Origin of the sequence: Xanthobacter sp. 91 (assembly GCF_000702385.1) — a bacterium.
In the GTDB taxonomy this organism is placed as follows: Bacteria; Pseudomonadota; Alphaproteobacteria; order Rhizobiales; family Xanthobacteraceae; genus Xanthobacter; species Xanthobacter aminoxidans.
In genome coordinates this window covers 2,020,001-2,131,843 of the sequence record NZ_JNIB01000001.1, presented here as the reverse complement: position 1 = coordinate 2,131,843, position 111,843 = coordinate 2,020,001, and the positions used below count along the sequence as shown (strand labels likewise).

Below are 111,843 nucleotides of genomic sequence, written 5' to 3'. Positions count from 1 at the left end.
GCGGTGGCGGAGCACGTGGTGGCGGTGGGCACCTGCGCGGCCTATGGCGGCGTGACGGCGGCGGGCGTCAATCCCGCCGATGCCTGCGGCCTGCAATATGACGGGCGCCGGCCGGGCGGGGCGCTGGGCGCCGATTTCCGCGCCCGTGCCGGCCTGCCGGTCATCAATGTCGCCGGCTGTCCGACCCATCCCAACTGGGTGACGGAAACGCTGATGCTGCTCTCCGCCGGGCTGCTGCACGGCGGCGACCTCGACAGCTACGGACGCCCGCGCTTCTACGCCGACCACCTCGTGCACCACGGCTGCCCGCGCAACGAATATTACGAGTACAAGGCCAGCGCCGAGAAGATGAGCGACCTCGGCTGCATGATGGAGCACCTCGGCTGCCTCGGCACCCAGGCCCATGCGGACTGCAACACCCGCCTGTGGAACGGCGAGGGCTCCTGCACCCGCGGCGGCCACGCCTGCATCAACTGCACCGCGCCCGAGTTCGAGGAGCCGGGCCACGCCTTCATCGAGACGCCGAAGATCGGCGGCATCCCCGTGGGCCTGCCCACCGACATGCCGAAAGCGTGGTTCATCGCCCTCTCCTCGCTGGCCAAGGCAGCGACGCCGGAACGCCTGCGCCGCAATGCGGTGAGCGACCATGTGGTCACCCCGCCCGCCGTCCGGGACATCAAAAAGCGATGACCGAGGGCACGAAACGGCTGGTGGTCGGCCCCTTCAACCGCGTGGAGGGCGACCTGGAGGTGCGCCTCGACGTGGCGGACGGCGCCGTGAAGCAGGCCTTCGTCTCCTCGCCTTTGTTCCGGGGCTTCGAGCGCATCCTGGAAGGGCGCGATCCGCGCGACGCCCTCGTGATCGCGCCGCGCATCTGCGGCATCTGCTCGGTGTCGCAATCCCATGCGGCGGCGCTGGCGCTGGCGGGTCTGGAGGGCGTGGTGCCCACCGACAACGGGCGCGTCGCCACCAACCTCATCCTCGCCACCGAGAATCTGGCCGACCACCTCACCCATTTCCACGTCTTCTTCATGCCGGACTTCGCCCGCGCGGCCTATGCCGACCGGCCGTGGTTCGCGGAAGCCGAGCGGCGGTTCAAGGCGGCGCACGGGCTGAGCGTGCGCGAGGCCCTCGCCACCCGCACGACGCTGCTCCACGTCATGGGCCTGCTCGCCGGCCGCTGGCCGCATACCCTGGCGCTCCAGCCCGGCGGCGTCGCCAAGGGGGCGGACGCGCGGGACAAGATGCGGCTGCTGGCCACCCTCGGCTCCGTGCGCGCGGACCTCGAGGCCCGCCTCTTCGGCGCGCCGCTGGAGCGCGTCGCGGCGCTGGCCGACGCGGAAGAGCTGGACGCGTGGCGCCGGACGGGGCCGGACGGTGATTTCCGCCTGTTCCTCACCATCGCCGAAGACCTCAGCCTCGCGGCACTCGGCCGGGCCGACGACCGCTTCCTCTCCTACGGCGCCTATCCGCAGCAGGAGGGCCGGCTCTATGCGGCCGGCACCTTCGCAGGCGGCCGCCTCGGCTCGGTCGACACCTCGGCCATCGCCGAGGATCATTCCTTCGCCCGCATGGAGGGGCGGGAGGCGCCGCATCACCCGTTCGAGGGCTCGACCTTTCCCGATGGCGTGGACGAAACCGGCTACACCTGGTGCAAGGCGCCCCGCCTCGCCGGCCTTCCCTTTGAGACCGGCGCCTTCGCCCGGCAGGTCATCGCCGGCCAGCCGCTCGCCCGCGACCTCGCGACCAAGGAGGGCGCCAATGTGCGCTCGCGCGTTGTCGGGCGGCTGGTGGAGACCGCGCGCACGCTGATCGCCATGGAAAACTGGGTGCGCGCGCTCCGGCCCGGCGAGCCCTGGTGCGCGCAGGGCGCCCTGCCGCAGACCGGCCGCAGCTTCGGCCTCACCGAGGCGGCGCGCGGCGCGCTCGGCCACTGGATGGTGGTGGAGCGCGGCCGCATCGCCCGCTACCAGATTATCGCGCCCACCACCTGGAACTTCTCCCCCCGCGACGCCGCCGGCCAGCCCGGACCGCTGGAGACGGCTCTCGTGGGTGCGCCGGTGCGGCAGGGAGAGACGACGCCGCTCGCCGTGCAGCACATCGTGCGCTCGTTCGATCCCTGCATGGTCTGCACGGTGCATTGAGCGGCCATGGACGGGGCGGGCATCGCGGGCGAGACCATCGAGATTTCCGGCATCGTGCAGGGCGTGGGCTTCCGGCCCTTCGTCTATCGCCTCGCCCTGCGCCTCGGCCTCGATGGCACGGTCTCCAACGCCGGCGGACGGGTGCTGATCCATGTGGGCGGCCCGCGCACGGCTCTCGAAGCCTTCGCCGCGGCTCTGGTGGCCGAGGCGCCGCCGCTAGCGCGCATCGAGCGGGTGGAGCGCCGTCCGGCCGCCGTGCCTGAGCCCGGATTCCGCATCGTGGAGAGCGGGGCCGGCACGGTCTCCATCGGCGTGGTGCCTGACGTGGCAACCTGCCCGGCCTGCCGTGCCGAGATCGCCGATCCCAACGCCCGGCGGCATCGCTACGCCTTCACCAATTGCACGGATTGCGGCCCGCGCTTCTCCATCGTCGCCGGCCTGCCCTATGACCGGCCGGCGACCACCATGGCCGGCTTTCCCATGTGCCCGGCCTGCCGCGCGGAATACGAGAACCCTGCCGACCGGCGCTTCCACGCCCAACCCATCGCCTGCCCCGCCTGCGGCCCGCGCCTGTGGCTGGAGCGGGAGGGGACGGAGATCGCCTCCGCCGATCCCATCATCGATGCGGCCGAACTGCTGCGGTCGGGCCATATCCTCGCGGTGAAGGGCATCGGCGGCTTCCACATCGCCTGCGACGCCACCGACGCCGCGGCCGTCGCCACCCTCCGCGCGCGCAAGCACCGCCCCACCAAGCCGCTGGCGGTGATGGCGGACCTTCCCGCCGCGCACCGCCTCTGCGTCATCTCACCAAAGGAAGAGGCGGCACTGCTCGCCCCCTCCGCGCCCATCCTGCTGCTGCCGCTCCGGCCGGATGCGGCCCTCGCCACCGGCCTCGCACCGGGCCAGAGCCATCTCGGCCTGATGCTGCCCTATACGCCGCTGCATCATCTGCTGATCGCGGCGACCGGCCGCCCGCTGGTGATGACCTCCGGCAACCGCTCCAGCGAGCCGCAGATTTTTCGCGATGACGAGGCCCGAACCGGCCTTGCCGGCATCGTGGACGGCTTCCTGATGCACGACCGCCCCATCGCCCGCCGGCTCGACGACAGCGTGACGCGCTTCGCCGCCGGCGGACTGCGCGTGATGCGGCGCGGGCGGGGCCTCGCGCCGCTTCCCCTGGCGCTGCCGGAGGATTTCGAGGGGGCGCCGCCGGTGCTCGCCATGGGCGGCGAACTGAAAAGCGCGCTCTGCCTCACCCACGGCGCCCGCGCCCTCCTCTCCCACCATCTCGGCGACCTCGACGAGCCGGCCACGGGCGATGCCTTCGAGACCGCTTTGGCCGACTATTCCGCCCTCTTCGCCCATGTGCCGCAGGTGATCGCCGCCGACCTCCACCCGGACTATCGCGCCAGCCGCCTCGCCGCCGCCCTCGCCGAGGCGCGGGGGCTCCCGCTGGAGAGCGTGCAGCATCACCATGCCCACATCGCCGCCGCCATGGCCGAGACCGGCTGGCGGCGCACGGATGGCAAGGTGGTGGGGATCGCCCTCGACGGGCTGGGGCTGGGCAACGACGGCACCGTGTGGGGCGCCGAGGTGCTGGTCTGCGACTATCGCGAAAGCCGGCGCATCGCCCGCCTCTCCCCCATCCAGCTCGCCGGCGGCGATGCCGCGAGCCGCGAGCCGTGGCGGGCGCTGCTCGCCCACCTCGACCGGGCGCTCGGCCGCGCCGTCGTTGATGGCGACGCCAGCCTCGCCGCGCTGTTTGCCGGAAAGCCGGTGCCGACCCTGCGGGCGATGATGGACAAGGGGCTCAATGCCCCCCCCGCCTCTTCCGCCGGCCGCCTGTTCGATGCCGTGGCCGCCCTCCTCGGCCTCGCACCCGACCGGCTCTCCCACGAGGGCGAGGCGGCCATGGCGCTGGAGGCCGGCGCGGCGGGGGAGGCCGCGCCCTACCCGTTCGCCATCTCCGCGCAGGACGACCTCATCGAGATCGATCCCGCCCCGCTCTGGCGCGCCCTCCGCGCCAACCTTGCCGCCGCCCGGCCGCTCCCGGAGATGGCCGCCGCCTTCCATACCGGGCTTGCCGAAGCTTTCGTCTCCGTCGCGGCGCAGGCGGCAGCCGAGGCCGGCACCCATGCCGTCGCCCTCTCCGGCGGCGTGTTCCAGAATGCCCGGCTGCTGGAGGAGGCTGTCGCCCGGCTGCGCGCGCGCGGCCTCACCCCTCTCATCCCCGCCGAGGTGCCGGCCAATGACGGCGGCCTCGCCTTGGGGCAGGCGGTGGTCGCTGCGGCGCGACATATGGCGTGATGCCATGCGGGCGGGGCCGTTCCCGTCCGGCGCGGGCGGGACTATGGTGGGGCCATGACCACGCCCCATCGTCCGCACCCGCACAGCCGCCCCGAAGGCCGCGCCGCAGGTGTCGTGAAAACCTTCCTCCTCGCCGGCTCCACCCTGCCCGCCCCCGGCCTCGCGCCGGGCCTGCATGTGGTCGCGACGCCCATCGGCAACCTCGCCGACGTGACGGTGCGCGCGCTGGAGACCCTGGCGGCGGCCGATGTAATCGCCTGCGAGGACACCCGCATCTCCCGCCGGCTGCTGGACCGCTACGGCATCCAGACCCACCTCATGGCCTATCACGACCACAACGGCGCCAGCGCCCGGCCGAAGCTGCTGGCCCGCCTCGCCGCCGGCGAGCGTGTGGCGCTGATCTCGGACGCGGGAACGCCGCTGGTGTCGGACCCCGGCTTCAAGCTGGTGGTGGAGGCCGCGGAGCTGGGCTTCCCCGTGCATCCCGTGCCCGGCGCCTCGGCTTTGCTCGCGGCCCTTGTGGCGGCGGGACTGCCCACCGACTGCTTCCTGTTCGACGGCTTCCTGCCGCCCAAGGCCGGCCAGCGCCGCAATCGCATCTCCGCCCTCGCCGCCGTGCCGGGCACCCTCGTTTTCTATGAGACCGGCCCCCGCCTCGCCGAGAGCCTCGCCGACCTTGCCGACGTGCTCGGCCCGCGCCGTGCCGCCGTCTGCCGCGAGCTGACCAAGGCGTTCGAGGAGGTGCGGCGCGCCGATCTGCCCGCCCTCGCCGCCCACTATGCGGACGCCGACGACCCCAAGGGCGAGATCGTCCTCGTCATCGGCCCGCCCCTGGAAGAGGTGGCCGGCGATGCGGACGTGGACGCGGCGCTCCTGCGCGCCCTCAAGGATACGTCGCTGAAGGATGCCGTCGCGGTCGTCGCCGGCGCCACCGGCCGGCCGAAGCGCGAGGTCTACGCCCGCGCCCTCGCGCTCGCGCAGGCGCGTGGGGACGAAAAGCCCGGGGACGCCGACGCGGATGCCTGAGACGCCGGCCAGCCCTCCGCCCGACGCGGGCAAGCTGCGCCGCCGCGCCGCCCACGCTCGCGGGCTCGCGGGGGAGGAACGCGCCGCGACCCTGCTCGGCGCCCACGGTTTCCACGTGCTCGCCCGGCGGGTGCGCACCAAGGCGGGCGAGATCGACCTCATCGCCCGGCAGGGCGACCTCCTCGTCTTCTGCGAGGTGAAGCTGCGGGCGCGGCTCGACGATGCCGCCTTCTCCCTCCAGCCGCGCCAGCGCCGGCGCATTGCGGCGGCCGCCGAGGCCTACCTCGCCGAGCACCCGGAGCTTTCAATGCTGAACATGCGCTTCGACGCGGTGCTCCTCGCCCGCACGGGCGAGGCCGAGCACCTGCCCGGTGCTTTTGAAATGGAGTTCTGAGCCGAGTGGCGGCGCGCGCCGCCCGGCTATAGATAAAGCCGAGACAGCGAGGCCCAATCGGGCCAGCGGGAGATTGCCATGACCCTGAAGGTCGCGGTCCAGATGGACCACATTGCCAGCATCAATGTTCAAGGGGATTCCACCTTCGCCCTCCTTCTGGAGGCCCAGCGGCGGGGACATGCACTGTTCCACTACACGCCCGACCGCATGGCCATGCGCGACGGCCAAGTGTTCGCGGCCGTGGAGCCGCTGACCGTGAAGGACGAGGCCGGCGCCCACTTCACCCTCGGCGCGCGCGAGCGCATTCCCCTCACCGAGATGGACGTGGTGCTGATGCGCCAGGACCCGCCCTTCGACATGGCCTATGTGACGGCGACCCACCTTCTGGAGCGCATTCACCCGAAGACTTTGGTGGTGAACGACCCCGGCCACGTCCGCAACGCGCCGGAAAAGATCTTCGTCACCGAATTTCCGGACCTGATGCCGCCGACCCTGATCTCCCGCGACCTCGCCGAGATCAAGGCCTTCCGTGCCGAGTTCGGCGACGTGGTGATGAAGCCGCTCTACGGCAACGGCGGCGCGGCGGTGTTCCGCCTGACGGCCGACGACCTCAATTTCGGCTCGCTCTACGATCTCTTCTCCGCCACCTTCCGCGAGCCGTGGGTGATCCAGCGCTTCCTGCCGGCGGTGAAGCACGGCGACAAGCGCATCATCCTGGTGGATGGCGAGGCGGCCGGCGCGGTGAACCGGGTGCCGAGCGAGGGCGACTTGCGCTCCAACATGGTGCGTGGCGGCGCGGCGCGGCCCACCGACCTCACCGACCGCGAGTTGGAAATCTGCGCCCGCATCGGCCCCTCGCTGCGCGAGAAGGGGCTCATCTTCGTCGGCATCGACGTGATCGACGGCAACCTCACCGAGATCAACGTGACCTCCCCCACGGGCCTGCGCGCCATCAAGCGCCTGGGCGGGCCGGACATCGCGGCGCAGATTTGGGACCGCATCGAGGCCCGCCGCGCCGCCTGAGGCACCTTCCAATCGAGACCAACGCGGCGGCGCCCTCGGCCCGCCGCGCGAACCGCCGTGCGGCTGCGGGCGTTATCCGTCAGGACGCACCCCCGGACATCACAGGACCGACCATGGGACAGCCTTTTACCGCCTCCATCCCCCACCGCCTCGGCAAGGCCGAGGCGACGCGGCGCCTCCAGGCGGGGCTGACCGGCGTGCGCGACCGCTTCTCGCGCCACATCTCCATCCTGGAGGAAACCTGGACCGGAGAGCAGCTGGACTTCCGCATCGCCGCGCTGGGACAGACGGCGAGCGGCAAGCTTCAGGTGGCGGACGATGCGGTGCACCTCTCCGTGGAGCTGCCGTTCATGCTGGATCTGGTCGCCCGCAAGGCGAAGGACCTCATCCAGAAGCAGGGCCGCCTGATGCTGGAGAAGAAATAGGCCGGCTCAGGCCGTTTCCAGTTCCAGCGTCAGCGTGTCGATGGAGAAGGAGCCGTCCGCCTCGAACTCGAAGTGGGTTGCCACGTCCGCGCTGGCGCCCGCCATCAGCGAGCGGATGGCGGCGACATGCAGCTCCGGCGTGCGGATGCGCGCCACCCAGGAGGCGAACTCCAGCCTCAGGCGCCGGTGCGCCGTGCGCACCACCCTGAACCCCGCCTCCTCGGCGATGCGGCTCCATTCGGAGGCGCTGTAGTCCCGTCCGTGGGAGGGATCGCGCAGCAATTCCACCGTCTGGAGGAAGGTGTCCGCCACCGGCCATTCGGGCGCGATCACGTCCATCATGACCACCTGCCCGCCTGCCTTCACCACTCGCCGCACCTCGGCAAGGGCCTGCGGCACATTCCGCCAGTGGTGCGCGCTGTAACGCGAAGCGACCATGTCGAAGCTGCCGTCGGCGAAGGGCAGGCGCTCAGCGACGCCCTGTTTCGTGGCGATGTTGGCGAGGCCCCGGGCCTTCGCCTCCGCCGCGACGGCGCCCAGCATGTCCTCGGACAGATCGTAGGCCACCACCTCGCCCGCGAACGGCGCGGCGGTGAAGCTCACATGCCCACCGCCGCAGCCGAGATCGAGCAGCCGGGCGGGCCGCGCCTCTTCCACGAGGGCCTTGAGCGCATCGAGATCAGCACCCCGCGCATGGACAGCGCTCGCCACATAGGCGGCGGCCTGCGGGCCGAACATCTCGACCACATGGGCCTCGTGACTGCGCGCGCCTGCACCTTCGGCGGCCATGGCTGATCTCCCCGATCCTCTTGCTACCTCCAGCATAGCCGGGGCGGCGTTTGACGCAAGCACGATTGTTCCTCTTTCGTTCTTGCGAGCGGGCCCGCCCTCCGCTACCTTGAGATGCAGACGGACAGCAGGCAGGGGGCGGCTGTGATCCAGCGGGTGGCGACAGTCGCGTTCGAGGGCGTCGAGGCGCGCCCAGTGGATGTTCAGGTGCATGTGGCGGCCGGCCTGCCGGCCTTCACCATCGTCGGCCTGCCCGACAAGGCCGTGACCGAGGCCAAGGAGCGTGTGCGCGCAGCGCTCATCGCGTCAGGGCTTGCCCTTCCGGCGCGGCGCATCACGGTGAACCTCGCCCCTGCCGACCTGCCCAAGGAAGGCTCCCATTACGATCTGCCCATCGCGCTGGGGCTGATGGCCGCCATCGGTGCCATCCCCGGCGATGCCCTCGCCGGCTTCACGGTCGTGGGCGAATTGGCCCTGGACGGCGCCATCGCGGCCGTGGCCGGCGTGCTTCCGGCAGCCATCGGCGCCAATGCGCGCGGGCACGGCCTCATCTGCCCCGCCCCGTGCGGTGCCGAGGCCGCCTGGGCCAGCCCCGACATGGACATCCTCGCCCCGCAGTCCCTCATCCAGCTCGCCAACCACATGACCGGACGCCAGGTGATGGGCCGGCCCGAGCCACGGATGAAACCGCCGGGAGACACCATGCTCGACCTCCGCGACGTGAAGGGCCAGGAGACCGCCAAGCGGGCGCTGGAGGTGGCCGCGGCCGGCGGCCACAATCTCCTGTTCGTCGGACCGCCGGGTGCCGGCAAATCCATGCTGGCGCAGCGCCTGCCGTCCATCCTGCCGCCGCTGTCGCCGGCCGAGATGCTGGATGTCTCCATGATCGCCTCGGTGGCCGGCACCATCGAGGACGGCGCGCTGATGGACCGCCGCCCGTTCCGCGCCCCGCACCATTCGGCCAGCATGGCGGCCATGGTCGGCGGCGGCGCCAAGGCGAAGCCGGGCGAGGTCTCGCTCGCCCACAATGGCGTTCTGTTCCTCGACGAACTGCCGGAATTCACGCCGCAGGTGCTCGATTCCCTGCGCCAGCCGCTGGAATCGGGCGAGGTCCTGATCGCCCGCGCCAACCATCGCGTCACCTATCCCGCGCGCTTCCAGCTCATCGCCGCCATGAACCCCTGCCGCTGCGGCCGCGCCGGGGAGCCCGGCTTCACCTGCAAGCGCGGGCCACGCTGTGCCGACGAATATCAGGCGCGGCTCTCCGGACCCTTCCTCGACCGCATCGATCTCCATCTCGAGGTGCCGTCGGTCTCGGCCTCGGACCTCGTGCTGCCGGCCCCGGCCGAAGGCTCGCGGGAGATTGCGGCCCGCGTCGCCATGGCGCGGGAGATCCAGCTGGAGCGCTATGCCGCCCTCGGCCGACCCGATGTGCGCACCAATGCCGAGGCTTCCGGACCCTTGCTGGAGGCGGTTGCGACGCCCGATTCGGCCGGAGCGATCCTGCTTCGCGATGCCGCCGACGCCATGCGGCTCAGCGCCCGCGGCTATCACCGGGTTCTGAAGGTGGCGCGCACCCTCGCCGATCTCGATGGCGCGGACGGGGTCGGCCGCCGCCATCTGGCGGAAGCCCTCGCCTATCGCGCCGCAGCGGAACGGCCAAGGGCGGCGGCCTAGAGTGGCGGCGGCGTAGACCGGCTGCCGCGCAGAAATTGTCCGGCACCACAGCGGTGCCGGACGGGAGCGGAACGACCGCCGCCTCAGCGCATGGCGTTGACGGCGAGGCCCTCGATATAGGTGATCTGGGCGAGGTCGCCCGGCTGCACCTTCTGCACGTCGGCGAGCACCTTGTCGTTGGCGGCGCGCACCACGCGGACGTTGCCGTCCGGCCCCTCGAAGGTCACGGTGCCGGCGGCCGGGTCGAGGCCCACGAAGATGGAGGTCAGCGTGACCTCGCGGATGCCGAAGCCCTCCGGCCAGCCCGGCAGGCCGTCCGTGATGACGACCTCCGCCATCACTTCGCCCGGCTTGCCCTGGTGCGCCTTGCCGAGCGCGGTGACGACGCCCGGCGCCACGCGGATGAGCAGGTTCTCGCCCACCCGGTAGAGCGAGAGGTCGCCCAGCAGCGGGGGCGCGATCACCGCCCAGCGGCGGCCCGCGGGATCTTCCAGCACCACACGACGGGTAGCGGGATCAGCCGACACGAACTTGGCCTTGTACGCGAGCACGTTCACCTGCCCGATGCCCTGCACGAACACCTGGGTCACCTCGACCGGCATCGGACGCTGCTGCGCCTCAGCGCCCACTGGCCCAACAAGAGCGAGGCCGGCAAGGAGCGCGGCCGAAAGGTGCATGCGCGTGGAAATCATGTCGTCCCCCCAACGAATCACAGGCGCGGACGCGCCGGGAGCCTGCCGCTATCACCTGAGGCGCCGTAGCGGCAAGGCGGGATCGCGAGGCGCTGGCGCGGCGGGTCCACCCATTGTCACAATCGCGTCGGAAAACTATGGTGATGCTGGCGTTCAAGTCCTGGGCACCCGCCTGAAGCGGGGCAACTTCCAGGTCGCTCCTCGCAGCCAGTGCGGCGCGTCGGCCGGGCAGTTACGCTCTGGACGGCGCACGGGCGGAGGAGCGATACCAAGCGTTGGGTGAGGCACGCCCGCCGTCGGCGGCGGCCCGGAGTGGGGCTCGTTGCGATGAAAAGAATGGGACAGCCGGATCCCGGCTTCAACCTGCCAGCCCTGTTCGGCCGCGGCTTCGACGTCGCCCGCGACGCGGCGCGGGATTTCGCCCGCGATTTCGCCAAGGACCTGAAGAAGGATTTCGGCCGCGAGGGCGCCACGCCCATGTTCGGGACCGAGCCCGGTGCCTTCCCCTTCCTGCGGCCGCAGCACGCCGCACCCGGCGCGCGCCCTGCCATGCCGGCGCCGCAGAAGCTGGTGACGGATTTCCGCGCCTATTCGGGCCTGCGCCACCGCGACGCCGTGCCGACCGCGCCGGAGAGCATCGTCCTCGGCCGGCTCGGCGCGCTGGAGGTGCGGCTCGCCCGCACCGCGCGCGACGTGCGCCGCGCCCAGCGCCTGCGCTACAAGGTGTTCTACGAGGAGATGTCGGCCACCCCCGACGCCACCACGCGCCTCGCCCGGCGCGACATGGACAGCTTCGACACCATCTGCGACCACATCCTGGTGCTGGACCACGACGCCGGCAAGATCGTGCTCGGCCGGCGCAAGCCCAAGGTGGTGGGCACCTATCGCCTGCTGCGGCAGGAGGTGGCGAACCGCCACGGCGGTTTCTACACCCAGGGTGAGTTCGATGTGGGCGGGGTCATCGCCGCCCATCCGACCCTGCGCTTCCTGGAACTCGGCCGCTCCTGCGTGCTCAAGCCCTACCGCAACAAGCGGACCGTCGAACTGCTGTGGCACGGGGTGTGGACCTACATCCTGCGCAACAAGATCGACGCCATGTTCGGCTGCGCCAGCCTCGAGGGCACCGACCCGGCGGAACTCGACCTGCCGCTGTCCTTCCTGCACCACAACGCCATGGCCCCGGAAGAGTGGCGCGCGCGGGCCGTCGAAGGCCGGCACGTCTCCATGAACCGGATCGCCAAGGCCGACATCGACATGAAGAAGGCGCTGCAGGCGCTGCCGCCCCTCATCAAGGGCTATCTGCGGCTCGGCGGCTTCGTCGGCGACGGCGCCGTGGTGGACCACCAGTTCGGCACCACGGATGTGCTCATCATCCTGCCGGTCTCGGTCATCAGCCCGCGTTATGTGGAGCATTTCGGCCCCACCGCGAATCGTCACGCCATCTGAGCGTTGGCAGGCCGCGCCGGGCCGTGCATAAGCTGCGCCCTCAGGAGAGGGCGCCATGATCGAGATCACGCCCCGCATCGCCATCGCCGAGGACGAGATCGAACTCGCCTTCGTGCGCGCGTCCGGGCCGGGCGGGCAGAACGTCAACAAGGTATCGAGCGCGGTCCAGCTGCGCTTCGATGCGGCGCGCTCGCCCAACCTGCCGGAGGGCGTGAAGATGCGCCTCGCCCGCCTCGCCGGCCGGCGCATGACGCAGGATGGCGTCATCGTCATCCAGGCCCAGCGTTTCCGCACCCAGGAACGCAACCGGGAAGATGCCATCGAGCGGCTGGTGGAGCTGATCCGCGCCGCCACCGTGGTCATGCCCGTGCGACGGCCCACGCGCCCCACCCTCGCCTCGAAGGAGCGGCGCCTTGCCGCCAAGGACCGGCGGGGTCAGGTGAAATCCATGCGGCAATCGAAGCCGGATTCGGACTAAAGGACGCTCGGAAAAGAGATTAGCGCGCCGCCTTCAGCAGGCGGTCGGCGGCGGCCCGGGCCTCTTGCGTCACGGTCGCGCCGGCGAGCATGCGGGCGATCTCCTCGCGCCGCGTGCTGGCGGTGAGGGCGTTGACGCGGGTGGTCACCGGCGCATCCGGGTCCACCACGTCCAGGGCGCTCGCCTTGGCGATGAGGAGGTGGTTGCGCGCCCGGGCGGCCACCTGCGGCGCGTGGGTCACGCACAGCACCTGCACCCGCTCGGCGAGACGGCCGAGGCGCTGGCCGATGGCGTCCGCCACCGCGCCGCCCACGCCGGTGTCGATCTCGTCGAAGATCAGCGTCGGGGCCGAGCCGCGATCCGCCAGCACCACCTTCAGCGCCAGGAGGAAGCGCGCCAGCTCGCCGCCGGAGGCCACCTTCATCAGCGCGCCGGGTCGCGTGCCGGGATTGGTGCGTACCCAGAACTCCACCTGGTCCTGGCCGCCCGGTCCCGCCGCGGCGGGGTCGGTGGTGACGCGGGTGATGAAGCTCGCCCGCTCCAGCTTGAGCGGCGGCAGCTCCGCCGCAACCGCCTTGTCGAGCACGGCGGCGGCGCTGTGGCGCGCGCGGGACAGGTCCTCGGCGGCGGTCCGATAGGCGGCCTCGGCTTCGGTCACGCTCGCTTCCAGCCGCGCCAGCGTCGCGGCGCTGCGGTCGAGGCGCTCCAGATCGGACTGATAGCGGGCGGCGAGGGCCGGCAGGTCGTCGGCGCTGACATGATATTTGCGGGCGGCCGCCCGGAGCGCGAACAGCCGCTCCTCGATGCGCTCCAGCTCGCGGGGATCGAAATCGGCATCGGCACGAGCGGCTTCCAGATGCTGGCGCGCCGTCTCCAGCGCATCAAGCGCCTGGTCGATGGCCTCGACGGCCGGACGCACCAATGCCTGGGCGTCGCCGGCCCGGCGCTCCAGCCGGCGCACGGCGGCGGCCAGCGACGGCACGGGCGAGCTGCCGCCGGAGACCGCATCCAGCGCCTCGTCGAGATCGCCGGCGATCTTCTCCGAGCGCATCATGGCGGTGCGCCGCTCGGAAAGCGCGAGTTCCTCGCCCGGCTCCGGGCCCAACGCGGAGAGCTCTTCCACCGCGTGGCGAATGAAGTCGGCCTCGCGGGCGGCGATTTCCAGCCGCTCCCGTTCGTCCTTCGCTTCGGCGAGCGCAGCGCGCCACGCGCGCCACAGGTCGCCCACGGCCGTGACCTTGCCGGTGAGGGTGCCGAAGGCATCGAGCAGGAGCCGGTGGCTCGCGGCGTCCACCATGGCGCGGTCGTCATGCTGGCCGTGCAGCTCGATGAGGCTCGATCCGATGAGGCGCAGCGTCTGCACGCTCACCGCCTCCTCGTTGACGCTGGCGCGGGTGCGCCCGTCGGCCATCTGGATGCGGCGAATCACCAGTGGCCCCTCGTCGGGCAGCTCGGCTGCGGCGAGGATGGCGTGGGCTGGATGGTCGGCGGAGAGATCGAAGGTGAGCGTCACCTGCCCCTTGGGCTGGCCGTGGCGCACCAGGGCGCCGTCGCCCCGCCCGCCAAGGGCGAGGGACACGGCATCGAGCAGTATCGATTTGCCGGCACCCGTCTCACCGGTCAGGACCGTGAGGCCCTCCGACAGGGTGAGATCGAGCTTCTCGATAAGGACGATGTCCCGGATCGAGAGCGTCGCCAGCATGGAATATCAGCCAAGCCCCATCTTCTTGAACGCCTGGCTGATCCAGGACGCCTTGTTCTCCTGCGGCTCGGCCCCTCCGGACTGAACCAGCTTGTAGGCGTCCTTATACCACGAGCTGTCGGGGAAGTTATAGCCAAGCACGGCCGCGGCCGTCTGCGCCTCGCCGACGATGCCCATGGCCATGTAGCACTCGGTGAGGCGATAGAGGGCTTCCTCCACCTGCCGGGTCGTCTGGTACTGGGTCACGACCACCTTGAAGCGGTTGATGGCGCCCGTGTAGTTGCGCTGCTCCAGATAGTAGCGGCCGATGGCCATCTCCTTGCCGGCGAGCTGGTCGCGGGCGACCTCGATCTTCCGCTTGGCGGTGGCGGCATACTCGGTGTTGGGATACTTGCGCACCACATTCTCGAGCGCGTCGAGGGCCTGACGCGTCTTGCGCTGGTCGCGGGTGATGTCGGGAATGTTCTCGTAGAGCGCCGAAGCGACGAGATACTGGGCGTAGGCGGCGTCGGCCGAGCCCGGGTAGAGCGCAATGTAGCGCTTTCCGACGCCGATCGCCTCGTCGTACTTGCCCGCCTCGAAATAGGAATAGGTGGTCATGAGCAGCGCCTTGCGCGCCCATTCCGAATAGGGGTGGGTCCTGTCCACATCCTCGAAGCGCTTGGCCGCCTTTTCCGGCTCCTGCCGGCGCAGCAGGGTCAGGCCCTCGTTGTAGATCTTCTCGGCCGGCTCGTCGGGGGGAATGGTGTCGTCCTTGTCGCTGGCGCAGCCGGAGACGAGGAGACCCATGGCCACGGCAAGCACCAGCATCCCGCCGCGCACGAGCGCAGCCGTCAGCGCGGCACCACGCAGGAGGGCGCGCATGGGCAGGACATCGTTCAAGAATCGCATCACGGTTCAGCTTCCGTCCCGCGCCTCAAGGCGCCGCTTGTAACCGAAGGATCGCGCCGGGGAAAACCGCACGGCCGGCAAACCGCCAGCCGGGCACATCCGCCCCACTCCTCGACACGCTCCCTGCTCGTTTCCCCCCATTTCGGGCCACGGCAGGCACTGCCTGCGCGCGTCCGGAATACCTCGACCCCCGCGCCCATGGCCACGGCAGGAAAACAGCCCCTCCGCGCTATCGGTGCTTTCAGTCGGCAATGTGGCGGCGGGCGCTCGCGCGTGCCTTCGGCGGCGAGAGTGTGGCCGCCCCGCCACGCCGGCTCACGCAGCGCGAGGGCGAGCGGCATCTAAATCGGAACGGGGTTAAGACTTCGCAAGCGCGCGGCCGGCCTCGCCCTCCGGGCCCAGGCGACCGGCCCAAGCCAAAACAGAAGCGGCGCCCGAGGGGGCGCCGCAGCTTCAGGATGAGGAAGACCCGATTGGAAGATCAGATTTCCGGGGCGAACACCGGAACCGGGCTGGAGACGACCATCTCGGCGCCCACGGTGTCGCGGACGGGCCGGACCGGAGCCTCGACGAGGGCATAGTTGGCGCGGTCGGCGAGCAGGGCGTCCACCACCTGGAAGTTCAGCTTGTGGCCGCCGCGGAAGGAACGGTAACGCGCCAGCAGGGGCATGCCGGCGAGGGCGAGATCGCCCACCGCGTCGAGCGCCTTGTGGCGGACGAACTCGTCGGAGAAGCGCAGACCCTCGGGGTTCAGCACGCCGCTCTCGTCGAGGCAGACGGTGTTCTCAAGGGCGGCGCCGCGGGCGTAGCCGGCAGAGCGCAGACGCTCCACATCCCTGAGGAAGCCGAAGGTGCGGGCGGGCGCCAGTTCGCGGCGGAACACGGCCGGAGACATGGTGGCGGCGAAGCGCTGGCGGCCGATCAGATCGTGGCCGAACTCGATCTCCACCTCGAGGCGGAAACCGGCTTCGTAGGGCAGAAGCTCGCCGAAGGACGCGCCGTTCTCGACGCGGACGGGCTTGAGCACCTTGAGGAACTTGCGGCGGCCGCGCACTTCGGTGACGCCGGCGGCGTCGATGGCGGCCACAAAATCGCCCGCGCTGCCGTCGAGGATCGGAACTTCGGGGCCGTCGATCTCGACCGTGGCATTGTCCACGCCGAGGCCGCTCAGGGCCGCGAGGACGTGCTCGACGGTGGAGACAAGGGCGCCGGAGCGATCGCCGAGAACGGTGGCGAGGTCGGTGGCCTGAACGGAACGGCGGCTGACGGTGGCCTTGCGGGGCGCCTGATCGGCGAAGGAGCGGATGAAGACGACACCAGTGTTCGCGGACGCGGGCTTCAGGGTGATGGTCGCTTCGACCCCGGCGTGAACGCCGACACCCTTGAGTGCGATTTCGCGAGCCAGAGTGGTCTGCATCTTTGGTGCGTCCCGTTTCGGGGAAGTTTCCGGCTAACGGGTGTGTCCCGCCTGCCGCACTCCTTCCCTCAAACCTTCACCTTGGGTCCCAACTTTCGCCCCGGTTGTACAAAGAAATTGTCAACACGGCCGGCGAGTCGGTCCCTCAGGATGGGTGCACCCTAGTCGTCACGGGGGGTGACGCCAAATCACGCTTGCTTACCCTCTGTTACGAACGCCCTTTCTCAATTTCTGATTAACTATCAAATAGTTAGTGGCAAGTTTCAGGGCGCCGGACAGGCCTCTGTTACAGCCGTTCGGAGGGTCCTGGGCAATCGAATCGGGAGAGATGTGGCGCGAAAGCCACAGGGTCCGGGCGTCTCGAAGCCGCCCCTGGGCGAACAGATCGGTTGCCGCGGATTGGCCGCGAAAAGGGCGGCAGGGGGGCCGGCAGCCGGCACCGGGGAGACCAGTGCCGGCCGAACTTTCATCGAACGTCCGTTCGCCGGACCTCAGTTCGCCTGACGGCGCAGGAAGGCCGGGATTTCCAGCTGGTCGTCGTCATGGTGCGGGCCGGGACGCGAGGGCACCTCGGCGGCCGGACGCATGGGCGGACGCTTGGCGAACTCGGACACCGGCGGCTCACCGCCACGCGAGGGCATGGTCGGGCGGGCATCGCGCGGCTCGCCACGGCCTTCGGCGCGGGGATCGGGACGCTGCTGCTCGGGACGGCGCTCGGGAGCGCGCATGCTGGGCTGCTCGCGGCGCGCGGGCTCGGGTTCCGGCTCCTCGCGGCGACCGACGTGGGCGAGGCGCTGCAGCAGCGTCATGCGCTTCTTGTCCGGCTGGGCCTGCTCCACCGGCGGCTCGCCCCGCTGGGCGCGGATCTGGTTCTGCGCGGGCAGCGGCAGCTCGTCGACGCGGGGCATGCGCGGCGAACGCGGACGCTGGCCGGCCGGCGGGATGTAGGGGGCGAACTCGTCCTCCACCATCGGCGCGGGCTGGGGCGCGGGCTCCGGCTCGGCGAAATAGGTGGGCTTGGGCGGCGCAGTGCGGATGGTCACGTCGTCGATGGCGACGGCGCGGTCAGCCGGGGCCTGCTGGGACTGAGCCGGCGGGGCATAGGCCTGGGGCGCATAGGCCTGCGGCGCCTGGCCCTTCTGGGCGGCGTCTTCCATGGCGATCAGGTCTTCGGCCTGGATCGCGGCCACGGCGCTGCGGATCTGCGCCTCGCGGGTGGCCTCGACGGCAGCCCGGCCGGCGTTGGAGATCTTGCGACCACCCAGATCGGGGAAGCGGTCGGCGACCGGCTGCAGCTGCTCGGGGATCACCGCCGGGTCGATGCCGGTGGCCACCACGGAGACGCGGATGATGCCGTCGAGCATCTCGTCGAAGGTCGCGCCGAGGATGATGTTGGCGTCGGGGTCCACTTCCTCGCGGATGCGGGTCGCCGCCTCGTCCACCTCGAACAGGGTCATGTCCTTGCCGCCGGTGATGGAGATCAGCAGCCCGCCGGCGCCGCGCATGGAGGTCTCGTCCAGCAGCGGGTTGGCGATGGCGGCCTCGGCGGCCTGGATGGCGCGCTTGTCGCCGGAGGCTTCGCCCGTGCCCATCATGGCCTTGCCCATGTCGCGCATCACGGCGCGCACGTCGGCGAAGTCGAGGTTGATGAGACCTTCCTTCACCATCAGGTCGGTGATGCAGGCGACGCCCGAATAGAGCACCTGGTCGGCCATGGCGAAGGCGTCGGCGAAGGTGGTCTTCTCGTTCGCCACCCGGAACAGGTTCTGGTTCGGGATGACGATGAGGGTGTCGACGCTCTTCTGCAGCTCGCTGATGCCGTGCTCGGCGACGCGCATGCGGCGCTGGCCCTCGAAGTGGAAGGGCTTGGTCACCACGCCGACGGTCAGGATGCCGAGCTCGCGGGCCGCGCGGGCCACCACGGGGGCAGCGCCGGTGCCGGTGCCGCCGCCCATGCCGGCGGTGATGAACACCATGTGCGAGCCGGACAGGTGATCGCGGATCTCGTCGATGACTTCCTCGGCGGCGGCGCGGCCGACCTCGGGCTGGGAGCCGGCGCCGAGACCCTCGGTCACCGCCACGCCCATCTGCACCACGCGCTCGGCCTTGGTGAGGGCGAGGGCCTGGGCATCGGTGTTCGCCACCACGAACTCCACGCCGTGGAGCCCGGAGGTGATCATGTTGTTAACGGCGTTGCCGCCGGCGCCGCCCACACCGAACACCGTGATCCGGGGACGAAGCTCACGAATGTCGGGCATCTGAAGGTTGATCGTCATGCTATTGCTCCGTCCCGATCGGCCCTGTCCGCCGCTCGCGAATCCTTGATGACCTCTTTGTTACGGCAGCTTTCGTTAACCATGTCTAAAAGCTGTCCTTCAGCCAGCGGCCAACGCGACCGAAATAGCCCGGTCCCTCGCCCACTGCCGCCTGCCGCCGGCGCGGCTCGAAGTGTTCGAGCCCTGCCACCTGCGGATAGACGAGAAGACCTGCCGTCACCGCGAAGGCGGCGCCGCGCGCAGCCTCGGGAAGACGGGAAACGCCAAGCGGGCGGCCGATTCTGACCTGCGGGCCGATGACCCGCGCCACGAGATCGGCAAGCCCCTGAAGCTGCGCCGCGCCGCCGGTGAGCACGATGCGCCGGCCGGCATCCCCGGCATGGCCGGAGGCCCTGAGGCGATCGCGCAACAGTTCAACGATTTCCTCCGCCCGCGGCTTCACGATGGTGACGAGCCGGGACTTGGGAACCATGTGCGGCTGGTCGCGCGAATCACCCGACAAGGGCGGCACGGTCAGCATGTCGTGGTCGTCGGAGGAGACCGCCACCACGGCCCCGTGCAGCGCCTTCAGGCGCTCGGCATCGGCGAGGCGCGCGGGCATCCCGCGGGCGACATCGTTGGTGATGTGCTGGCCGCCCAGCGCCACGCCGTCCACGTAGAGACAATGGCCGCCGGCGACGATGGAGAAGGTGGTGGTGCCAGCCCCCATGTCGATGAGGGTGACGCCCAGTTCCATCTCGTCGTCGGTGAGCGAGGACAGCGCCGCCGCGTAGGGCGCCGCTACCATGGCCTCGATGGAGAGATGGCAGCGCTCGACGCACAGCACGAGATTCTTCAGCGCGGTGAGGTCGGCGGTGATGACGTGCATGTCGGCGCCGAGCTCGCGCCCAAGCATGCCGCACGGCTCACCGATGCCGCGCCGGCCGTCCAGCGAATAGCCCACCGGCAGCGCGTGCATCACGGCGCGGCCGTCGCCCACCGCGTAGGTGGAGGCGGCCTCCAGCACGCGGCGGATGTCGAATTCCTCCACCGCCGGGGCGGAGAGGCGCACCGCGGCCTCGTAATGCTGGGAGGCGAGCCGGCCGCCGGAAACGCCGACCACCACCGAGGCGATCTGCACGCCCGAGGCACGCTCGGCCATGTCCACCGCCTGGCGGATGGCGAGTTCCGCCTTGGCCATGTCCACCACCGCGCCGCCCTTGATGCCGTGGGCACGGGTGTGGCCGATGCCGAGCACGTCGATGGCGTGGGTACGGCGCGTCAGCACGTCCGATGCGCCGCGCGGCTTCAGGCGGGCAATGGCGCAGACCACCTTGCTGGTGCCGATGTCCAGCACCCCGACGATGCCGCCCTTCTTCGGCGGCAGCGGGCGCATCTTGGGTGCGAAGCCCTGGGCGAGCCGTCCCCTCATGCGGGGCCTCCCTTCTTTGACTTGGCGCGGGCCTTGAGCATTTCGGCACGGGCGGCGGCGGCAGCGTCGGACTGGCGCACCACCACGCGATCCGGCAGGCGCAGGTCGACGATGGTGATGTCGCGGCTGAGCAGTTTCTTCTCTCGGTCGAGGTCCATGAGGGCGACGAGAGCCCCCTCCAGATTCTCTTCCGGCAGGCGCACGTCGATGCCGTTGCGCGTCTTCAGCGTCCAGCGTCGCTCCGCGACGAAGATGGCGGCGCGCACCTGCTCCTTGAGGGCGGGCAGGCGGGCGAGCACGTCGACGATCTCGCCCACATGATTCTGCGCGCCTTCGCCCACCACGATGGGCAGCTGCACGTAGCGCGGATCGTCCGAATAGGGTGCGATGGGCGTGCCGTCGCGGGCGATCACCTTGAGTTCGCCGTTGATCTGCCAGAGCGCATAGGCCTGGCGCTCGGAGACCGCGATCTCGATCCGGTCGGGATAGAACTTGCGCACGCTGGCGCTGGCGATCCACGGCAGCGATTCGAGCCGGGCGCGCATCTCGTCCGCGTTCAGGAACAGGATGGAGGTGGAGGACTTGATGCCCGCCGTCTCCAGGATCTGTGCCGGCGTGACGTGATTGTGCCCGGAGATGTTGACTTCCTTCACCTTGAAGCCGGCGAGGTTGCCGGCGGCGTCCGCCACGTCGATGGCGATGCCCTTCGCCTCCTCCACATGGCCGCCGAGCACGGTGCCGTAGGCGGAGAAGCCGCCGATCACCGCGATGGCGAGGAGGCTGGCGCTGCGCCGGCCCAAGCGCGAGGTGGACATGCGCACCGACAGGCGGCGCAGGAAAAGGGCGAGGCGGCTGGCGGGCCGGGGATCGATGGCGAGGCGCTTGTGCCGCCCGGGGGGCGGCGCCGGGGCGCGGGGCGCGGCATCGGGCCTTGCGCCATAGCCTGCACCGGGGCGCTGCGGGGGTCGCCTGCCCGCGCCGGGGCGGGGTCCTAGCGATCCAGCGACGCGTCCTCCACCATCCATGTCACAAGCTCGCCGAATGAGATGCCCGCGTGAGCGGCCAGTTCTGGCACCAGAGACGTCCGCGTCATGCCGGGCTGGGTGTTGACCTCGAGACAGACGAGGCCAGAGGCATCGCCCTTCGACGGGTCGAAGCGAAAATCGCTCCGCGACACCCCCCGGCACCCGAGAGCTCGATGCGCCGTGAGGCTTAACATCTGCACCCGTTGGTAAATTTCGGGTAAAATGCGCGCGGGAAGGATGTGACGAGAGCCGCCCGGTGCATACTTGCTTTCGTAATCGTAAAACGCTTGGGTCGATTCGATTTCAATGACATCGAAGACTTTGTCGCCCATCACGGCGCAGGTCAGCTCGAGCCCGGCAATAAATTCCTCCACAAGAAGATTTTCACCGAGGGTCCAGTCCTCGCGCGTCAATTCCTGCGGCGGGTGCTCCTGGTCCTCGCGCACGATGAAGACGCCGACGCTGGAGCCGCCGGTATTGGGCTTCAGCACGTAGGGCCGTTCCATGGCATGGGCCTTGGCGGCCGCGGCCCGGCTGACCAGCCCGCCCTTGGCCACTGGCACGCCGGCCGCGGCCAGCATGATGCGCGCCTGCGCCTTGTCCATGGCCAGCGCCGAGGCCAGCACGCCGGAATGGCTGTAGGGAATGCGCAGGATTTCGAGGATGCCCTGGATGGTGCCGTCCTCGCCCGGCGCGCCGTGCAGCACGTTGATCACCACGTCCGGCTTGAGACGCGCCAGCACCTCGGCGACATCGCGGCCCACGTCGACCGGCGTCACGCGGTAGCCGGCGCCTTCCAGAGCGGCGGCGCAGGCGGCGCCCGAATTGAGCGAGACCTCCCGCTCGGAGGACCATCCGCCCATCAGCACCGCCACGTGTTTGGCCATCGACGTCATTCCCGTTCCGTTACCGGCGCGCGCCGGCGCCTGCTCTGAAGAGAGCAGCTTTGCGCCAGCACCATGGCGCGGTCCGGTTTTAGGTTTTGCTAATGGCTCAGACGGGGGAGAGCGGAAGCCCGATGCGCTTGATCTCCCATTCCAGCGTCACGCCGGAATTGTCCTTCACCCGCCGGCGCACCTCCTCGCCCAGCCCCTCTATCTCCGCCGCCGTGGCGCCGCCGAGATTGATGAGGAAGTTGGTGTGCAGCTCCGACACCTGCGCGCGGCCGATGGTGAGCCCCCGGCACCCGGCGGCGTCCACCAGCTTCCAGGCGCTGGTCCCCGGCGGGTTCTTGAAGGTGGAGCCGCCGGTGCGGCTCTTGATGGGCTGGGTCGCCTCCCGGCTTTCGGTGATCTTGGCCATCTCGGCCGCGATCTCCGCGGGATCACCGGGGCGGCCCTCGAAGGTGGCGCGGGTGAAGATCACGTCGTCCGGCACGCCGCAATGGCGGTAGGTGAATCCCATCTGCGCATTGGTGAACCGCACCTTCTGCCCGGCGCGGGTGACGCCTTCCGCCTCCACCAGCACGTCCTTGGTCTCGCCGCCATAGGCGCCGCCGTTCATGCGCAGGGCGCCGCCAATGGCGCCGGGGATGCCACGCAGGAAGGAGAAGCCGGCGAGCCCCGCATCAGCTGCCGCGCGCGCCACCTTCACATCCGGCACGCCGGTGCCGGCAACGATGCGCGTGCCATCGACGCTCACGTCGGTGAAGCCACGGCCGAGGCGGATCGCGATGCCGGGCACACCGCCGTCGCGCACGATGAGGTTGGAGCCGAGGCCGATCACCGTCACCGGAAGATCAGCCGGGATATGGGCCAGGACATAGGCGAGGTCGTCGGCATCGGCCGGCAGGAACAGGAGCTGCGCGGGGCCACCGACCCGAAACCAGTTGAAATCGGCGAGCGGCGCATTGGCGGTGAGCGTGCCGCGCAGCTGCGGCAGGAGCGGCCGCAAGGCGGGCAGAAGATCAGGGAATGCGGCGGGGGCCGCCCCGCTGGTCTCGGCCATGCTCATGGTGTCACCGGTCCTTCGGGCGTGCCTCTCCCACACATGCGGCGACAGGGCAAGCCGGGCGATTTCCCGATGGCCACGGCCGTGGCATCATGCGGCTCCGTTCGCCTGGAGCTGCCCACCATGAGCGAAGACGCGCTTCCCCCCGACACCAAGCTCACCACCACCAAGCAACGCTGGGCCGAGGAAGGCCGCTTCCTCACCGGCCGCGTCGCCCGCGCGGACGCCGAACGCCTGCCACCCGGCCAGCATCTGGTGCGCGACTGGCCGGTGCTCGACCTCGGGCTCCAGCCGGTGGTGACGCGTGAATCCTTCCGCCTGGACGTGACCGGCGCGGTGGAGACCGCCCTCTCGCTGGACTGGGCGGCGTTCTCCGCCCTGCCCCAGAGCCGCAGCCTCAGCGACATCCACTGTGTGACCACCTGGTCGCGCTACGACAATAATTGGGAAGGGGTGCTGACCCGCGACCTGCTGGAAGCCGTGCGCCCCGCCCCGCACGCCACGGCGGTGATGCTGCACAGCTATGACGGCTACACCACCAATCTCCTGCTGGCCGACTTCGCCTCCGAGGACGCCCTCATCGCTCACAGCTGGGAAGGCCGCCCGCTGACGCAGGAACACGGCGCCCCCGCGCGCCTCGTGGTGCCGCACCTCTATTTCTGGAAAAGCGCCAAGTGGATCAAGGCCATCGAGTTCATCGCCCGTGACAAGGCCGGCTTCTGGGAAGAGCGCGGCTACCACATGCGCGGCGACCCGTGGGCCGAGCAGCGCTATTCGGACGATTGAGGAATTACCGTCCGAACGATCCCCGCAGGACTGTCATGGCCCGGTTCGTCCGGGCCATCCACCCCGCCAGTCGTCCGGTGATGGGCGTCCAGCACCCGCTTCGCTCCACCGTGGATCGCCCGCACAAGGCGGGCGATGACGGCGTGAAAGGAAGCTCGAAAGAAGACACCGACCGCGCCACCCTCACGCCGCCCGGCGGCGCGTGACCTCGGAGCGGGCGAAGAGTTCGGCCACCCAGTCCACGAACACGCGCAGCCGGCTGGTGAGGTGGCGGCTCGGCGGATAGACCACGTGGATGGGCATCTCTCCGGCCCCCCAGTCGGTGAGGATGGGCACCAGCGCGCCCGAGGCGAGGTGCTCCTCCACCTGGAACACCGGTGACATGACCGCGCCGAGCCCGGCCAATGCCGCGGCGATATAGGCGTTGCCGTCATTGGTGGCGACGCTGTAGCGCCCGGTCAGCTCCACCACCTCGTCGCCGCGCGTGAAGTCGAAGGGGTGGTAGCGGCCGCTCTGCTGACTGAAGTAGCGGATGAGCTTGTGCGTCTCCTCGAAATCGAGGGGATGCCGGGGCGTGCCGTAGCGCGCGAGATAGCCGGGCGACGCCGCCGTGACGAAGCGCAGGACGCCGATGCGCCGCGCCACGAGGTTCGGGTCCTGGATCTCGCCGACGCGGATCACGCAGTCCACGTTTTCGCCCAGGAGGTCCACCGGCCGGTCCGTGCACCCCACGTCCAGCGCGATGTCGGGATAGCGCTCCAGGAAATCCGGCAAGGCGGGCATCAGCAGTCGCGTCGCCAGCGAAGGCGAGATGTCGATGCGCAACTTGCCGCGCGGCACCGCCTGCGCGGAGGAGAGAGAGCCGTCCAGTTCGTCGATGTCGTGGAGAATGGCGAGCGCCCGCTCGTAATAGGCCGCCCCGTCCGGCGTTACCGTCACCCGGCGCGTGGTGCGGTTGAGCAGGCGGGTCTGCAGGTGCCCCTCAAGCGTCTGGATATGCTTGGTGAGCGTCGCCTTCGGCATCCTCAGGAGGTCGGCGGAGCGGGTGAAGCTGCCCGTTTCCACAACCCGGGTGAATGCGCGCATTGCAGCAAGCTGGTCCATGCGAGGCCCTTGAATGCGTCATTGTTCCCAATCATGAACAATGAACTCACGAACTGGCGATTTATCCCCTTCTAGATCGCCAATATGGTTTCCGCATCGCACAAGGGCGTGAGAGCCGGGGAATGGCTTACCGCCCAAAAGGACGAGACAGATGACCCCGACCAGCCAGACCATCACCCTCGAGACCGGGACCGGCGCGCTGCCGGCGCGGCTCTATGGGTCGCGGCCGGAGAAGGGGTATGCACCGCTCGTCTTCCACCTGCACGGCGGCGCCTTCACTGGCGGCACGCTGGAGTGCGGGGCCTATATCTCCGGCATCCTCGCGGCGGCCGGGGCGGTGGTGGTCTCGGCGGATTATCCGCTGGCCTGCGAGCACCCCTTCCCCTTCGCCCTCACCGCGCTTTTTGCCGCCGTCACCGATGTCTACCGCCGCCGGGCCGCCCTCGCGGGGCGCGGCGCGCCGCTCTATCTCGCCGGGGAGGAATCGGGTGGCAACCTCGCCGCCGGCCTCGCCATGATGGCGCGTGACCAGCGCTCCCCTCCCATCGCCGGGCAGATCCTCGTCTCGCCCATGCTCGACCCCAGCCTCGCCACCGCCTCCATCCGCCGCGCCGATGCCGGCAGCTGCGGCTGCAAGTGGGCGGACGGCTGGCAGACCTATCTCGGCTCGCCCGAGAAGGCCGCCCATCCCTATGCCGCGCCCCTCGCCTCCTCCCGCCTCGGCGCTCTGCCGCCGGCTCTGGTGGTGAGCGCGGAGGACTGCCCCATGTGCGACGAGAGCCGGCGCTACGCCGATGCGCTCGCCTCGGCCGGCGTGCCGACCTGCGTGCACATCCTGCCGGGGCCGACCGAATGGCCCGACAGCATTTCGTGTCCGGCGCCGAAACCGGCCGCCTGGACGGGCGCCATGCGCGACCTGTTCCGCGATTTCTTCGTTTCCACGCGTCCCGCTTCACGGTCCGGTCGGCTCAAGGCCGATCCGGCCGTCCTTTGACAGACCGACCGCCAAGGACTGCCCCCATGACCGCCCAGACTTCCGCCCAGACTTCCGCCCCGAACGACACGCCCCCCACCCCTGAGTCCGCCTCCACCAAGCCCGCCGCGAAGAAGTCCCGTCTCCGGGAAGCCCTGCTGCTCGGCACCGCCGCGCTCTTCGCGGTGTTCGGCGTGCTTTATGGCCTGCCCAAGGAGGGCGGCGCCCACGCCGACAAGCCCGCCGCTGCTGCGGCGGCGGCTCCGCCAGCCGTGCCGGTTTCGGTGGCCACCGTCGAGCAGCGCGACACCCGCCTGTTCGACACCTTCTCCGGCCGTCTGGAGGCGGTGGAGCGGGTTGAAGTGCGCTCCCGCGTCGCCGGCGCCATCAAGGCGGTGCATTTCCGCGAGGGCGCTCTGGTGCGGGAGGGCGAACTGCTCGTCTCCATCGATTCCGAGCCCTACGAGGCCGACGTGGCCGAGGCCGAGGCGCAGGTCGCCTCCGTCCAGTCGCGGCTCGAACTCGCCCGCAACGAGCTGGAACGCGGCGAGAAGCTGTTCACCACCAAGACGCTCTCCCAGAGCACTTTGGACGAGCGCCTCAACGGCCAGCGCGCCGCCGAGGCCGGGCTCCGGGCCGCGCAGGCGAAGCTCGCCGCGGCGAAGCTCAATCTCTCCTACACCAAGGTCCGCGCCCCGGTGGCGGGCCGCGTCGGCAAGTCGGAGATCACGGTGGGCAATCTCGTGGCCGCCGGCCCCGGCGCGCCGGTCCTTACCACCCTCGTCTCGGTGGATCCCATCTACGCCAGCTTCAGCGCCGACGAGGCAACCGTCGCCCGCGCCCTCGCCGGGCTCGGTGGCGGCGGTGACGTCGCCGACCGGCTCGACCAGATCCCGGTGCTGATGACCGTCGCCGCCGGCACGCCGCCGGTGGAAGGCGTCATGCAGCTGGTGGACAACCAGGTCGATCCGCGCACCGGCACGGTCCGCGTCCGCGCCCGCTTCGCCAATCCGGACGGACGGCTCCTGCCCGGCCAGTTCGTGCGGCTGGAAATGGGCCAGCCCAAGGCCGCGCCTGCCGTGCTCGTGAGCGAGCGGGCCGTGGGCACGGACCAGGACAAGAAGTTCGTCTTCGTGGTGGATGCCTCCAACAAGGCGGTGTGGCGCGAGGTGACGCTCGGCGCCCCGGTGGACGGCCTGCGCGTCGTCACCAACGGCCTGTCGGCGGGCGAGCGCGTGGTGGTCAACGGCCTGCATCGCGTGCGCCCCGGCGCCGCGGTGACGCCCGAGCCCGTCCCCATGCGGGTGAGCGAGGCAGCGACGACCCGCACGAACTGACACGAGCCGCCTTCCCGGTCCTAACCGGGGAGGCCTCCAGCGAATTCGCCTCGCCCCCTCCCCGCACGGAGGGGGTCGGGAGAGGGCTGCGCCGGACGTAAACGCCCCCTCGTCCGGTGCAGCCCCTCACCCCCATTGCCGGACCGATCCCGCGCGCAGACCGCTGCGGGGACGGCCGGTTGCGTCCCGCGTTCCGCCCCTTTCATCCAGCCGCCCCGAGGCGGGAGGGTTCCATGAACCTGTCCAGATTCTTCATCGACCGCCCGATCTTCGCCGGCGTGCTCTCCGTCCTCATCTTCCTTGCCGGCCTCATCGCCATGCGGGCCATGCCCATCTCGGAATATCCAGAGGTGGTGCCGCCGCAGGTGGTGGTGCGCGCCACCTATCCCGGCGCCAATCCCAAAGTGATCGCCGAAACCGTCTCGACCCCGCTGGAGGAATCCATCAACGGCGTCGAGGGCATGCTCTACATGTCGAGCCAGGCCACCACCGACGGCATCATGACGCTAACCGTCACCTTCAAGCTGGGCACCGACCCGGACAAGGCGCAGCAGCTGGTGCAGAACCGCATCTCCCAGGCGGAGCCGCGCCTGCCGGAAGAGGTGCGACGTCTCGGCGTCACCACGGTGAAGTCCTCGCCCGACCTCACCATGGTGGTTCACCTCATTTCCCCCAACAACCGCTACGACACCACCTATCTGCGCAACTACGCGGTGCTGAACGTGAAGGACCGCCTCGCCCGCATCGACGGCGTGGGGCAGGTGCAGTTGTTCGGTGCCGGCGACTATTCCATGCGCATCTGGCTCGACCCGCAGAAGGTGGCCGAGCATGGCCTTAGCGCCGCCGACGTGGTGCGGGAGATCCGCGCCCAGAACGTGCAGGCGGCGGCCGGCGTGGTCGGCGCCTCCCCCGGTGCGCCGGGTCTCGATCTTCAGCTCTCCATCAACGCCCAGGGCCGCCTCGCCAACGAGGAGGAGTTCGCCAACATCGTGGTGAAGAGCGGCACCAACGGCGAGATCGTGCTGCTGAAGGACGTGGCGCGCATCGAGCTTGGCGCGTCCGAATATGCCCTGCGCTCGCTCCTCAACAACACCCAGGCGGTGGCGGTGCCGATCTTCCAGGCGCCGGGCTCCAACGCCATCCGCATCGCCGACGACACGCGGCGGGTGATGGAGGAGATCAAGCAGAACATGCCGGAGGGCGTGGACTATTCCATCGTCTACGACACCACCCAGTTCGTCCGCGCCTCCATCGAGGCGGTGATCCACACGCTGCTGGAGGCCATCGCTCTGGTGGTGCTGGTGGTGATCGTGTTCCTCCAGACCTGGCGCGCCTCCATCATCCCGCTGCTCGCGGTGCCGGTCTCCATCGTCGGCACGTTCGCGGTGATGTACGTGTTCGGCTTCTCCATCAATGCGTTGACGCTGTTCGGCCTGGTGCTCGCCATCGGCATCGTGGTGGATGACGCCATCGTCGTGGTGGAGAATGTGGAGCGCAACATCGAGGGCGGCCTCTCCCCCCGCGAGGCCACCTACAAGGCCATGCGGGAGGTGTCCGGCCCCATCATCGCCATCGCCCTCGTGCTGATCGCGGTGTTCGTGCCGCTCGCCTTCATCACCGGCCTCACGGGGCAGTTCTACAAGCAGTTCGCCCTCACCATCGCCATCTCGACGGTGATCTCGGCCGTCAACTCGCTGACCCTCTCGCCCGCTCTGTCGGCGCTGCTGCTGAAGGGTCACGACGCGCCGAAGGACTGGCTCACCCGCGTCATGGACCGGCTGTTCGGCTGGTTCTTCCGCGGCTTCAACAAGGCGTTCGTGCGCGGCTCCGGCGCCTATGGCGGCGTGGTGCGCCGGGTGATCGGGCAGAAGGTGCTGATGCTCGGCCTCTACATCGTGCTCGTCGCTCTGACCGGCGTGCTGTTCAAGGCGGTGCCTCCGGGCTTCGTGCCGGGGCAGGACAAGCAGTATCTGGTGGGCTTCGCCCAGCTGCCGGACGGCGCCACCCTCGACCGCACCGAGGAGGTGATCCGCAAGATGAGCGACATCGCCCTGAAGGAGCCGGGCGTGAAGTCGGCCATCGCCTTCCCCGGCCTCTCCATCAACGGCTTCACCAACTCGTCCAACTCCGGCATCGTCTTCGTCGGTCTCGACGAATTCGAGGCACGCCGCGACCCGTCGCTGAACGGCAATGCCATCGCCATGAAGCTGAACGGCAAGTTCGCCGGCATCCCCGATGCGATGATCGCCATGTTCCCGCCCCCGCCGGTGCAGGGGCTCGGCACCATCGGCGGCTTCAAGTTCCAGATCGAGGATCGCGCCGGCCTCGGCTATGCCGCCCTCGACGAGGCCACCAAGGCCTTTCTCACGGCGGCGCGGCAGGCGCCGGAGCTGGCCGGCCTGTTCTCCTCCTTTCAGGTGAACGTGCCGCAGCTCTTCGCCGACATCGACCGGGTGAAGGCGCGCCAGCTGAACGTCGCCGTCACCGACGTGTTCGAGACCATGCAGATCTATCTCGGCTCGTCCTATGTGAACGACTTCAACAAGTTCGGCCGCACCTACACGGTGCGCGTCCAGGCCGACGCCCCCTTCCGCGCCCGGGCAGAAGACGTGGGCACGCTGAAGGTGCGCTCGCAGACCGGCGAGATGATCCCGCTCTCCGCGCTGCTCAAGGTGCGCTCATCGGCGGGGCCGGAGCGGGCCATGCGCTACAACGGCTTCCTCTCCGCCGACGTGAACGGCGGCGCCGCGCCCGGCTTCTCCTCGGGCGAGGCGCAGCAGGCGGTGGAGCGCATCGCGAAGGATACGCTGCCCAAGGGCTTCTCCTTCGAATGGACCGAGCTGACCTATCAGGACATCCTGGCCGGCAATTCGGCGGTGTTCGTGTTCCCGCTCGCCATCTTCCTCGTCTTCCTGGTGCTGGCGGCGCAGTACGAAAGCCTGATGCTGCCGCTCGCCATCATCATGATCGTGCCGACCGGCCTCTTCGCCGCCATGACCGGCGTGTGGCTCGCGGGCGGGGACAACAACGTCTTCACCCAGATCGGCCTCGTGGTGCTGGTGGGGCTCTCGGCGAAGAACGCGATCCTGATCGTGGAATTCGCCCGCGAGCTGGAATTCGAGGGCCGCACCCCGGTCCAGGCGGCCATCGAAGCGAGCCGGCTCCGGCTCCGGCCCATCCTGATGACCTCCCTCGCCTTCATCATGGGCGTGGTGCCGCTCGTCACCTCCATCGGCGCGGGCGCGGAGATGCGGCAGGCCATGGGCACGGCGGTGTTCGCCGGCATGATCGGCGTGACGGTGTTCGGCATATTCCTGACGCCGGTCTTCTACGTGATGCTGCGCGGGCTGGCCGGCAACCGGCCGCTCACCCAGCACGGGCACGGGACAGTGGGGAGCACGCCGGCCGCTCCCGCGCCCCACGCGCTTCAGCCGGGGGAGTAGTCCCTCCCGCAGGCGCTTGAACAAACTCCCTCTCCCCTTGCGGGAGAGGGCCGGGGTGAGGGGTATTCCCTCCCCCGCCCAGCGCCGGGATTGCGGCACCAACCCCCTCACCCCCAACCCCTCTCCCGCAAGGGGAGAGGGGAGCCGGGGCTCAGTGACCCTCGCCCATCATCCCCAGCGCCTTCGCGAAGAAGTCCGGCCCGCCGAAATTGCCGGACTTCAGCGCCAGCACCATGGGTTCGCCCGGCTGGCCCTCGGTGCGCAGCAAGGGCACGCCGGGGGCGATCTCGGGGCCGACAAGGAAGGCGGGGATCTTCAGCCGGTCCACGCTCGCCCCCGATGTCTCCCCGCCGGCCAGCACGAGGCGGCGCACGCCGGCCGCCACCAGCCCCTCGGAAATGGCCGCCGTGCCGTGCTCGACGGCGACGCCCGCCGCATGGCGGCCGAAACGGGCCTGCACCTCGGCCACCTGCTCGGGCGCTCCGCTCGCGGCGATCAGCACCGGCCCGGATGCGAGGCGCGACTTCGCCCACTCCAGCGCGGCGGCGACCTCCGCCTCGGGGTGGGTGACAAGCCGTTCGGCGGAGAGCCGCAGCACCGGCATCTGGCCTTCGGCGACGGCAATCTGCTCCAGCGTCGCCTTGGAGCAGCTGCCGGCAACGACCGCCGCATATCCGCCGATGCCGGCCGCCAGCGCCGCGCCATCACTCTCCCGCCGAAGCACCCGCCCGTCCGCGATCAGCGCCCGCGCCAGTCCAAGGCCGAGGCCCGAGGCGCCGGTGGACAGCGGCAGGGCCGCCGCCGCGATGCCCACCGCCTCCAGATCCCGGTCGAACACGGCATCGACAATGGCCGCCGTGCGCCCCTCCAGCGCCAGCTTTTCCAGCCGGGCGGACACCGCAGCAGCCCCCGCCGCCACATCCTTCAGCGGCACCAGCCCGACCCGGCCGACGCTCTGGCGGGCGAGCACGCGCTTCAGGTCCGAATCCGTCATGGGATTAAGGGGATGGTCCTTCAGCGGGCTCTCGTTCAGCGGCACGTCGCCGACGAAGAGGTGGCCCATGTAGACGGTGCGCCCGGTCTCCGGAAACGCTGGCGTCACCGGCACGATGGCGGCGCCGGTGGCGAGGCGCAGGGCGTCGGTGACGGGGCCGATATTGCCGTCGTCGGTGGAATCGAAAGTGGAGCAGACCTTGAACAGGATGTGGGACGCGCCCCGCCCCTTCAGCCACGCATAGGCCGCCAGCGACTGCGCCACCGCCTCGTCCGCCGGGATGGATCGGCTTTTCAGCGAGACCACCACCGCATCGGCATCGGGCAGCGCCAGCGCAGCGTCTGGCACGCCGATGGTCTGGACAGTGCGCACGCCCTCCTTTGACAGCGTGTTCGCGAGGTCGGAGGCGCCGGTGTAGTCGTCGGCGATGACGCCGAGGGTGAGGGGCATACGAAATCCCTTGGGCTGCTTCTGTTGGGGCGTGGGCCTTTTCGTCGGGCCTGCCTTAATCGTTTCGATTAGAGCGCCAAGCGACGCCACAGGGAAGAGCCCGCCCGAGGGAAGTGCCATCGGTGAGAGAACGAACCCGGAAAATCCGTCCGCGGCCGATTCGGTCACGCCCCGTTCCCGCTGCGTCCCCGCCGCCCGCTCCGGCCTGTGCCGGAACGGAACAGGTCGCGGCCGTCCTCAGCCCGAGTTGCGCAGGCCGGCCGAGATGCCGTTGATGGAGAGCTGGATGCCGTGCAGCACCTTGTCGTCGCCGGGGCTGGCGCGGTGCTGGCGCAGAAGCTCGACCTGCAGGTGGTTCAGCGGATCGAGATAGGGGAAGCGGTTGCGGATGGAGCGGTCCAGCAGCGGATTGCCTTCCAGCAGCTTCTGCTGGTCCATGATGGCGAGGAGATGCTTCAGCGTCAGCTCGTATTCCGCGCGGATGCGGCCGAAGATGGCGGTGCGCAGCTCCACGTCCGGCACCAGCTCGGCATAGCGCGAGGCAATGGCAAGGGAACTCTTCGCCAGCACCATGTCCATGTTGGACAGCAGCGTGCGGAAGAAGGGCCATTCGTGCTGCATGGCCTTGAGGAAGGAGAGGCCATAGTCCGGCCGGCGCGCCACGAACGCTTCCACCGCGGTGCCGAAGCCGTACCAGGCCGGCAGCATCAGCCGGCACTGCGCCCAGGAGAACACCCACGGAATCGCGCGCAGCTTCTCGATGGAGCGCGTCCGGGCCCGCGAGGCCGGGCGCGAGCCGATGTTCAGCGTGGCGATCTCATTGATCACGGTGGAGGACCAGAAATAGTCCTCGAAGCCCTCGGTCTCGTAGACGAGGTTGCGATAGGCGGCGAACGCCGTGTCCGAGATGTCCTCCATGGCAGTGAGGAATTCGGTGCGCGGCGCCTTGTATTGCGGTTGGAGCAGGGAGGCTTCCAGCGTCGCCGAGACGAGGATCTCGAGATTGCGCCGCCCCACGTCCGGGTTGGAATATTTGGAGGCGATGATCTCGCCCTGCTCGGTGATGCGGATCTGCCCGTTCACCGCACCGCCCGGCTGGGCGAGGATGGCGTCGTAGCTCGGCCCGCCGCCGCGTCCCACCGAGCCGCCGCGACCGTGAAACAGGCGCAGGCGCACATTGTGCGCGCCGAACACCTCAATGAGGCCGATCTCCGCCTTGTACAATTCCCAGCCGGAGGTGACGAAGCCGCCGTCCTTGTTGGAATCCGAATAGCCGAGCATCACCTCCTGCTCGGCGCCGCGGCTTGCCACCAGCTTGCGGTAGGCGGGAAGCGAGAAGGCGCGGTCCATCACCTTGGCGCAGGCCTTCAGGTCCGAGATGGTCTCGAACAGCGGGATGATGTTCACCGCGCTGGCGAGGCCGCCCGTTCCGTCGCTGGAGACGAGGCCGACTTCCTTCAGCAGCAACGCCACCTCCAGAAGATCGGAGACGCCTTCGGCCTTGGAGATGATGGCGTTGGGGATCACCTCCCGGCCCAGCGCATGGTGCGCGGCGGCCGCCTCGCGCAGGATGTCGAGTTCGGAACAGGTCTCGTCCGAATAGGCGATGAAGGGCGAGGCGAGCGGCCGGGGCGTCGCCAGCTCCTTCAGCAGCAGCGCGATGCGCGCCTCCTCGTCGAGGCCCGCATAGTTGGTGCCGGGCGCCGCCTTCTCCAGCAGCTCGGCCACGACGCGCTCGTGCACGTCCGAGTTCTGCCTGAGGTCGATGCAGGCGAGATGGAAGCCGAAGCAGTCCGCCGCCCGCCGCAGAAGCCGCAGCCGCCCCCGCGCCAGCACCTTCGATCCGTTCGCCACAAGCGAGTCGTGGATCACGTCGAGGTCGGCGCGGAACGCCTGCGCCGTGGCATAGGGCGCGAGGCCCTCGGCCGTCGCCAGCGGCTCGCCGCGCAGCTTGCGGGCGGTCTGGCGCAGGCGCTCCAGAACGTAGGCGAGGGCGAGGCGATAGGGCTCCTCGCGGTGCTCCTGCGAGCGGTCCGGAGAACGGGAGGCAAGTTCCGTCAGGGCGGCGGATACGGTCACGAGGCGCTGGGCGAGGGACAGTTCCGCCCCGAGCGCCACCAGCTCCTGCTCGTAATGGGCGAGGATGCGGTCGCGATGCAGGCGCACGGTCTCCTTCAGCACCTCGGCGGTGACGAAGGGGTTGCCGTCGCGGTCGCCGCCGATCCAGCTGCCGATGCGCAGGAAGGAGGGCAACTGCACCTCGTCCCCCGCCTCGGCGAGGCGGTCCTCGATGGCGCAATAGAGGCGCGGCACCTCGGTGAGGAAGGTGTAGTCGTAATAGGAGAGGCCGTTCGCCACCTCGTCCAGCACGGTCAGCTTGATGCGGCGGAGCAGGGCCGTCTGCCACAGGGTCAGCACCGCGCGGCGCAGGATTTCCTCGCCCTCGTCCCGCTCCCGCGGGGTGGGCACGACGCGCTCGCGGCGATCCAGCTCGGCGGCGATTTCCATCTCGCGGTTGAGCGTGCTCTTGCGCCGCACTTCGGTGGGGTGGGCGGTGAGTACCGGGCTCATGCGCGCGCCCGAGAAGAAATCCGCCAGCGCCTCGCGGCCGATCCCCATCTGCTCCGCACGGGAAAAGGCATAGGCCAGACTGCCCGCGCGCGGCGCCGAGCCGGCGATGGCATGGGCGCGGTTGCGGCGGATGTGGTGCTGGTCCTCGGCGATGTTGGCGAGGTGAGAAAAGTAGCTGAAGGCGCGGATGGTATCGAGGGAGCGGTCCGCGGGCAGTGCCCCCAGAAGGGTACCCAGTTCGTCGCGGGCCGCCTGATCGTCGTCGCGGTGGAAGCGGATGGACAATTGGCGGATGCGCTCCACGAGGTCGAACACCTCGTCGCCTTCCTGGTCGCGGACGGTGTCACCGAGAATGCGGCCCAGCAGCCGGATGTCGTCGCGCAGCGGCTGGTCCTTCACGTCCTCTGCGCGCGGCGCGATGCCGCTCGAAAGTGCCAAATTCGTCATCCGACTTCCCCCGGACTCGTCCGCTGCTGCGGCGCACGTCTCTTTCGACCTTAGTCTTAAGGAAATTGTGCAGGAGCGAAAGGCCGTTCCGGGCGAAGGTGATTTCACGCGCCGTGAAGACGGGCCTCGGCGGCGCGGGCGGCACCGGACATCACGGCGAAAATGCAGGAGAAGAAACGCTCGATCGCATCCCGCCCAAGCGGGGACAGGCAGCCGGTGCCACGCATCCCGCGCTCCACCAGCCCGCGCTCCTCGCTGAGCCGCAGCAGATCGAGCACATGGGCCCGCGACAGGTGGAAGCGGCGCGAGAGATTGGCGATGGACGGCGGCTCCTCGCCGTTGGATTCGGCGGTGAAGAGGGCGAGGAGCACCATCAGGCCGCCGTCGCGGTCCACCAGATCGGTCAGTTCCGGGGCGGCGGAAACGGGCCGGAAGCCGGAGAGGAAGGCCTCGCCCAGCAACACCGCGAGAACCCGCGTGAAGGCTGCGTCCGCGAGGCGGGGGGCGAGCCGGGCGAGTTCCGGATCCAGTGCCTTGCCGGCCTCGAACACGAGGCGCCACCGCCGGTGCTGGAGCGCGACGAGCTTCTCCTGCGGCATCAGCGGCTTCACCCGGCGATCCTCGGCCGGCGCCGCAGACGCCAGATAGCCGCCCCAGCGCATGAGTGCGAGCATCGCCTTCGCGCGGCCGCGGCTGCACAGGCCGGTGGAGGTGCACAGGGCGACGATCCGCGCCGCCGTGAGCCCTCCCCCCTCTTCCGGCGGCAGGGCATCCAGATAGAGCACCATGAGGCCGAACATGTTGCGGCCGCGATCACTGAGCACGCGGTTGAGCAGCCGGTTGCCGCTGTAGAGCGCGCTGATTTCGCCGACAAGCTGCGCCACCGCCCGCGGGAAGGCGGGATGGGCGATGATGGCGCCCCGCGCTTTGGCAATGCCTGCCGTGTCGAGCCAGTCCACGGCCGCCCCTGCCCGCACCGCCACCAGCCCCAGCACCCGCGCCTCCGACATATCGTCCCGCAACGTCTCGCCGCCAGTCGGGCCAAGAATCGCCATTGCGGTATTACAGGATGACGCCTAGCTGACCCGAAGTCACCTCGGCGCGATGTCAACCCGGGCGTCACGCACAGGTGTCTGTTAAGGATGCCGAGGCCGCCATGCGACTGCGCCTGCTGACACGTTCCGCTTTCCTCGCCGCCACCCTCGCCGCACTGCCGCCGGCCGCCGTCGTCACCCTCGCGACGACCGCCCCCGCCGGTGCCGTGGTCTATTGCAGGGCGGTCGGCGTTCCGAAGGGCTGCGTCGCCCGTCCCACCGCTCCTGCAGCGCGCGCTGCGGTTCATTGCACCCGACCCGGCTATCCCGCAGGCTGCGTGCCGGGTGCCGGAGCCCCCGGCGTCGGCGTCACCCCCGGCGTCGGCGTCGGTGCGCCCGGTGTCGGTGTTGCGCCCGGAGTCGGCGTGAATGCCGGCGGCCCGGTCAACCGCGTCGGCGTGCGCTGATCGCGTGCGTCCTGAAATTCACTGGAGGCAACATCCCATGAAGTCCCTGCTCTGCGCCGCCGCCCTGACCCTCGCCTGCGCCGCCCCCGCGCTCGCCGACAAGGCCGCGGCCGACCAGTGCGCCGCCGGCCTCGGCCCCGACGCCAAGGCCGTGTATGCCGCCGCCGCGCCCGGCTTTGCCAGCGCTGCCGATCCGCGTGCGCTCGTCACCGAGAAGACCAAGGCCTTGGTGCAGTCCGGCGCGCTCTCCATGAGCAACGCCCGCCCCGCCGCCGAGGCCGCCGGCGCCTGCCTCACCCAGCTGCGCTGAACCAGACCCGCCGTCGGCTCCAGGCGAGCCGGCGGCCTTTTCCTGCCTTCCAGGCCGGCGGCGTGTTGTTCCCGGAGCGCTTGCCCGAAGCGGCCGCGCGGGTCTAAGGCTGGCGTCTCCCCGCCAAGACCGACCGGCCCATGCCCCACACGCCCGACACCCTTCTCGCCTTCCTCGCGCAGAACGACATTTCCGGCACCACCTACGAGCATCCGCCCGTCCACACGGTGGCCGAGTCCCAGGCGCTGCGCGGCGACATTCCCGGCGCCCACACCAAGAACCTGTTCCTGCGCGACGGGAAGAAGACCTATTTCCTGCTGACGCTCGCCGAGGATACCCCGGTGAACCTCAAGGCGCTGCGCGGCCCGCTGGGGGCCAAGGGCTCGCTCTCCTTCGCCTCGCCCGAGGCACTCATGGAGCATCTCGGCATCCTGCCCGGCTCGGTGAGCGTGCTTGCGCTCGCCAACGATACCGAAGGCCAGGTCCGCTTCGCCATCGACGCCGCGCTCATGCGCGCCGACCTCGTGGGCTGCCACCCGCTCACCAACGCCCGCACCACCGTGCTCACGCCGGACGCCCTGCGCGCCTTTTTCCGCCTGACCGGCCACGAGGCGATGGAAGTTGAGATTCCGCCGGCCGGCGAGGCTTAAAGCCCCGCTCAGTTGGCGCAAGACTTCAATTCGCGCACGGCTTCAGTTGGCGCAGGGTTTCATGGCGCTCTCGTCGGAGCCGGCCTGCGCCAGCAGCGTTCGCAGATCGATGTCCTGGATCAACGTCACGAAATTGCCGCCCGGCTTCAGCCTGAGATAGGTGCTGAGCAGCAGCGGCCCGGCCGGCAGCGCGCTGCGCACGCATCCCTCCGCCGACACCGCGAGCGATCCGCTGGCGCGCCGCCCCTTCGCCAGCTCGTCCGATTTCAGCGCCAGCGCCTCGCTGCGCGCCGCCTCCAGCTTGCGCCGGCCCTCTTCGGTGAGACGGAACAGGGTGATGCGCATGCCCGCGCGCTCCTCTTCCTTGAGCGCCGCGAGGGCCTTCGGGTCCGTCTCCACCTCCAGCAACGCCTGGACGGTCGTCTTGCGGGCCTCATCCCCCTGGCGCCAGTAGGACATGACGACGAACGCCCCGCCGGGCACAGCCACGATCTCCTTGGGCGCGCGCACGGCCGCGCGCAGGACGGTCAGGTCCGCCGTTTCGAGATCGAGGGTGGCCAGCTGCGGCAGTGAGCTGATGGGCACATGGGAGCAGGCGCCAACCGACAGAACAAGCACCAGCAAGGCGAGCGCCCGCATGGGCCAGGCAGGGGCGAGAAAGAAACGCATCCGATCTCTCATTTTAGGTTGAATAATTACTGTTTTACGATAAAAAATGAATGCGTCAAGGAAAGGCCACTGATGTCCCCTCCGCCCCTCGACCCCAAACTCCATCGCGTGGTGCGCCTTGGGCGCGCCCTTTCGGTCGCAACCCTCGTGATCCTCCTGCTGCTGGTGGCATCCGGCCTCGGCATCTGGCTGTCGCCGGGGCTGGTGGAACGGGTGATCGTCCCGCGCATCGGCCTCGCTGGGCATCCCATCGCCCTCGATGGCGCGAGCCTCGCCGCCGGCCTCGCGATTTCCGCGATCCCGCTCGGCATCCTCGCCTATGGCCTGCTTCAGGTGCGCCAGATCTTCCGCGATTTCGGCCGCGGCGAACTCATCTCCGCATTGCTGGCGGTGCGGCTGGAGCGCTTCGGCGCGGCGGTGGCGCTCCAGGGCCTGATCGCCCCCTTCGTCGGGGCGGCGCTGAGCATCGCCCTCACCCTCAACAATCCGCCGGGCGCGCGCGCCATCGCCGTCTCAATCTCCAGCCACGACGTGGTGGCGGTGATCGTCGGCCTGCTCGTCATCGGGGTGGGGGCGGTCATGCGCGAGGCGGCGCGCATCGCCGAAGAAAACGCGAGCTTCGTCTGAGCGGGGAGGCTATGGGAGCACCATGCCCATCATCGTCAATCTCGACGTGATGCTGGCGCGCCGCAAGATGCGTTCGCGCGAGCTTGCCGAGCGCATCGGCATCACCGAGCAGAACGTCTCATTGCTCAAGTCCGGCAAGGTGCGCGGCGTGCGCTTCGACACGCTCGCCCGCATCTGCGAGACCCTCGGCTGCCAGCCCGGCGACATTCTGGAATATGTGCCGGGGAAAGAGGACGCGGACGAGGCGGCGGGAGATTAGAGCCCCGCGTCGCCCTCCGCCCGGGCGTCGTAGGCGGCCTGCGCCGCCAGCACCGCCTCCATGTTGCGCTCGGCCCAGTGGGCGATGGCCGCCACCGCGTCGGTCAGCGTCCGGCCGAGGGGGGTCAGCGCATACTCCACCGTGACCGGCACCGTGGGAAAGACCGCCCGCGAGAGGAGCCCGTCGCGCTCCAGCTTCTTCAGCGTCTGCGACAGCACCTTCTGCGAGATGCCCTTGATGTCCCGCCTGAGGTGATTGAACCGCACGGGGCCGTCGCGCAGCCGGTCGAGGATCAGCACCGCCCATTTGTCGGCGATGCGGTCCAGCACCATGCGCGTCGGGCATTGCGCCTCATAGACATCGAAGGGCCAGGGGAGACGGCAGCTCTCGGCGTCCCGCTCAGGCGGTTCTGCGGTTTCCCGGAAGTGACCATGTGAGTTCAAGGTGCTCTCTTTTGGGCTCGCTCGACCAGGAGTATGTATCCGATCGGAAGCTGGTTTCCAATGGAAACCTATCTTGGATGCCCGCGCCACCGTGCGCCGGCGAGCAGGAGAGCGATCATGACGGGTCAGATTCTGGTTTTCGCGGCCAACGGCAATGTGGGCCAGCCGCTGGTGCAGGCCCTTCTGTCCAAGGGCGAGCAGGTGAAGGCGGCCTCCCGTTCGGGCAAGGCCGCGGGCGGCGCGCAGGGCGTGGCGCTCGACATGGACGATCCCTCCACCTTCGCGACGGCCTTCGCCGGCGTGGACCGGCTCTTCCTGCTGGCGCCCACCGGCTCCCTCGACATCACCGGGCGCCTCCTGCCCGTGATCGAGGCCGCGGCTGGCCGCAAGGTAAAGGTGGTGCTGATGACCGCGCTCGGCGTGGATGCGGACGATGCCATCCCCTACCGGCAGATGGAACTGGCGCTGGAGCGCTCGGGCACGCCGTTCGTGATCCTGCGGCCGAACTGGTTCGCGGACAATTTCCACACCTTCTGGAAGGCCGGCATCGACCACGGCGTGATCGCCGTTCCCGCGGCGGAGGGAAAGACGAGCTTCATCGACGCCCGCGACATCGCCGAAAGCGCGGCGGCCGCCCTGACCACGGATCGCTTCGATGCGCGCGCCTTCAACCTCACCGGCCCCGAGGCGCTGACCTATGGCGAGGCGGCGGCCATCCTCGCGCGGGTGACGGGCAAGCCCATCGCCTACACGCCGGTGAGCGACGATGCCTTCGTCGGCATCCTCACGGGGGCGGGCGTGCCGGAGCCCTATGCGCGCTTCCTCGCCACGCTCTTCCACCCCGTCCGCGAGGGCTGGACGGCGCGCGTCACCGCCGATGTGGAGACCCTGACGGGCCATGCGCCGCGTTCGCTCACCACCTATGCGCAGGACAATGCCGCGCGGCTCGCCTGAGCCGCGTCACAGGTCCATGCGGTAGCGGACAAAATCGTCCGCCGCGACGAAGCTGTCGTAGAGCCGGCGGGCGGGATTGTCCTGCCGTGTGTGCCAGTAAAGGCTGGACCAGCCCCTCTCCTTGCCCATGCGGACGAGATCCGCGATCAGCGCCCGGCCGATCCCGCCACCGCGGCAGGCGGGATCCACGAACAGGTCTTCCAGATAGCAGACGGGATTGGCGACCCAGGTGCCCTCATGCAGGATGCTGATGGAGAAGCCCACCGGCGCGCTGCCGCGCCGCGCGATGCGGCCGATGATCGGCACCTCAGGGTCGAGGATGCGCGCCCAGGTGCGGGCGGTGATGTCCGCCCCCACCTCGGTCTCGTAGAAGGCATTGTAGCCCGCCCAGAGGCGACGCCATGCGGCCTCGTCCTGCGGCTGGGCGTCGGCGATCAGCAGGGCCACATCCGTGCCCGGCCGCTCAGTTGCCGCCGTCCAGCAGGCGGCGGGCGATAACCTGCGCCTGGATCTCCGCCGCGCCCTCGAAGATGTTGAGGATGCGCGCGTCGCACAGGATGCGCGACACCGGATATTCCAGCGCGAAGCCGTTGCCGCCGTGGATCTGCAAGGCGTTGTCCGCCGCCGCCCAGGCGACGCGGGCGCCGAGCAGCTTGGACATGCCGGCCTCGAGATCGGTGCGGCGGCCTTCATCCTTGGCGCGGGCGGCGAAGTAGGTGATCTGGCGGGCGATCATGGTCTCCACCGCCATCATCACGATCTTGTCGGCGACGCGGGGGAAGTTGATGAGCGACTTGCCGAACTGGATGCGCTCCTGCGCATATTTCAGGCCCACCTCCATGGCCGCCTGGGCCACGCCCACGGCGCGGGCGGCGGTCTGGATGCGGGCGCTCTCGAAGGTGGTCATGAGCTGCTTGAAGCCCTGCCCCTCCTCGCCGCCGAGCAGGTTCTTCGCCGGCACGGTGAAGCCGTCGAAGCCGATCTCGTATTCCTTCATGCCGCGATAGCCGAGCACCTCGATCTCGCCGCCGGTCATGCCCTCGGCGGGGAACGGGTTCTCGTCGGAGCCGCGCGGCTTTTCGGCGAGCAGGATGGAGAGGCCCTTGTAGCCGGGCTCGGCCGGATTGGTGCGCACCAAGAGGGTCATGATGTCGGCGCGGACCGGATGGGTGATCCAGGTCTTGTTGCCGTTGACCTTGTAGACGTCTCCCTCCTTCACCGCGCGGGTGCGGAGCGAAGCGAGGTCCGAGCCGGTGTTGGGCTCGGTGAATACGGCGGTGGGCAGGATCTCGCCAGAGGCGATCTTGGGCAGGAAGTGGCCCTTCTGCTCATCCGTGCCGCCGGCGAGGATCAGCTCCGCCGCGATCTCCGAGCGGGTGCCCAGCGAGCCGACGCCGATATAGCCGCGCGACAACTCCTCTGTGACCACGCACATGGCCTCCTTCGGCAGGCCGAGGCCGCCGAACTCCTCGGGGATGGTGAGGCCGAACACGCCCATCTCCGAGAGCTGGGAGATGATCTCCAGCGGGATGTACTCGTTCTTCAGGTGCCACTCGTGGGCGTAGGGGGCGACTTCCGCCTCCACGAAGCGATGCATCTCGGTGCGCATCGCCTCCGTGGTCTCGTCGAGGCCCGCCTCGCCGATGGTGCCGGCGAGGTGCGCGTCGCGGATGATGTCGGCGAGCGCGGCGCGGCTGGCCGCCGTGTTGCCGTTCTCCACCAGCGCCGCGATGGCGGGCTCGGCGGCCAGCGCCGCAATGGTCGCGCCGGAGACGTAGAGATCGGGGAGCCGGACGATCTCGCCCTGGCTCATGGGAATGCCGCCGAGGATCTGCGCGACGTACTCGCCGAGGCCGATCTGCACGATCAGCTTCTCGGTGTCGCCGAACTTGCCCATCTCGGTCAGACGGTCGGCATAGTGCACCAGCTCGCGCACGGAGAAGACGTAGGTCGCGAGCCACGCGAGGCCGTGGGTGGCGCGCTGCTCCTTCTCCAGCAGGGCGGAAGAGATGCGCCCGCCGTCCGTCACCTTGGCCTTCACCAGGGAGGTCGCCTCGGCCAGCAGCTTCTCCAGGCTGTCGGTCGCGACACGCCCGAGCGCCACGGCGTCGAATTCCCCGGTGGGCACGGACTGAACGGCGGCGCTGGCGGACATGAACTCTCCCCTTTGATTGTGCATTGCGCAATTGACCTATCCTTGCCCCGGAACCGGGCCAAGGCAACGCCTGATTACGAAAGCCGGGATCGGCCCGGATCAGACACCGCACCGCAAATGGTGCGGCGCATGCGCCTTGATACGGCATCCGCCGCCACGGTCGATCCGACTTTCGCCGTGAGGGGACCGAGCGGAAGCCGGCCGTCAGGGCGTCTCGCTTTGCACCTCGGCGAGGCGGGCGGTGAGCTCCTCGAGGTTCTCGCGCATGTGGACGCAGGCCGAGACCGCCGAGAACAGGGCCGTCAACGTCTCCGAGCCCACCGCACCGAAGGCGCCCTGGGTATTCAGCTCCTCCACCCGCGCCTCCAGCGCCGCCACGGCCGCGCTGGCCGCATCGGCACGGGTGGCAAGGTCGGCAACGGGCAGGCCGTCCAGCCGGTCGGCGATGGCTGACATCTGGGCGGAGAGCGTCGTCGTCGCGGCCGTGAGAGCCGCAGAGACGAGGCCGGCGACGGGCTCGTCCAGCGGCCGGTCGGCGTTGCGCAGCAGGATGATGGCGGAATGCCACAGTCGCCGGGCGCCGCGCACGACAGGCGCGGGATCGGTCTGGGTGGTCAGGCGACCGGCCTGCTCCGCCCGCACCTCCACGAGGCGCAGGTCGGCCGCGCGCAAGGCGAGACGCGCCCCGGCGTTGAGCCGGTCGATGACCGATGGATCGATCCCCTGCCCCAGCAGGCCGTCGCGTCCGAGGTCCAGCAGCCGCGCGGTCAGCCGCAGCGCCTTGGCGCAGTGGGGAAACAGCTTCCCCAGCGCCCGCTCGGGCAGGATGAGAATGGCGCACAGGAGGCCCACCGCCCCGCCCAGCGTGATCTCCGCCACCCGCGTCAGCCCCGCAAGCCATGGCGCGACATCGCCCGGATGGGCCAGCATGACGATGATGACCGTCACCGGCGCCAACTTGAAGCTGGGCGAGCGGGCGGCCATGGCCGCAGCGATGAACAGCGCCAGCGACAGCACCACCAGCGTTTGGATCTGGGAGGGTCCGGCCACCATCGCCCCCGCGACGCCGACGACGCCGCCCGCCAGCGTTCCCAGCGCCCGGTCGATGGCCACCGACAGGCTGGCGCCCAATGTCGCCTGCACCACGAGCACGGCCGTGAGCACCGCCCAATAGCCGTTGGGCAGGGAGAACTGCTCCGCCAGAAGATAGGTGACGATGCCGGCGATGGTGGCCCGAAGCGCGAGCTTGAGATGGGCGAGGGCGATGACCTTGCCCAGCCGATCCCGCAGCGTGGGAACGCCCGATGCGGCTTCCGGCGTTGCATCCAAAGACTCGGCCTGCGAAGGCCCGGCGGCCGGGGATTCAGCCGGTGGCGGTTCAGCCGGGGAATTGGGCTGGCGCGGCATGGGAAATCTCGGCGGGTCCGGACGCCGGATCAGATGGCGCCGTGTCCTCGCTGTCTAGCCGAAGGGGCCGGCCGCCACCAGCCGGACGGTGGACGGGCACGGCCGGCGCTTGCCATTCCGGCCGGAAAGCCCGATTTGACTTGAAACGGGAGACCACATGCTGCGGCGCATCTACCATATCGTTCTGGATGCGTTCTGGACGTTCTCCGCCGACGACGGCTGGGCGATCGCCAGCCATATCGCCTTGTCCGCGCTCATGTCCCTGTTCCCGTTCCTCATCTTCGTCACCGCGCTGGCCGGCTTCCTAGACCTGCGCCCGCTGGCGCAGGAGACCATCCAGCTCATCCTGGAGACCTGGCCGGAGCAGGTGGCCGGGCCCATCTCCCGCGAAATCTACAACGTGGTGAACCAGGTGCGCACCGATGTGCTCACCTATGGCGTCGTCCTCGCCCTCTATTTCTCCTCCAATGGCATCGAAAGCCTGCGCATCGGCCTCAACCGCGCCTATGGCATGAAGGAGATGCGCGCCTGGTACTGGCTCCGGCTGGAATCCATCGGCTACGTGCTGATCGCCTCCGCCGCCATGCTGGCCCTCTCCTTCCTCGTGGTGCTGGGGCCGCTGCTGTGGCAGACGGCGGTGGCGCAGGTGCCTGCGCTGGCGCCCTTTTCCCGCGTCATCACCCTGCTGCGCTTCGGGGCCACCTCCATCATTCTGGTGGTGTCCCTGCTGGTGGCGCACCTGTGGCTGCCGGCGGGACGGCGCAAGCTCGCCGAGGTCGCCCCCGGCATTCTGGTGACGCTCGTCATGTGGCTGGTCGCCGCCACCGCCTTCGGCTTCTATCTGGCGGAATTCCCGGCCAACTATGTCACCACCTATGCCGGCCTCGCCTCGGTGATGATCGCGCTGGTCTTCCTCTACCTCACCGCTTCCATCTTCGTGTTCGGCGGCGAACTCAACGCCGCCATCAAGCGCGCCTTCTCGCCCCCCTCCTCCATCGAGGAGCCCGAGGCGATGAAGGCGCTGTCCTGAGGCCGCCATGCGCGCGCTCCTGCCCGAGCCGCGGCCGGACGGCCGCCAGTCGGAGACCGCAAGGGCGGTCCAACGCGGGGTGCTGCGCCATCTGGCGCTGGCCGGCATGGCCGGGCTGCCGGAATTCTCGCTGGTGAGCGGAAGGCGGGCCGACATCCTCGCCATGGGGCCGAAGGGCGAGATCACCATCATCGAGATCAAGTCGTCGGTGATCGACTTCCGCACCGATGCCAAATGGCACGAATACCGGGATTTCTGCGACCGGCTGATGTTCGCGGTGCCGATGGACTTCCCCGTCGAGATTCTGCCCGAGGAAACCGGCCTGTTCGTCGCCGACGCCTTCGGCGCCGAATGCCTCAGGCCTGCGCCGCTCCATCCTTTGCCGGCCGCGACACGCAAGGCGCTGACCCTGCGTTTCGCCCGCGCCGCCGCGACGCGGCTCGCTGTGCTCTACGACCCGGACCTGCTGCGCGCGGACATGTAGGGATTGCAGTCACGCCACCGATGGGTCACGCCGCTGGTGCGTCGCGCCAGCCGGGCGGGAGGCCGAAGGCGCTGGAGAAGCCGCGTTCCCCAGCCGGAGACAGGCGCAGCGCGCGGCTGTCCGTCGCGCGGTGCACCCATCCAAGATCCAGCGCCCGATCCAGCAGCGCCGCGCCCAGACGGCCGGCGAGATGGGGCCGGCGCTCGCTCCAGTCGAGGCAGGTGCGGCAGAGCGGCCGCCGGCCCTTGGCCCCGTCGTCGAGCGCGACGCCGAAATCACAGAGGAGGCGGCGGCCCGTATCCGTTACCAGTCCGGCACCGTCGGTGAGGATCACGTGGCCGTTGGCGCGGAGGCCGTCGGCGAGGGCCACGGCAAGGCGGCCGGCCATGTGGTCGTAGCAGGTGCGGGCAAGCCGCAGCGCGGCATCTCTGGGACCGATGGGACGATGGCGCTTCGGCCCACCCGCCGCGACGGTCATCAAAGCGTGGAGCGCCTGCGCCACATCCGCCGAGGCGAGGCGGTAGTAGCGGTGGCGCCCCTGCTTCTCCACCTTGACCAATTCCGCTTCGGCGAGGCGCGCCAGATGGCCGCTCGTGGTCTGCGGCGTTACTCCGGCGTGATGCGCCAGTTCGCCCGCCGTCAGCGCCTGCCCGCCCATCAATGCCGAGAGGATGTTGGCGCGCGCCACGTCGCCGATCAGGCGGGCGACCTCGGCAACGGTATTTCCCGAAACCATGTTCGACATGCCGGAAAGCTAGCCGCCCGCGCCGCCCGCGTCACCGCCGGATGCTTCGGCCCCGGCCGAAGCATGCCCGCGCTTTCCCCCGCTAGAGAGGCCGTGGAATGTTGAGTGAGGGACGCGATCACAATGGCCGGCAGGACACGCTTCGGTATCGAGTTGCTTTTGCTTCTGGTGCTCTCGACGCTCTGGGGTGCGTCCTACACCTTCATCAAGGTCGGGGTGGAAACCATCCCGCCGCTGACCTTCATCGCTGCCCGGACCCTGATCGCCGGAGCCCTCCTCGCGGTCATTCTTCGGCTGCGCGGCATGCGGCTGCCGCAGGATCGGGCCACCTGGGCGCGCTTCCTGTTCCAGGCCGGGCTGAACAGCGTCGTGCCGTTCACCCTGATCGCCTGGGCCGAGCAGACCGTGGACGCGGGCGTCGCCACCATCCTCAACGCCACCTCCCCCATCTTCGCCTTCCTGCTGACGGCCCTCGTGACCCGGCATGAAGCCGTGACCGCCCGCAAGCTCCTCGGCGTTGCGGCAGGTCTTGCGGGGACGGGCTTCATCGTCGGCTTCGGGGCTCTGGAGGGATTTGGCCAGCAAGTGTGGGCCCAGCTCGCCATCGTCGCGGCGACGGTCTGCTATGCCGGCGGCGGGCTCCCTGCTCTGCGGCGCGGCGGTGCTCCTGCCGGTCAGCATCGCGGTGGACCGGCCCTGGACGCTGGCACCGAGCGCCGGCTCCCTCGTCGCGCTGGGGCTGCTGTCGGTCTTCTCGACCGCGCTCGCGTTCGTCATCTATTTCCGGCTGGTGCGGACGCTCGGCTCCATCGGCACCACGGCGCAGGCCTATCTCAGGGTGCCCATCGGCGCGGCGATCGGCGTCCTGTGCCTTGGCGAGACGCTGGCACCGGACGCCTGGATCGGCCTCGCCTGCGTCGTTGCGGGTGTCGTCGCCATGACGTGGCCGACGCGCAAGACGGCGTGACGGCAAAGACCCGCTCTTGCCGAGCGGGCTCCGCTAGCGCGGCGCCCTTTTGGCCAGAATTCGCTGCAGGGTGCGGCGGTGCATGGAGAGGCGGCGGGCGGTCTCGGAGACGTTGCGGCCGCACAATTCATACACCCGCTGGATGTGTTCCCAGCGCACCCGGTCCGCCGACATGGGGTTCTCGGGCGGGGTGGGCTTGTGATCGGCATTGGCGAGCAGCGCCGCCACCACGTCGTCCGCATCGGCGGGCTTGGCGAGATAGTCCACGGCACCGAGCTTCACGGCCGTGACGGCTGTGGCGATGTTGCCGTAGCCGGTGAGGACGATGGCGCGGGCACCGGGGCGGTGCTTCTTGAGCGCGGAGATGACGTCGAGACCGGTACCGTCGCCGAGCCGCATGTCCACCACCGCATAAGCGGGGGCCGAAGTTTCGACGCGGGCGAGGCCGTCCGCCACCGTCTCGGCGGTGGCCACCTCGAAGCCGCGGGCCTCCATGGCCCGTGCGAGGCGCTGGAGGAAGGACCGATCATCGTCGACGATCAGAACCGACCGGTCGTCCCCCACCTCAGGCATCTCGTTCATCGCGTCTTCCTCAATCCCTCATCGGCAATGCCGGCAAACAAGCACGAGCTCCGGGGCTTTTACGCCGATACGCCCGTAGATTAATCCAATGCGCGTCCCTTTGTCGCGTCCCCATCCACCTCGATCGCCAGCGCCTTGCGCGGCCAATGGATGCCGATGACCGCGCCGGTGGCCGGCGGGATGCGGTTTTCAAACGTCAGATTGGCCCCGGTGCGCTCCAGCAGTGTCTTGGCGATGAAGAAGCCGAGGCCGAGGCCACTCTCCGCCTCGAGGTCCGCATCCTGCCGCTCGCGGGCGCGGGAGGTGACGTAGGGCTGGCCGATACGCCCGGAAATCTCCGGCGAGAAGCCCGGCCCATCGTCGGCGACGACGATGTCGAGGCCCGAAGGGGTCCACTGGGCGCTGATGTCCACGCGTGTCGCGGCGAAGTCGACCGCATTCTCCACGAGGTTGCCGAGGCCGTAGAGGAGGCCCGGATTGCGGGCGATGACCGGGGCGTCGGGATCATCCTTCACCGAGACCGCGATGGTGATGCCGAAATTGCGGTGCGGCTCCACCACCTCCTCCAGCAACAGAGCCAGCGGCATGCGGTCGAACGGCGCGTCGCCCGACCTGAGCGAGGTCAGCGTCTGCAGGATGTCGCGACAGCGCGCCACCTGGTCGCGCAGCAGCGCCACGTCCTCGCTGTAGGGGCTGTTGTCGCCGATGGAGCGGTGCATCTCCTTCACCACCAGAGCGATGGTGGAGAGTGGCGTGCCCAATTCGTGGGCAGCGGCGGCGGCCAGACCATCGATGGCCGTGAGGTGCTGCTCGCGGGCCAGCACCAGCTCTGTGGCAGCCAACGCATCGGCCAGCTCCCGCGCCTCCTCCGCCACCCGCCACGCGTGCATGCCGATGAACCCCACCGCCACCGACAGGGACACCCAGATACCAGCGAGATAGAGATCCGGCAGCACCGGCACATCGGGACCGGCCCACGGCAGCGGACGGGTCCACAGGCCCACGGAGCCGGCGCAGGCCACCGCCAGGATGCCGAGCATCACCGTCGTGCTCCAGGCGAGCGCGGTGGCGGAGATCATCACCGGAGCGAGATAAAGCAGCACGAACGGGTTCTTCAGGCCGCCGGTGAGGTACAACAACGCCGTAAGCTGGAGCACGTCATAGGCGAGCAGCGGGCCTGCCGCGGCGTCGCCGAGCCGGCGGGCGACGGGATACTTGACCCGCAGGAGCACGTTCACCAGCGCCGAGAGGCCGACCACCGCGAGGCAGGACGTCAGCGGCAGGGGGAAGCCGAGGCCGAGATTGACCACGACCAGCGCCGCAATTTGGCCGGAAATCGCCAGCCAACGCAGGCGAATCAGGGTGTCGAGGCGCAGGCCGAACGATCTGCCATGGGGCGGCGTTACAAAGGCGGTGGTCATGGAGTAGCGATTCCGGTGTCCCGATGTGTGGAAGCGAGCCTCACGAAAGGGAATAGTGACCCTACTGCCATAGCAGCGGAACAATAGCGGCCTATGTCTTTTGTCGGCATTGACCAACCTTGGAAGTCGGCTCACGCTTGCGTCAACGTGCCGCCTTTCTAGGCAGCCAGTAACGGTGAGGACCACTCATGGCAATCGGCGAGTTCGCAAGTGCTACCCGGCTGCCGCGTCAAGGCGACGTTGGGCTCTCGACTCCGCTCTATTGGATGTACGAGATGGGTTATGCTGCGCTCAACCCATCCCGCGCCATGGCGGACGCCAGCCGGCTGTTCCTGAAAAATCCGATCAACCCGGTCTCGCATACCACCATCGGCAAGTCCATGGCGGCTGCGTGCGAGTTGTTCGAGCGCACCACCCGCCGCTACGGCAAGCCGGACTGGGGCATCACCCACACCTCCGCGGCCGGCCAGACGGTGCCGGTGCACGTGAACACGGTGTGGGAGCGGCCGTTCTGCCGGCTGCTGCATTTCGAGCGCGCGTTCGAATATCCGCCGCGCCGTCCGCAGCCGCGCCTGCTCATCGTGGCCCCGGTGTCCGGCCATCACGCCACGCTGCTGCGCGGCACGGTCGAGGCCATGCTGCCCACCCACGACGTCTATGTGACCGACTGGATTGACGCGAAGCTGGTGCCCATGTCGGAAGGCCGCTTCAGCCTGTCCGACTATGTGGACTATCTGATCTCCATCTTTCACCGCATGGGCGGCAACTGCCACGTCATGGCGGTCTGCCAGCCGGCGGTGCCGGTGATGATGGCCATCGCCCGCATGGAAGCGGAGGAAGATCCCTTCGTGCCCAAGTCCATGGTGCTCATGGGCGGCCCCATCGATACCCGCGAGGCCCCCACCGCGGTGAACACGCTGGCCCAGGACCGCGGCATCGAATGGTTCCGCCGCAACGTCATCACCACCGTGCCGTGGCCGCATCCCGGCGCGCTGCGCGAGGTCTATCCGGGCTTCCTGCAGCTCAACGGCTTCATGTCCATGAACCTCGACCGGCACCTGCAGGCCCATTGGGACCTGTTCCGGCACCTGGTGCAGGGCGACGGCGACTCGGCCGAAAAGCACCGCGATTTCTACGACGAGTATCTCGCCGTCATGGACCTGACCGCGGATTTCTACCTGGAAACCGTGGAGAATGTCTTCATCACTCATGCCCTGCCGAAGGGCGAAATCATGCATCATTCGCAGGTGGTGAAGCCGGACCTCATCCGCCGCGTCGCGCTGATGACGGTGGAAGGCGAGAAGGACGACATCTCCGGCATCGGCCAGACCAAGGCCGCGCACAAGCTGTGCCCGCTGATCCCCGAGGACATGCGCGCCCATTGGGAGCAGCCGGGCGTCGGCCATTACGGCGTTTTCAACGGCTCGCGCTTCCGCTCGGAGATCGCGCCGCGCATTTCCGACTTCATCCTCTCCCAGGAATTCCGCAAGGATGGACGGGCCCGGCCCATGCCGGACCGCCCGGCGCCGGAGGCCGCGGGGGAGGAAGAGCCGGACGTGTTCGCCCTCAACAAGAATGTGACCGCGCTTTATCCCCGGATTGCGCCGACTTAGTACTGGCGGCGCGGCGAAATTCTTGGGAAGATACCGGAGGTAACTTCGCCCCGGCTGCCCAATGCTGTTTCGCCGCCAGACTCGCAATGAGGACCGCAAATCGTCGCTGACGCCCGGCGTCGAGACGATCGAGCTGTTGCTTGACGACGAGACGCTGCGGGTCGCGGTTCGCCGCCATCCGCAGGCGCGACGGCTGACGCTCAGGGTGCGGGCGACCTCCCGGGACGTGACCCTCACCGCCCCACCCCATGTGGCACTCTCCTTCGCCCGCGCCTTCGTGGAGCGGCATCGCGAATGGGTGCGCGTTCGCCTCGTGCGCCTGCCGGAGGCGGTGCCGTTCGAGGATGGCGCCGTCATTCCCCTGCGCGGCGAGCCGCACCGCATCGTCCACCGCCCCGATGCACGCGGAACCGTGTGGATCGAGCCGGCCGTCCGCGGCATGCCCACCCTCTGCGTCGCCGGCGAGGCGCCGCACATGGGGCGCCGCGTGCTGGACTTCCTGAAGAAGGAGGCCCGGCGCGACCTTGCGGCCGCGGTGAAGCATTATACGCAGGCGCTCGGCGTCGAGGTCGGCCGGCTCACGCTACGCGACACGGCGAGCCGCTGGGGCTCCTGCTCGGCGCGGGGCGACCTCTCCTTCTCCTGGCGGCTGATCTTCGCGCCGGCCTTCGTGCTGGATTATCTCGCGGCCCACGAGGTGGCGCACCGCCTGGAGATGAACCACGGCGTGCGCTTCTGGCGGCTGGTGGAGCAGGTCTGCCCCAACCGCAAGGAGGCGGAGGCGTGGCTGAGGCGCCACGGCTCCGAACTCCACCGCTATGGCGAAGGCTGAGCCTCGCGGCGTCCTCAGGCGACCTTCTTCCGGCCGAGGCTGATCGCGCCAGGGCCGGCGGCGAAATAGATCAGCAATCCGCCGATGATGCCCACGTTCTTGAGGAACTGGGTCTGCTGCGCCGCCTGGGCTGCGGCATCGGGGAAGGTCCAGAACATGTGCGAAATCATCGTCGCGACAACCGTGAAGCCCGCCATCCAGATGGCGGTCGCCCGCGGAAACAGGCCGACGATGAGCAGCAGCGGCCCGACGACCTCGGTCGCGGCCGCGATCGGCGCCAGCACCTGCGGCAGGAGAACTCCCTTGCCGGCCAGAAAACCGGTGAAGCCGGAGAGATTGCTGAGCTTGCTGATGCCCGAGGGCAGGAACAGGGCCGCAAGGAAGATCCGTCCCACAAGCAGGGCGAGGTCATCAAGGGTACGCAAGGCGTCATCTCCAACACACACTTCCCCATGCGGAAGCTCGGCGAGTGTGTGATACCGCCGACGCTGCACTGCAACATCGGACAGGGAGGTTTCAGGACACTATTGCGTGTGGTCCCGCCCCGCCTCCTCGGCGGCGGCAAACATCAGCCGGGCCGCCACGGGGAGCGCAACCGACAGTCCGGCAAAGCGGAAAAGATGGTGCGCGCTCATGAAGGCCGGGTCGTAGCCCATGGCGAAGCCAAGGGCCGTCATGGCCTCGAGCGCCCCCGGCGCGAAAGCCGTGACCAGCTTGCCGAGATCGTCGCCCGTCAGCCATGCGGCCAGCAAGGCGAACAGGGTGGAGATCGCCACCGCCACCAGAAAGGCCCCGAGCGAGGCGAGCACATAGGCCCGGATGGTGGCGACCGACGTGCCGATGAAGCGCACGCCCACGCTGCCCCCCAGCACCACGAAGGCCGGGATGAGCAGTTCCGCCGGCAGCACGGCGGTGGACAGGCGGGTGGCGTGAAGCACGGCGCTGCCGGCGAGCGCACCGAGGATCAGGCCGCCCGGCAGCTTCAACCGCGCCGCGAGCAGCGCCGCGCCGGTGCAGACGACGAAGAGGATGATGATGTCGCCGAGCGCCGAGACATGGGGCGGTGGCGGCACGCCGCCCGCCGTCATGCCCAGCGCCGCCAGCACGTTGGGCAAGGCCGCCACCAGCAGGAACAGCCGCAGCGTCTGGGCGAAGGCGACCTGCCGCAGGTCCGCGCTGGTGTCCGCCGCCATGGCGACCACGGTGCCGAAGGCGCCGGGCGCGGAGGCCCAGAAAGCGCTTTCCCGGCTCCAGCCGGCCACGCGGGTGAGGAAGAGGGTGCCGCCAGCCATGGTGCCGAGCACGCTGGCGCCGAGGCAGGCCATGCTCACCGGCCAGGTGGCGGCGCGGGCGAAGGTCTCCGGCGTCAGCATGGTGCCCATGGAGGTGCCGAGCACCACGAAGGCGAGGAAGCGCAGCCATTCCGGGACGTCGATGCGCACGCCCGCCAACGCAAGGCCGATGCAGGCGACCAGCGAGCCCGAGATCCACGCCGCCGGCAGGCCCAGAAGCGCGAAGATCCCGCCGCCGAGGGCGCCGGCCCCCAGCGTCACCGCCGCCGAGGCGGCCGAGCGCATCCTGAAAGGCAATCCCCTCACGCGGCGTCCGATCCCGCCGGCCGGGTCCGCTCCAGCCACACGACAAGGCGCCGGCTCGCCTCGGCGAGCTGCGTATCGCCCCGCGCAAAGCACAGGCGCATGAAGCCGTCGCCACCAAGGCCGAAGGCGGTGCCGGGGGCGAGGCCCACATTGGCCTCGTCCACCAAGGTCAGACCCAGGCTGCGCACGTCGCGCCGTCCCTCGATGCCGAAGAACAGATAGAAGGCGCCGGGCGGCTTCACGAGATCCACGCGACCGGTGGCGAGCAACGCATCGCCCACGAGGTCGCGGCCGCGGCGGGCGCGGGCGATCTGCTCGGCGACGAACGGCTCGCCCTGTTCCAGCGCCGCGATGGCGCCGCGCTGCATGAAGGCGGCAACGCCGGAGGTGGAATACTGGATGAGGTTCTCGATGATCTGGCCGAGACGCGGGTGTGCCTCCAGCCAGCCGATGCGCCAGCCGGTCATGGCCCAGTTCTTCGAGAAGGTCTGGACGAAGAGGATGTGGTCCTCCTCATCCATGATGTCGTGGAAGGATGGTGCCCGCCCCTCCTCGCCATAATAGAAGCGGCCGTAGATCTCGTCGGCGATGATCCACAGGCCGTGGCGGCGGGCCAGCGAAAGCACCGCCTTCAGGTCGTCCGGCGTCGCCACGAAGCCGGTGGGATTGGCCGGCGTGTTGAGGAAGATGGCGCGGGTCGCGGGCGTCACCGCCGCGGCGAGCCGGTCGTGATCGAGGGTGAAGCCCTCCGGCCCATAATTGAAGGGCACGTAGACGGGGCGCGCGCCCGCCTTCTGCGCCGCAGCCGCGGCGTTGGGCCAGGTGGGCGAGGGAATGAGCACCTCGTCCCCCGCCCCGGCCACCAGGGCCACGGCCACATGGATCGCCTGCATCCCCGAGCCGGTGACGAAATAGCGCTCCGGCGTTTCCGGCACGCCATAGAGGGCGCTCATGTAGCGGGCGATGGCGGCCCGCAGCTCCGGCAGGCCGCGCTGCCAGGTGTAGAAGGTCTCGCCGGCGTGGAGGGCGGCAGCCGCCGCCTCGCAGATGAAAGGCGGGGTGGGCACATCACCCTCGCCGGCCCACAGCGGGATCATGCCGGGCCGGTCGCGGCCGTAATTCATCACCTCGACGATCCCGCTTTCGGGCAGCGCGCGGACATGCTCGCGCACGCGCTCCAGATAGGGATCTTCCACGGGCAAGGCGGAAACGGGCGCAGCAGGGGACATCATGGCTTGCTCGCGGGCACGAAGCGGGGTGGTGGCGCGGAGGGAAATCGGCGGGTGCGCCGGCGCGACTTATAGAGCCTCGGCGCGCCCGTGCGCCATCAAATGAAGTGGCGATCCGATCAGTCCCGGTGATGAATCGCGCCTCCCGTTACGGCATTGCACGAATGCAATGGCCTCTTGCGGAGCGGGGCCGTTGCCGGCGCGGGGGTGCGGTCCTACGTCCTGAGCACCACCCGCGCACCTCCGCGCCCTCGCCGGTTCAAACAGGATGCCCCCCATGTCGCAGACCGTCACTCCGGCCATCGATGCCGCCGCCATCGACCGCCTGTTCCTTTCCGCCCGCACCCAGAATGGCTGGACCGATGCCCCGGTCAGCGAGGCTGAAGTGCGCGCCCTCTATGATCTGGTGAAGTACGGCCCGACCTCCGCCAACACCCAGCCGGCCCGCTACGTGTTCCTCACCACCCCGGAAGCCAAGGAGCGCCTGCGCCCTGCCCTGCCGGAGAGCAACCACAAGATCCTCGCCGCGCCGGTGGTGGCCATCATCGGCTACGCCCTCGACTTCCACGACAAGATCCCCGAGCTGTTTCCGCACTACCCGCAGTTCCGCGACCTGTTCATCAACAATCCCGGGATGATCGAGCCCCACGCCTTCCGCAATTCCTCGCTGCAGGGCGCCTATCTCATCCTCGCCGCCCGCGCGCTCGGCCTCGATGTCGGCCCCGTCTCCGGCTTCGACGCGGCGAAGGTGGATGCCGAATTCTTCCCTGGTGGCACCACCAAGACCAATTTCATCGCGGCCATCGGCCATGGCGATGCCTCCAAGGTGATGCCCCGCCTGCCGCGACTCGCCTTCGAGGACGCCGCGCAGATTCTCTGATCTCAGCTCCAGAACGAAAAAAGGGCGCCCCGCGGGGCGCCCTTTGCGTTTGGGCCCAAGGCCTCAGCTGAGAAGGCCTCAGTTGAGGCCGATGGTGGTGAGGTCCTGGAACCAGTGCTGGGCCTGCACGAAGCTCTTCACCTTGGGGGAGAGGGCGTGCGGGTTCACGTCGTGCACCACCCAGACCAGCACGGCATCGTCCACCACCTGCTGGTGCACCTGGGCGAGCAATTCGTCCTGCTTATTGGTGTCGAAGGTGCGCTTCGCCTCGTCGATGAGGGCGTCCACCTTGGGGTTGGAGTAGTAGCCCCAGTTCACGCCCACCGGCGCCACCTGCCGCGAATCGAAGAAGCGGATGAGGGCGTAGAGCGGGTCAGAGGTGACATAAGCGATGTTGTTCGAGGTGATGCCCTCGTTCATGGGGTCCTTCGCCCCCTTGCGCCAGGCGGTGTAGAGCGCTTCCAGCTCCACCACCTTGAACTCCACGTCGATGCCGATCTCCTTGAAGCTCGCCTGCAGGAACTCGTTCATGGGCAGGGACAGCATCTGTCCGGTGCCGCCGGCGGCGATGATGAAGGTGGTCTTGAGCGGCTTTTCCTTGGAATAGCCCGCCTCCTGCACCAGCTTCTTGGCGGCCTCGGGATCATATTTGAGGTCGAAGGTGGGCTTGCCGAACCACGGGCTGGTCTTGTCCACCTGCCCCTTGGCGGGCTGGGCGAGGCCGTTCATCAGCTCCACCACGCCCTCGCGGTCCACCGCGAGGTTCAGCGCCTTGCGCAGGCGGATGTCGGTCCAGGGCGAGCCGGGCAGCATGGAGAGGTGGTAGTTCCACACGTGCGGGGTGACGTTGGTCACGAGCTTCATGCCCGCGGCCTTGAGCTGCGGCACGGCGTCGGGCGCGGGGGTCTCGATCAGGTCCACCTGCCCGGCGAGCAGCGCGTTGGTGCGGGTCAGCGCCTCCGGCATGGGGATAAGGATCATCCGGTCGGTCTTGGGCAGGCGGGACTTGTCCCAGTAGTCGGGGTTCTTGACCAGCTCCAGCCGCTCGCGCGGCACCAGCTTGCCCTGCTTGAAGGGACCGGTGCCGGAGGGGTTCTGGGCGAACTTGTCCCAGTCCTTGCCGAGCTTCTCGTACTGGGCCGGGCTCGACACCAGGAACCAGAGCATCTGGTAGGGGAAGAACGAATCCACGTCCTTGGTGGTGATCTCCACCGTCATGTCGTCCACCTTGCGCCAGGAGGCGATGGACGGCAGGCGGGTCTTCACCTGGGCGGACTGGCGCTTGTCGAACTGGGGTGCCTTCTCGTCCAGCACCTTGTCGAGGTTCCACACCACGGCATCGGCATTGAAGTCCGAACCGTCGTGGAACTTCACGCCCTTGCGCAGGGTGAACAGCCACTTCCTGGGGTCGGCCGGGTCCACCTTCCACTCGGTGGCAAGGCCAGGCACCAGCTTGCCGGGCCGGTCGGCCACGTTCATCTCCCAGGCGACCAGCGGGTCGTACAGGGTGTAGCCGGTGAATTGATAGGCACCTGCCCCACGATCGGGCTGACCGGTGGTCTGCGGAATGTCCGCCATGGAGATGCCATAGCGGACCACGCTCTCCGCGCCCGCCGGCGCCGCCCCGGCAAGACCGAGGAAAAGCGCGGCGGCAAGAGAGGTTCGAAGCGTCCGGAAACGCAGCATCTATCGTCCTTCCGTGAGTAAGCCCCACGGAAGGAAGGCAAGAGATATGCCGTATGCTTCGCTTTGCGAAACGGGCGTCAGCGGTTGCGGCGGGGCGGCCGGTTCGAGGACTTGCCCGAGGACTTGCCCCAGTTGAACACGCGGTGCGGAAACACCTCGCCGTTCTCGCCGTCGCCGATGGCGATGAGCGCGCCCTGGCAGGACACCGCCACATGGCCCTCGACGATGGGGGCGTCGCGGCCGCGCAGGATGATGCTCTGGCCGCAGCGCAGGCGATGGGCCTCCTGCGGCGTCACGTTGAGCTGGGGAATCTCCTCCAGCGCCACGGCCACCGGATCGAGCGCATCCATCAGCGCCTCTTCGCTGGCCTCGGCACGGTCGCGCAGCTCGTCGAGGGGCACGAGACGCTCCTCCAGGAACGGCCCGACGCAGGCGCGGCGCAGCTGGCAGATGTGGCCGCGCGAACCCAGCATGCGGCCGAGGTCGCGGGCGATGGCGCGCACATAGGTGCCCTTGCCGCACTCGGCCTCCAGCACCGCATGGTCGGCGTCCGGACGGTCCATCAGCTCGATGCGGAAGATGGTGACGGGGCGCGCCTCCAGCTTCACCTCCTCGCCCTCACGGGCGAGGTCATAGGCGCGCTCGCCGCCGATCTTGAGCGCCGAATAGGCCGGCGGCACCTGCATGATCTCGCCGCGGAAGGTGGGCAGCGCCGCGATGATCTCGTCGTCCGAGGGGCGCAGGTCGGAGGTTTCCACCGCCTTGCCCTCGGAATCGTCCGTGTCCGTCTCGGTGCCGAAGCGCACGGTGAAACGGTAGGTCTTGCGGCCGTCCATCACATAGGGAACGGTCTTGGTGGCCTCGCCGAAGGCGATGGGCAGGCAGCCGGAGGCCAGCGGGTCGAGGGTGCCGGCATGTCCGGCCTTCTTGGCCCCGAAGATGCGCTTCACCACCGCCACCGCCTGGGTGGAGGTCATACCGGTGGGCTTGTCGAGCAGCACCCAGCCATCGAGGTCGCGCTTGGGCGCGCGGGGGCGGTTGTCCTGCTCGCGGCTGGCGCGGGGGGCATCACCGGTGGGAGGCGCTTCGGCCGCTTCAGGAGCGAGGGCGGTCTCGACAACGGATTCAACGATGGGCTCGGCGGCGGCTTCAGCCGCGGCTTCGGCAGTGGCTCGGACGGTCATTCGGCGTCGGTCTCTTTGTCGGTCGGAGTCTGGTCGGGCGCGTCCTCGGAATGGCTCTCAAGGGCATCGAGGTCGCGCTGCACCTGGGGGGAGCGCAGGAGGGCGTCCATGCGCGCGCCCTCGTCGAAGGACGTATCCTTGCGAAAGCGCAGCTCGGGCACGCTCTTCAGCTCCACGCGCCGCGCCACCTCGGTGCGCAGGCGGCGGGCATTGTCGGCCAGCGCCTTGATGACGGGCGTGATGTCCTTGCCGCCGAGGGGCATGACGTAGCAGGTGGCGATCTTGAGATCCGGCGACATGCGCACCTCGGGCACCGTGATGATGTGCCCGGCGAGCACCGGATCGATATGGTCGCCGCGGGACAGCACGTCGGCCAGGGCATGGCGGACAAGCTCGCCCACGCGCAGCATGCGCTGGGAGGGGCCGCCTCCCGTGCGGGTATCGGGTTTCATTTTTGCTTCTGCTTCGTTCGGCGCCGGCAAAGCCGTGGCGCCTTCTCCTCGATTGTGGAGCGGACGGGCTTGGACCGTACCGTTCCGGTTAAGCGTCGACGCCTCCGGCCTTTTCCCGTTCGGGGAAGAGACCGGAGGCGGAAACGTCGAGCATTGCGCCCGTCGTCAGGTCACAGCGAGCGCTGGATCACCTCGACGCGGTAGCACTCGATCACGTCGCCAGCGCGCATGTCCTGGTAGTTCTCGAAGGACATGCCGCAATCCTGGCCGGCGTTCACGGTGTTCACCGCATCCTTGAAGCGGTTGAGCGTCGCAAGCTTGCCCTCGTGGATCACGACGTTGTCGCGGATCAGGCGCACGTGCTGGCCCTTCTCCACGATACCGTCGGTGACCTGGCAGCCCGCCACCTTGCCCACCTTGGAGACCAGGAAGATCTCCTTGATGAGGGCGTTGCCCAGCATGGTCTCGCGGTTGATGGGCGCGAGCAGGCCGCTCATGGCCTTCTTCACGTCATCCACGAGGTCGTAGATGATGTTGTAGTAGCGGATCTCGATACCCGCCCGATCGGCCGCGTCGCGCGCTTCCTTGTTGGCGCGCACGTTGAAGGCGATGATCGCGGCGCCGGAGGTTTCCGCCAGCGTCACGTCGCTTTCGTTGATGCCGCCCGCGCCGGAATGGATGATGCGGGCCTGCACCTCGTCGTTGCCGACCTTCTCCAGCGCGCCGATGATGGCTTCCACCGAGCCCGACACGTCGCCCTTGATGATGAGGGGGAATTCCTTCCGCCCCGAAGCCTTCACCTGGCTCATCATCTGCTCCAGCGAGCCGCGGATGGTGGCGGAACGGGCCGCCGCCTTCTCGCGCTTCTGGCGCTGGCGGTAATCGGTGATCTCGCGGGCGCGGGCTTCGTTCTCCACCACCGCGAGGCGGTCACCCGCCTCCGGCGTGCCGTTGAAGCCCAGCACCTCCACGGGCAGGGAGGGGCCGGCCGCGTCCACGGTGGCACCGGTGTCGGAGATGAGGGCGCGCACGCGGCCCCACTCGGCACCGGCCACCACGATGTCGCCCACGTGCAAGGTACCGCGCTGGACGAGGACGGTGGCCACGGGGCCCCGGCCGCGATCGAGCTTGGCTTCCACCACGGTGCCTTCGGCGTCGCGGTTGGGATTGGCGCGCAGGTCGAGCAGTTCCGACTGGAGGGCGATGGCCTCCAAGAGCTTGTCGAGGTTGAGATGCTCCTTGGCGGAGACCTCCACCTCGAGCGTCTCGCCGCCCATGCTCTCCACCTGCACTTCGTACTGAAGCAGTTCGGAGCGCACGCGCTCGGGCTTGGCGCCGGGCTTGTCGATCTTGTTGATCGCCACGATCAGCGGCACCCGCGCCGCGCGGGCGTGGTTGATGGCTTCCACCGTCTGGGGCATCACGCCGTCGTCGGCCGCCACCACCAGCACCACGATGTCCGTCACCTTGGCGCCACGGGCACGCATGGCGGTGAAGGCGGCGTGGCCCGGGGTGTCGATGAAGGTGATCTTCGAGCCCGAGGGCGCGGTCACCTGGTAGGCGCCGATGTGCTGGGTGATGCCGCCGGCCTCGCCGGACACCACGTTGGCCTTGCGGATGGCGTCGAGCAGCGAGGTCTTGCCGTGGTCGACGTGGCCCATGATGGTCACGACGGCCGGGCGCGGCAGCAGGGTCTCGGGGGCGTCCGGGGTATCGAACAGGCCTTCCTCGACGTCGCTCTCCGACACGCGGCGGACGGTGTGGCCGAGATCCTCGGCGATGAGCTCGGCGGTATCGGCGTCGATCACGTCGGTGATCTTCACCATCTGCCCCTGCTTCATCAGCATGCGGATCACGTCCACGGCCCGCTCCGACATGCGGTTGGCGAGTTCCTGGATGGTGATGGTCTCGGGCAGGATCACCTCGCGGGCGATCTTTTCCTTGCTCTCCTGCTGCCGGTGCCCGGTCATGCGCTGGGTGCGGCGGCGGAACGAGGCGACCGAACGCTGGCGCTCTTCTTCACCCGACTGGGCGGTGACGAGCGTCAGGCGGCCGCGCTGCTTCTCCTGGCCGGCGGGCGCACGGGGCACCTTGACCGGGGCGACCGGACGCGCGGCGGGGCCGCGGCGGACGGCACCGCCCCCACGGCGCTCCTCTTCCTCGCTGCCACCTTCCGCCGGAGCGGTGGTACCAGCCGGACGCGGGGTGAGCGGACGCGCGGTGGTCGTGCCGGCGGGACGGGCGCTCGCACCCTGCTCCTCGCCGCCGAAGCGCTTGCGCGCTTCCTGCTCGGCCTTGCGCTTCTTGTCTTCTTCCTGGGCGCGGCGGGCCTCGTCCTCGCGCTTGCGGGCCTCGGCGGCCTCACGCTCGGCGCGCTCGGCACGCTCGCGCTCGGCGCGGCGACGAGCCTCCTCCTCGGCAGCGCGGCGCTCTTCGGCCATGCGCTGCTCTTCGACCGCGCGGACGCGGGCGTCGGCCAGCGCGCTGGCGCGGGCGTTGCGCTCTTCCTCGGTCAGCGTGCGCAGCACCACGCCCGAACCGCCGGGACGCTGCTGGCCGGGACGCGAGGGACCACCACCGCCGCCGGGACGGCGGTCACGATCCGAACCCGGACCGCCGGACCGCGGCGGCTGGCCGGGACGCGGCGGAGCGTTGGGACGCGAAGACGACTGGCCGGACGAGCCGGTACGGGACGGCTGGCCGGAACCCGACCGCGATCCCTCGGCGGGACGCGGGCCGGAGGCCGCCGCAGGACGGGCCGCGGCGGGAGCGGGCGCAGCCGGCTTCGGCGCGGCAGCAGGGGCAGCGGCGACGGGAGCGGGCGCAGCAAGCGCCGCCTCCGGCTTGGCGGGAGCCGGCTCGGCAGCGGCAGGCGCCGCGGGCGCAGGAGCGGCCACAGGTGCAGCGACCGCCTCGGCAGCGGGTGCGGCCGGGGCCTTGGCTTCTGCCGGAGCGGGCGCGGGAGCCGGAGCGGCAGCCGGCGCATCCACCGGGGCCTTGGCCTCCACCGGAGCGGCGGGCGCAGGAGCGGCAGGGGCGACAGCCGCGGGCGCCGGGGCGGGAGCGGGCGGCACAGGACGGGCGGCCGCAGCAGGGGCCGGAGCCGGAGCCGGAGCGACAGGCGCCTTCGCCTGCGCAGGCGGGGCAGCCGGAGCCGGCGCCGCAGGCGCGCTCCCGTGGCCAGCCTCACCTGGGGCGATGACGCGGCGCTTCACCTTCTCCACCACAACCGCCTTGGAGCGGCCATGGCTGAAGCTTTGGCGCACCGTTCCCTGCTCCACCGGGCGCTTCAGCGTGAGCGTCTTGCCGGGGGCGGGATGCAGCGTCTTGTCGCCTGGGGTCTTGGTGTCGTTCATTCCGTATCCGTTCCTTGCATCCGGCCGGGGTCATGCGGGAGATCAGCACCATGGCTCAAATCGTTGCCATGGCTGGGGTTTGGACCCTGCCCGAGCGTCTCGCCGATGGACGTACCCGTCCGCCAACGCGAGAGCCTGTGGCAGCGCTCCAGAAACCCTTTGGCCGTCGGATGCGCGAGCAGCGCCGCATGTACCACATTTGACCGCCCTAACGCCAAGTCCAAATCGATGCCGGGAAAGCAATCGACCACGGCAGCCGCGCGGAAACCGGCAGCCTCGACCTGTCGCAGGAGGGCATTGAGCTTGCGCACCCCGTCCGGGCGCGCGTCACTGGCGTTGAGGACGACCAGCACATCGCCGGTGCCCAGGGCCGCCTCGACCTTGGTGTGGCCCGTCACGACCCGTCCCGCCTTGTTGGCGAGGGAGAGGGCGGCGAGCGCGTCTTTATAGATGAGCCGATCAACCAGATCGGCAAGATCAGGCGCAGCCTTGCCACGGCCCTTGAAGGCGCGGCCGAAGGCCTTCTTCTTCAGCGCCGCGTCGAAATCGGCCCGGGTGGCACCCACCCAGGCCCCACGGCCGGGAAGCTTACGCGAAAGATCCGGGATGATGGCGCCGTCGGGCGCCACCACGAAGCGCATCATGTCCGCCACCGGCAGCACCCGCCGCGTGGCGAGGCACAGGCGTGACAGAGGCGCCCGCGCCGCAGACAAGCTGCGCGGCCCCCCGTCCGTCTCGTCCTCGTCCAGTATCGCGGGCACCAGTGGTCATCTCCTTAGGCTCAGGCGTCTTCGGCCGGGGCGTCTTCGCCCTCGGCTTCAGGCTCGGCCTCGATCCAGCCCGCGGCGACGCGGGCCTGCATGATGAGGGCTTCGGCGTCCTCGCGGGAGAACTCGAAACCGTCCAGAGCGCCGGCATGGCGGATGGTCTCGCCGTCCTTGCGCTCGCTCCAGCCGACGAGATCGTCGGTGGCGCAGCCAGCGAGATCCTCGATCGTCTTGATGTCGTTCTCGCCGAAGGCCACCAGCATCTTCGAGGTGACGCCGGGCACGGTCTTCACTTCGTCCTCGACACCCAGCTCCTTGCGGCGGGCGTCGAGCGCCTCTTCCACTTCGGCGAGGTGCTTGAGGGCGCGGGACTGCAGCTCGGCGGCGGTGTCCTCGTCGAAGCCTTCGATGGAGGCGAGTTCGGAGATCGGCACGTAGGCGATCTCCTCCACCGAGGTGAAGCCCTCGGAGGTGAGCAGCTGGCCCATCATCTCGTCGAGATCGAGGGCCTCGGAGAACATCTTGGTGCGCTCGGCGAATTCCTTCTGCCGCCGCTCGCTCTCCTCCTGCTCGGTCATGATGTCGATGTCCCAGCCGGTGAGCTGGGTGGCGAGGCGCACGTTCTGGCCGCGACGGCCGATGGCCAGCGACAGCTGGGCGTCAGGCACCACCACCTCGATGCGCTCGCGCTCCTCGTCGAGCACCACCTTCACCACCTCGGCGGGGGCAAGGGCGTTGACGATGAAGGTAGCGATATCCGGGTTCCAGGGGATGATGTCGATCTTCTCGCCCTGCAGCTCGTTCACCACCGCCTGCACGCGCGAGCCGCGCATGCCCACGCAGGCGCCGACCGGGTCCACCGACTGGTCGCGGGAGATGACGGCGATCTTGGCGCGGGAGCCGGGATCGCGGGCCACGGCCTTGATCTCGACGATGCCGTCGTAGATTTCCGGCACTTCCTGCGCGAACAGCTTCGCCATGAACTGGGGATGCGTGCGGGAGAGGAAGATCTGCGGGCCGCGCGGCTCGCGGCGCACGTCGTAGATGTAGGCGCGGATGCGGTCGCCGGTCTTCACCGTCTCGCGGGGCAGCAGCTCGTCGCGGCGCAGGATGCCTTCGCCGCGGCCGAGATCCACCACCACGTTGCCGTACTCGACGCGCTTCACGAGGCCGTTCAGCACGTCGCCGATGCGGTCCTTGTATTCGTCATACTGCCGGTCGCGCTCGGCCTCGCGCACCTTCTGCACGATGACCTGCTTCGCGCTCTGCGCGGCGATGCGGCCGAAATCGAAGGGCGGCAGGGTGTCGGCGATGGTGTCGCCCACCTGCGCCGCGGGATTGTGGCGGCGGGCGCCATCCAGCGTGATCTCGGTGGCGGTATTCTCCACCTCGTCCACCACGAGCAGGTGGCGCGCGAGGCGCAGCTCGCCGGTCTTGGAGTTGATGTCGGCGTGGATGTCCGTCTCCTGGCCGTAGCGCGAGCGCGCGGCCTTGGCGATGGCATCTTCCATGGCGGCGATGACGATGCTGCGGTCGATGGACTTCTCCCGCGCGACCGCATCGGCGATCTGCAGGAGCTCCAGCCGGTTTGCGCTGACGGCGACCATCAGTGCTTCTCCTTCACGCTGCTGGCGTTGGCCGAGGAGGCGGCCGTCTCGAGGCCCGCCTTCTTCTTGGCGTTGGACTTCTTTCCATCGGGCTTCTTGCCCGCAACCTTGGACTTCTTCGCCTTCTTGCCGGCGACCTTGCCCGTGGCGCCCTTGTTGGCGACGGGGCCGCGGGCCGGCTTGGCCGGAGCCTCTTCCGCATCGTCGTCCAGATCGCCCGGCTCGAACGTGTCGTCGGCCTCCAGCGGATCGACGGTATCGAGGAAGTCCTCGGCCTCCTCGTCCAGCTCCTGACCGGCGGCCTTCGCCGCGCGCAGCGCCTCGCGGATCAGCGCGTCGGTGAGCACGAGGCGGGCATCGTGGATGTCGCGGAGCGGCAGGCGGACGGTGGGTTCCTCGTCGGCGCGCGCATCGGTGCGACGCACCAGCGCATCGCCGTCCTCGGCGCCGGTGAGGATGCCGCGGAAGCGCTTGCGGCTGTCCACCGGCACGCTCATCTCCACCTTCACCTCGTGGCCCGCCCAGCGCACGAAATCCGACAACCGCACCAGCGGCCGGTCGATGCCGGGCGAGGACATTTCCAGGCGGTAGGCGCTGGTGATGGGGTCTTCAACATCGAGCACCGGCGACAGGGCGCGCGAGGCGGCCTCGCAATCGTCGATGGACATGGTGCCGTCGGGGCGCTCGGCCATGATCTGCACGGTGCCGCCGTCGCGGTTCGTCACCTTCACGCGGACCAGCCGATAGCCGAGGCCGCCGAGCACGCCGGAGGCGATGGCGGCGATGCGGGCCGCCACTCCGGTCTCGGTGATGAGGCGCGGCTCGTTGGGATCGTCGAGCACGGCGTTGATCTCGGTCATGTCACTCCGGGTGCGGATCGCTTCGCGCCGGCTTGCCGCCGGGCGTCGTCCGCTGGTTCATTTTCCGCCGGACGCGGCGGCTCGGCACCGGCGCCCGAAATTCATATGGCCATCAGGCCCGCCCGGCACCCCGAAGGGCGCATCCCGATGCCGTTGGACACCGGATAAGCAGAAAAGGAGCGGGTCCCGACCGGGGCCCACTCTCATCACCTTCGACTGCGATGGCGCTGAGGCATCCCCATGGGGGACGGCGCTAATATAGACGGAAATGCCGGACACGCAAGTCCGGCGTTCAAGTTACCGCTTTGCCGGCAATGACCTGCGATTCGCGCATGGCACCTCCGCCGCCCCCGGACCGGACCGCCGCAATTGCGCCGCACGCGGGGTGTTCAAGCCCGCCGACCGCGCTTCGCCTCGACCCGTCGATGGCGACGCCCGGCGCCGAAGAGCCCGCCATCGCCCATCTCGATGGCCCGTCCGCGTCAGGCCTGCCGCGCCCGATCCGCCAAAGCTGCCGGATCAACCAGACATTCGAACCGCCGTCCCGAGCGAGGATCAAGTCCTTGCGTTTCTCGCCGGGCCGCGCGACCGCCGGGACGGAGCGATCCGTCCCGGCGGTTTACGCTCTCAGGCCAGTCCGTCCAGCTCCTGATCGGTCAACGCCCCCGGCACGATGGTGACGGGGATGGGAAACCGCGCCGCATGGCCGGCGGCGAGCGAGGCCACCAGCGGCCCCGGCCCATCCTTTCCGGTCCCGGCGGCAAGCACCAGAATAGCGATATCGCGGTCCTCCTGGATCACGGAACCGATCGCCTCCGCCAGAGCGCCCTCGCGGATCACGGTCTCCGGGGCGACGCCGGCCACCTGCCGCGCCCGCGCGACATATTTTGCGAGCCGCGCCTCCATCTCCTCATGGGCCTCGGCCCGCATCAGGTCGGCGACGCCGAGCCACTGCTGGCTGACACCCTCAAGCTCCAGAACGCCCAGCATCACCACCCCGCCCTCGGTGCCGGCGGCGCGGCGGGCGGCGTAATAGACGGCGCGGTCGCATTCCGGCGTATCGTCCACCACCACCAGGAACTTGCGACGATGCCCGGGTTCGCGACTCTGGCGCGGGGCTACGGTCCGCGTGGGGATCATGACGGCTCTCCCGGATCGGATCTCTGGGGCGGGGCCGCCCATGGTGGCACGGCGGCGGGGGCGCGGGGGAGAGGATTTTCCGCCCCTCCCCACCCGGTTCGCATCGGGCCCCGCATGGGCTAGAGGGAAGCGTCAGAGGCAATCGCGACGCCGCCCGGCGTCCGAAGGGGAAAGGACCAAGGCGTGTCGGAACTCAAGCTCGAACAGGCCCAGACCATCGTCACGACCGCGCTCGCCCATGCCCGGGCTGGCGGCATGAACCCGCTCGCCGTCTGCGTTCTGGACGCGCGCGGCGCGCTCAAGGCGGCCGGCTCCGAGGACGGCACCAGCCTCAACCGCATGGACATCGCCCTCGGCAAGGCGAAGGGCGCGCTGGCGCTGGGCATGGGCTCGCGGGCGCTGTTCAAGCGGGCGAAGGACCAGCCCTTCTTCATCGCCGCCGCCACGTCCGCCATCGGCGGCTCGCTGATCCCGGTGCCGGGCGGCGTGCTGATCCGCTCCGGGGATGGCAAGGTGATCGGCGTGGTCGGCATCTCCGGCGACACCTCCGACAATGACGAGGCCTGCGCCATCGCCGGCATCACCGCCGCCGGCCACGTGCCCGACCAGGGCGCGGACTGAGCGACCTCGCCCGACCAAGGCGCGGACTGACGAGGCCGGCCGACCCGGCGCCCGGAGGCGGCGAAACATTCCGCTGGCCGGGCGCGGAAATTTGGCTATAGTCCGCCGCGCGGACGGTGCCCCTCGGGGCGCCGCGTTTTCTGTTGGCAGCATAATATGCTGATAGCCATACGGAAACGGCAACGGGCGGTCGCTGGACCGGCCCTGCGTTTCGCGCAGCCTCGACCGTGCTGGACGACATCCCGGCCCGGCCGAGCGGAGACCGAGAGCCCGCTGCTACCTCCTGAAGGGACTTCTGGAGGAACGTGGCGCCAGGGCTTCCGGCTCCTTCCCACTCTCTGTTGAAAGGATTGACCGATGTCGATCACGGCAGAGCGCAAGCAGGCGCTCATCAAGGACTTTGGTGCCAAGGACGGCGACACGGGTTCGCCCGAGGTGCAGGTGGCGATCCTCACCGAGCGCATCACCAACCTCACCGAGCACTTCAAGTCCCACAACAAGGACAACCACTCGCGTCGCGGGCTGCTCAAGCTCGTCTCGCAGCGGCGCAGCCTCCTCGACTATCTGAAGAAGAAGGACGAGGGCCGCTACAAGTCCCTCATCGGGCGTCTGGGCATCCGCCGCTGACGCCGGTTTCCGGCGCCGGCCGGCGACAGGCTGGCGCCGCGCGCCCCCCGCCACGGGGGCGCATATACGCAGCGGGCATGGGGCCTGCTGCGGGTCCGTGAATGGAAGAAGCCATGGCAGGATCGCCGGACGCAACCGTCGGAGCCCCCGTATGAGGGTTTGGCTTCGCGCGGCGCGTCCGGCCGTCTTGCTCATGGCTTTTTTCGTTCGCGCCTGAACTGAAAGAGCAAGACATGTTCGACATCCACCGCGAAGAGCTGGACTGGGGCGGAACCACCCTCACCCTCGAGACGGGCAAGATGGCCCGCCAGGCCGACGGCTCCGTGCTGGCCACCTACGGCGACACCAAGGTTCTCGCCACCGTCGTTTCGGCCAAGGAGCCGAAGCCGGGCCAGGACTTCTTCCCGCTGACCGTGAACTACCAGGAAAAGACCTACGCGGCCGGCCGCATCCCCGGCGGCTACTTCAAGCGCGAGGGTCGTCCGTCCGAGAAGGAGACGCTGGTCTCCCGCCTCATCGACCGCCCGATCCGCCCCCTCTTCCCCGAGGGCTACAAGTGCGACACCCAGGTAGTCGTCACCGTTCTGGCGCATGACCTTGAGAACGATCCGGACGTGGTCGCCCTGGTCGCCGCCTCCGCCGCTCTGACCCTCTCCGGCATTCCCTTCATGGGTCCGGTGGGCGCCGCCCGCGTCGGCTTCATCGACAATGAATACGTGCTCAATCCCACCGTGGACGAGGTGAAGGAAAGCTCCCTCGACCTCGTGGTCGCCGGCACGGGCGACGCGGTGCTGATGGTGGAATCGGAAGCGAAAGAGCTGCCCGAGGAGATCATGCTCGGCGCCGTGATGTTCGGCCACCGCCACTTCCAGCCGGTGATCGAGGCCATCATCAAGCTCGCCGAGAAGGCCGCCAAGGAGCCCCGCACCTTCGCGCCGCTCGACGTCTCGGAGATCGAGGCCAAGGTGAAGGAGATCGCCGAGCACGATCTGCGCACCGCCTACAAGATCAAGCAGAAGCAGGAACGCTACGCCGCCGTCGGCGCTGCCAAGTCCAAGGTGAAGAAGTATTACGAGGAGCTCGCCATCGGCGGCACGTCCGTGCCGAACCCGCAGGTGGTCTCCGAGGTGTTCAAGGCGCTCGAAGCCAAGATCGTGCGCTGGAACATCCTCGACGACGGCATCCGCATCGACGGCCGCGACGTGCGCACCGTGCGCCCGATCGTCTCCGAGGTCGGCATCCTGCCGCGCGCCCACGGCTCTGCCCTGTTCACCCGCGGCGAGACGCAGGCCCTCGTGGTCGCCACCCTCGGCACCGGCGAGGATGAGCAGTTCATCGACAGCCTGGAAGGCACCTACAAGGAGCACTTCCTGCTGCACTACAACTTCCCGCCCTTCTCCGTGGGCGAGACCGGCCGCATGGGTTCGCCCGGCCGCCGCGAGATCGGCCACGGCAAGCTCGCCTGGCGCGCCATCCATCCCATGCTGCCGGCCAAGCACGAGTTCCCCTACACCCTGCGCGTGGTGTCGGAGATCCTCGAGTCCAACGGCTCGTCCTCCATGGCCACCGTCTGCGGCACCTCGCTGGCGCTGATGGATGCCGGCGTGCCGCTGCGCCGTCCGGTGGCGGGCATCGCCATGGGCCTGATCCTCGAGGATCAGAAGTTCGCGGTGCTCTCCGACATCCTCGGCGACGAGGATCACCTCGGCGACATGGACTTCAAGGTGGCCGGCACGGAGCAGGGCGTGACCTCGCTCCAGATGGACATCAAGATCGCCGGCATCACCGAGGAGATCATGAAGGTCGCCCTCACCCAGGCGAAGGACGGCCGCGTCCACATCCTCGGCGAGATGGCGAAGGCCCTCACCACCGCCCGCGCGGAACTCGGCGAGCACGCCCCGCGCATCGAGGTGATGAAGATCGCCGTGGATAAGATCCGCGAAGTGATCGGCTCCGGCGGCAAGGTGATCCGCGAGATCGTCGAGAAGACCGGCGCCAAGATCAACATCGAGGACGACGGCACCATCAAGATCGCGTCCGCCAACGGCGACTCGATCAAGGCCGCCATCAACTGGATCAAGTCCATCGCTTCCGAGCCGGAAGTGGGCCAGATCTATGAGGGCACCGTCGTGAAGGTGGTGGACTTCGGCGCCTTCGTGAACTTCTTCGGCTCCAAGGACGGCCTCGTCCACGTGTCGCAGATGGCCAACGAGCGCGTCGCCAAGCCCTCCGACGTCGTCAAGGAAGGCGACAAGGTGAAGGTGAAGCTCATGGGCTTCGACGAGCGCGGCAAGACCCGCCTGTCCATGAAGGTGGTCGACCAGACCACCGGCGAGGATCTCGAAGCCAAGGCCAAGGCCGAGCGCGAAGCCGGCCGCACCGCCTCCGAAGGCGAGGCCGGCGCGGCGGAGTGATCTTCCGCATCAGCGTTGAATCGAGAGGGGCGGCCGCGAGGCCGCCCTTTTCTTTTCGGAGCCGCACGGCCGTCCCCAAGCGCGAAGATATTCCCATAGAAATTATCTCGTGTTATTCTTTCTATATGAATGCACCGGGAGGCCCCATGCGCGCTGCCGCTCTCGCCGACGTCCCTCTCAACCAGGGCGTCGTGCTGACCAAGGCGCTGCTGCGCGCCGCCGATCGGCTGGGCGTCACGGGCGCGACGCTTGCCGCCGTCATCGGCCTCAGCCCCGCCTCGCTGACTCGCATGAAGAAGGGCGAATTCACGCTGGAGGCCGGCACCAAGCCGTTCGAGCTGGCAATCCTGTTCGTCCGCCTGTTCCGCTCGCTGGATGCCATCGCCGGCGGGGACGAGCGCATCGCCCGCGCGTGGCTCGCCAGCCCCAACACCGCGCTGGACGCCGCCCCCATCGAGAAGATCAGGACCATTCCGGGATTGATGGATGTCATCGCCTATCTGGACGCCCGACGCGCTGTCCTCTGAGGCGCGGCCCTATGCCGGGCGCTGCTGGCGGCTGGTGGAGGCGCAGCACCTCACGTCCACGCTCAAGCTGGTGGACGACACCGACGAGCAGAAGGTGCTGGAAGACCTCATCGAGGCCACCAAGCCGCCCCTGCCGCCGGAGTGCCGGCATCTCGACTATCTGCTGTTCACGCCCTTCCGCTACGAGCCGCCCTACCCCCACGGCTCGCGCTTCCGACGCGCTGGCCGCACGCCCGGCGTCTACTACGCGGCGGAGCGACCTGAGACGGCGCTGGCGGAGCTGGCCTTCTACCGCCTGCTGTTCTTCGCGGAATCGCCGGGCACCCCCTGGCCGCAGAGCGCCGGCCAGTACACCGCCTTCGCCGCCGAGGTGCGGACGGACCGCCACCTCGATCTCACCAGGGCGCCGCTGAGCAGAGAGAGCGCGGCCTGGACCCACCCCATCGACTACGCGCCCTGCCAGCACCTCGCCGATGCGGCACGGGCGGCGGCGGTGGAGATCATCCGCTACCGCTCCGTGCGCGATCCCGATGCCGGGGCGAACCTCGCCGTGCTGACCTGCGGGGCATTCGCCGCGCCGGCTCCGGTGGAGCGCCGGACATGGCACATGCTGATTGGCCGCACGGGCGTCTCAGCCGTGTGCGAGGCGCCGCGCCAGCGGCTCTCCTTCGGGCGGGAGGCGTTTTCCGCCGACCCGCGCCTTGCCGGCATGGTCTGGGAGCGCTGAAGTCAGAACAGGTTCAGCCCCGGCGGCAAGGCCAGCCCGCCGGTCAGCGACTTCATCTTCTCCTGCATCACCCGCTCGGCCTTGCCGCGGGCATCGGCCAGGGCGGCGACGATGAGGTCTTCGAGGATCTCCACCTCGTCCGGCTTCACCAGCGAAGGGTCGATGCGCACCGCCTTGCATTCGCCCTTGGCCGTGACGCGCACCGAGACGAGACCGCCGCCGGAGGCCCCGTCCACCTCGACGGTCTCCAGTTCCGCCTGCATCTGCTGCATGCGGTCCTGCAGTTCCTTGGCCTGCTTCATCATGCCCATGAGGTCGCGCATGGTGCTGTCATCCCTGTCTAGAATTCGATCTCGTCGTCGGCACCGGGGCCGGCGAGGTAATCCTCTTCGGAGGGCGCGAGGCCCTCGTCGGCGGGGGGCTCCTCGCGGGTGCGCACGTCCACCACCTCGGCACCGGGGAAGCGGGCGAGCACGGCGGCCACCAAAGGATGGGCCTTGATGCCCTCCTCCCGCTCGGCTTTGACCGCCGCATTCTCCTCCGCCAGCGTCGGCCCGCCGGCCTGGGAGGAGACCGAGACCATCCAACGTCGGCCGGTCCATTCGTTGAGCTTGCGGGAGAGATCCTGAATGAGGCTGCCCGGCGCGCCGGGCACCAGCGCCACCTCCATGCGCCCGTCCTCCACATGGACCGGGCGCAGCTGCGTCTCGATGCCGTGCTTGAGGGCGAGGTCGCGGCGGGCTGCGGCGAGCGCCGCCACATCGGCAAGGCTGCCGAGCCGCGGTCCCTCGGCGGGCATGGCCGCGCGCGCATCGGTCCGGATCTCCGTGCGCGGCTGGGAATGGGCTTCCACCGGGCGGGGGGCGAGGGAAAGGCGCGGACCGCCACCGCCACCACCACCGCCGGAGGGCTGCGACGGAGCGGCGGGCGCGGGCGCAGGCTGGTCCTTCAGCCGCCGCAGCGCGTCGTCCGGGGTCGGAAGGTCCGCGGCATAGGCGAGGCGCACCAGCACCATCTCCGCCGCCTGGGCGGGCTTCGGCGCCTGCTGCACTTCGCCGATGCCCTTCGACAGCATCTGCCAGGCACGAGCCAGCACCCGCATGGAGAGGCCCTGCGCCATCTCCGACCCGCGCACGCGCTCGGCCTCCACCAGCGCCGCGTCGTCGGCCGCGTCGGGCACGATCTTCAGGCGTGTGACGAGATGGGTGAAATCCGCAAGGTCGGTGAGGATGACGGCAGAGTCGGCGCCGGAATCGTACTGGTCGCGGAATTCCGCCAGCGCCCGGGCGATCTCGCCCTTCATCAGCGCCTCGAACAGGTCGATGACGCGGCCCTTGTCGGCGAGGCCGAGGAGGCGGCGGACCTCATCCGCGCTCACCGTGCCGCCGCCATGGGCAATGGCTTGATCCAGCAGGGACAGGCTGTCGCGCACCGAGCCCTCGGCCGCGCGGGCGACGATGGAGAGCGCCTCCGGCTCGATGGTGACGCCCTCGCGGGCGCAGATGCCGGAGAGGTGCGCGGCCAGCGTCCCCGCCTCGACCCGGCGCAGATCGAAGCGCTGGCAGCGGGACAGCACGGTGACGGGCACCTTGCGGATCTCGGTGGTGGCGAAGATGAACTTCACATGCTCCGGCGGCTCTTCCAGCGTCTTCAGCAGCCCGTTGAAGGCCGCCGTGGAGAGCATGTGCACTTCGTCGATGATGTAGACCTTGTAGCGCGCCATCACCGGGCGGTAGCGCGCGCTCTCGATGATCTCGCGGATATCGTTGATGGAGGTGTTGGACGCGGCGTCCATCTCCATCACGTCCACATGGCGGGATTCGATGATGTCGCGGCAATGCTTGCCCATCAGCGCGAGATCGAGACTCGGGCCGCCGGCGGCGCCGTCCGCCGGTTCGTAATTGAGGGCGCGGGCGAGGATGCGGGCGGTGGTGGTCTTGCCCACACCGCGCACGCCGGTGAGGATATAGGCCTGCGCGATCCGCCCCGAGGAGAAGGCGTTGCGCAGGGTGCGGACCATGGCCTCCTGGCCAATCAGGTCCGCGAAATTCTGCGGGCGGTACTTGCGCGCCAGCACGCGATAGGCGCCAGGCGAGGCTGCGGCGGGTGTTGGAGCGGCGGCCGGCGCCGACGGCGGCGCAGCTTCGGGCAGGCCGAGGTCGAAGCCCGGTCCGTCCTGCTGGTCGTCGGTGTGCTGCTCGTCGCTCATCTGGCCGCCTTCAGGGCCGGCGCTGGCCCTCCCCATACATAGCATCGCGCGCCCGCACGTCGATGGGCGGGGCGGCAAATCCCCACCGTCCACGGCTTTGCCCTTGGACGGGCCGAGAAAGCTGGCGTCCGGCGCGCGGTCGTGCTTACACCCGGTCGCCCCCAAACGCCGGACCTGATCGTGACCCAGCCTGCCCCGTTCATCGCCATCATCGGCGCCGGTCCCGCCGGGCTCGCGGCCGCCGAGGTGCTGTCGGCCGCAGGAGTGCGGGTGGCGCTCTATGACCGCATGCCCTCCGCCGCGCGGAAATTCCTGATGGCGGGGCGCGGGGGTCTGAACCTCACCCATTCCGAGCCGGCAGACGCCTTCCGCGCCCGCTATGGCATGGCGGCGGAGCGCCTCGCCCCCGCGCTCGCGGCTTTCCCGCCCCAGGCGCTGCGCGACTGGGCGGCGGGGCTGGGGGAAGAAACGTTCGTCGGCTCCAGCGGCCGCGTCTTCCCGAAAAGCTTCAAGGCCTCGCCTTTGCTGCGCGCCTGGCTGGGCCGGCTGGCGGCCAACGGCGTCACCTTCCATCCCCGGCATGAGTGGCGGGGCTTCGACACGAGCGGCGCGCTCCTGTTCGCCACGCCGGATGGTCCGGCAGCGGTGAAGGCCGATGCGGTCATTCTCGCCCTCGGCGGCGCCTCCTGGCCGCGGCTGGGATCGGATGGCGGCTTCGTGCCAGTGCTGCGCGCCCTCGGCGTGAGGATGAACGACTTCGTGCCGGCCAATATGGGCGTCCTCGTCCCGTGGTCCGAGGTTTTCCGGCAGAGGTTCGCGGGCACGCCGCTGAAGCGCATCGCGCTTACGTTCAACGGCGTGACGGTGAAGGGCGAGGCCATGGTGAGCGCGGCCGGCCTCGAAGGCGGCGCCATCTACGCCCTTTCCGCGCCGCTCCGGCGGGCGCTGGTGCACGGACCCGTGACGCTGCATGTGGACCTGCGGCCCGACCTCGATGGCGCAGAGCTGGCGCGGCGGCTCGGCGGTGGGCCGGGCAGCGCCTCCCTCTCCACCTTCCTGCGCAAGGCGGCGGGGCTGGCGCCCGTGGCGGTGGGGCTCATCCGCGAGGCGACCGGTCCGGCGCGGCCAGATCCGGCGACGCTGGCCCGCCTCGTCAAGGCGCTGCCGCTCACCATCACCGGCCATGCCGGGCTGGAGCGGGCCATCTCATCCGCCGGCGGCATCGCCTGGGAGTGCATCGGCCGGGACTTTTCGCTCAACGGCCTGCCGCCGCACCTCCCGCCGGTGTTCGTCGCCGGCGAGATGCTGGATTGGGAGGCGCCCACGGGCGGCTACCTCCTTCAGGCGGTCATCGCCACCGGCCGGGCCGCCGGAGAAGGCGCAAGGGCGCGCCTCAGCCGCTGAAGCCGCCGTTCGCGAGATAGTCCGACTCTTCCGGCGTGGTCTCGCGGCCGAGGATGGCGTTGCGGTGGGGGAAGCGGCCGAAGCGGTCGATGCACTCCTGATGGATGAGCGCGAAGCGCAGCCCGTCCTCCTGCCCCAGCGCCCGATAGAGCGCCACGCATCGCGCCTGCGCCGCCCGGTCCTCGGCATGCATGAAGGGCAGATAGAAGAAGCTCCGCAGCGCATCCGGAATGGAAGGGTCCTTGTCGAAGCCGCGATCCACCGCCTTCTCCGCCGCCGCCAGCGCCATGGCATCGGTGGCGAAGGCCTGCGGCGTGCCCCGGAAGACATTTCGCGGCACCTGATCCAGCAGGATGATGCGGGCGAGCGCGCCGGGCGCGGTGCCCTGCCAGCCGTCGAGGGCGCTTTCCGCCGCCGCCTCATGGGCCGGCAGCAGGACTTCGCGCACCTCCGCGTCGAAGGCCGGACCGCCGCCGAACCACTTCTCACGGCCGGCGGCCTGCCAGAAGGAGAGCACCGCCTCGGGGATGGGGACGGGCGCGCTCATCGGGCCATCCCCGGAGGCGCCAGCGGATTGTCGGTGAGCGCGGCGCGATCCGGCATATCCACTTGCGGAATGCCGAGGAAGGCGTTGAACAGGCGGGCGATCACCTTGGGGTCGAGGTCGCGCACGATCATCACGAGGCGGCTCCTGTGGTCATCGTCGGGCCAGCCGGGAAGGCGGGCGGGCGGGTGCATCACATGCTGCACGGCATGAATCACCACCGGCGTCTCCGGTTCCTCGGCGAGCTTCACGATGCCCTTCATGCGCAACAGCTTGGCGCCATGGGTGCCGCGCAGCAACTCCAGAAAGAGATCGAGAGTCGCCGCGGGGATCGCGGCATCGGTGGCGAGGGTGAAGGCGCGGATGCGGCTGTCGTGGCGGTTGGGATCGAGGCCGGCGGGATCGACCTCGGCCTGCGCGGCGGCCACGTCCTCGGCGGCGAGCCAGCGGGCGACGTCCGGGATCCGCGTCTTCGCATCGAACAGGCCGGCGCCGAGCAGGGCGTCCGCCGTCGCCTCCCCCGCCGCCGCATCGACGATCTTCGCCGCCGGAGCGAGGCGATGCAGCCGCGTCTTCAGCGCATCGAGAGCCTCGGTGTCCGTCACCAGGTCGGACTTGGTGAGGACGATGCGGTCGGCCACCGCCGCCTGCTTCACCGCCTCGTCATGGGCATCGAGGGTGGCGTCGCCGTTGACCGCATCCACCACGCAGACGATGCCGTCGAGCCGGTAGCGTAGGCCAAGATAGGGGTGGGTCATCAGCGTGTGGATCACCGGGGCCGGATCGGCGAGGCCGGTGGTCTCGATGACGACGCGGGAGAAAGGCGGCAGGCGATCGTTGTCGCGACCGCGCAGCAGGTCCTCCAGCGCGGCGACCAGATCGCCCCGCACGGTGCAGCACAGGCAGCCGGAGGAGAGCATCACGATGCCCTCTTCCACCGGCCGCACGAACAGATGGTCCAGCCCTACCTCGCCGAACTCGTTGATGAGGACGGCGGTGTCGGCCAGTGCCGGATCGGCGAGGAGCGCGTTGAGCAGCGTCGTCTTGCCGGCGCCGAGGAAGCCGGTGAGCACGGTGACGGCGATGGGATCAGGCGGCCCGCGGCGCGGCACGGTGGCTTCGGTGGCGGATGCGCCTTCTGAAGGGAAGGCGTCGGAGGAGCCCGGCATGGGGTGTCTCTCGGAAGGAGGGATCGATTGCCTCCTGCCTCTACGAGACGGTCTGCCGGGTCAAGGGTACCGTGACGGTTTGGACCGGTGCCTTATGTCGCCGAACCTGTTGGGCGAACCGGCGACTTGCGTCGCCGAACCTTGCGCTTGAACCGGCGACTTACGTCGCCGGTTTGGGCGCGGGAGCGGCGGCCTCGGGATTGGCGGGCGCGGGGGCCGGCTTCGGCTTGGGCTTCGGCGTCGCACTGCTGCCGGCCGCGACGGCGCCCTGCGGCTTGGCCGGCTTCTTGGCGGCATCCCCGCTCGCCTTTTCACCGCCCGTCTTGGGCTTGTCGGCGGTGGAGGCCGACTTGCTGTCCGCCTTCGATCCGGCGGCGGCCTTGGGCTTCTTCGGCGGGTCCGGTTCGTAGGCGGTGGCGAAATCCTCCACCGCATTGCGCGTGCCCACATAGACCGGAACCGGCGGCATGGAGGGCGGCAGGGTCTGCAGCAGCTCGGCACCGGACTTGGGCAGAGCGGGCGTCGCGAAGGAGAAGCTGGAGCCGGTCTGCGGATCGGGCTCGTCGTCCGCCTCGGAGGCGGTCACGGCACGCTTGCCGCCGCACACTTCCGCCCGCATGTCATAGATCGGCCCGCCGCTGTTGGGGAGCGCGGACAAAAGCGGGGCGGCGGCACCGAACACCGACCAGGACGACTGGAAGCCCTTCTCGAACATCAGCGCCGCCTGCTCGGTGCGGGCGGTACCGGAGCGGGCGCCGAGGATGACGGCAATGAGGCGCTTGTTGCCGCGCGTGGCAGTGGCGACGAGATTGTAGCCGGAGCCGCAGACGAAGCCGGTCTTCATGCCGTCCGCGCCGGGATAGCGGTCGATCAGGCGGTTGTAGTTGCGCAGCACCACCTTGCCGATCTTGATGGCCGGGATGCGGAACAGCGCTTCCTGCTCGGGGAAATGATAGATGATGGCGCGCGCCAGGATGGCGAGGTCGCGGGCGGTGGTCACCTGCGCCGGGTCCGGCAGGCCGTTCGGATTCTCGAAATGGGTGCCGGTCATGCCGAGGTGCGCGGCGGTGGCGTTCATCTCGGCGACGAAGGCCGGCATGGAGCCGGCGACGCCCTCACCCACCAGCCAGGCCATGTCGTTGGCCGACTTCACCAGAACCATCTTCAAGGCGTTGTCGAGGGTGACGACGGTGCCGACCTTGAAGCCCATCTTGGAGGGCTGCTGCGCCGCGGCCGCGGGCGAGACGGTGATCGGCGTATCGAACTTCAGCCGGCCGTTGCGCACGGCGTTGAGCGCCACATAGACCGTCATCAGCTTGGTGACGGAAGCGGGATGCCAGGGACGCCCGGCCTCCTTCTGCTCGATCACCCGGCCGGTATCGGCCTCCACCAGCAGGATCGGGTTGGCGCGGGCCGGGACACCGGCAGCAAGCACAAGCCCGAAAGCGGCCAGCAGGCAGCCGACAAACGAGGCTCGGAGGGCGAAACGTGATGTCGTGGGCGCCAACCGATCCGCTCCCTGTTGAGAAATCGCGCGCAGGAACTGTCCTTCCATAACCGGTTTCGCTTGCGCGGAAAAGGCGCAATGGGGCGCACGGCCGGTGCGGCACAGGTCGAAGCCTCGCCTAGTCTGCCACAATTCAGCCGCACTCCTTGAACGCGCGAAACCTTTACGATGAAGACTTCAGCTTGTCCTTGACGGTACGCAACCCCGAGCCGCCGTCCCCGCTCATGTCTCGGCGATCACCGCGGGCGCCGGCCGCGACGTCTCTTGCGCGCCAGCCATGAACTGCGCGCGGGCAAGCCCCGCGAAGCGGCCGCCGAGGCGCACCAGTTCGTCGAAGGAGCCCGCCTCCACCACCCGCCCGTGCTCGAACACCAGGATGCGATCGGCATTGCGGACGGTGGCGAGGCGGTGGGCGATGACGAAGGTGGTGCGTCCTTTCATCACCTCGTCCAGCGCCGCCTGCACCTTCACTTCCGTTGCGGCGTCCAATGCGCTGGTCGCCTCATCGAGGATCAGGATGGGCGGGTTTTTGAGCAGCGCGCGGGCGATGGAGAGGCGCTGGCGCTCGCCGCCGGAAAGCGCGCGGCCGCGCTCGCCCACCACGGCCTGAAGGCCGAGCGGGTTGCGCTCCACCAGCTCCAGCGCCTGGGCGCGGGCCAGCGCCTCCCGCATCTCGTCCTCGGTGGCGTCGGGCTTGCCCACCTTGAGGTTGTCGGCGATGGAGCGGTTGAACAGCAGCGGCTCTTGGAACACCACGCCGATGGCGTGGCGCAGCGAGGACAGCGTCACGTCCCGGATGTCCTCGCCATCGATGCGGATGGCACCGGACTGCGGGTCGAACACCCGGTGCAACAAGGCGAGCGCGGTGGACTTGCCGGCACCGGTGGTGCCCACGAAGGCGAAGGTCTGGCCCGGCTCGGCGTGGAACGACACGTCCGCCACCGCGGTGCGCTTGCCGTCATAGGAGAAGGACACGTCGTCGAAGGTCACGTCGCCCTTCACCGGCGGCAGGGGCTTCGCCCCCGGCCGGTCGCGCACCGCGCCCACCGTGTCCAGCACCTCGAAGAACTGGGCGAGCTGCGGCGCCGACATCATCAGCCGGTTGAAGAAGGACACCGTATGGTCCAGCCGGCCGATCAGCATGTTGGCGAAGGCCACATAGGTGACGATGTCGCCGATATTGGCGAGGCCCTGCATGTACAGCCAGGTGCCGATGAGCAGGATGGCGAGAATGGTGAGCGTGGTCGCGGCGCGGGTGGCCATGGACACCATCGCCCACCACGACAGCACCGGGATCTGCACCGCCAGCACCCGGTTCACGGTGTCGCGCAGGCCCGAGACCTCGGCCTCGGTGCGGGTGTAGCTCTGGATGACCGCCACGTTGCCCAGCGCATCCGAGGTCTGCTCGGCGAGGTCGGAATTGTATTCCTCCACCTGCCGCTGCATGGCCTCGGTGCGGCCGATGACATAAGCGGTGACGACGCCGAACACCGCCATCAGCACGATCAGCACCAGCCCCAGCCGCCAGTTGAGGTAGATGCCCACCGGCACGAGGATGACGAGGGAGAGGATCGCCGCGCAATCCTCCCGGAAGAAGGAGAGCCAGAGGCCCCACAGAGCATCGACGCCCTCCAGCATCACCTTCAGCAGGCGGCCGGAATGGGTTTCGCCGTGGAAGCTCAGCGGCAGTTGCAGCACGTGCTCGAAATACTGCGTCAGCACCCCCAGCCGGCGGCGGTGGGAGAGCCGGTCGGCGTGGAGCGAGATCAGGACGCCTGCGCCGATGTTGAACAGGCCGAAGCACACCCAGGCGGCGAGCAGCGGCACCAGATCGTCCGTGTGCGGCAGGCGCTGGGCGGCCTGCGCCGTCGCCAGCGCATCGATGATGCGGCCGAACAGGATGGGCTCGGCGAACTGCGACACCGCCAGGGCGAGGTTCGAGCCGGCCAGCAGCGCCCCCAGCCGGGCCTCCGGTCCGAGGAGGCTGATGGTGCGGGCATAAACGCGCAGAAGGCTCATGCGGACGGGCTCCGGTCCCTTTCCGGCAGCAAAGCGAAGGCAGAGCCATGATGCAAGGGGATGGGACAATTCCGCCGGTGCCGAGCGTCGCCGTGTGGGGCCTCGCTTGACATTCGCCGGCCCGCCCGCAGTCTGCACACAGCTTTGGCGGGGGTCTCGATTGGGCGAGGAACAGGCGGCGCACGCGCAGATCGCGACATCTCACGCGCCGGATCATTCCCTCGAGGCCAGCGCCGCGCGCATCCTTGCCCGGCATCGCGAGACCATCAAGGTGCGCAAGCCCCATCTGGCGGCGGCGAACCTCGCGCGCATCCTCGGCGCGGCGCTGACGCTCGCCAACCGCCACGGCTTCCACGCCATGACCCTGCGCCAGCTGGCGGAGGAATCCGGCCTCAGCATGGGCGGGCTCTATTCCTACCTCGACAGCAAGGACACGCTGCTCCTGATGATCCTGGAGGAGGTGGCGGAGGCGGCGGAAGGCGCGCTTGCGGACGCGCCGGAGGCGGTGCGCGCGGACCCGACGCGGCATCTCGCCTGGCTGATCGAGCGCCACATCCTTCTCACCGAGGCCATGCACCCCTGGTTTGTCTTCGCCTACATGGAGGCGAAGGCCTTTCCGCCCGAGGCCCGCAAGCGCGCGGTGGAGAGCGAGCGGACCACCGAGCGCATCCTCGCCGGGGCCATCGCCGAGGGCATGCGCCGCGGCACCTTCGCCGCCGGTGACCCGCTGTTCGCGGCGACGCTCATCAAGCCGCTGCTGCAGGACTGGTATGTGAAGCGCAGCAAATACCGCGAGCGCGGCATCGAGGCGCCGGCCTATGCGGCCGAGGTCAACGCCTTCGTGCGGAAGGCGCTGGCCTGATCGCTCAGGTGAAGGCCGCAGCCCGCGCGGCGAAGGCTTCGGCAAGGCCTGCGGTGTCGCCGGCCCCCTCGGAGGCGGCATTGCCGGCCTTGGCGCGCGCGGCGATGCCCTCGAAGATCACCGACCAGCGAAACAGGGCGAAGGCCATGTGGAAGTCGGTGAGCTGCGCGCCATGGGTCGCCGCCGCCTGATAGGCCGCCACGAACTCGGCGCGCGCGGGAATGCCGAGGGCATCGAGGTCGAGCCCGTCGATGCCGCCGTATTCCTCCGGCCGCGACACCCAGGCCATGGCGCAATGGGCGAGGTCCGCCAAGGGATGCCCCAGCGTGGACAATTCCCAGTCCAGCACCGCCACCACCTCCGGGCGGGTGGGGTGGAACATGAGATTTCCGATGCGGTAGTCACCATGGGCGATGCGGCTCGTCTCGTCCGCCGGCACATGCTCCGGTAGCCACGCGACGAGGCGCTCGATATTGGCATCCTCGCGGGTCTTCGAAAGCTCCCACTGGCGGGTCCAGCGGGCGATCTGGCGGCTGAAATAATTGCCGGGACGGCCGAAGTCGGCGAGCCCCACCGCTGCGGGGTCCACGTTGTGCATGGCCGCCAGCGTGGTGGCCATGGCCTCGTACATGGCCCGGCGCTCCTGCGGGGACACGCCCGGCAAGGTGCAGTCGTGGAAGACGCGGCCGTCCACCTTCTCCATCACATAGAAAAGGGTGCCGATGACGGACTTGTCCTCGCACAGGGCCAGCACCGGCGGCACCGGCACGCCGGTCCCGGCCAGCGCATGCATGATGCGATATTCGCGATCCACCGCATGGGCGGAGGGCAGCAGCTCCCCCGGCGGCTGCTTACGCAGCACGAGGGCGCGATTGTCATAGGTGACGAAGTAGGTGGGGTTGGACTGCCCGCCCGAGATGGCCTCGAAGCGCGGCGCGCCGGAGAGGCCCGGCACGCGGGCCTTCAGCCAGCCGTCCAGCGCGGCGGCATCGAACCCGAGGGAGGAGGCCGGCGCGCTCATGCCGCCCCTCCGGCCACCGGCCAGTTCCAGAAGTCGTCGCCTTCCTTGTCCAGCAAGCGGTTGAGCACCATCTCGTGCACCGCGTCGGCCCCGTCCACGATGCGGGCCTGACGGGCGTAACGGTAGATCCACTCCAGCACCGTATCCTTGGAATAGCCGCGCGCGCCGTTGATCTGGATGGCGGTGTCGGCGGCAAGGTGCAGGGTGTTGGCGGCCTTGATCTTGGCCATGGAGATTTCCTTGCGCGCGAATCCGCCGCGGTCCAGCTCGAAGGCGGCCTTCATGACGAGGAGGCGGCCGATCTCGATCTCCATGGCGATGCGCCCCAGCATGATCTGCACGCTCTCACGATCCGCCAGACGAATGCCGAAGCCCTCGCGCACCGCCGCATAGTCGCGGGCGATGGACACCGAGCGCATGGCGAGGCCGAGCCAGCGCATGCAGTGGGTGAGCCGCGCCGGGCCGAGGCGGATCTGCGTCACCTTCAGGCCGTCGCCTTCCTTCATGAGCACATCCTCGGGCGGGATGGTGAGGCCGTCGAACTCCAGCTCGCAATGGCCGCCATGTTCCTCCGGCCCCATGATGGGGATGCGACGGACGATGCGCCAGCCCGGCGCGTCGCGGTGGAAGGCGAAGGCGGTCAGGCCCTTGCGCGCATCGTCCGAGGTGCGGGCGATGATGATGAAGTGCGCCGCCTCCTCCGCGCCGGTGATGAACCACTTGCGGCCATAGATGCGATAGGAGCCGTCCGGCTGCTTCTCGGCGCGGGTGAGCATCATGGAGGGGTCGGAGCCGCCGCCGGGATGGGGCTCCGTCATGACGAAGGCGGAGCGCACTTCGCCACGGGCGATGGGGGCGAGCCAGCGGGCCTTCTGGTCGGCGGTGCCGACCTGTTCCAGCACCATCATGTTGCCGTCGTCGGGGGCCGCGGAGTTGAACACCACGGGTCCGAAGATGGAGCGGTTCATCTCGGTGTAGCAGACCGCCATGCCCATGCGGCCGACGCCGAGGCCGCCATTCTCCGACTTCAGCTGTAGGCACCACAGCCCCTCCGCCTTCGCCTTGGCGCGCAGGCGCTCCAGCGGCGCGGCGGCGATGTTCTCGTGGGCGTCATAGGTGGCCGGGTCGCTTTCCAGCGGGATGATCTCGTCCGAGACGAACGCAGCGATGCGGCGGCGGAGATCTTCGAGGGCTGGGGAGATCGAGAAATCCATGGTTGCGCCCTTCCAGGAAAAACCAAAAACGAACGAGCGCTCGCTTTTTATCTTATCGACACGCCGATGGCAACGGCCCATCGGCGACTCCGGCACAACTGTATCGCAGACCATCGAACGTGGCCGCAGAGAACCTCGCCGGACGCGTCGAACGCAAGGGAACCGGGTGGCGCGGTTCGAGTTGATAGGCCAGCAGAGACAAGACTTCTACCGGAAGACTTCAACTTGTCTTTGCGCGCAGGCAGTCGAGCCGGCGCTTCATTTCATGCACACGATGAGCAAGGCCTTGCGCGGATGCGTGCAAGGCAAGTGCTTCGGTGCACCTTGAACAGGGCCATGGGGCCAGAACACGTTCTCACGAGGAGGATACCATGAAGATGATGCCGATCTACGCTGCGACCGCGGCTGTTCTTCTTTCCACCACCGCCATGGCGCAGACGGCGGCGCCCACCGGCACCATGGGCGCCACCACCAGCGCGACCGCGGCCACCGGCATGGCGCCCACCTTCGTGACCCGCCAGATGGCCGACCAGCACATGGCATCCAACCTCATCGGCTCCGCCGTGCGCGGCCCGGCCGACGAGAATCTCGGTGACATCAACGATCTGCTCATCGACCGCTCGGGCAATGTCGCGGCCGTGGTGATCGGCGTCGGCGGCTTCCTCGGCATCGGCGAGAAGGACGTGGCGGTGCCGTTCCAGTCGGTCGAGGTGAACCGCGTCGACGGCAAGGACCGTCTGGTGCTGCGCAAGACCAAGGACGAGCTGAAGAACGCGCCGACCTTCACCGAGGCGGACAAGGCCCCCGCCAGCACCGGCAGCGTGAACACCAACCGTCCGGCCACCCCGCCGGCCACCCGCTGATCCACGCGGGAAGCCGGGGCGCGGATCTTGGGTCCGCACCCCGGAAGCCCTTGGGAAGACAGGCTTGCCGGCCCTGGTTTCTGGCCAGGGCCGGCTTCGCCGCGTCCGCTCGGCCCTGTCGGGCAGAAATGAACAGGGCCAGCGGCGGTTGATCCCGCGGCACATGCGGGGGCAATGTGGCGGCCCGATCGCCACAGGGAGCAGGGATGGACCTGTCCAGTCGAGGCCCCGCCGGCCTCTTCCTGAGAATCATCGCGGAGCAGCGACCCCTGTGGTGGCGCCTCGCCTTTGCCTGCACCGTCATCATGGCGGCGCTGGCGCTCAGGCTCGGCCTCATCCTCTGGGTGCTGGATTTTCCGCCCTACCTGTTCCAGCTGCCTGCGATCATCGTTGTGTCGCTGGTGTGCGGCGCGGAGATCGGCCTTGCCGCCATCGCCCTGCTCGCCGGCGTCAACGCCGCGCTGGTGCCGGAAAGCGGAAGCAGCGGCATCGCCAGTCCGCCGCTGGCCTCGCTCCTCTCCTTCGTCATCAATGCCATTGCCGTGTGGGGCATCGCGGCCCTCGTGCGCACCACCCTGCGCCGCCTCGAATCGGCCCATGCCGCACTGCTGTCGGCGGCGACCGAGCAGACCGCCGTGGTGGCGACGCTGGAAGCCCTGCTGCATCACGCGCCCGTGGGCTTCGCCTTCTTCGATGCCCAGCAACGCTTCATCCGCGTCAACGAGATGCTGGCCCGCATCGACGGCATCCCGGCCCGCGAGCACGCCGGCCGCTCCCTTGCCGACATGCTGCCCCAGCTCGCCGGTGCGGTGACGCCATCCCTCGAACGCGTGCTCGCCACCGGCGAGGTCATCGCCGACGTGGAGCTGGAAGGCGCGACGCCGGCCGCGCCGGGCGTCTGGCGCCACTTCCTCGTCAGCTATTTTCCGGTGCGCACCTCAGGGCAGGCCATCAGCCTCGTCGGCATGATCGTGGTGGAGATCACCGAGCGCAAACGGGCGGAGAAGGCCATCGCCGCCAGCGAGCAGCGCTATCGCCTGCTCGCCGAGGCGCTGCCGAAGATGGTGTGGACCTCGTCCCCCGCCGGGAGCGGCGACTATTACAACCACCGCTGGGCCGAATATACCGGCGTCGAGGCACCGCCCGGCGAGGTGGTGGAGTGGCACGCCTTCCTCCATCCGGAGGAGAAGAGCTGCGTGATGGAGGCGTGGAAGGGGAGCCTTGCCAGCGGCAAGCCCTTCTCGCGCGAATGCCGGTTCCGCGCCAAGGACGGCAGCTATCGCTGGTTCCTCTGCCGCGCCGTGCCGGTGCGCGACGAGGACGGCCGGGTCGACCGCTGGTACGGCAGCTGCACCGACATTTCCGAGATCGTCGCCGCCCGCGAGGCGCTGTCGCGCACCAATGAGGACCTCGAACGCCTCGCCGCCGCCCGCACCACCCAGCTCGCCGCGGCCAACACCCTGCTCAAGCAGGAGATGGAAGAGCGCCTGCGCGCCGAATCCCAGCTCCGGCAGGCGCAGAAGATGGAGGCGGTGGGCCAGCTCACCGGCGGCATCGCGCACGATTTCAACAATCTGCTCACCATCATCATCGGCAACATCGAGGCCGCCGAGCGCCGGGTGCCGGCGGACCCCAAGGATACCCGCACGCAGGAAATCAAGACCGAGGAGATCCGCCGCTTCCTCGACTACGGCCGGCAGGGCGCGTTGCGGGCGGCCATTCTCACCCAGCGCCTGCTCGCCTTCTCCCGCCGCCAGCCCCTCGATCCCCGCCCCACCGACGCCAACCGCCTCGTCACGGGCATGTCCCACATGCTGCGCAGCGCGCTCGGCGAACGGGTGATGCTGGAGACCGTGCTCGCCGGCGGACTGTGGCGCACGGAGATCGACCACAACCAGTTGGAGAATGCCATCCTCAACCTCGCGGTGAACGCGCGCGACGCCATGATGGACGGCGGCAAGCTCACCATCGAGACCGCCAACGCCTATCTGGACGAGGCCTATTGCGCCGAGCACGAGGACCTGACGCCCGGCCAGTATGTGGCGATCTTCGTCAGCGACACCGGCATGGGCATGGCGGAGGACGTGCGGGCCCGCGCCTTCGAGCCCTTCTTCACCACCAAGGGGCCGAAGGACGGCACCGGGCTCGGCCTCAGCCAGGTCTACGGCTTCGTGAAGCAGTCCGGCGGGCACGTGATGATCTATTCCGAGCGCGGCGACGGCACCACGGTGAAGCTCTATCTGCCGCGGCTGGAAGAGACGCCCGCAGTGCCCGAGCCCGCCCCGGTGCGGACCGAAGGCGAGGCCCGCGCCGCGCCGGCCGTGGTGCTCATGGTGGAGGACGACGACCAGCTCCGCACCATGGGCGCCGCGACGCTGCGGGACGCCGGCCACACGGTGATCGAGGCCGCCGACGCTTCCGCCGCCCTCGACGCCCTGTCACGGGGCACCCGCCCCGACCTGCTCTTCACCGACGTGCGCCTCGGCGACGGGATGGACGGGCGGGGCCTCGCCGACGAGGTGAAGCGGCGGATGCCGCGAACCCCGGTGCTGTTCACCACCGCTTATGCCCGCAACGCTGTGGTGCATCAGGGGCGGCTCGATCCGGGCATGAAGCTCCTGACCAAGCCCTACAGCCAGTCGGAACTGGTCGCCAAAGTGAACGGAATGCTGGACGAACCCGCCCTCAGGGGCTCCGTCCTCCTGGTGGAGGACGAGCCCTTCGTCGCCATGGTGGCGAGCCAGGTCCTGGAAGATCAGGGCTTCAAGGTCACCATCGCCTCCCACGGCGAGGCGGCGCTCGCGCACGCCCGCGCCGTCAAAGCGGACATCGGCCGTGACGCGCTGGCGCTCGCCATCGTGGACATCGGCCTTCCCGACATGCGCGGCGACGAGGTGGTGCGACGGCTCGGCGAGATCGCGCCCGACCTGCCCATCATCGTCGCCACCGGCTATGCCGCGCAGGACATCTCCGACCTGTTCGTCGGGCGCAGCGACGTGGGGGTCATCTCCAAGCCCTATGACGGCGCCACGCTGGTGGCGGCGCTGGAGCGGCTCGGCTTCCGGCCGAAGGGGGAGGGATAAGCGAAAGCCGCCGGAGGGATGGCCCGCCCGGCGGCTTCAGGAATGGTGCGACGGCCGGTCCCAGAACCGGCCAAGGCGGCGCGGATCAGCGGCGCAGCAGGATCTGGCCGAGAATGACGCCGACACCCGCCGCGATGGCGCAGGCGGTGATGGGCTGCTCGCGGATGCTCTCGCGCAGGGTGAGGACCTGTTCCTCGGCCCAGTCGCCCACCTCGCCGGCGGCGCTCTCGGCCTCGCCCTTGGCGCCCTTCACCGAGTGCTTGGCGGTCTTGCCGAGGGTTTCCAGCAGTTTGGTGAAATCGGCCCTGAGCTGGTCGAGGTCCGACTTGACGTCGTTGAGGTTGGCCTCGGCGGCGGAGGCGGAGGCGGCTTGGGCGGTCACGATCTGCGGCTTGTCGACCATGGTTGTCTCCGGCAGGGTTTGTCATGCGCGGTGGGAGCATCCGCCGTTCGGGGCTCGCTCCATATCCGCTCGGGAGTGTAACGACCGACACGGCAATTGCGTGCCCGGGAAAGTTCGTAGTCCTCGCGATTTCCGCGGGGAGGCTGTCCGTGAGGCGCGCGCGAACCGTTCTTCAGGCGCTGCGCGCTAACCTCCTCGTTCAGGCGCTGCGCGCGGCTTCGGGCTCGGCGCGGGCCTCGTGGAAGAACAGGGCCTGCGCCACCGTCGCCTTCACCGTCTCGGTGAGGAACGGCTTGGTGATGAGATAGGTGGGCTCCGGCCGCTCGCCGGTGAGGAGGCGGTCGGGGAAGGCGGTGATGAAGATCACCGGCACGTTGAAACTCTCGAGAATCTCAGTCACCGCCTCGATGCCGGAGGAGCCGTCGGCAAGCTGGATGTCGGCCAGCACCAGGCCGAAATTGCCGCCCTGCGCCAGCTCCACCGCCTTGGAATGGGTGGGGGCGACGCCGATCACCTCATGTCCCAGTTCGGTGACGAGGGTCTTGAGGTCGAGGGCGATCACCCATTCGTCCTCGATGATGAGGACGCGGGTGGCGAGCTGGCGGTCGATCTCGCGCTGCGCCGACACCACCTGCGCCTCCACATCGGAGAGGGTGGTGCCGAGAATGGTCGAGGCCTCGGCGAAGGAGAAGCCCTCCATGGCGGTGAGCAGCAGCGCCACGCGCGAGGATGGGTCCATGGCCTGGAGCCGGGCATCGGCGCGCGAGGGCACCTGCCCGCCGGAAGACTGGCGGTTCCAGGTCTCGTGGAACGCCTTGTAGAGCGCGACCCGCGGCGAGACCGCGGGATCGATCGCGACCTTGCCGTCGAGTATCGCCTGCAGCGTGTTCTGCACCAAAAGATCGCCGGCCGCCTGCGATCCCATCAGGGCGCGCGTGTAGCGGCGCAGGAACGGGAGCTGCTTGATAAGCGGATTGGAAGCCATGCGAAAGTTCCCTGCCAAGCTGAACGTGCCAAAGGAGTGATGGCCGCGCTGAGCCACGTTTGTGATTGGCCAAGTTGAAGCCAAAGCCCGGTAACGCTTGCGTGCACGACAAGTTCCACGCGGGTGGAACCGGGCCGGCGCAAAACGCATTATAGTGGCACCCGAGCCCAGCGGGAGCGGCACGGTCGAAACTTGTCTGCGGGCATCCTGCGCGCGGACCGGAACGGAAAGGCAGGCGGCCGCACCGACACGGGGCCAAGAGACGAGGCCACGCGTATTCATTGCGTGACCCTAGGGAACGTTCCTCACCAGGAGCGTTCTTCCAGGTGGATGGGACGGGCATCATCGCCAGAGCATGGCGCGCCTCGGCGCGGTATGGGTGAGGTCTCGCGGGGCGGTCTGCCAGTGGCGGACCGGCGACAGGCGCCTGTGTGGAGTTGTTTGGCGGAGCGACGATGGATCTGGAACGGGCGCAGGCCGCCAAGTCCCGCGAAGAAGGTTCCCGTGAAGAGCGTTCGCGCGAAAGCCCGCGTGACGACTTGTCCCGTGGCGGACCCACGCCGGGCCAGCGGGAACGCGCCTCCCTCTTTCCGCCGTCCACCACCCAGCCGCGCACCCTGTTCGATAGCGTCCGCCGCCGCCTGATCCTCATGGTGCTGCTGGCGCTGGCCCCCATCGCCACCCTCAACATCGTGCAAGGCGTGATGCAGCTGTCCGCCGCCGAGGAGGATGCCCGGCAGAACCTGCTGCGCCATGCGCTGGCCGCCGCCGCCTCCCAGCAGAATGTGATCGCCTCGGCGGAAAACGTGCTCTACGCGCTCCAGAACGTGGAGGAGGTGCGCACCGCGGGCCCGACCTGCCGCGCGACCCTGCGGGGGGCGACCGTCTCCCTGCCCTTCGCCGCCAATATCGGCGTGGTCAATGCCGCCGGACAGCTCACCTGCTCCGCTTTGCCCACGTCCGACACCGACATGACCGATGACGGCTGGTGGCTTTCGGCAATCCGGCAGCCGGGCTTCAGCCTCTCGGGCCGGGTGCGCAGCACCGCCACCGACCGGGACGTGCTGGTGGGCCTTCTGCCGCTGCGCGATGCCGCCGGCCGGCTCGAAGGCGGCATGGCCTTGGGCATCGAGATCGGCTGGCTCGACAATCTGCTGCGCCAACAGGTGCCACCGTCCGAAGGCGTGGTGGCGGTGTTCTCGGCTTCGGGCGAGGAGCTGGTCTCCAATTCCCGCAGTCTCAGCGGCGCGCTGTTCCAGGCCGCACCCTTCGCTGCACCCGACAATGCGCTCAGGGAGAGCACCGACGCCTCCGGCCGGCGATGGACCTATGCCACCACGCCCCTCGGCCGCGAGGGGCTGGTGGTGGCCTATGCCTCCCCCTCCGACCGGCTGTTCGGCTGGACGCTGGTGACGGTGGCCGCGAGCTTCGCCTTGCCGGCGCTGGTGATGGTCGCCTCGCTCATCGCCCTGTGGGTGGCGGTGGACCGCATCGTGCTGCGCTGGCTGCTCTATCTGCGGCGGGTGACGGCGGTCTATGCCCAGGGCCATTACGGCTTCCGCCCGACCCGGCTCGATGCCGCGCCGAGCGAATTCCGCATGCTCGGCCACTCGGTGGAGAACATGGCCTATGCGGTGCGCCAGCGCGACGCACGCCTGCGGGAAAACCTCGCCGAGAAGACCGCGCTGGTGCGCGAGATCCATCACCGCATCAAGAACAGCCTCCAGGTGGTGGTCAGCCTGCTGTCGCTCTATGGCGGCGGGATGGGCAAGGGCGAGGACCGCAAGCGGTTCGACCAGCTGCGCACGCGCGTGAACACCCTCGCCCTCGTCCACCGCATCCTCTACGAGGCGAGCGACGGCTCGCAGGTGCGCCTGCGCGAGCTGCTGGGGGAACTCGCCTCGCTGATCGAGGGCTCCTCCGACAAGAATTTGCGTCTGGTCGTCGAGGCGGAGGAGACGCGGCTGCCCACCGACATGGCGGTCCCCCTCGCCCTCATGGTGGTGGAACTGGTGCTCGGACTGACGCTCCGGCCCGGCAGTACCTCCCTCGGCATGCTCATCCGCGGCACGGTGGACGATGAGCGTCTGCGCCTCGTCCTTTCCGGCACCGCCGATGCGCCGGAGGAGCCCTCCGGCCTCGCCGGGGGCTTTGCGGCCCAACTCGGGGGAACCCTGACCCGCAACCGGTCCGGAGACGCGCTGGTGATCGTCGGGGATTTCCCTTGTCCCGCAATCGCTTCTCCGGATACCGCTGCCCGGTCTCGCCCTAACGGAGCGTGACACCCGACGAAAGCGTGTTTTCGTCGGAACCACAGCCCTGCCTGCTTCGTTACTGCTTAGACCGTCCTGGCCACCCCACCGGCCGGAGGGCGGCCTATTGGCTTCAGTGCGGGCCGTTTTCGCTCCGGTACACAGCGCCGGATCGACCGGCCGGGTGCCGCGACGAGCGGCCGATCGCAGTCGGAGGAACAGGGCAAATGGACAAGGCGCGAACCAAGGGCACCTCCCAGCGCGGCTTTGCGGCGATGGACGCGGAAAAGCAGCGGGCCATCGCGCGCAAGGGCGGCGAGAGCGTCCCGGCCGAGAAGCGCAGCTTCTTCCAGAATCGCACGCTCGCCGCCGAGGCGGGCCGCAAGGGCGGACAGAGCGTCGCCGACGACCAGCGCAGCTTCTCGCGCGACCGTACCCTCGCCTCGCAGGCGGGACAGAAGGGCGGCCAGAAGAGCAGCCAGACGACCGGCACGGGAACGGGCAACGGCGGCGCCTGATCGCGCCGCTCTCGAGGGGGCGGCCGGGGCCCGCCCTCCGCGGCCGCATGGCGGGCGGAACCGGAAGCGCAGCAGCAGCGTTAGGCTCAGGTCACGCTTGAAGTCGTCTCCGCCAAGGGACGTCCAGCCGCCGCCCCGCCTTGGCGGGAACCGGGCGGACACCGCCGCCACAAAAGTCACGATTGCCGGAAAGAATAGGCTGCCCGATGGATCTGCCCGCGCCGAGCGAAAGGACCCGCCAAGAGATGGACGCCGCCGCCCTGCGCACGCAGGTGCTGGAGTTCCTTCCAGCGGTGCGCGCCTTTGCGCGGTCGCTGACGCGCAACCGCACGGAAGCCGACGACCTGGTCCAGGAGACGCTGCTGAAGGCGCTCTCCAACATGGACAAGTTCGACCCCGGCACCAACCTCCGCGCGTGGCTGTTCACCATCCTGCGCAACACCTATTACACCGAGATCCGCAAGCGTCGGCGCGAGAATGACGGCATGGCCGCGCTTGCCCAGCAGGACACCAATATCGGCCCGAGCCAGGAATGGTCGTCCACCCTCACCTCGCTGAAGGAAGCTCTCGCCCTTCTGCCCGACGACCAGCGCGAGGCGCTGGTGCTGGTGGGCGCGGCGGGCCTCTCCTATGAAGAGGCGGCGGAAGTCTGCGGCTGCGCGCTCGGCACCATCAAGAGCCGCGTCAACCGCGCCCGCGCCAAGCTCCTCGTGCTGATGGGCGCCGAAGCCACCGCCGACGTGGTGGAAGGCGACGCGGTCGCCATGTCCGCCGCGCGAAGCTCGCTCTCCGCATCCTGAGGCCGGGCGCGCGGGCCAGCCGGCCTCTGTGCCGGAGCGTCGGTGCTTGACACGGGCGCCGGGCCGTCGCTTGGTTCGCCCATGACATCTTTCGTCCGGAAGGACGTCGCCTCGAACACAGCCGCCGAGGCGCGGCGCGAGGCGGACGAGCCCCATTCCCCCGTGGTGCGCTTCGGCACCGGTGCCCCGCTCAGGCTCGATGCGGGCGTCGAGCTGAACCACCTGCAGATCGGCTACCAGACCTACGGCGAGCCCAATGCCGCCGGCACCAACGCGGTGCTGGTGTGCCACGCCTTGACCGGCGACCAGCACGCCGCGAGCCTCAATCCCGTCACCGGCAAGCCGGGCTGGTGGGAGACGATGGTGGGGCCGGGGCGGCCGATCGACACCGAGCGCTTCTTCGTCATCTGCGCCAACGTGCTCGGCGGCTGCATGGGCACCACCGGCCCCGCCTCCACCAATCCCGAGACTGGCCGGCCCTACGGCCTCGACATGCCCCTCGTCACCATTCGCGACATGGTGAACGCGCAGGCCATGCTGCTCGACCATCTCGGCATCGAGAAGCTCCTGTGCGTCGCCGGCGGCTCCATGGGCGGCATGCAGGTGCTGCAATGGGCGGCGAGCTATCCCGAGCGGGTGTTCTCGGCCATGCCCATCGCCACCGGCGCGCGGCACTCGGCGCAGAACATCGCCTTCCACGAGGTGGGCCGGCAGGCGGTGATGGCCGATCCCGACTGGCGCGGCGGGCGCTATCTGGCGGAAGGGGTGACGCCCCATCGCGGACTCGCGGTGGCGCGCATGGCGGCGCACATCACCTACATGTCCGACCAGTCGCTGCACAACAAGTTCGGTCGCCGGCTGCAGAACCGCGAGATGCCCACCTTCGGCTTCGATGCCGATTTCCAAGTGGAGAGCTATCTGCGCCACCAGGGCGAATCGTTCGTGCAACGGTTCGATCCCAATTCCTATCTCTATGTGACGCGGGCCATGGACTATTTCGACCTCGCGGCCGACTATGGCGGCGTGCTGGCCAATGCTTTCCGCGGCTCGAAGACGCGCTTCTGCGTCGCCTCCTTCACCTCGGACTGGCTGTTTCCCACCGAGGATTCCCGCGCCATCGTCCATGCGCTGAACGCCTCGGGCGCCAGCGTCTCCTTCACCGAGATCGAGAGCGACAAGGGTCACGACGCCTTCCTTCTGGAAGAGCCGCAGCTTTTCGCCATCGCCCGCGGCTTCCTCGACAGCGCGGCCCGCGCTTTGGGCCTGCCGACCGGGAGGAGCGCGTGAGCATCGCGGTGCGCCAGCCGGTGCTGGATGAAAGTGCCGTGCGCGACCAGGGCGGGCGCGTCGATCTCGTGGTGGTGGCCGAAATGGTCGCCCCCGGCTCCCGCGTGCTCGATGTCGGCTCCGGCGACGGGGCGCTGCTGGAACTGCTCGCCACGACACGCAATTGCGACGCGCGCGGCATCGAGCTGTCCCGCGAGGGCGTGAACGCCGGTGTGGCGCGCGGCCTCGCCATCATCCAGGGCGACGCGGACGTGGACCTCGCCCACTATCCGGACGACGCTTTCGATTACGTCATCCTCTCCCAGACGTTGCAGGCCACCCGCCGGCCGCGCTGGGTGCTGGAGCAGATGCTGCGCATCGGCCGCCGGGCAGTGGTCTCCTTCCCCAATTTCGGCCACTGGCGCTCGCGGCTCGATCTCATGATCAACGGCCGGATGCCGGTGACGGACAACATGCCCATCGCCTGGTACGAGACCCCCAACATCCACTTCTGCACCATCCGCGACTTCGTGGCTTTGGTGGAGGTGCTGGACGCCCGCATCGAGAAGGCCGTGGCGCTGGACTCATCCGGCCACCGGGTGCGCGTGAACATGCCGTGGTGGGTGTGGAATCTGCTGGGCGAGCAGGCGGTGTTCCTGCTGACGCGGGAGCGGTAGTCACCCCGCCGGCACGCCGCCCGGCACCAGCACGGGCTCCAACGCCGGCTCGGCGATGCGGCTGGGGCGGCGGATGGCGACGGGGCGGTAGAGCTGCTTGGTGGCTTCCACCACCAGCACGCCGGAGAAAGGCAGCGACAGGCGCGCGCCGACCCGTTCCCACGCCACCGCCGTGTTGAGAAACCAGCGGCTGGGCGGCGCATAGAGGGCCTCGTCCCAGCCCACGGGGGTGAACAGCGCCTCGCGCAAGAGGCTCACCACCTGCCCGCGCGAGAAGGGACGGCCGTTGCCGAAGGGCGTGGTATCGAGCCGCGCCCACACGCCCCGTCGGTTGGGCACCACCGCCAGAAGCCGCCCGCCCGGCGCCAGCACGCGCCAGACCTCGCGCAGCATCTCGGCGGCGTTGGGCGTCATTTCCAGCGCGTGGACGATCACCACCCGGTCCATGCTGGAGGTGGGGAACGGCAGCAGCGTCTCGTCGGCGAGGGTGGCCAGCGTCGGCGCGGCGGAGGGCCAACGCACCACGCCCTGCGCCGCCGGCATCACGGCGAGGCAGCGCTCCGCCTCCTCGCGGAACACGCCGAGATAGGGCGTGGGATAGCCGAGCCCCAGCACGCGCATGCCCGTCACATTGTCGAAGCGGGCGCGGATGGCGCGGCCGAGCAGGCGACGCGTCATGATTCCCACGGGCTGGGCGTAGAAATTGCGCAGGTCGACGACGTCGAGAAACATGCACCCTCGCTGTGGACAGCGGCCGGCCGGCCACACTTCCGCTCGCCCCCTTAATAGAGGATCATGCGCGCCGGGTCCGCAACCCGAGCCGTCAAGCCCGTCCCCTTCCGGAGATCGACACCGTGCCGGCCGACATCCGCCTGATCCCCTGCCTCAGCGACAATTACGCCGTCCTCATCCACGATCCCGTCACCGAAGCGACGGCGGTGGTGGACGTGCCCGAGCCGGGGCCGGTGATGACGGCGCTGGAGAAGGAAGGCTGGACCCTCACCCACATTCTCGTCACCCACCACCATGCCGACCACACCCAGGGCATCACGGCGGTGAAGGCGCGCTACGGCGCCACCGTCGTCGGCCCGAAGTCCGAGGCGGACAAGATCCCCGGCCTCGACGTGGCGGTGGTGGACGGCGATCCCGTCGCCGTCGGCTCGCTGGTGGGCCGCGTGCTGGAAACCCCCGGCCATACCGCCGGCCCCGCTTCCTATTTCTTCGAGGGCGAGAAGCTGCTGTTTGCCGGCGACACGCTGTTCACGCTCGGCTGCGGGCGGGCGCTGGAGTGCGAACCGCCGGTGCTGTGGCATTCATTGCAGCGGCTGCGCGCCTTGCCGGAGGACCTCGACGTCTATTCCGGCCATGAATACACGCTGGGCAACGGCCGCTTCGCCCTCTCGGTCGATCCGGACAATGCGGACCTCGCGGCCATGTATGCCAAGGCGCAGGAGCAACGCGCCAAGGGCGAGCCCACCATGCCCTCCAAGCTCGGCGACGAGCTGAAGGCCAACCCCTTCCTGCGGGCGGACGATCCGGCCATGGCCGAGCGCCTTGGCATGCCCGGCGCGGACCCGGCGGAGGTCTTCACCGCGCTGCGCGAGCGCAAGAACAGCTTCAAGGGCTGAGGGATGGGCGAGACCGGCCTTCAGGCGCTCACCGCGGAGGCGGTGATCGCCCTGCTCGCGCTTCAGCCCCATCCCGAGGGCGGGTTCTTCCGGGAGACATTCCGCGAAAAGGCACCGGACGGGGGGCGCGGCGCGTCCACGGCCATCTACTTCCTGCTGCGCGCGGGAGAACGCTCCCATTGGCACAGGGTGGATGCCTCGGAAGTCTGGCATTGGCATGCCGGCGCGCCGTTGAGGCTCTCCATCGCGGACGCCGGGGGACAGCGGGATGTGATGCTGGGGCCGGATCTCGCCGCCGGCGCGCGGCCGCAGGGCGTGGTGCCGCCCTTCGCGTGGCAGGCGGCGGAAAGCCTCGGCGCCTGGACGCTGGTCGGCTGCACCGTGGCGCCGGCCTTCGATTTCGCAGGGTTTGAACTCGCCCCGCCCGGCTGGGAGCCGGGCCAGCCTTAGCTCAAGTTTGAGCCCTCACACCATCGCGCAGAGGGCTTCCATGCGGGCGCACACATCGCCGAGGCTCGGCGGGTTCGCGCCGCTGCGCTGGGCCATGAGGAAATCGGCGAGATCGCCAGCCTCCTGCTTGCGCAGGAACTTCACCACGTCCTCGACGCTGGACACCCGCGTCTCGGCGTCTCCAATCACGATGCGCAGAGAGGTCGGGGTAGTCAGAGGAAGGCTCTGGCCCATCATCGTCTCCGTTCGTCGGTCGCCACCTCCCGGACGGAGGTCAGCAACATCAGCCGGATGGTAAACGCGGCCTTATGGCGGCGGTTCCAACCCATGGCGCGATCGTGCGCGATTTTTCTCACGCCCCATGGGCGATGAGGTCGGGCAGGCGGCGCGTGAGGGTGCGCAGCACGCTCTGGGAGCCCTTGGACATGACATCGAACACCCCGTCATTGGCGGTGTCCGTGCCGAAGCCGTCGTGGAAGAAGCGGAAATGGGTGCCGCCGGAGGGCGTGGGCGTCAGCGTCCAGGTCACCACCGTATCGATATAGTGGCCGAAGCCCTTCAGTTCCTCATGCCCGCCCTTCCAGCTGAACGACAGCTCCTTCTCGGGAATGCAGCTCTTCACCTGACACTGGAATTCGCCGTCCCACCGCTCGATGGGCCGGCCCCAGATGGTGAACTTGTGGCCCTCCAGCGGCTGGATGTCGTTGGGAAAGAACCAGACGGCGAGCCATTCGGAATCGGTGATGGCGCGCCACACGACATCCACCGGCTGGTCGAACTCGGCCTCGGTGAGAATGGAGCGGGTTTCGACAACATCCGACATGGAAGGACCTCCAAAAGCGGTCAATGAAATGCGGGCGCGGGCCTTTGGCTCGCGAAGCAAATTTTGGACCTCAGTCGGTTTGCGACACAGCCTCCCGCCCGCTGAGCGCATCGGCGAAGGCCAGCGCGAAGGCGGCGCAATCGGCTTCCTCAGGGAAGAGGATGTCGGCGCTCCACTCGGTGGTGAGCGTCCCGCCCGGCCACGCGCGCGGGGCGCGGTGCCATTGAAGGCCGGGCCAGCGCGGGTTGCGCAGGGTCTCGCCGGAGGCGTCGCGCCAGGCGGGGCGGCCGAGCGCCTGGTTGAGCCACGCCATCACCTCCGGCCCGAAGGCGAGGGCGAATGCGACGCCATGGCGGATGCTGCGCGGCGGGGCGCGCACCAGCGTCTGGCCGATCACGGCATAGGCCGGCGGCCCCTCATCCAGCGCCAGCTCGCGCATCACCAGCAGGCGGAAGCCGCCCGCGATGGGGATCACCGGCACGGCGGCGATGGCGGTGGGATCGTCGGCGCTCATGCGGCCATCCCCCGCCTTGGCACCGATCCTGCTACGCCGGGCAAAACCCGGATGCGAGCGGAGGCGGCGTGACCAAGGCGGACTACATTCCCGAACTGAGCGAGGTGCGCATGGAGCGCCGCGCCCCCGAGGGGCCGTTTCAGCTGGAAACGGAAGATCATGTCTATGTGCATGGGTGCCTCCGGCAGGTGGAGGCGGCGTTCGGGCTCGACGCCTTCCCCGGCATGCCGTTCGACGCCATTTCCGGCCGCGCGCTGATCCACCGCTTCATCGTGTGGTGGCGCACGCTGGAGCCGGAGAATGCGCAACAGGCGGAAGCCCACGCCCAGCTTCCCGGCGCCATCCGCCTGCTCGACACGGTGTCCGCCTTCCTGGAGGAGCGGGCGGGGCGCGGCTGAGCCGGCATCGCTCAGGCCTCCGCTTTCACCCCTTCAACGGCCCCCGGCTGGGGCGGGGCGCGGTCGGCGGCCTTCAGGGCATCGATGGCGGCGAACAAGGCGAGCCGCCCGTCCGCCTCCGCCGCTTCCGGCGTCTCGCCGATGCCGAGGCAACCCGGCACATCCGCGAAGCTCACGACGAACCCGCCCCCCTCCGCCTCAGGAATCGGCGCGACGGCCGAGGGATAGGCGGCGACATCCACCACCGTGCCCGGCGCCACCGTGCGCATGCGTACCGGCGCGGTGCCCTCGTCCATGCGGTCCACCATGGCCACGAACGCCTTCACGTGGGCCGCGCGGATCCTGTTCTTCATGGGCACCGCCACGCAGTTCGGCACGGCGGGATGGGTGAACACCACATGGGTCCCCGTCACCTTCCGGAACTTGATGGCATATTGGGAGGCGATGATCTCCAGATCCGCCGGCCGCCGCTCGTCGCCGGGGCTGGCACGCAAGGCCTCAAGCCTCTTGTTGTGCATGACGCTCAATCCATCAAAGAACGAAAGGGTGGAAAAAACCACGGACTGGAAAGGCTTCAGTGTAGGCCTGCCGGGAAAAGCGGCAAGCCGAAATGGTGGGCAGGAGGCTTAGCCAGAGCGCTGGTCCGGGATCCGCCAGTCTCCCGCGACAGGGACGGCACAGCCGGAGCTGCCCGGCGAAAAACTCAAGTCCCTCAAAGGGAGAAGCGCCCCCCTCCCTCAGTGCACCCCCTTTTCCTTGCCTCCCCCGCCCGCGCAGGTGTAAGCGTCGATCTTCCCGCCCTTTTTCAGTCTGCCATTGCCCGTGTCCCTCACCGTCTGCACCTGGAACATCAATTCCGTCCGCATCCGCCTCGACATCGTGCGCGCGGCCGTGGAGCGGCTGCAGCCGGATGTGCTGTGCCTGCAGGAGACCAAGTGCCAGGACGACAAGTTTCCCCTGAACGCCATCCGCGACATGGGCTTCCCCCACATTGCGCTCCATGGCCAGAAGGGCTGGCACGGGGTGGCGACGTTCTCGAAGCGGCCGTTCGCGCGCATCGAGAAGGGGGAGTTCTGCGGCAAGGGCGATGCCCGCCACATCGCGGTGACGCTCGACGGCGCGCACGCGCTGGGCAAGCCGCTCACCATCCATAATTTCTACGTGCCGGCGGGCGGCGACGTGCCCGACCCGGAGCTGAACCCCAAGTTCGCCCACAAGCTGGCTTTCCTCGACGAGATCACCGGCTGGGCGCCACTGAAGCCCCACGCTGGCAACAACGACCACGCCATCGTGGTGGGCGACCTCAACATCGCTCCGCTCGAAACCGACGTGTGGAACCACAAGCAGCTGCTTACCGTGGTCAGCCACACTCCTGTCGAGGTGGAGCGGCTCGGCGCGTTCCAGGCGTCCGGCCCCTGGGTGGACGTGATGCGCCGCTTCGTGCCGCCGCAGGAAAAGCTGTTCACCTGGTGGAGCTACCGCTCGCCGGATTATACGGCCAACGACCGCGGCCGCCGCCTCGACCATGTGTGGGCGTCGGAGAGCCTCGCCCCCTCCGCCACCGCCATGACCGTGCTGAAGGAAGCCCGCGGCTGGGAAAAGCCGTCGGACCATGTGCCGGTGGCCATGACCTTCGGCTGAGGGTCCCTCAGGGCTTCGCCGGTGCCGGAGGCGCCTCCGCCGGCGCACCGCCGAGGCCGGGAATGCCGAGGGCGGCGCCGATCTTGCCCTTGGGCACCTTCATCACCTGCGTTCCGGGCGGCAACTGGAACTGCTTTTGGTCCTGCGGCGCGCGGGTGAGGGATGTCGCCTCGAACACCGTCTGCTTCGTGCCCTTGATCTCCACCGCCGTGCGCAGGGCGATGCCATCCGGCGTGATGCAGGCGGTGGTAGGGCCGAGGGCCGATTTCATCTGCGGATCGATTTTCCAGAGGTCGCACGCCTCGCCCGCCACCGTGTCCTCGCCCACCCGGAGGCCGGTGCCGGTGAGGGCGCCGAGCACGTATTCCGGTGGCAGCTCGATCTCCACCGCCATGTTCGGCAAATTGGGGGTGCGCACCAGCATGCTGCGCGCGTTCAGGTCGATGATGCCGACCATGCTGCCCGGAATGTTGGACTTCTGGATCTCCACCCGCATGCGGCCATGGCTGTGGGCGATGTCGATGGTGCCACCGCGCTTGAGGTCGGCTTTCAGGGCAAAATCGGTGGCCGGCAGCGGCACGGGATCGGCGCGGGCGGGAGATACAGACGGCAGGCAGAGGATCAGCACCCCGGCCGCAACGGCAAATGCCGGCACCGAAATACCTGCGACGGCACGGCGGCGGCCGCAGCCGCCTGCTTGGCGCCGGCAATCCTTACCCATGGCCAATTCCTCCGCCCCCGGCCCGTCATAGCAGATGGACATGCCCGTTGGGCAAGGGCATGTCCGCGCCGACACGCCTTTCAAAAGACCTCGCGGGATGCCCCGGAGGCACCTCCTGCAACGGTATGGCGCAGCAGACGCGACCCGGAGCGAAGACGCAACCCACCCGCGTGGGCCGGTCGCACGAGACTGGCGAAAACCGCGATCAATCAAATATCCGGAGGGTCGGTTGTCGTAATGCCTTCTTGGAGGGGCGCGAGCATCGTCCTTCAATGGAAGGGCTGCCGGGCCGGGGCGATTCGCCACAGGCGGATGGCCGGACGGGCGGCCGCGAAATGCGCCGGGAAGAAGCAGCGAGGCCGTGTAGGATGACGCGAAAGGGAGGGCGCGCCAGAATGATGCCGGAAGGGCCATCGCAGCACGGTCGCGAGGCCGAAGGACGCGAGCCGGAGAAGCGCGACACGGAAAAGCCCGCCCGTGCGCCGCGCGCTTCCGAGAGGCGTGCGCAGGTGGCCGAAACGCCCGTGCTGACGCCCGCCCCCGCCGCGCCTCTGTCTGCGCCGTCCGGTCTCGCGGCGTCCGGTCTTGCGGCGTCCTTGCCCGCGATGTCCCTGCCCGCGGCGACGACCACGGCCGCGCCAACGCTGACGCCCGGCCCCCTGCCAGAGATCGCGGCTGCCCCCGCCCCCATGCCGGACCTCGCCCCCTCGATTGCCGGTGCGGCGACAGCCTCCCCGCCCGTGGCTGCGGCGCCCGTGCCGGCCCGTCCGTCACCCGCCGCTGCCCTGCCCCCCGCGCCGAACGGCCGGAGCGGGCGGCGAAGCCTCGCACTGGTGGGCGCCGTCGCGGCGGTGGTCATCGGCGGCGCCGCGGCGGGCGCGCTGGATCCACTGCTGGCCATCCTGATGGCGGCGCTGCTGGTGGCGCTCTGGCTGTCGCTGCGGCCAGCCCCGCCGGCGCCGGTGCCCGTGGTGACGCCTTTGCCGACCGCACCACCCCCGGCGCGGGACTCGCAGGCCTGCGCGGTGGTGGCGGCGCTGCCCGAACCGGCGCTGCTGCTCTCGGCCGCCGGCAACATCATCACCGCCAACCAGCGCGTCGCCCTGGCCCTCGGCCCGACGCGGGTGGGCGATCCCCTGTCCTTCGTGGTGCGCGTGCCGGAGGTGCTGGACGCGGTGCGCGCCGCGGCGGCGGACGGCGTGCCCCGGCGGGTGGAGTTCGCCGAACGCATTCCCCTCGACCGCTGGCTGGAGGCGCATGTGGTGCCGCTCCGGCTGCACGTCTCCCCCGAGCGCGCACCCGACGCCGTGCTGCTCACCTTCCGCGACCTCACCCAGCAGCGCCGGGTGGAGCAGATGCGGGCGGACTTCGTGGCCAATGCCAGCCACGAGCTGCGCACCCCGCTGGCCTCCCTGTCGGGCTTCATCGAGACGCTGCAAGGCCCGGCACGCAATGACACGCCGGCACGCGAGCGCTTCCTCGCCATCATGGCGGCGCAGGCGCGGCGCATGTCGCGCCTCATCGACGACCTGCTCTCGCTCTCGCGCATCGAGCTGAATGCCCACGTGCAGCCGCAGACCAAGGTGGACCTTGGCGCCATCATCGCCCACGTCTGCGATACCCTCTCCCCCCTCGCCCGCGACCGCGGGGTGGAGCTGGAGCAGGTCCGCGAGACGGCCGACCTGGAAATCCTCGGTGATCGCGACGAACTGATCCGCCTGTTCGAGAATCTGGTGGAGAATGCCCTGAAATACGGCGCTGCCGGCAAGAAGGTGGAGGTGCGCCTCGCACGTGAGAACGGCACCGCCGTGGTGAGCGTGCGCGACTTCGGCCCCGGCATCTCGCCGGAGCACCTGCCCCGCCTCACCGAGCGCTTCTACCGGGTGGACGTGGCGGCCAGCCGTGACCAGGGCGGTACGGGATTGGGGCTCGCCATCGTCAAGCACATCGTGGCCCGCCACCGCGGCCGGCTGGGCGTGGAAAGCGAGCTCGGCAAAGGAGCAATCTTCTCCGTGCGGATGGAAGCTTTGCCGAGCCCGGAAAAAAACCTATAAAAGGCAAGGGCGTAAGCTGTCATGTCCATGTCACGGATGCGTCATAGAACCTTGGCGCGCCGGGGCTAAGAGTCCTGAGCCCAGTTGCCCCGGCTCCTGCCGGAGCGGCAACCGATTTGGCAAGGAGAGATATCGTGAAGCTCACCACCGCTCTCGGCGTGATCGCCGTAGCTGGCTCGCTGTTTGCCGGCAGCGCCCAGGCTGTCGATTTCACCGGCGCTGGCGCGTCCTTCCCCGCCCCCGTCTACCAGTCCTGGGGCGCCAAGTTCAAAGAGAAGACCGGCGCGACGCTGAACTACCAGTCGATCGGCTCCGGCGGCGGCCAGAACCAGATCATCAACCGCACCGTGGACTTCGGCGCGTCCGACGCGACGGTCCCGGGCGAGAAGCTCGCGGCCAACAACCTGCTGCAGTTCCCGACCGTGATCGGCTCGGTGGTCGCCACCGTCAACCTCGACGGCGTCACCACCAACCAGCTCAAGCTCACCGGCCCGGTGCTCGCCGACATCTATCTCGGCAAGATCACCAAGTGGAACGACAAGGCCATCGCCGACCTGAACCCCGGCGTGACCCTGCCCTCGAACGCCATCGTCCCGGTCTATCGTTCGGATAGCTCGGGCACGACCGCGATCTTCACCTCCTACCTGTCGGCTGTGAGCCCGGACTGGAAGTCCAAGGTCGGCTCGGCGACCTCGGTCCAGTGGCCCACCGGCGCCGGCGCCAAGGGTAACGAGGGCGTCACCGGCACCGTCAAGAACACCAAGGGCGGCATCGGCTACGTCGAGTTCATCTACGCCGCCGCCAACAAGCTGGTCGTGACCCAGCTGCAGAACAAGGCCGGCAAGTTCGTCACCCCCGAGGTCGCCGGCTTCCAGGCCGCCGCCGCCTCCGCCGACTGGAAGGGCGCCAAGGACTTCGCCGCTTCCATGATCGACGCCCCGGCCCCCGAGGCCTGGCCGATCGTCTCCCCCACCTACATCCTGCTGCCGAAGAACCCGACCAACGTCGAGGCTTCGCGCGAAGTGATGAAGTTCTTCGAGTGGGCCTACACCAAGGAAGGCGCCGACATCGCCGAAGGCCTGCACTACATCCCGCTGCCCGCGGCGGTGGTCGAGCAGGTGAAGGCCGCCTTCAAGGCCGAAGTGAAGGGTCCGGACGGCAAGCCCGTCCTCTGATCTGAAGAAGATCGCGCCGCTCTCGCAGGAGGGCGGCGCTTTTCCATCAGGCGACAGGTCCGGTAGCGCACACGCATCGACAAGCCGGGGCAGGGGATAAAATGGACGCGACGGTGGACGGCATGCGGTCTGGCTCGGCAGAGCCCATCAGCAAGGCCAAGGGCACGGGACGGATCGCCGATCCGATCTTCGTCACCCTCCTGTGGGCGAGCGGCATCTTCGTCCTCATCCTGCTCGGCCTCATCATCGCCGAGCTGTTCAAGGGCGGCCTGCCGGCGCTCCAGCACTTCGGGCTCGACTTCATCTGGTCGTCCGCCTGGAACCCGGTCACCGAGAATTTCGGCGCCCTGGTCATGATCTACGGCACGCTGTTCTCCGCCATCATCGCGGTGATCGTGGCGCTGCCGCTCTCCTTCGGCATCGCCTTCTTCCTCACCGAGATCGCGCCCCAGCCGCTGAAGCGGCCCGTCGGCGTCGCGGTGCAGCTTCTGGCCGCCGTGCCCTCCATCATCTACGGCATGTGGGGCTTCTTCGTCGTCGTCCCGCTGATCGCCGCCTACGTGCAGCCCCCGCTGATCGACCTGTTCGGCGACCTGCCGGTTATCGGCGCGCTGTTCGCCGGCCCGCCGCTCGGCTCGGGCATGCTCACCGCCGGCCTCATCCTCGCGGTGATGATCCTGCCCTTCATCACCGCCATGTTCGTGGAGACGCTGGAAAGCGTGCCGCCCATGCTGAAGGAATCGGCCTACGGCATCGGCGCCACCACCTACGAGGTCTACAAGAACGTCTCGGTGCCCTACGGCAAGACCGCCATGGTGGGCGCCATCATGCTCGGCCTCGGCCGCGCGCTGGGCGAGACCATGGCCGTGACCTTCGTCATCGGCAACGCGACGCGCCTGTCCGCCTCCCTGTTCGCGCCGGGCGCGACCATCGCCTCCACCATCGCCAACGAATTCCCCGAGGCCCCGATCGGGTCGCTGAAGCTCACCTCGCTGCTGCAGCTCGGCTTCATCCTGTTCGTGATCTCCTTCATCGTCCTTGCACTGTCCCGGGCGCTCGTGCGCTCGCGGCTCGACTGACCGGGAGCTTCAGAACCATGGCTTCCCTCGCCGCGCGCCGCGCCACCGACCGGGCCGTCAAGGCCATCTCCACCGGCTTTGCCGTCTTCGCCCTGTTCCTTCTCGGCTGGATCCTCTGGACCCTGCTCTCGCGCGGCCTGCCCGCGCTGGGATTGAACGTCTTCACCCAGGTCACCAAGCCGCCGGGCCAGGGCGGCGGCCTGCTGAATGCCATCGTCGGCTCGCTGATCCAGATCGGCATCGCCATGGCCATCGGCGGCCCCATCGGCATCTTCTGCGGCACCTTCCTCGCCGAGAACGGCAAGGGCACCAAGGTCGGCGCCGCCGCCCGCTTCGTGAACGACATCCTGCTGTCGGCACCGTCCATCCTGGTGGGCCTGTTCATCTACACCCTGCTGGTGGTGCCGCTCGGCGGCTTTTCCGGCTGGGCGGGCTCCATCGCCCTGGCGATCCTGGTGATCCCGGTCATCGTGCGCACCACCGAGGACATGCTGAACCTCGTGCCCGTCGGCCTGCGCGAAGCCGCCTTCGCGCTCGGCGCGCCGCAGTGGAAGGTGGTGATGTTCATCACCTGGCGCGCGGCCCGCGCCGGCATCGTCACCGGCGTGCTGCTGGCCATCGCCCGCGCCGCCGGCGAGACCGCGCCGCTGCTGTTCACCTCGCTCGGCAACAACGCCATGTCGACCGACCTGTCGAAGCCGATGGCGAGCCTGCCCATCGCCATCTACCAGTTCGCCGGCAGCCCGTTCGACGACTGGGTCTCGCTCGCCTGGGCCGGCGCACTGCTCATCACCGTGGGCGTGCTGGTGCTCAACGTGGCGTCCCGCCTCTTCCTGGCGCGGAGCCACTAGCTCCCGCCGCCGCCCTTTCCATTTCCTCCGAAGCAAGGCCAAGGCCCAAGCGAGGACAAAATGACTTCAGCCGTCGATCCCACCTTCAATCTCGCCTCCGCCGTGGGTGCCAAGCCGGACGCGCCGCCGGCCCCCGCCAAGATCAAGGTGGAGAACCTGCAGTTCTACTACGGCAGCAACCATGCGCTGCGGAACATCAACTTCGAGGTTCCCGAGAAGCGCGTGACCGCCATGATCGGCCCGTCGGGCTGCGGCAAGTCCACGCTGCTGCGCGTGTTCAACCGCATGTTCGACCTCTACCCCGGCCAGCGCGCCGAGGGCTCGGTGTTGTTCGACGGCGTGAACATCGTCGGCAAGGAGCTCGACCCCACCATCGTGCGCACCCGCATCGGCATGGTGTTCCAGAAGCCCACGCCGTTCCCCATGTCGATCTATGACAACATCGCGTTCGGCGTGAAGCTGCACGAGAAGCTCTCCAAGGCACAGATGGACGAGCGCGTGGAATGGTGCCTGCGCAAGGCCGCCATCTGGGACGAGACCAAGGACCGCCTGCACACCTCGGCGCTCGGCATGTCTGGCGGCCAGCAGCAGCGCCTGTGCATCGCCCGCACCATCGCGGTGAAGCCGGAAGTGATCCTGCTCGACGAGCCCACCTCGGCCCTCGACCCGATCTCCACCTCAAAGATCGAGGACCTGATCGACGAGCTGAAGCAGGAATTCACCATCGTCATCGTCACCCACAACATGCAGCAGGCCGCGCGCTGCGCCGACATGACCGCCTTCTTCTATCTGGGCGAGCTGATCGAGATGGCGCCTTCCGACGTGATCTTCACCAATCCGAAGGAGATCAAGACGCGCGACTACATCACCGGCCGCTTCGGCTGACGGATTGAAGGATCACTGAGATGCCGGATCATATCGTCGCCTCCTTCGATCAGGAGTTGAAGGAAATCGGCCGCAAGGTCGTCGAGATGGGCGGGCAGGCCGAGCGCCTGGTCGCCGACAGCGTCACCTCGCTCATCCGCCGCGACAGCGCCCTCGCCCAGAAGGTGGTGCTGCTCGACGCGACCGTGGATCAGGTGCAGCGCGAGATCGAGGACCGGGCCATCCTGGTCATCGCCAAGCGCCAGCCTGTGGCCATCGACCTCAGAGAGATCGTCGCGTCCATCCGCATCGCCAACGACCTCGAGCGCATCGGCGACCTCGCCAAGAACGTGGGCAAGCGCGTCATCGCCATCGAGGGCGAGTATCACCCGGCGAAGCTGGTGCGCGGGGTGGAGCACATCTCCGACCTCGTGCTCGAGCAGCTCAAGGAAGTGCTCGACGCCTACGCCGCCCGCAACGAGGCGAAGGCGCTGGAAGTGTGGGGCCGCGACGGCGCCATCGACACCATGTACACGTCCCTGTTCCGCGAACTCCTCACCTACATGATGGAAGACCCGCGCAACATCTCCGTGTGCACGCACCTTCTGTTCTGCGCCAAGAACATCGAGCGCATCGGCGACCACGCGACCAACATCGCCGAAATCGTCTACTACATGGTGACGGGCCAGAACCTGCCGGAGAGCCGCCCCAAGGCGGACGCCTCCAGCGACACCACCCTGCCCTTCCCGGGCCGCACCACCACCGTTCAGAGCTGATCCACCAGACCTGAAGACGGGGCGGAGAGCCCCGATAGTGACGGATAGACCAAAGTGCCGGCGCGTATTCTGATCGTCGAGGACGAAGAGCCGTTGACCCTCCTGCTCCGCTACAATCTGGAGTCGGAGGGTTACGGGGTCGAGAGCGTGGGACGCGGCGACGAGGCCGAGACCCGGCTGCGCGAGAGCGTGCCGGATCTCATCATCCTCGACTGGATGCTGCCCGGCCTCTCCGGCATCGAACTGTGCCGGCGCCTGCGCACCAGGCCGGAGACCGAGCGCCTGCCCGTCATCATGCTCACCGCCCGCGGCGAGGAGACCGAGCGGGTGCGCGGCCTCGCCACCGGCGCGGACGACTATGTGGTGAAGCCCTTCTCGGTGCCCGAGCTGCTCGCCCGCGTGCGCGCCCTGCTGCGCCGGGCCAAGCCCGAGCACGTCGCCACCCTGCTGCGGGCTGGCGACATCGAGCTCGACCGCGAGACCCATCGGGTCCACCGCGCCGGTCGCGAGATCCACCTCGGCCCCACCGAGTTCCGCCTGCTGGAATTCCTGATGCAGAGCCCCGGCCGCGTCTTCTCCCGCGAGCAGCTGCTCGACGGCGTGTGGGGCCAGGACGTCTATATCGACGAGCGCACGGTGGACGTGCATGTGGGCCGCCTGCGCAAGGCCATCAACCGCGGCCGCCAGTCCGACCCCATCCGCACCGTGCGCGGCGCCGGCTATTCCTTCAACGAGATGTTCGCCCGCGCGCACTGAGCGTTGCTTCGCTGAGGCGGAGAGCGGGCTTTTGGGGCGTTGCGCCTCAGCATTAAAAGGCACCGTCATGGCCGGGCTTGTCCCGGCCATCCACGTCGTGCCGCTGGCGCTACTGCCCGAAATCTATTCCCAGCCGAACCGCGTGGATGCCCGGGACAAGCCCGGGCATGACGGCGGGATTCGAAAGGCGGCCACCGAAAGAAGCGGCGGCGACCTTAACCGAAACGCCCCCCTCACCCCGTCCGGACCCCCAAAAGCCCAAGCGCCTGCTTGGCCGCGCGCTCGCCGGAGAGCCAGGCGCCGCCGACCGTGCCCCAGAGCGTCTCGTGGGTGTGCTCACCGGCGAAGACCAGCCGGCCGCCCACCGTCTCGGTGAAGGCACGGCGCATGTTGCCGAAACCCGGCAAAGCGCAGGAGAAGGCGCCCAGCGCCCACGGCTCCTTGCTCCAGCGGGTGGCGAACACCTTTCCGACGCGCGCGGCGGTGTCGGCGCCGAACTCATGCGTCAGCGCCGCCTTCACGAAGGACGCCGCTGCCTCGGGCGGACTGTCGGCGAGGCCGGCGGCCACGTCGCCCCCCACTTCAAGGCTATAGAGGTCTGTGCCGCCGATGCGGGCGCGCAGCGCATAGGCGCGCGGGCCGTCGGCGCGGAAATAGACCAGCTCGTCGGCGCCGAGATTGCCGGGATTGCGTGGCAGGCGGAAGCCGATGTGGTCGAAGGCACCCAGCGTGATCTTCTCCACCGCCGTGCGGTAGCGCTGCGGCAGCGACGGGCCGATGCGCAGCTTGCCCGCCGCGATGAGGCTCGGCGGCACGGCGACGATTACCGTGCGCCCGGTCACGCTGCCCTTGTTGGTCTGCACCGAGACGAGGCGCGGGCTGAGATCGATGGAGCGCGCCACCACCTCAAGCCGCACCGTCAGCGGCCGGGCGAGCTGCGCCACCAGCGTGCCCACGCCCTGCCGGCAGATGTCTTCGCTCTCGCGCTCGTCGAAGCGGGAGACGTCCACGGTGGAGACCTGGTCCAGTTCCTTGGCGCAGTTGAACGGGCCGAGGACGAAGCGGGCGCTCGGGCCCCAGGGTCCGAGATCCGGCAAGGCGCGGGAGGCGGCCATGTCGCGGTTGGCATCGCCGGCGGCGACGATGGCCCGCTCACCCCGGCGGACCGTGGCAATGAAATCCTCATAGTCGGTATCACCCGCCTCGCGCCCGCCCACATAGAGCCGGCCGCCATCCGGCGCGCGATAGATGTCGAGCCCTTCGGCCCGGCCGAAGGCGGCCATGGGGCGCGCCGCCGGCATGTTGAGCCGCGCCGCGCCGAGGTCGAGCGGGACGCCGAACTGGGTGGTGTCCGTCACCGTGCGGCCGCCCACCTGCTTGCCGGCCTCCAGCAGCACATAGCTGCGCCCGGCCTCGGCGATGCGCCGCGCGGCGGCGATGCCGGCCGCGCCCGCGCCGATGATGACGACGTCTGCGTCAGTCTGCTGGCCGAGCGCGCGCGAGGTGGCAAGGCTCATGCCCACGAGCGGCGTGGCCGCCAGGGCAACACCACGGGCGAGCAGCGCGCGGCGGGAAAGAGGGGGGCGATCGGGTTCGGTCACGGCCGGAACGCTACCATGGGGCGTGCAACGGGGCGAGAGGGCGGACCGCCCCGCGGGTAAATGCGCGACACCACGCACTTTCCCGCCGGATCGCCCCCAACCTTCGCAAAATTGTAAGCCGGCATGTGGATAAAGGGGCGCGTGGCCGGCGCGGCTTCGCTCGCGCTCGGGACATGTCGGGGGAGACCCATGAAGGATCCGGTTCAGAAGACCATCGGCTACAGGCTCACCCACACGGCGCGCCTGCAGAAGGCGCTGTCGGCCCGTCTCCTCGCCGGCCTCGGGCTGTTCCCGGGACAGGAATCCGTGCTGAAGCTTTTGTGCGAGGCGGACGGCCGCACCATGGGCGACCTTGCATCCGCGCTGCGGGTGCGCCCGCCCACGGCCTCCAAGACCATCGCCCGCCTCACCACCCAGGGGCTCGTCGAGCGCCGCGCCACCGATGGCGACGGCCGGCTCGTGCGGGTCTTCCTCACAGATGCGGGGCGCGAGCGCGGCGCCTCCATCGATCATGTGTGGGACCAGCTGGAGGCCGAGATGGTGGTTGGCCTCGACAGCAAGGAGAAGAAGCGGCTGCGCAAGCTCCTGCGCAAGGTGGAGAAGAACCTCGCCTTGCGCCTCGGTGCCGACGGCGGCCTCGACGACGAGGCCGAACCCGGCGACGAGGATGAGGACGCCTGAGAGCCGCAGACGCCCCCTCCATCACCGTCACCCAGGCCTGCCCTCGACTTTCCGCCTTGCATCCGGCGCATGGAGCGGTGCGACACTATGCACCGCGCCGGGCTTTTCTCCCGGCCGATCCCGCGCTATGCCTTGTCCGATCGGTTTTCAATCGATTAAAAACACACCGGCACAGCCGCCGCGCCAACGGCAGAATCAGGATCGCCGGCCGGATCGGCGACGCACCGGGGGAAACATGTCCAACGCCATCGATCTCAACGACCGCTTCGCCATCGTCACCGGCGGCGCGCAGGGTATCGGCCGCGCCGTGGTCGAGCGCTTCATCGCCTCCGGCGCCCGCGTCGCCATCTTCGATCGCGACACCGACCTCGTGGTGAAGACCGCGGACGACCTGGGCCGCGCCCGCGTGATGCCCGTGACCGTGGACGTGAGCCGCCTCGCCGACGTGGAACGGGCCGTGGCCGAGGTGCATGCCGAATTCGGCCGCATCGACATCCTCGTGAACAATGCCGGTGTCGCGGGCGCGAACCACAAGACGTGGGACTACCCGGAAGAGGAATGGAAGAAGGTGATGGCCATCAATCTCGACGGCCCCTTCTTCTGCTGCCGGGCGGTCGCGCCGCACATGATCGCGCAGAAATATGGGCGCATCGTCAATGTGGCCTCCATCGCCGGCAAGGAGGGCAACCCCAACGCCTCCGCCTATTCGGCCTCGAAGGCGGGCGTGATCGCCCTCACCAAGTCGCTGGGCAAGGAACTGGCCGAGTACGACATCGCGGTGAACTGCGTGACGCCCGCCGCCGCGCGCACCGCCATCTTCGATCAGATGAGCCAGCAACACATCGACTATATGCTCTCCAAGATTCCGCGCGGGCGATTCGTGCAGGTGGACGAGGTGGCGGCGACCATCGCCTTTGCGGCCTCGGCGGACTGCTCCTTCACCACGGGCGCAGTGTTCGATCTTTCCGGCGGCCGCGCCACCTACTGAGGACCGCCATGCGCGCGCCGGGAGACAGAGAGGTCACGCCGGCCCCGGCGCCGCTGGTCGGCATCGCGCTCATGTGCCTCGCGGTGATGAGCTTCGCGCTGACCGACACCACGGCCAAATGGCTGAGCGCCCACATCAACGTGCTTATCGTGGTTTGGGCGCGCTACGTCATCCACTTCGCCTTGTCGCTGCTGGTGTTCAATCCCTGGACCGTGCCGGGACTGATGCGCACCCAGCGGCCGGGACTGCAGATCGTCCGCTCGGCGCTGCTCTTCGCCACCACGGCCCTGAACTTCACGGCCCTCCAGTTCCTGCAGCTGGATCAGACAGTCTCCATCATGTTCTCCATCCCCTTCTTCGTCGCCCTGTTCGCGGGGCCGCTGCTGGGGGAGCGGGTGGGGCTGGAGCGCTGGCTCGCCATCATCGTGGGATTTGCCGGCATCCTGCTGGTCGTGCGGCCGGGGGCCGGCGGCATCCATCCCGCCGCGATCCTCTCGCTGGTGGCCGCCGCGACCTATGCGCTCTATTCCATCACCACCCGCATG

Annotated in this window: 104 protein-coding genes and 1 pseudogene (2 of these 105 only partly in view); 55 read left to right on the top strand and 50 right to left on the bottom strand. The window is 69.2% G+C overall.

Annotated elements, in window-relative coordinates; genetic code table 11:
- The 7 genes from A37E_RS0110140 to A37E_RS0110110 form a co-directional block, all read left to right on the top strand.
- Positions 1-690, top strand: the 3' portion of a protein-coding gene (locus A37E_RS0110140) for a HupU protein (RefSeq protein ID WP_245279308.1). 330 nt of this gene lie to the left of the window's left edge; 690 of the gene's 1,020 nt are visible here — the last part of the coding sequence; the start codon falls outside the window, past its left edge; the stop codon is at positions 688-690.
- Entirely contained in the window at positions 687-2,144 is a 1,458-nt protein-coding gene (locus A37E_RS0110135) for a nickel-dependent hydrogenase large subunit (protein ID WP_029556474.1), read from the top strand. Before A37E_RS0110140 ends, A37E_RS0110135 begins: the two co-directional genes overlap by 4 nt.
- Before the next feature lie 6 nt (positions 2,145-2,150).
- A complete protein-coding gene (hypF, locus tag A37E_RS0110130; protein ID WP_029556473.1) occupies positions 2,151-4,451 on the top strand; it encodes a carbamoyltransferase HypF in 2,301 nt (766 codons plus the stop codon).
- Between the two features lie 54 nt (positions 4,452-4,505).
- Positions 4,506-5,477, top strand: a complete 972-nt coding sequence (gene rsmI, locus A37E_RS0110125; protein ID WP_038192859.1) for a 16S rRNA (cytidine(1402)-2'-O)-methyltransferase — start codon at positions 4,506-4,508, stop codon at positions 5,475-5,477.
- The gene (locus tag A37E_RS0110120; RefSeq protein ID WP_029556471.1) at positions 5,470-5,871 is read left to right on the top strand and encodes a YraN family protein; all 402 of its coding nucleotides are present in this window, start codon (positions 5,470-5,472) and stop codon (positions 5,869-5,871) included. The genes rsmI and A37E_RS0110120 overlap by 8 nt, the downstream gene beginning before the upstream one ends.
- A gap of 78 nt (positions 5,872-5,949) precedes the next feature.
- Positions 5,950-6,894, top strand: a complete 945-nt coding sequence (gene gshB, locus A37E_RS0110115) for a glutathione synthase (protein WP_029556470.1) — start codon at positions 5,950-5,952, stop codon at positions 6,892-6,894.
- A 113-nt stretch (positions 6,895-7,007) separates the two neighbouring features.
- On the top strand, positions 7,008-7,319 hold the full coding sequence (locus A37E_RS0110110) for a polyhydroxyalkanoic acid system family protein (RefSeq protein WP_024281266.1): 312 nt from the start codon (positions 7,008-7,010) through the stop codon (positions 7,317-7,319).
- Between the two features lie 6 nt (positions 7,320-7,325).
- On the opposite strand, the gene A37E_RS0110105 is transcribed toward A37E_RS0110110, so the two are convergent.
- Positions 7,326-8,108 (bottom strand): class I SAM-dependent methyltransferase, encoded by a 783-nt coding sequence (locus A37E_RS0110105; RefSeq protein ID WP_029556469.1) that lies wholly within the window; start codon positions 8,106-8,108, stop codon positions 7,326-7,328.
- A gap of 144 nt (positions 8,109-8,252) precedes the next feature.
- Here A37E_RS0110105 and A37E_RS0110100 point away from each other — a divergent pair, with 144 nt between their 5' ends.
- A complete protein-coding gene (locus A37E_RS0110100; RefSeq protein WP_024281268.1) occupies positions 8,253-9,785 on the top strand; it encodes a YifB family Mg chelatase-like AAA ATPase in 1,533 nt (510 codons plus the stop codon).
- 83 nt (positions 9,786-9,868) lie between these two features.
- Here A37E_RS0110100 and A37E_RS0110095 read toward each other — a convergent pair whose 3' ends face one another.
- Positions 9,869-10,477 carry a hypothetical protein gene (locus tag A37E_RS0110095; protein WP_156026280.1) on the bottom strand — a complete coding sequence of 203 codons (609 nt, stop codon included), beginning with the start codon at positions 10,475-10,477 and terminating at the stop codon, positions 9,869-9,871.
- A gap of 327 nt (positions 10,478-10,804) precedes the next feature.
- Between A37E_RS0110095 and A37E_RS0110090 the strand changes: the two genes are divergently transcribed.
- Together A37E_RS0110090 and arfB are read left to right on the top strand one after the other, a co-directional pair.
- Complete coding sequence (locus A37E_RS0110090; RefSeq protein WP_029556467.1) at positions 10,805-11,923, top strand: GNAT family N-acyltransferase; 1,119 nt, start codon at positions 10,805-10,807, stop codon at positions 11,921-11,923.
- Between the two features lie 55 nt (positions 11,924-11,978).
- The gene (gene arfB / locus A37E_RS0110085) at positions 11,979-12,401 is read left to right on the top strand and encodes an alternative ribosome rescue aminoacyl-tRNA hydrolase ArfB (RefSeq protein ID WP_024281271.1); all 423 of its coding nucleotides are present in this window, start codon (positions 11,979-11,981) and stop codon (positions 12,399-12,401) included.
- A 19-nt stretch (positions 12,402-12,420) separates the two neighbouring features.
- Here the strand turns inward: arfB and recN are convergent, their stop codons facing one another.
- The 8 genes from recN to murB all read right to left on the bottom strand — a co-directional run bounded on the left by recN (position 12,421) and on the right by murB (position 23,076).
- The gene (gene recN, locus A37E_RS0110080) at positions 12,421-14,103 is read right to left on the bottom strand and encodes a DNA repair protein RecN (protein WP_029556466.1); all 1,683 of its coding nucleotides are present in this window, start codon (positions 14,101-14,103) and stop codon (positions 12,421-12,423) included.
- A gap of 6 nt (positions 14,104-14,109) precedes the next feature.
- On the bottom strand, positions 14,110-14,994 hold the full coding sequence (locus A37E_RS0110075; RefSeq protein ID WP_029556465.1) for an outer membrane protein assembly factor BamD: 885 nt from the start codon (positions 14,992-14,994) through the stop codon (positions 14,110-14,112).
- Between the two features lie 481 nt (positions 14,995-15,475).
- The gene (gene lpxC / locus A37E_RS0110070; protein WP_029556464.1) at positions 15,476-16,411 is read right to left on the bottom strand and encodes a UDP-3-O-acyl-N-acetylglucosamine deacetylase; all 936 of its coding nucleotides are present in this window, start codon (positions 16,409-16,411) and stop codon (positions 15,476-15,478) included.
- Positions 16,412-16,902: 491 nt separating this feature from the next.
- A complete protein-coding gene (gene ftsZ, locus A37E_RS0110065; RefSeq protein ID WP_029556463.1) occupies positions 16,903-18,687 on the bottom strand; it encodes a cell division protein FtsZ in 1,785 nt (594 codons plus the stop codon).
- A gap of 85 nt (positions 18,688-18,772) precedes the next feature.
- Positions 18,773-20,098, bottom strand: coding sequence for a cell division protein FtsA (gene ftsA / locus A37E_RS0110060; protein ID WP_024281276.1), 1,326 nt, complete (start codon positions 20,096-20,098; stop codon positions 18,773-18,775).
- Positions 20,095-20,913, bottom strand: a complete 819-nt coding sequence (locus tag A37E_RS0110055; RefSeq protein ID WP_156026279.1) for a cell division protein FtsQ/DivIB — start codon at positions 20,911-20,913, stop codon at positions 20,095-20,097. Before A37E_RS0110055 ends, ftsA begins: the two co-directional genes overlap by 4 nt.
- Positions 20,914-21,089: 176 nt before the next feature.
- Positions 21,090-22,019 (bottom strand): D-alanine--D-alanine ligase, encoded by a 930-nt coding sequence (locus tag A37E_RS0110050; RefSeq protein WP_197022953.1) that lies wholly within the window; start codon positions 22,017-22,019, stop codon positions 21,090-21,092.
- A gap of 97 nt (positions 22,020-22,116) precedes the next feature.
- Positions 22,117-23,076, bottom strand: a complete 960-nt coding sequence (murB, locus tag A37E_RS0110045; protein ID WP_245279307.1) for a UDP-N-acetylmuramate dehydrogenase — start codon at positions 23,074-23,076, stop codon at positions 22,117-22,119.
- Positions 23,077-23,196: 120 nt separating this feature from the next.
- Here murB and A37E_RS0110040 point away from each other — a divergent pair, with 120 nt between their 5' ends.
- A complete protein-coding gene (locus A37E_RS0110040; protein WP_029556459.1) occupies positions 23,197-23,859 on the top strand; it encodes a sulfite oxidase-like oxidoreductase in 663 nt (220 codons plus the stop codon).
- A 35-nt stretch (positions 23,860-23,894) separates the two neighbouring features.
- Positions 23,895-24,065 carry a hypothetical protein gene (locus A37E_RS26860; RefSeq protein ID WP_156026278.1) on the top strand — a complete coding sequence of 57 codons (171 nt, stop codon included), beginning with the start codon at positions 23,895-23,897 and terminating at the stop codon, positions 24,063-24,065.
- Here A37E_RS26860 and A37E_RS0110030 read toward each other — a convergent pair.
- A complete protein-coding gene (locus A37E_RS0110030; RefSeq protein WP_029556458.1) occupies positions 24,043-24,963 on the bottom strand; it encodes a LysR family transcriptional regulator in 921 nt (306 codons plus the stop codon). The genes A37E_RS26860 and A37E_RS0110030 overlap by 23 nt on opposite strands.
- A 151-nt stretch (positions 24,964-25,114) precedes the next feature.
- On the opposite strand from A37E_RS0110030, the gene A37E_RS0110025 reads away from it, so the two are divergent.
- From A37E_RS0110025 to A37E_RS0110015, 3 genes are all read left to right on the top strand, one after another.
- The gene (locus A37E_RS0110025) at positions 25,115-25,957 is read left to right on the top strand and encodes an alpha/beta hydrolase fold domain-containing protein (protein WP_029556457.1); all 843 of its coding nucleotides are present in this window, start codon (positions 25,115-25,117) and stop codon (positions 25,955-25,957) included.
- A 26-nt stretch (positions 25,958-25,983) separates the two neighbouring features.
- Positions 25,984-27,273, top strand: a complete 1,290-nt coding sequence (locus A37E_RS0110020; protein ID WP_081837532.1) for an efflux RND transporter periplasmic adaptor subunit — start codon at positions 25,984-25,986, stop codon at positions 27,271-27,273.
- Positions 27,274-27,506: 233 nt separating this feature from the next.
- A complete protein-coding gene (locus tag A37E_RS0110015; RefSeq protein ID WP_029556455.1) occupies positions 27,507-30,716 on the top strand; it encodes an efflux RND transporter permease subunit in 3,210 nt (1,069 codons plus the stop codon).
- 151 nt (positions 30,717-30,867) lie between these two features.
- Here A37E_RS0110015 and otnK read toward each other — a convergent pair whose 3' ends face one another.
- From otnK to A37E_RS0110000, 3 genes are all read right to left on the bottom strand, one after another.
- Entirely contained in the window at positions 30,868-32,160 is a 1,293-nt protein-coding gene (otnK, locus tag A37E_RS0110010; protein ID WP_029556454.1) for a 3-oxo-tetronate kinase, read from the bottom strand.
- A 237-nt stretch (positions 32,161-32,397) separates the two neighbouring features.
- Positions 32,398-35,178 carry a phosphoenolpyruvate carboxylase gene (gene ppc / locus A37E_RS0110005; RefSeq protein ID WP_029556453.1) on the bottom strand — a complete coding sequence of 927 codons (2,781 nt, stop codon included), beginning with the start codon at positions 35,176-35,178 and terminating at the stop codon, positions 32,398-32,400.
- A gap of 104 nt (positions 35,179-35,282) precedes the next feature.
- Positions 35,283-36,233 (bottom strand): hypothetical protein, encoded by a 951-nt coding sequence (locus A37E_RS0110000; RefSeq protein WP_156026277.1) that lies wholly within the window; start codon positions 36,231-36,233, stop codon positions 35,283-35,285.
- A 101-nt stretch (positions 36,234-36,334) separates the two neighbouring features.
- Here A37E_RS0110000 and A37E_RS0109995 point away from each other — a divergent pair, with 101 nt between their 5' ends.
- The 3 genes from A37E_RS0109995 to A37E_RS0109985 all read left to right on the top strand — a co-directional run bounded on the left by A37E_RS0109995 (position 36,335) and on the right by A37E_RS0109985 (position 37,639).
- Entirely contained in the window at positions 36,335-36,679 is a 345-nt protein-coding gene (locus A37E_RS0109995; protein ID WP_029556451.1) for a hypothetical protein, read from the top strand.
- A gap of 37 nt (positions 36,680-36,716) precedes the next feature.
- The gene (locus A37E_RS0109990) at positions 36,717-36,989 is read left to right on the top strand and encodes a hypothetical protein (RefSeq protein WP_029556450.1); all 273 of its coding nucleotides are present in this window, start codon (positions 36,717-36,719) and stop codon (positions 36,987-36,989) included.
- A gap of 140 nt (positions 36,990-37,129) precedes the next feature.
- Positions 37,130-37,639: a prolyl-tRNA synthetase associated domain-containing protein gene (locus tag A37E_RS0109985; protein ID WP_029556449.1), complete on the top strand. Its 510-nt coding sequence runs from the start codon at positions 37,130-37,132 to the stop codon at positions 37,637-37,639.
- A gap of 42 nt (positions 37,640-37,681) precedes the next feature.
- Here A37E_RS0109985 and A37E_RS0109980 read toward each other — a convergent pair whose 3' ends face one another.
- Positions 37,682-38,308 carry a hypothetical protein gene (locus A37E_RS0109980; protein WP_029556448.1) on the bottom strand — a complete coding sequence of 209 codons (627 nt, stop codon included), beginning with the start codon at positions 38,306-38,308 and terminating at the stop codon, positions 37,682-37,684.
- A gap of 72 nt (positions 38,309-38,380) precedes the next feature.
- Here A37E_RS0109980 and A37E_RS0109975 point away from each other — a divergent pair, with 72 nt between their 5' ends.
- Entirely contained in the window at positions 38,381-38,935 is a 555-nt protein-coding gene (locus A37E_RS0109975; protein WP_029556447.1) for a DUF2975 domain-containing protein, read from the top strand.
- Between the two features lie 22 nt (positions 38,936-38,957).
- Complete coding sequence (locus tag A37E_RS0109970; RefSeq protein WP_029556446.1) at positions 38,958-39,194, top strand: helix-turn-helix transcriptional regulator; 237 nt, start codon at positions 38,958-38,960, stop codon at positions 39,192-39,194.
- Here A37E_RS0109970 and A37E_RS0109965 read toward each other — a convergent pair.
- Positions 39,191-39,526: a helix-turn-helix domain-containing protein gene (locus A37E_RS0109965; protein ID WP_051678914.1), complete on the bottom strand. Its 336-nt coding sequence runs from the start codon at positions 39,524-39,526 to the stop codon at positions 39,191-39,193. The genes A37E_RS0109970 and A37E_RS0109965 overlap by 4 nt on opposite strands.
- Before the next feature lie 228 nt (positions 39,527-39,754).
- On the opposite strand from A37E_RS0109965, the gene A37E_RS0109960 reads away from it, so the two are divergent.
- Complete coding sequence (locus tag A37E_RS0109960) at positions 39,755-40,591, top strand: SDR family oxidoreductase (RefSeq protein ID WP_029556444.1); 837 nt, start codon at positions 39,755-39,757, stop codon at positions 40,589-40,591.
- A gap of 6 nt (positions 40,592-40,597) precedes the next feature.
- On the opposite strand, the gene A37E_RS0109955 is transcribed toward A37E_RS0109960, so the two are convergent.
- The 3 genes from A37E_RS0109955 to A37E_RS25905 form a co-directional block, all read right to left on the bottom strand.
- Complete coding sequence (locus A37E_RS0109955) at positions 40,598-41,038, bottom strand: GNAT family N-acetyltransferase (protein WP_197022952.1); 441 nt, start codon at positions 41,036-41,038, stop codon at positions 40,598-40,600.
- Positions 41,039-41,054: 16 nt separating this feature from the next.
- Complete coding sequence (locus A37E_RS0109950; protein WP_029556442.1) at positions 41,055-42,746, bottom strand: acyl-CoA dehydrogenase family protein; 1,692 nt, start codon at positions 42,744-42,746, stop codon at positions 41,055-41,057.
- Positions 42,747-42,950: 204 nt separating this feature from the next.
- Entirely contained in the window at positions 42,951-44,075 is a 1,125-nt protein-coding gene (locus tag A37E_RS25905) for an FUSC family protein (protein ID WP_051678913.1), read from the bottom strand.
- A gap of 235 nt (positions 44,076-44,310) precedes the next feature.
- Here A37E_RS25905 and A37E_RS0109940 point away from each other — a divergent pair, with 235 nt between their 5' ends.
- Positions 44,311-45,183 (top strand): YihY/virulence factor BrkB family protein, encoded by an 873-nt coding sequence (locus tag A37E_RS0109940; protein WP_029556440.1) that lies wholly within the window; start codon positions 44,311-44,313, stop codon positions 45,181-45,183.
- 7 nt (positions 45,184-45,190) lie between these two features.
- Positions 45,191-45,667, top strand: coding sequence for an MmcB family DNA repair protein (locus tag A37E_RS0109935; protein WP_029556439.1), 477 nt, complete (start codon positions 45,191-45,193; stop codon positions 45,665-45,667).
- A gap of 25 nt (positions 45,668-45,692) precedes the next feature.
- Here A37E_RS0109935 and A37E_RS0109930 read toward each other — a convergent pair whose 3' ends face one another.
- Positions 45,693-46,403 carry a helix-turn-helix domain-containing protein gene (locus tag A37E_RS0109930; RefSeq protein WP_029556438.1) on the bottom strand — a complete coding sequence of 237 codons (711 nt, stop codon included), beginning with the start codon at positions 46,401-46,403 and terminating at the stop codon, positions 45,693-45,695.
- A gap of 132 nt (positions 46,404-46,535) precedes the next feature.
- On the opposite strand from A37E_RS0109930, the pseudogene A37E_RS25275 reads away from it, so the two are divergent.
- Positions 46,536-47,379: pseudogene (locus A37E_RS25275) on the top strand (EamA family transporter).
- Positions 47,380-47,412: 33 nt separating this feature from the next.
- Here the strand turns inward: A37E_RS25275 and A37E_RS0109920 are convergent.
- Both A37E_RS0109920 and A37E_RS0109915 read right to left on the bottom strand, forming a co-directional pair.
- Positions 47,413-47,961: an ActR/PrrA/RegA family redox response regulator transcription factor gene (locus A37E_RS0109920; protein WP_024281303.1), complete on the bottom strand. Its 549-nt coding sequence runs from the start codon at positions 47,959-47,961 to the stop codon at positions 47,413-47,415.
- Between the two features lie 80 nt (positions 47,962-48,041).
- Positions 48,042-49,382: an ActS/PrrB/RegB family redox-sensitive histidine kinase gene (locus A37E_RS0109915; RefSeq protein ID WP_029556437.1), complete on the bottom strand. Its 1,341-nt coding sequence runs from the start codon at positions 49,380-49,382 to the stop codon at positions 48,042-48,044.
- A 188-nt stretch (positions 49,383-49,570) separates the two neighbouring features.
- Here A37E_RS0109915 and phaZ point away from each other — a divergent pair, with 188 nt between their 5' ends.
- Together phaZ and A37E_RS0109905 are read left to right on the top strand one after the other, a co-directional pair.
- Positions 49,571-50,995, top strand: a complete 1,425-nt coding sequence (phaZ, locus tag A37E_RS0109910) for a polyhydroxyalkanoate depolymerase (protein WP_029556436.1) — start codon at positions 49,571-49,573, stop codon at positions 50,993-50,995.
- A 61-nt stretch (positions 50,996-51,056) separates the two neighbouring features.
- The gene (locus A37E_RS0109905) at positions 51,057-51,827 is read left to right on the top strand and encodes a SprT family zinc-dependent metalloprotease (RefSeq protein WP_029556435.1); all 771 of its coding nucleotides are present in this window, start codon (positions 51,057-51,059) and stop codon (positions 51,825-51,827) included.
- A gap of 14 nt (positions 51,828-51,841) precedes the next feature.
- Here the strand turns inward: A37E_RS0109905 and A37E_RS25270 are convergent, their stop codons facing one another.
- From A37E_RS25270 to A37E_RS0109890, 3 genes are all read right to left on the bottom strand, one after another.
- On the bottom strand, positions 51,842-52,252 hold the full coding sequence (locus tag A37E_RS25270; RefSeq protein ID WP_024281307.1) for a DoxX family protein: 411 nt from the start codon (positions 52,250-52,252) through the stop codon (positions 51,842-51,844).
- 99 nt (positions 52,253-52,351) lie between these two features.
- Positions 52,352-53,404, bottom strand: coding sequence for an AbrB family transcriptional regulator (locus tag A37E_RS0109895; protein ID WP_051678912.1), 1,053 nt, complete (start codon positions 53,402-53,404; stop codon positions 52,352-52,354).
- Between the two features lie 17 nt (positions 53,405-53,421).
- Positions 53,422-54,657 carry a pyridoxal phosphate-dependent aminotransferase gene (locus tag A37E_RS0109890; RefSeq protein ID WP_038192855.1) on the bottom strand — a complete coding sequence of 412 codons (1,236 nt, stop codon included), beginning with the start codon at positions 54,655-54,657 and terminating at the stop codon, positions 53,422-53,424.
- Between the two features lie 274 nt (positions 54,658-54,931).
- Between A37E_RS0109890 and A37E_RS0109885 the strand changes: the two genes are divergently transcribed.
- Positions 54,932-55,534 (top strand): malonic semialdehyde reductase, encoded by a 603-nt coding sequence (locus A37E_RS0109885; RefSeq protein WP_029556432.1) that lies wholly within the window; start codon positions 54,932-54,934, stop codon positions 55,532-55,534.
- Between the two features lie 78 nt (positions 55,535-55,612).
- On the opposite strand, the gene A37E_RS0109880 is transcribed toward A37E_RS0109885, so the two are convergent.
- The 8 genes from A37E_RS0109880 to A37E_RS0109845 all read right to left on the bottom strand — a co-directional run bounded on the left by A37E_RS0109880 (position 55,613) and on the right by A37E_RS0109845 (position 66,586).
- Positions 55,613-57,220, bottom strand: a complete 1,608-nt coding sequence (locus A37E_RS0109880; protein ID WP_029556431.1) for an ABC transporter substrate-binding protein — start codon at positions 57,218-57,220, stop codon at positions 55,613-55,615.
- 77 nt (positions 57,221-57,297) lie between these two features.
- Positions 57,298-58,404, bottom strand: coding sequence for a tRNA pseudouridine(55) synthase TruB (truB, locus tag A37E_RS0109875; protein WP_029556430.1), 1,107 nt, complete (start codon positions 58,402-58,404; stop codon positions 57,298-57,300).
- A complete protein-coding gene (gene rbfA / locus A37E_RS0109870; RefSeq protein ID WP_024281313.1) occupies positions 58,401-58,856 on the bottom strand; it encodes a 30S ribosome-binding factor RbfA in 456 nt (151 codons plus the stop codon). Before rbfA ends, truB begins: the two co-directional genes overlap by 4 nt.
- A gap of 170 nt (positions 58,857-59,026) precedes the next feature.
- Positions 59,027-62,212: a translation initiation factor IF-2 gene (gene infB, locus A37E_RS0109865; RefSeq protein ID WP_029556429.1), complete on the bottom strand. Its 3,186-nt coding sequence runs from the start codon at positions 62,210-62,212 to the stop codon at positions 59,027-59,029.
- Positions 62,209-62,973: an RNA-binding protein gene (locus A37E_RS0109860; RefSeq protein ID WP_245279305.1), complete on the bottom strand. Its 765-nt coding sequence runs from the start codon at positions 62,971-62,973 to the stop codon at positions 62,209-62,211. Before A37E_RS0109860 ends, infB begins: the two co-directional genes overlap by 4 nt.
- Before the next feature lie 20 nt (positions 62,974-62,993).
- Positions 62,994-64,586, bottom strand: coding sequence for a transcription termination factor NusA (gene nusA / locus A37E_RS0109855; protein WP_029556427.1), 1,593 nt, complete (start codon positions 64,584-64,586; stop codon positions 62,994-62,996).
- The gene (rimP, locus tag A37E_RS25265) at positions 64,586-65,446 is read right to left on the bottom strand and encodes a ribosome maturation factor RimP (protein ID WP_024281316.1); all 861 of its coding nucleotides are present in this window, start codon (positions 65,444-65,446) and stop codon (positions 64,586-64,588) included. The genes nusA and rimP overlap by 1 nt, the downstream gene beginning before the upstream one ends.
- 627 nt (positions 65,447-66,073) lie before the next feature.
- On the bottom strand, positions 66,074-66,586 hold the full coding sequence (locus tag A37E_RS0109845) for a universal stress protein (RefSeq protein ID WP_029556426.1): 513 nt from the start codon (positions 66,584-66,586) through the stop codon (positions 66,074-66,076).
- A gap of 183 nt (positions 66,587-66,769) precedes the next feature.
- Here A37E_RS0109845 and A37E_RS0109840 point away from each other — a divergent pair, with 183 nt between their 5' ends.
- From A37E_RS0109840 to A37E_RS0109820, 5 genes are all read left to right on the top strand, one after another.
- Positions 66,770-67,207, top strand: a complete 438-nt coding sequence (locus tag A37E_RS0109840; RefSeq protein WP_029556425.1) for a heme-binding protein — start codon at positions 66,770-66,772, stop codon at positions 67,205-67,207.
- A 357-nt stretch (positions 67,208-67,564) separates the two neighbouring features.
- Complete coding sequence (gene rpsO, locus A37E_RS0109835; protein WP_024281319.1) at positions 67,565-67,834, top strand: 30S ribosomal protein S15; 270 nt, start codon at positions 67,565-67,567, stop codon at positions 67,832-67,834.
- A 233-nt stretch (positions 67,835-68,067) separates the two neighbouring features.
- Positions 68,068-70,248, top strand: coding sequence for a polyribonucleotide nucleotidyltransferase (pnp, locus tag A37E_RS0109830; RefSeq protein WP_029556424.1), 2,181 nt, complete (start codon positions 68,068-68,070; stop codon positions 70,246-70,248).
- A gap of 146 nt (positions 70,249-70,394) precedes the next feature.
- Positions 70,395-70,775 carry an antitoxin Xre/MbcA/ParS toxin-binding domain-containing protein gene (locus tag A37E_RS0109825; RefSeq protein WP_029556423.1) on the top strand — a complete coding sequence of 127 codons (381 nt, stop codon included), beginning with the start codon at positions 70,395-70,397 and terminating at the stop codon, positions 70,773-70,775.
- Entirely contained in the window at positions 70,735-71,502 is a 768-nt protein-coding gene (locus A37E_RS0109820) for an RES family NAD+ phosphorylase (RefSeq protein ID WP_029556422.1), read from the top strand. Before A37E_RS0109825 ends, A37E_RS0109820 begins: the two co-directional genes overlap by 41 nt.
- 2 nt (positions 71,503-71,504) lie before the next feature.
- Here A37E_RS0109820 and A37E_RS0109815 read toward each other — a convergent pair whose 3' ends face one another.
- Together A37E_RS0109815 and A37E_RS0109810 are read right to left on the bottom strand one after the other, a co-directional pair.
- Positions 71,505-71,825 carry a YbaB/EbfC family nucleoid-associated protein gene (locus A37E_RS0109815; RefSeq protein ID WP_029556421.1) on the bottom strand — a complete coding sequence of 107 codons (321 nt, stop codon included), beginning with the start codon at positions 71,823-71,825 and terminating at the stop codon, positions 71,505-71,507.
- Between the two features lie 17 nt (positions 71,826-71,842).
- Complete coding sequence (locus A37E_RS0109810) at positions 71,843-73,711, bottom strand: DNA polymerase III subunit gamma/tau (protein ID WP_029556420.1); 1,869 nt, start codon at positions 73,709-73,711, stop codon at positions 71,843-71,845.
- A gap of 180 nt (positions 73,712-73,891) precedes the next feature.
- On the opposite strand from A37E_RS0109810, the gene A37E_RS0109805 reads away from it, so the two are divergent.
- Positions 73,892-75,115, top strand: a complete 1,224-nt coding sequence (locus A37E_RS0109805; protein ID WP_029556419.1) for a TIGR03862 family flavoprotein — start codon at positions 73,892-73,894, stop codon at positions 75,113-75,115.
- Here A37E_RS0109805 and A37E_RS0109800 read toward each other — a convergent pair.
- From A37E_RS0109800 to A37E_RS0109785, 4 genes are all read right to left on the bottom strand, one after another.
- The gene (locus A37E_RS0109800; protein WP_029556418.1) at positions 75,105-75,662 is read right to left on the bottom strand and encodes a DUF924 family protein; all 558 of its coding nucleotides are present in this window, start codon (positions 75,660-75,662) and stop codon (positions 75,105-75,107) included. The genes A37E_RS0109805 and A37E_RS0109800 overlap by 11 nt on opposite strands.
- Positions 75,659-76,828, bottom strand: coding sequence for a GTP-binding protein (locus A37E_RS0109795; protein ID WP_051678911.1), 1,170 nt, complete (start codon positions 76,826-76,828; stop codon positions 75,659-75,661). The genes A37E_RS0109800 and A37E_RS0109795 overlap by 4 nt, the downstream gene beginning before the upstream one ends.
- A 160-nt stretch (positions 76,829-76,988) precedes the next feature.
- Complete coding sequence (locus A37E_RS0109790; RefSeq protein ID WP_029556416.1) at positions 76,989-78,335, bottom strand: D-alanyl-D-alanine carboxypeptidase family protein; 1,347 nt, start codon at positions 78,333-78,335, stop codon at positions 76,989-76,991.
- Between the two features lie 222 nt (positions 78,336-78,557).
- Positions 78,558-80,354 carry a glucan ABC transporter ATP-binding protein/ permease gene (locus A37E_RS0109785; protein ID WP_029556415.1) on the bottom strand — a complete coding sequence of 599 codons (1,797 nt, stop codon included), beginning with the start codon at positions 80,352-80,354 and terminating at the stop codon, positions 78,558-78,560.
- A 160-nt stretch (positions 80,355-80,514) separates the two neighbouring features.
- On the opposite strand from A37E_RS0109785, the gene A37E_RS0109780 reads away from it, so the two are divergent.
- Positions 80,515-81,216, top strand: a complete 702-nt coding sequence (locus A37E_RS0109780) for a TetR/AcrR family transcriptional regulator (RefSeq protein ID WP_051678910.1) — start codon at positions 80,515-80,517, stop codon at positions 81,214-81,216.
- Positions 81,217-81,220: 4 nt separating this feature from the next.
- On the opposite strand, the gene A37E_RS0109775 is transcribed toward A37E_RS0109780, so the two are convergent.
- Positions 81,221-82,237: a phosphotransferase family protein gene (locus tag A37E_RS0109775; RefSeq protein ID WP_029556413.1), complete on the bottom strand. Its 1,017-nt coding sequence runs from the start codon at positions 82,235-82,237 to the stop codon at positions 81,221-81,223.
- Positions 82,234-83,451, bottom strand: a complete 1,218-nt coding sequence (locus tag A37E_RS0109770) for an acyl-CoA dehydrogenase family protein (protein WP_029556412.1) — start codon at positions 83,449-83,451, stop codon at positions 82,234-82,236. The genes A37E_RS0109775 and A37E_RS0109770 overlap by 4 nt, the downstream gene beginning before the upstream one ends.
- Before the next feature lie 371 nt (positions 83,452-83,822).
- On the opposite strand from A37E_RS0109770, the gene A37E_RS0109765 reads away from it, so the two are divergent.
- Positions 83,823-84,314, top strand: a complete 492-nt coding sequence (locus tag A37E_RS0109765) for a PRC-barrel domain-containing protein (RefSeq protein ID WP_051678909.1) — start codon at positions 83,823-83,825, stop codon at positions 84,312-84,314.
- A gap of 206 nt (positions 84,315-84,520) precedes the next feature.
- A complete protein-coding gene (locus A37E_RS25900; protein WP_051678908.1) occupies positions 84,521-87,397 on the top strand; it encodes a response regulator in 2,877 nt (958 codons plus the stop codon).
- Positions 87,398-87,482: 85 nt separating this feature from the next.
- Here the strand turns inward: A37E_RS25900 and A37E_RS0109755 are convergent, their stop codons facing one another.
- Entirely contained in the window at positions 87,483-87,800 is a 318-nt protein-coding gene (locus tag A37E_RS0109755; protein ID WP_029556409.1) for a hypothetical protein, read from the bottom strand.
- A 199-nt stretch (positions 87,801-87,999) separates the two neighbouring features.
- Positions 88,000-88,785, bottom strand: coding sequence for a response regulator (locus tag A37E_RS0109750; RefSeq protein ID WP_029556408.1), 786 nt, complete (start codon positions 88,783-88,785; stop codon positions 88,000-88,002).
- A 455-nt stretch (positions 88,786-89,240) separates the two neighbouring features.
- Between A37E_RS0109750 and A37E_RS0109745 the strand changes: the two genes are divergently transcribed.
- From A37E_RS0109745 to metW, 5 genes are all read left to right on the top strand, one after another.
- The gene (locus tag A37E_RS0109745; RefSeq protein ID WP_029556407.1) at positions 89,241-91,067 is read left to right on the top strand and encodes a sensor histidine kinase; all 1,827 of its coding nucleotides are present in this window, start codon (positions 89,241-89,243) and stop codon (positions 91,065-91,067) included.
- A gap of 197 nt (positions 91,068-91,264) precedes the next feature.
- Positions 91,265-91,555: a KGG domain-containing protein gene (locus tag A37E_RS0109740; protein ID WP_038192852.1), complete on the top strand. Its 291-nt coding sequence runs from the start codon at positions 91,265-91,267 to the stop codon at positions 91,553-91,555.
- Between the two features lie 245 nt (positions 91,556-91,800).
- The gene (locus A37E_RS0109735; RefSeq protein ID WP_029556405.1) at positions 91,801-92,355 is read left to right on the top strand and encodes a sigma-70 family RNA polymerase sigma factor; all 555 of its coding nucleotides are present in this window, start codon (positions 91,801-91,803) and stop codon (positions 92,353-92,355) included.
- An 81-nt stretch (positions 92,356-92,436) separates the two neighbouring features.
- Positions 92,437-93,642, top strand: coding sequence for a homoserine O-acetyltransferase (locus tag A37E_RS0109730; protein WP_029556404.1), 1,206 nt, complete (start codon positions 92,437-92,439; stop codon positions 93,640-93,642).
- Between the two features lie 2 nt (positions 93,643-93,644).
- Positions 93,645-94,298: a methionine biosynthesis protein MetW gene (gene metW, locus A37E_RS0109725; RefSeq protein ID WP_029556403.1), complete on the top strand. Its 654-nt coding sequence runs from the start codon at positions 93,645-93,647 to the stop codon at positions 94,296-94,298.
- Here metW and A37E_RS0109720 read toward each other — a convergent pair whose 3' ends face one another.
- On the bottom strand, positions 94,299-95,030 hold the full coding sequence (locus A37E_RS0109720) for a methyltransferase domain-containing protein (protein WP_029556402.1): 732 nt from the start codon (positions 95,028-95,030) through the stop codon (positions 94,299-94,301).
- 122 nt (positions 95,031-95,152) lie between these two features.
- Between A37E_RS0109720 and gloB the strand changes: the two genes are divergently transcribed.
- Positions 95,153-95,926 (top strand): hydroxyacylglutathione hydrolase, encoded by a 774-nt coding sequence (gene gloB, locus A37E_RS0109715; protein WP_024281342.1) that lies wholly within the window; start codon positions 95,153-95,155, stop codon positions 95,924-95,926.
- Between the two features lie 3 nt (positions 95,927-95,929).
- A complete protein-coding gene (locus tag A37E_RS0109710; protein WP_029556401.1) occupies positions 95,930-96,376 on the top strand; it encodes a cupin domain-containing protein in 447 nt (148 codons plus the stop codon).
- Positions 96,377-96,391: 15 nt separating this feature from the next.
- Here A37E_RS0109710 and A37E_RS0109705 read toward each other — a convergent pair whose 3' ends face one another.
- From A37E_RS0109705 to A37E_RS0109690, 3 genes are all read right to left on the bottom strand, one after another.
- Complete coding sequence (locus A37E_RS0109705) at positions 96,392-96,541, bottom strand: hypothetical protein (protein WP_155982405.1); 150 nt, start codon at positions 96,539-96,541, stop codon at positions 96,392-96,394.
- A 187-nt stretch (positions 96,542-96,728) separates the two neighbouring features.
- Positions 96,729-97,199, bottom strand: a complete 471-nt coding sequence (locus tag A37E_RS0109695; protein WP_029556400.1) for an SRPBCC domain-containing protein — start codon at positions 97,197-97,199, stop codon at positions 96,729-96,731.
- Positions 97,200-97,269: 70 nt separating this feature from the next.
- Positions 97,270-97,713 (bottom strand): hypothetical protein, encoded by a 444-nt coding sequence (locus A37E_RS0109690; protein WP_038192844.1) that lies wholly within the window; start codon positions 97,711-97,713, stop codon positions 97,270-97,272.
- A 68-nt stretch (positions 97,714-97,781) separates the two neighbouring features.
- Here A37E_RS0109690 and A37E_RS0109685 point away from each other — a divergent pair, with 68 nt between their 5' ends.
- The gene (locus A37E_RS0109685; protein ID WP_029556398.1) at positions 97,782-98,111 is read left to right on the top strand and encodes a hypothetical protein; all 330 of its coding nucleotides are present in this window, start codon (positions 97,782-97,784) and stop codon (positions 98,109-98,111) included.
- 11 nt (positions 98,112-98,122) lie between these two features.
- Here the strand turns inward: A37E_RS0109685 and A37E_RS27695 are convergent, their stop codons facing one another.
- A complete protein-coding gene (locus A37E_RS27695) occupies positions 98,123-98,629 on the bottom strand; it encodes a type II toxin-antitoxin system HicB family antitoxin (RefSeq protein WP_348550877.1) in 507 nt (168 codons plus the stop codon).
- A 304-nt stretch (positions 98,630-98,933) separates the two neighbouring features.
- Here A37E_RS27695 and A37E_RS0109670 point away from each other — a divergent pair, with 304 nt between their 5' ends.
- Positions 98,934-99,752, top strand: a complete 819-nt coding sequence (locus A37E_RS0109670; RefSeq protein WP_029556397.1) for an exodeoxyribonuclease III — start codon at positions 98,934-98,936, stop codon at positions 99,750-99,752.
- Between the two features lie 7 nt (positions 99,753-99,759).
- Here the strand turns inward: A37E_RS0109670 and A37E_RS0109665 are convergent, their stop codons facing one another.
- A complete protein-coding gene (locus A37E_RS0109665; protein WP_156026276.1) occupies positions 99,760-100,473 on the bottom strand; it encodes a hypothetical protein in 714 nt (237 codons plus the stop codon).
- A 605-nt stretch (positions 100,474-101,078) separates the two neighbouring features.
- On the opposite strand from A37E_RS0109665, the gene A37E_RS0109660 reads away from it, so the two are divergent.
- From A37E_RS0109660 to phoB, 7 genes are all read left to right on the top strand, one after another.
- A complete protein-coding gene (locus A37E_RS0109660) occupies positions 101,079-102,527 on the top strand; it encodes an ATP-binding protein (protein ID WP_245279304.1) in 1,449 nt (482 codons plus the stop codon).
- A gap of 134 nt (positions 102,528-102,661) precedes the next feature.
- Positions 102,662-103,702 carry a phosphate ABC transporter substrate-binding protein PstS gene (gene pstS / locus A37E_RS0109655; RefSeq protein ID WP_024281350.1) on the top strand — a complete coding sequence of 347 codons (1,041 nt, stop codon included), beginning with the start codon at positions 102,662-102,664 and terminating at the stop codon, positions 103,700-103,702.
- Between the two features lie 101 nt (positions 103,703-103,803).
- Entirely contained in the window at positions 103,804-104,781 is a 978-nt protein-coding gene (pstC, locus tag A37E_RS0109650) for a phosphate ABC transporter permease subunit PstC (RefSeq protein WP_024281351.1), read from the top strand.
- Positions 104,782-104,798: 17 nt separating this feature from the next.
- The gene (gene pstA / locus A37E_RS0109645) at positions 104,799-105,632 is read left to right on the top strand and encodes a phosphate ABC transporter permease PstA (RefSeq protein ID WP_051460693.1); all 834 of its coding nucleotides are present in this window, start codon (positions 104,799-104,801) and stop codon (positions 105,630-105,632) included.
- A gap of 60 nt (positions 105,633-105,692) precedes the next feature.
- Positions 105,693-106,517, top strand: coding sequence for a phosphate ABC transporter ATP-binding protein PstB (gene pstB / locus A37E_RS0109640; protein ID WP_024281352.1), 825 nt, complete (start codon positions 105,693-105,695; stop codon positions 106,515-106,517).
- Between the two features lie 20 nt (positions 106,518-106,537).
- Complete coding sequence (gene phoU, locus A37E_RS0109635) at positions 106,538-107,272, top strand: phosphate signaling complex protein PhoU (protein WP_029556394.1); 735 nt, start codon at positions 106,538-106,540, stop codon at positions 107,270-107,272.
- A gap of 54 nt (positions 107,273-107,326) precedes the next feature.
- A complete protein-coding gene (phoB, locus tag A37E_RS0109630; RefSeq protein ID WP_024281354.1) occupies positions 107,327-108,028 on the top strand; it encodes a phosphate regulon transcriptional regulator PhoB in 702 nt (233 codons plus the stop codon).
- Positions 108,029-108,261: 233 nt separating this feature from the next.
- Here phoB and A37E_RS0109625 read toward each other — a convergent pair whose 3' ends face one another.
- Positions 108,262-109,629: an FAD-dependent oxidoreductase gene (locus A37E_RS0109625; RefSeq protein WP_051678907.1), complete on the bottom strand. Its 1,368-nt coding sequence runs from the start codon at positions 109,627-109,629 to the stop codon at positions 108,262-108,264.
- Between the two features lie 189 nt (positions 109,630-109,818).
- Between A37E_RS0109625 and A37E_RS0109620 the strand changes: the two genes are divergently transcribed.
- The 3 genes from A37E_RS0109620 to A37E_RS0109610 all read left to right on the top strand — a co-directional run.
- A complete protein-coding gene (locus tag A37E_RS0109620; protein WP_024281356.1) occupies positions 109,819-110,310 on the top strand; it encodes a MarR family transcriptional regulator in 492 nt (163 codons plus the stop codon).
- A 235-nt stretch (positions 110,311-110,545) separates the two neighbouring features.
- The gene (locus A37E_RS0109615; protein WP_029556392.1) at positions 110,546-111,298 is read left to right on the top strand and encodes an SDR family NAD(P)-dependent oxidoreductase; all 753 of its coding nucleotides are present in this window, start codon (positions 110,546-110,548) and stop codon (positions 111,296-111,298) included.
- An 8-nt stretch (positions 111,299-111,306) separates the two neighbouring features.
- Positions 111,307-111,843, top strand: partial view of a DMT family transporter gene (locus A37E_RS0109610; RefSeq protein WP_038192835.1) — the 5' portion only. It continues 360 nt past the right edge of the window; the window shows 537 of its 897 coding nt (coding positions 1-537); the start codon lies at positions 111,307-111,309; the stop codon falls past the right edge of the window.

What these genes read in the sequence shown, in the direction of transcription:
- phoU (WP_029556394.1), top strand. Translation starts at nt 106,538, where the DNA reads ATGCCGGATCATATCGTCGCCTCCTTCGATCAGGAGTTGAAGGAAATC.
- A37E_RS0109970 (WP_029556446.1), top strand. Translation starts at nt 38,958, where the DNA reads ATGCCCATCATCGTCAATCTCGACGTGATGCTGGCGCGCCGCAAGATG.
- pstC (WP_024281351.1), top strand. Translation starts at nt 103,804, where the DNA reads ATGGACGCGACGGTGGACGGCATGCGGTCTGGCTCGGCAGAGCCCATC.
- infB (WP_029556429.1), bottom strand. Translation starts at nt 62,212, where the DNA reads ATGAACGACACCAAGACCCCAGGCGACAAGACGCTGCATCCCGCCCCC.
- A37E_RS0110135 (WP_029556474.1), top strand. Translation starts at nt 687, where the DNA reads ATGACCGAGGGCACGAAACGGCTGGTGGTCGGCCCCTTCAACCGCGTG.
- A37E_RS0109815 (WP_029556421.1), bottom strand. Translation starts at nt 71,825, where the DNA reads ATGCGCGACCTCATGGGCATGATGAAGCAGGCCAAGGAACTGCAGGAC.
- ftsZ (WP_029556463.1), bottom strand. Translation starts at nt 18,687, where the DNA reads ATGACGATCAACCTTCAGATGCCCGACATTCGTGAGCTTCGTCCCCGG.
- ftsA (WP_024281276.1), bottom strand. Translation starts at nt 20,098, where the DNA reads ATGAGGGGACGGCTCGCCCAGGGCTTCGCACCCAAGATGCGCCCGCTG.
- rpsO (WP_024281319.1), top strand. Translation starts at nt 67,565, where the DNA reads ATGTCGATCACGGCAGAGCGCAAGCAGGCGCTCATCAAGGACTTTGGT.
- arfB (WP_024281271.1), top strand. Translation starts at nt 11,979, where the DNA reads ATGATCGAGATCACGCCCCGCATCGCCATCGCCGAGGACGAGATCGAA.
- A37E_RS0109985 (WP_029556449.1), top strand. Translation starts at nt 37,130, where the DNA reads ATGCCCCACACGCCCGACACCCTTCTCGCCTTCCTCGCGCAGAACGAC.
- A37E_RS0109750 (WP_029556408.1), bottom strand. Translation starts at nt 88,785, where the DNA reads ATGGCTTCCAATCCGCTTATCAAGCAGCTCCCGTTCCTGCGCCGCTAC.
- A37E_RS0109990 (WP_029556450.1), top strand. Translation starts at nt 36,717, where the DNA reads ATGAAGTCCCTGCTCTGCGCCGCCGCCCTGACCCTCGCCTGCGCCGCC.
- A37E_RS0109695 (WP_029556400.1), bottom strand. Translation starts at nt 97,199, where the DNA reads ATGTCGGATGTTGTCGAAACCCGCTCCATTCTCACCGAGGCCGAGTTC.
- A37E_RS26860 (WP_156026278.1), top strand. Translation starts at nt 23,895, where the DNA reads ATGGCCCGGTTCGTCCGGGCCATCCACCCCGCCAGTCGTCCGGTGATG.
- A37E_RS0110020 (WP_081837532.1), top strand. Translation starts at nt 25,984, where the DNA reads ATGACCGCCCAGACTTCCGCCCAGACTTCCGCCCCGAACGACACGCCC.
- pstA (WP_051460693.1), top strand. Translation starts at nt 104,799, where the DNA reads ATGGCTTCCCTCGCCGCGCGCCGCGCCACCGACCGGGCCGTCAAGGCC.
- A37E_RS0109775 (WP_029556413.1), bottom strand. Translation starts at nt 82,237, where the DNA reads ATGAGCGCGCCGGCCTCCTCCCTCGGGTTCGATGCCGCCGCGCTGGAC.
- A37E_RS27695 (WP_348550877.1), bottom strand. Translation starts at nt 98,629, where the DNA reads ATGCACAACAAGAGGCTTGAGGCCTTGCGTGCCAGCCCCGGCGACGAG.
- pnp (WP_029556424.1), top strand. Translation starts at nt 68,068, where the DNA reads ATGTTCGACATCCACCGCGAAGAGCTGGACTGGGGCGGAACCACCCTC.
- A37E_RS0109915 (WP_029556437.1), bottom strand. Translation starts at nt 49,382, where the DNA reads ATGACCACCGCCTTTGTAACGCCGCCCCATGGCAGATCGTTCGGCCTG.
- otnK (WP_029556454.1), bottom strand. Translation starts at nt 32,160, where the DNA reads ATGCCCCTCACCCTCGGCGTCATCGCCGACGACTACACCGGCGCCTCC.
- A37E_RS0110015 (WP_029556455.1), top strand. Translation starts at nt 27,507, where the DNA reads ATGAACCTGTCCAGATTCTTCATCGACCGCCCGATCTTCGCCGGCGTG.
- A37E_RS0109895 (WP_051678912.1), bottom strand. Translation starts at nt 53,404, where the DNA reads ATGCGCTCGGCCGCCTCGGCGGCGGTGACGCTGGGGGCCGGCGCCCTC.
- rsmI (WP_038192859.1), top strand. Translation starts at nt 4,506, where the DNA reads ATGACCACGCCCCATCGTCCGCACCCGCACAGCCGCCCCGAAGGCCGC.
- A37E_RS0109660 (WP_245279304.1), top strand. Translation starts at nt 101,079, where the DNA reads ATGTCCCTGCCCGCGGCGACGACCACGGCCGCGCCAACGCTGACGCCC.
- phaZ (WP_029556436.1), top strand. Translation starts at nt 49,571, where the DNA reads ATGGCAATCGGCGAGTTCGCAAGTGCTACCCGGCTGCCGCGTCAAGGC.
- A37E_RS0109820 (WP_029556422.1), top strand. Translation starts at nt 70,735, where the DNA reads ATGTCATCGCCTATCTGGACGCCCGACGCGCTGTCCTCTGAGGCGCGG.
- A37E_RS0109810 (WP_029556420.1), bottom strand. Translation starts at nt 73,711, where the DNA reads ATGAGCGACGAGCAGCACACCGACGACCAGCAGGACGGACCGGGCTTC.
- A37E_RS0109735 (WP_029556405.1), top strand. Translation starts at nt 91,801, where the DNA reads ATGGACGCCGCCGCCCTGCGCACGCAGGTGCTGGAGTTCCTTCCAGCG.
- A37E_RS0109615 (WP_029556392.1), top strand. Translation starts at nt 110,546, where the DNA reads ATGTCCAACGCCATCGATCTCAACGACCGCTTCGCCATCGTCACCGGC.
- ppc (WP_029556453.1), bottom strand. Translation starts at nt 35,178, where the DNA reads ATGACGAATTTGGCACTTTCGAGCGGCATCGCGCCGCGCGCAGAGGAC.
- A37E_RS0109885 (WP_029556432.1), top strand. Translation starts at nt 54,932, where the DNA reads ATGTCGCAGACCGTCACTCCGGCCATCGATGCCGCCGCCATCGACCGC.
- A37E_RS0110120 (WP_029556471.1), top strand. Translation starts at nt 5,470, where the DNA reads ATGCCTGAGACGCCGGCCAGCCCTCCGCCCGACGCGGGCAAGCTGCGC.
- A37E_RS0109880 (WP_029556431.1), bottom strand. Translation starts at nt 57,220, where the DNA reads ATGCTGCGTTTCCGGACGCTTCGAACCTCTCTTGCCGCCGCGCTTTTC.
- A37E_RS0109960 (WP_029556444.1), top strand. Translation starts at nt 39,755, where the DNA reads ATGACGGGTCAGATTCTGGTTTTCGCGGCCAACGGCAATGTGGGCCAG.
- A37E_RS0109935 (WP_029556439.1), top strand. Translation starts at nt 45,191, where the DNA reads ATGCGCGCGCTCCTGCCCGAGCCGCGGCCGGACGGCCGCCAGTCGGAG.
- A37E_RS0110025 (WP_029556457.1), top strand. Translation starts at nt 25,115, where the DNA reads ATGACCCCGACCAGCCAGACCATCACCCTCGAGACCGGGACCGGCGCG.
- A37E_RS0110095 (WP_156026280.1), bottom strand. Translation starts at nt 10,477, where the DNA reads ATGATTTCCACGCGCATGCACCTTTCGGCCGCGCTCCTTGCCGGCCTC.
- A37E_RS0109720 (WP_029556402.1), bottom strand. Translation starts at nt 95,030, where the DNA reads ATGTTTCTCGACGTCGTCGACCTGCGCAATTTCTACGCCCAGCCCGTG.
- A37E_RS0109890 (WP_038192855.1), bottom strand. Translation starts at nt 54,657, where the DNA reads ATGATGTCCCCTGCTGCGCCCGTTTCCGCCTTGCCCGTGGAAGATCCC.
- hypF (WP_029556473.1), top strand. Translation starts at nt 2,151, where the DNA reads ATGGACGGGGCGGGCATCGCGGGCGAGACCATCGAGATTTCCGGCATC.
- A37E_RS0109765 (WP_051678909.1), top strand. Translation starts at nt 83,823, where the DNA reads ATGAAGATGATGCCGATCTACGCTGCGACCGCGGCTGTTCTTCTTTCC.
- A37E_RS0109995 (WP_029556451.1), top strand. Translation starts at nt 36,335, where the DNA reads ATGCGACTGCGCCTGCTGACACGTTCCGCTTTCCTCGCCGCCACCCTC.
- A37E_RS0109690 (WP_038192844.1), bottom strand. Translation starts at nt 97,713, where the DNA reads ATGAGCGCCGACGATCCCACCGCCATCGCCGCCGTGCCGGTGATCCCC.
- pstB (WP_024281352.1), top strand. Translation starts at nt 105,693, where the DNA reads ATGACTTCAGCCGTCGATCCCACCTTCAATCTCGCCTCCGCCGTGGGT.
- A37E_RS0110040 (WP_029556459.1), top strand. Translation starts at nt 23,197, where the DNA reads ATGAGCGAAGACGCGCTTCCCCCCGACACCAAGCTCACCACCACCAAG.
- A37E_RS0109905 (WP_029556435.1), top strand. Translation starts at nt 51,057, where the DNA reads ATGCTGTTTCGCCGCCAGACTCGCAATGAGGACCGCAAATCGTCGCTG.
- A37E_RS0109755 (WP_029556409.1), bottom strand. Translation starts at nt 87,800, where the DNA reads ATGGTCGACAAGCCGCAGATCGTGACCGCCCAAGCCGCCTCCGCCTCC.
- A37E_RS0109845 (WP_029556426.1), bottom strand. Translation starts at nt 66,586, where the DNA reads ATGATCCCCACGCGGACCGTAGCCCCGCGCCAGAGTCGCGAACCCGGG.
- A37E_RS0109930 (WP_029556438.1), bottom strand. Translation starts at nt 46,403, where the DNA reads ATGGTTTCGGGAAATACCGTTGCCGAGGTCGCCCGCCTGATCGGCGAC.
- A37E_RS0110090 (WP_029556467.1), top strand. Translation starts at nt 10,805, where the DNA reads ATGAAAAGAATGGGACAGCCGGATCCCGGCTTCAACCTGCCAGCCCTG.
- A37E_RS0110075 (WP_029556465.1), bottom strand. Translation starts at nt 14,994, where the DNA reads ATGCGATTCTTGAACGATGTCCTGCCCATGCGCGCCCTCCTGCGTGGT.
- A37E_RS0109740 (WP_038192852.1), top strand. Translation starts at nt 91,265, where the DNA reads ATGGACAAGGCGCGAACCAAGGGCACCTCCCAGCGCGGCTTTGCGGCG.
- lpxC (WP_029556464.1), bottom strand. Translation starts at nt 16,411, where the DNA reads ATGCAGACCACTCTGGCTCGCGAAATCGCACTCAAGGGTGTCGGCGTT.
- A37E_RS0109770 (WP_029556412.1), bottom strand. Translation starts at nt 83,451, where the DNA reads ATGGATTTCTCGATCTCCCCAGCCCTCGAAGATCTCCGCCGCCGCATC.
- A37E_RS0109800 (WP_029556418.1), bottom strand. Translation starts at nt 75,662, where the DNA reads ATGAGCGCGCCCGTCCCCATCCCCGAGGCGGTGCTCTCCTTCTGGCAG.
- rimP (WP_024281316.1), bottom strand. Translation starts at nt 65,446, where the DNA reads ATGACCGAGATCAACGCCGTGCTCGACGATCCCAACGAGCCGCGCCTC.
- A37E_RS0109795 (WP_051678911.1), bottom strand. Translation starts at nt 76,828, where the DNA reads ATGCCGGGCTCCTCCGACGCCTTCCCTTCAGAAGGCGCATCCGCCACC.
- A37E_RS0109975 (WP_029556447.1), top strand. Translation starts at nt 38,381, where the DNA reads ATGTCCCCTCCGCCCCTCGACCCCAAACTCCATCGCGTGGTGCGCCTT.
- recN (WP_029556466.1), bottom strand. Translation starts at nt 14,103, where the DNA reads ATGCTGGCGACGCTCTCGATCCGGGACATCGTCCTTATCGAGAAGCTC.
- A37E_RS0110110 (WP_024281266.1), top strand. Translation starts at nt 7,008, where the DNA reads ATGGGACAGCCTTTTACCGCCTCCATCCCCCACCGCCTCGGCAAGGCC.
- A37E_RS0109920 (WP_024281303.1), bottom strand. Translation starts at nt 47,961, where the DNA reads ATGAACGAGATGCCTGAGGTGGGGGACGACCGGTCGGTTCTGATCGTC.
- A37E_RS0109940 (WP_029556440.1), top strand. Translation starts at nt 44,311, where the DNA reads ATGCTGCGGCGCATCTACCATATCGTTCTGGATGCGTTCTGGACGTTC.
- nusA (WP_029556427.1), bottom strand. Translation starts at nt 64,586, where the DNA reads ATGGTCGCCGTCAGCGCAAACCGGCTGGAGCTCCTGCAGATCGCCGAT.
- A37E_RS0109785 (WP_029556415.1), bottom strand. Translation starts at nt 80,354, where the DNA reads ATGAGCCTTCTGCGCGTTTATGCCCGCACCATCAGCCTCCTCGGACCG.
- A37E_RS0109950 (WP_029556442.1), bottom strand. Translation starts at nt 42,746, where the DNA reads ATGTCCGCCAGCGCCGCCGTTCAGTCCGTGCCCACCGGGGAATTCGAC.
- A37E_RS0110000 (WP_156026277.1), bottom strand. Translation starts at nt 36,233, where the DNA reads ATGGCGATTCTTGGCCCGACTGGCGGCGAGACGTTGCGGGACGATATG.
- A37E_RS0109745 (WP_029556407.1), top strand. Translation starts at nt 89,241, where the DNA reads ATGGATCTGGAACGGGCGCAGGCCGCCAAGTCCCGCGAAGAAGGTTCC.
- truB (WP_029556430.1), bottom strand. Translation starts at nt 58,404, where the DNA reads ATGACCGTCCGAGCCACTGCCGAAGCCGCGGCTGAAGCCGCCGCCGAG.
- A37E_RS25900 (WP_051678908.1), top strand. Translation starts at nt 84,521, where the DNA reads ATGGACCTGTCCAGTCGAGGCCCCGCCGGCCTCTTCCTGAGAATCATC.
- A37E_RS0110055 (WP_156026279.1), bottom strand. Translation starts at nt 20,913, where the DNA reads ATGTCCACCTCGCGCTTGGGCCGGCGCAGCGCCAGCCTCCTCGCCATC.
- A37E_RS0109665 (WP_156026276.1), bottom strand. Translation starts at nt 100,473, where the DNA reads ATGGGTAAGGATTGCCGGCGCCAAGCAGGCGGCTGCGGCCGCCGCCGT.
- A37E_RS0109730 (WP_029556404.1), top strand. Translation starts at nt 92,437, where the DNA reads ATGACATCTTTCGTCCGGAAGGACGTCGCCTCGAACACAGCCGCCGAG.
- A37E_RS0110030 (WP_029556458.1), bottom strand. Translation starts at nt 24,963, where the DNA reads ATGGACCAGCTTGCTGCAATGCGCGCATTCACCCGGGTTGTGGAAACG.
- A37E_RS0109710 (WP_029556401.1), top strand. Translation starts at nt 95,930, where the DNA reads ATGGGCGAGACCGGCCTTCAGGCGCTCACCGCGGAGGCGGTGATCGCC.
- A37E_RS0109965 (WP_051678914.1), bottom strand. Translation starts at nt 39,526, where the DNA reads ATGGTGCTGGACCGCATCGCCGACAAATGGGCGGTGCTGATCCTCGAC.
- A37E_RS0110105 (WP_029556469.1), bottom strand. Translation starts at nt 8,108, where the DNA reads ATGGCCGCCGAAGGTGCAGGCGCGCGCAGTCACGAGGCCCATGTGGTC.
- A37E_RS0109620 (WP_024281356.1), top strand. Translation starts at nt 109,819, where the DNA reads ATGAAGGATCCGGTTCAGAAGACCATCGGCTACAGGCTCACCCACACG.
- murB (WP_245279307.1), bottom strand. Translation starts at nt 23,076, where the DNA reads ATGAGCATGGCCGAGACCAGCGGGGCGGCCCCCGCCGCATTCCCTGAT.
- rbfA (WP_024281313.1), bottom strand. Translation starts at nt 58,856, where the DNA reads ATGAAACCCGATACCCGCACGGGAGGCGGCCCCTCCCAGCGCATGCTG.
- A37E_RS0109980 (WP_029556448.1), bottom strand. Translation starts at nt 38,308, where the DNA reads ATGCGTTTCTTTCTCGCCCCTGCCTGGCCCATGCGGGCGCTCGCCTTG.
- A37E_RS0110050 (WP_197022953.1), bottom strand. Translation starts at nt 22,019, where the DNA reads ATGACGTCGATGGCCAAACACGTGGCGGTGCTGATGGGCGGATGGTCC.
- gshB (WP_029556470.1), top strand. Translation starts at nt 5,950, where the DNA reads ATGACCCTGAAGGTCGCGGTCCAGATGGACCACATTGCCAGCATCAAT.
- A37E_RS0109825 (WP_029556423.1), top strand. Translation starts at nt 70,395, where the DNA reads ATGCGCGCTGCCGCTCTCGCCGACGTCCCTCTCAACCAGGGCGTCGTG.